At 70.4% G+C, this 112,682-nt stretch carries 110 protein-coding genes and 1 tRNA gene (2 of these 111 running past the window's edge); 40 read left to right on the top strand and 71 right to left on the bottom strand.

Features of this window, described 5'->3' with window-relative positions:
* Positions 1–121, top strand: the end of a protein-coding gene (locus ABD987_RS15525) for a hypothetical protein (RefSeq protein WP_345392764.1). 314 nt of this gene lie to the left of the window's left edge; 121 of the gene's 435 nt are visible here — the last part of the coding sequence; its start codon lies off the left edge, out of view; its stop codon occupies positions 119–121.
* A 53-nt stretch (positions 122–174) separates the two neighbouring features.
* Here ABD987_RS15525 and ABD987_RS15530 read toward each other — a convergent pair whose 3' ends face one another.
* Genes ABD987_RS15530 through ABD987_RS15545 form a run of 4 tightly spaced genes read right to left on the bottom strand, consistent with a single transcriptional unit; the run spans position 175 to position 1,994 of the window.
* Positions 175–609, bottom strand: coding sequence for a YybH family protein (locus ABD987_RS15530; RefSeq protein ID WP_345392767.1), 435 nt, complete (start codon positions 607–609; stop codon positions 175–177).
* A gap of 14 nt (positions 610–623) precedes the next feature.
* Positions 624–1,064, bottom strand: a complete 441-nt coding sequence (locus tag ABD987_RS15535) for an SRPBCC family protein (RefSeq protein ID WP_345392770.1) — start codon at positions 1,062–1,064, stop codon at positions 624–626.
* 9 nt (positions 1,065–1,073) lie between these two features.
* On the bottom strand, positions 1,074–1,406 hold the full coding sequence (locus tag ABD987_RS15540; RefSeq protein WP_345392773.1) for an ArsR/SmtB family transcription factor: 333 nt from the start codon (positions 1,404–1,406) through the stop codon (positions 1,074–1,076).
* Between the two features lie 54 nt (positions 1,407–1,460).
* A complete protein-coding gene (locus ABD987_RS15545) occupies positions 1,461–1,994 on the bottom strand; it encodes an arsinothricin resistance N-acetyltransferase ArsN1 family B (RefSeq protein ID WP_345392776.1) in 534 nt (177 codons plus the stop codon).
* Between the two features lie 40 nt (positions 1,995–2,034).
* Between ABD987_RS15545 and ABD987_RS15550 the strand changes: the two genes are divergently transcribed.
* Entirely contained in the window at positions 2,035–2,598 is a 564-nt protein-coding gene (locus tag ABD987_RS15550) for a helix-turn-helix domain-containing protein (RefSeq protein ID WP_345392779.1), read from the top strand.
* A 21-nt stretch (positions 2,599–2,619) separates the two neighbouring features.
* Here ABD987_RS15550 and map read toward each other — a convergent pair whose 3' ends face one another.
* On the bottom strand, positions 2,620–3,438 hold the full coding sequence (gene map / locus ABD987_RS15555) for a type I methionyl aminopeptidase (RefSeq protein ID WP_345392782.1): 819 nt from the start codon (positions 3,436–3,438) through the stop codon (positions 2,620–2,622).
* 46 nt (positions 3,439–3,484) lie between these two features.
* On the bottom strand, positions 3,485–4,237 hold the full coding sequence (gene wzt / locus ABD987_RS15560) for a galactan export ABC transporter ATP-binding subunit Wzt/RfbE (RefSeq protein WP_345392785.1): 753 nt from the start codon (positions 4,235–4,237) through the stop codon (positions 3,485–3,487).
* 104 nt (positions 4,238–4,341) lie between these two features.
* Between wzt and ABD987_RS15565 the strand changes: the two genes are divergently transcribed.
* The 3 genes from ABD987_RS15565 to ABD987_RS15575 all read left to right on the top strand — a co-directional run bounded on the left by ABD987_RS15565 (position 4,342) and on the right by ABD987_RS15575 (position 7,304).
* Positions 4,342–5,031: a TetR/AcrR family transcriptional regulator gene (locus ABD987_RS15565; RefSeq protein ID WP_345392787.1), complete on the top strand. Its 690-nt coding sequence runs from the start codon at positions 4,342–4,344 to the stop codon at positions 5,029–5,031.
* Positions 5,012–5,944: an SAM-dependent methyltransferase gene (locus ABD987_RS15570; RefSeq protein WP_345392789.1), complete on the top strand. Its 933-nt coding sequence runs from the start codon at positions 5,012–5,014 to the stop codon at positions 5,942–5,944. The genes ABD987_RS15565 and ABD987_RS15570 overlap by 20 nt, the downstream gene beginning before the upstream one ends.
* Positions 5,945–6,182: 238 nt before the next feature.
* On the top strand, positions 6,183–7,304 hold the full coding sequence (locus ABD987_RS15575; RefSeq protein ID WP_345392792.1) for an FAD-dependent oxidoreductase: 1,122 nt from the start codon (positions 6,183–6,185) through the stop codon (positions 7,302–7,304).
* 42 nt (positions 7,305–7,346) lie between these two features.
* Here ABD987_RS15575 and ABD987_RS15580 read toward each other — a convergent pair whose 3' ends face one another.
* The 7 genes from ABD987_RS15580 to ABD987_RS15610 form a co-directional block, all read right to left on the bottom strand.
* Positions 7,347–8,237, bottom strand: a complete 891-nt coding sequence (locus tag ABD987_RS15580; RefSeq protein WP_345392795.1) for a helix-turn-helix transcriptional regulator — start codon at positions 8,235–8,237, stop codon at positions 7,347–7,349.
* Positions 8,238–8,296: 59 nt separating this feature from the next.
* The gene (locus ABD987_RS15585; protein WP_345392798.1) at positions 8,297–9,481 is read right to left on the bottom strand and encodes a coiled-coil domain-containing protein; all 1,185 of its coding nucleotides are present in this window, start codon (positions 9,479–9,481) and stop codon (positions 8,297–8,299) included.
* Positions 9,482–9,663: 182 nt separating this feature from the next.
* A complete protein-coding gene (locus ABD987_RS15590; protein WP_345392801.1) occupies positions 9,664–10,218 on the bottom strand; it encodes a hypothetical protein in 555 nt (184 codons plus the stop codon).
* A 155-nt stretch (positions 10,219–10,373) separates the two neighbouring features.
* The gene (locus ABD987_RS15595) at positions 10,374–11,576 is read right to left on the bottom strand and encodes a DUF418 domain-containing protein (protein ID WP_345392804.1); all 1,203 of its coding nucleotides are present in this window, start codon (positions 11,574–11,576) and stop codon (positions 10,374–10,376) included.
* A gap of 68 nt (positions 11,577–11,644) precedes the next feature.
* Positions 11,645–12,142, bottom strand: coding sequence for a hypothetical protein (locus tag ABD987_RS15600; RefSeq protein WP_345392807.1), 498 nt, complete (start codon positions 12,140–12,142; stop codon positions 11,645–11,647).
* Positions 12,139–13,569, bottom strand: coding sequence for an ATP-binding protein (locus ABD987_RS15605; RefSeq protein WP_345392810.1), 1,431 nt, complete (start codon positions 13,567–13,569; stop codon positions 12,139–12,141). The genes ABD987_RS15600 and ABD987_RS15605 overlap by 4 nt, the downstream gene beginning before the upstream one ends.
* Complete coding sequence (locus ABD987_RS15610) at positions 13,566–14,240, bottom strand: response regulator (protein WP_345392813.1); 675 nt, start codon at positions 14,238–14,240, stop codon at positions 13,566–13,568. Before ABD987_RS15610 ends, ABD987_RS15605 begins: the two co-directional genes overlap by 4 nt.
* 145 nt (positions 14,241–14,385) lie before the next feature.
* On the opposite strand from ABD987_RS15610, the gene ABD987_RS15615 reads away from it, so the two are divergent.
* Positions 14,386–15,561: a tyrosine-type recombinase/integrase gene (locus tag ABD987_RS15615; protein ID WP_345392816.1), complete on the top strand. Its 1,176-nt coding sequence runs from the start codon at positions 14,386–14,388 to the stop codon at positions 15,559–15,561.
* 55 nt (positions 15,562–15,616) lie between these two features.
* Entirely contained in the window at positions 15,617–16,030 is a 414-nt protein-coding gene (locus ABD987_RS15620) for a hypothetical protein (protein WP_345392819.1), read from the top strand.
* Here the strand turns inward: ABD987_RS15620 and ABD987_RS15625 are convergent.
* Positions 16,020–17,561, bottom strand: coding sequence for an MFS transporter (locus tag ABD987_RS15625; RefSeq protein WP_345392822.1), 1,542 nt, complete (start codon positions 17,559–17,561; stop codon positions 16,020–16,022). The two genes, ABD987_RS15620 and ABD987_RS15625, sit on opposite strands and share 11 nt — an antisense overlap.
* A 181-nt stretch (positions 17,562–17,742) precedes the next feature.
* Between ABD987_RS15625 and ABD987_RS15630 the strand changes: the two genes are divergently transcribed.
* Both ABD987_RS15630 and ABD987_RS15635 read left to right on the top strand, forming a co-directional pair.
* Complete coding sequence (locus ABD987_RS15630) at positions 17,743–18,114, top strand: YciI family protein (protein WP_345392825.1); 372 nt, start codon at positions 17,743–17,745, stop codon at positions 18,112–18,114.
* Positions 18,115–18,231: 117 nt separating this feature from the next.
* Complete coding sequence (locus tag ABD987_RS15635; RefSeq protein ID WP_345392828.1) at positions 18,232–19,443, top strand: MFS transporter; 1,212 nt, start codon at positions 18,232–18,234, stop codon at positions 19,441–19,443.
* A gap of 10 nt (positions 19,444–19,453) precedes the next feature.
* Here ABD987_RS15635 and ABD987_RS15640 read toward each other — a convergent pair whose 3' ends face one another.
* The 6 genes from ABD987_RS15640 to ABD987_RS15665 form a co-directional block, all read right to left on the bottom strand.
* Positions 19,454–19,834 (bottom strand): VOC family protein, encoded by a 381-nt coding sequence (locus ABD987_RS15640; protein WP_345392831.1) that lies wholly within the window; start codon positions 19,832–19,834, stop codon positions 19,454–19,456.
* A gap of 40 nt (positions 19,835–19,874) precedes the next feature.
* The gene (locus ABD987_RS15645; RefSeq protein ID WP_345392834.1) at positions 19,875–20,573 is read right to left on the bottom strand and encodes an antibiotic biosynthesis monooxygenase; all 699 of its coding nucleotides are present in this window, start codon (positions 20,571–20,573) and stop codon (positions 19,875–19,877) included.
* Between the two features lie 230 nt (positions 20,574–20,803).
* Positions 20,804–22,222, bottom strand: coding sequence for a S53 family peptidase (locus ABD987_RS15650; RefSeq protein WP_345392837.1), 1,419 nt, complete (start codon positions 22,220–22,222; stop codon positions 20,804–20,806).
* Positions 22,223–22,345: 123 nt separating this feature from the next.
* Positions 22,346–22,942 carry a hypothetical protein gene (locus tag ABD987_RS15655; protein ID WP_345392839.1) on the bottom strand — a complete coding sequence of 199 codons (597 nt, stop codon included), beginning with the start codon at positions 22,940–22,942 and terminating at the stop codon, positions 22,346–22,348.
* A complete protein-coding gene (locus ABD987_RS15660) occupies positions 22,939–24,285 on the bottom strand; it encodes a hypothetical protein (protein ID WP_345392841.1) in 1,347 nt (448 codons plus the stop codon). The genes ABD987_RS15655 and ABD987_RS15660 overlap by 4 nt, the downstream gene beginning before the upstream one ends.
* A complete protein-coding gene (locus tag ABD987_RS15665) occupies positions 24,282–25,082 on the bottom strand; it encodes an ABC transporter ATP-binding protein (RefSeq protein WP_345392844.1) in 801 nt (266 codons plus the stop codon). Before ABD987_RS15665 ends, ABD987_RS15660 begins: the two co-directional genes overlap by 4 nt.
* Before the next feature lie 369 nt (positions 25,083–25,451).
* Between ABD987_RS15665 and ABD987_RS15670 the strand changes: the two genes are divergently transcribed.
* Positions 25,452–25,523: transfer RNA gene (locus tag ABD987_RS15670), tRNA-Arg, on the top strand.
* A 122-nt stretch (positions 25,524–25,645) separates the two neighbouring features.
* Here the strand turns inward: ABD987_RS15670 and ABD987_RS15675 are convergent.
* The 5 genes from ABD987_RS15675 to ABD987_RS15695 all read right to left on the bottom strand — a co-directional run bounded on the left by ABD987_RS15675 (position 25,646) and on the right by ABD987_RS15695 (position 29,565).
* Positions 25,646–26,320 carry an enoyl-CoA hydratase-related protein gene (locus tag ABD987_RS15675; RefSeq protein WP_345392847.1) on the bottom strand — a complete coding sequence of 225 codons (675 nt, stop codon included), beginning with the start codon at positions 26,318–26,320 and terminating at the stop codon, positions 25,646–25,648.
* 3 nt (positions 26,321–26,323) lie between these two features.
* Positions 26,324–26,980 carry a TetR/AcrR family transcriptional regulator gene (locus ABD987_RS15680; RefSeq protein WP_345392850.1) on the bottom strand — a complete coding sequence of 219 codons (657 nt, stop codon included), beginning with the start codon at positions 26,978–26,980 and terminating at the stop codon, positions 26,324–26,326.
* Between the two features lie 500 nt (positions 26,981–27,480).
* Positions 27,481–28,236, bottom strand: coding sequence for an alpha/beta fold hydrolase (locus ABD987_RS15685; RefSeq protein ID WP_345392853.1), 756 nt, complete (start codon positions 28,234–28,236; stop codon positions 27,481–27,483).
* A gap of 485 nt (positions 28,237–28,721) precedes the next feature.
* Positions 28,722–29,228 (bottom strand): SRPBCC family protein, encoded by a 507-nt coding sequence (locus ABD987_RS15690; RefSeq protein WP_345392856.1) that lies wholly within the window; start codon positions 29,226–29,228, stop codon positions 28,722–28,724.
* Position 29,229: 1 nt separating this feature from the next.
* A complete protein-coding gene (locus tag ABD987_RS15695; RefSeq protein ID WP_345392859.1) occupies positions 29,230–29,565 on the bottom strand; it encodes an ArsR/SmtB family transcription factor in 336 nt (111 codons plus the stop codon).
* Positions 29,566–29,765: 200 nt separating this feature from the next.
* Between ABD987_RS15695 and ABD987_RS15700 the strand changes: the two genes are divergently transcribed.
* The 4 genes from ABD987_RS15700 (at position 29,766) to ABD987_RS15715 (ending at position 32,823) form a co-directional block, all read left to right on the top strand.
* Positions 29,766–30,587, top strand: coding sequence for an AraC family transcriptional regulator (locus ABD987_RS15700; RefSeq protein ID WP_345393400.1), 822 nt, complete (start codon positions 29,766–29,768; stop codon positions 30,585–30,587).
* Between the two features lie 65 nt (positions 30,588–30,652).
* On the top strand, positions 30,653–31,234 hold the full coding sequence (locus ABD987_RS15705) for a dihydrofolate reductase family protein (protein WP_345392862.1): 582 nt from the start codon (positions 30,653–30,655) through the stop codon (positions 31,232–31,234).
* A gap of 241 nt (positions 31,235–31,475) precedes the next feature.
* A complete protein-coding gene (locus tag ABD987_RS15710; protein ID WP_345392865.1) occupies positions 31,476–31,994 on the top strand; it encodes a CGNR zinc finger domain-containing protein in 519 nt (172 codons plus the stop codon).
* 46 nt (positions 31,995–32,040) lie between these two features.
* Complete coding sequence (locus tag ABD987_RS15715; RefSeq protein WP_345392868.1) at positions 32,041–32,823, top strand: SGNH/GDSL hydrolase family protein; 783 nt, start codon at positions 32,041–32,043, stop codon at positions 32,821–32,823.
* Here ABD987_RS15715 and ABD987_RS15720 read toward each other — a convergent pair.
* The 5 genes from ABD987_RS15720 to ABD987_RS15740 are packed head-to-tail and all read right to left on the bottom strand — an operon-like array spanning position 32,817 to position 37,030.
* Entirely contained in the window at positions 32,817–33,395 is a 579-nt protein-coding gene (locus tag ABD987_RS15720; protein ID WP_345392871.1) for a TetR/AcrR family transcriptional regulator, read from the bottom strand. The genes ABD987_RS15715 and ABD987_RS15720 overlap by 7 nt on opposite strands.
* 21 nt (positions 33,396–33,416) lie before the next feature.
* Complete coding sequence (locus tag ABD987_RS15725; protein WP_345392874.1) at positions 33,417–33,869, bottom strand: SRPBCC family protein; 453 nt, start codon at positions 33,867–33,869, stop codon at positions 33,417–33,419.
* Entirely contained in the window at positions 33,866–34,183 is a 318-nt protein-coding gene (locus ABD987_RS15730; protein ID WP_345392877.1) for a metalloregulator ArsR/SmtB family transcription factor, read from the bottom strand. Before ABD987_RS15730 ends, ABD987_RS15725 begins: the two co-directional genes overlap by 4 nt.
* The gene (locus ABD987_RS15735; protein WP_345392880.1) at positions 34,183–34,569 is read right to left on the bottom strand and encodes a VOC family protein; all 387 of its coding nucleotides are present in this window, start codon (positions 34,567–34,569) and stop codon (positions 34,183–34,185) included. The genes ABD987_RS15730 and ABD987_RS15735 overlap by 1 nt, the downstream gene beginning before the upstream one ends.
* A gap of 46 nt (positions 34,570–34,615) precedes the next feature.
* Positions 34,616–37,030 carry a hypothetical protein gene (locus tag ABD987_RS15740; RefSeq protein WP_345392883.1) on the bottom strand — a complete coding sequence of 805 codons (2,415 nt, stop codon included), beginning with the start codon at positions 37,028–37,030 and terminating at the stop codon, positions 34,616–34,618.
* Positions 37,031–37,134: 104 nt separating this feature from the next.
* Between ABD987_RS15740 and ABD987_RS15745 the strand changes: the two genes are divergently transcribed.
* From ABD987_RS15745 to ABD987_RS15760, 4 genes are all read left to right on the top strand, one after another.
* On the top strand, positions 37,135–38,025 hold the full coding sequence (locus ABD987_RS15745; RefSeq protein WP_345392886.1) for an AraC family transcriptional regulator: 891 nt from the start codon (positions 37,135–37,137) through the stop codon (positions 38,023–38,025).
* A 60-nt stretch (positions 38,026–38,085) separates the two neighbouring features.
* A complete protein-coding gene (locus ABD987_RS15750; RefSeq protein WP_345392889.1) occupies positions 38,086–39,276 on the top strand; it encodes an epoxide hydrolase family protein in 1,191 nt (396 codons plus the stop codon).
* Positions 39,277–39,287: 11 nt separating this feature from the next.
* On the top strand, positions 39,288–39,740 hold the full coding sequence (locus ABD987_RS15755) for an SRPBCC family protein (RefSeq protein WP_345392892.1): 453 nt from the start codon (positions 39,288–39,290) through the stop codon (positions 39,738–39,740).
* A gap of 133 nt (positions 39,741–39,873) precedes the next feature.
* The gene (locus ABD987_RS15760) at positions 39,874–41,226 is read left to right on the top strand and encodes an MFS transporter (protein ID WP_345392895.1); all 1,353 of its coding nucleotides are present in this window, start codon (positions 39,874–39,876) and stop codon (positions 41,224–41,226) included.
* Between the two features lie 90 nt (positions 41,227–41,316).
* On the opposite strand, the gene ABD987_RS15765 is transcribed toward ABD987_RS15760, so the two are convergent.
* The 10 genes from ABD987_RS15765 to ABD987_RS15810 all read right to left on the bottom strand — a co-directional run bounded on the left by ABD987_RS15765 (position 41,317) and on the right by ABD987_RS15810 (position 49,041).
* Entirely contained in the window at positions 41,317–42,645 is a 1,329-nt protein-coding gene (locus ABD987_RS15765) for an SPFH domain-containing protein (RefSeq protein ID WP_378214036.1), read from the bottom strand.
* A gap of 136 nt (positions 42,646–42,781) precedes the next feature.
* On the bottom strand, positions 42,782–43,216 hold the full coding sequence (locus ABD987_RS15770; protein ID WP_345392898.1) for an NfeD family protein: 435 nt from the start codon (positions 43,214–43,216) through the stop codon (positions 42,782–42,784).
* A 93-nt stretch (positions 43,217–43,309) separates the two neighbouring features.
* Positions 43,310–44,113 carry a DUF3097 domain-containing protein gene (locus ABD987_RS15775; RefSeq protein ID WP_345392901.1) on the bottom strand — a complete coding sequence of 268 codons (804 nt, stop codon included), beginning with the start codon at positions 44,111–44,113 and terminating at the stop codon, positions 43,310–43,312.
* A gap of 126 nt (positions 44,114–44,239) precedes the next feature.
* A complete protein-coding gene (locus tag ABD987_RS15780) occupies positions 44,240–44,914 on the bottom strand; it encodes a GAF domain-containing protein (RefSeq protein ID WP_345392904.1) in 675 nt (224 codons plus the stop codon).
* A gap of 126 nt (positions 44,915–45,040) precedes the next feature.
* Complete coding sequence (locus ABD987_RS15785) at positions 45,041–45,898, bottom strand: helix-turn-helix domain-containing protein (protein WP_345392907.1); 858 nt, start codon at positions 45,896–45,898, stop codon at positions 45,041–45,043.
* The gene (locus ABD987_RS15790; protein WP_345392910.1) at positions 45,898–46,461 is read right to left on the bottom strand and encodes a DUF6879 family protein; all 564 of its coding nucleotides are present in this window, start codon (positions 46,459–46,461) and stop codon (positions 45,898–45,900) included. Before ABD987_RS15790 ends, ABD987_RS15785 begins: the two co-directional genes overlap by 1 nt.
* Positions 46,442–46,624: a hypothetical protein gene (locus ABD987_RS15795; RefSeq protein ID WP_345392913.1), complete on the bottom strand. Its 183-nt coding sequence runs from the start codon at positions 46,622–46,624 to the stop codon at positions 46,442–46,444. Before ABD987_RS15795 ends, ABD987_RS15790 begins: the two co-directional genes overlap by 20 nt.
* A gap of 120 nt (positions 46,625–46,744) precedes the next feature.
* Entirely contained in the window at positions 46,745–47,629 is an 885-nt protein-coding gene (locus ABD987_RS15800) for an aminoglycoside phosphotransferase family protein (protein ID WP_345392916.1), read from the bottom strand.
* Positions 47,630–47,642: 13 nt separating this feature from the next.
* Complete coding sequence (locus ABD987_RS15805; protein ID WP_425551082.1) at positions 47,643–48,458, bottom strand: SCO1664 family protein; 816 nt, start codon at positions 48,456–48,458, stop codon at positions 47,643–47,645.
* Between the two features lie 7 nt (positions 48,459–48,465).
* On the bottom strand, positions 48,466–49,041 hold the full coding sequence (locus ABD987_RS15810) for a DUF3090 domain-containing protein (protein ID WP_345392919.1): 576 nt from the start codon (positions 49,039–49,041) through the stop codon (positions 48,466–48,468).
* 172 nt (positions 49,042–49,213) lie between these two features.
* On the opposite strand from ABD987_RS15810, the gene ABD987_RS15815 reads away from it, so the two are divergent.
* A complete protein-coding gene (locus ABD987_RS15815) occupies positions 49,214–51,166 on the top strand; it encodes a prolyl oligopeptidase family serine peptidase (RefSeq protein WP_345392922.1) in 1,953 nt (650 codons plus the stop codon).
* The gene (locus ABD987_RS15820; protein WP_345392925.1) at positions 51,163–52,065 is read left to right on the top strand and encodes a S66 peptidase family protein; all 903 of its coding nucleotides are present in this window, start codon (positions 51,163–51,165) and stop codon (positions 52,063–52,065) included. The genes ABD987_RS15815 and ABD987_RS15820 overlap by 4 nt, the downstream gene beginning before the upstream one ends.
* A gap of 10 nt (positions 52,066–52,075) precedes the next feature.
* Here the strand turns inward: ABD987_RS15820 and ABD987_RS15825 are convergent, their stop codons facing one another.
* The gene (locus tag ABD987_RS15825) at positions 52,076–52,240 is read right to left on the bottom strand and encodes a hypothetical protein (protein ID WP_345392928.1); all 165 of its coding nucleotides are present in this window, start codon (positions 52,238–52,240) and stop codon (positions 52,076–52,078) included.
* 214 nt (positions 52,241–52,454) lie between these two features.
* Here ABD987_RS15825 and ABD987_RS15830 point away from each other — a divergent pair, with 214 nt between their 5' ends.
* The gene (locus tag ABD987_RS15830; protein WP_345392930.1) at positions 52,455–52,880 is read left to right on the top strand and encodes a TIGR03668 family PPOX class F420-dependent oxidoreductase; all 426 of its coding nucleotides are present in this window, start codon (positions 52,455–52,457) and stop codon (positions 52,878–52,880) included.
* 57 nt (positions 52,881–52,937) lie between these two features.
* Here the strand turns inward: ABD987_RS15830 and mptB are convergent, their stop codons facing one another.
* The 5 genes from mptB to ABD987_RS15855 all read right to left on the bottom strand — a co-directional run bounded on the left by mptB (position 52,938) and on the right by ABD987_RS15855 (position 60,031).
* A complete protein-coding gene (mptB, locus tag ABD987_RS15835) occupies positions 52,938–54,527 on the bottom strand; it encodes a polyprenol phosphomannose-dependent alpha 1,6 mannosyltransferase MptB (protein ID WP_345392933.1) in 1,590 nt (529 codons plus the stop codon).
* 82 nt (positions 54,528–54,609) lie between these two features.
* Positions 54,610–56,265 (bottom strand): nickel ABC transporter ATP-binding protein NikE, encoded by a 1,656-nt coding sequence (gene nikE, locus ABD987_RS15840; RefSeq protein ID WP_345392936.1) that lies wholly within the window; start codon positions 56,263–56,265, stop codon positions 54,610–54,612.
* A complete protein-coding gene (locus tag ABD987_RS15845; protein WP_345392939.1) occupies positions 56,262–57,179 on the bottom strand; it encodes an ABC transporter permease in 918 nt (305 codons plus the stop codon). Before ABD987_RS15845 ends, nikE begins: the two co-directional genes overlap by 4 nt.
* Entirely contained in the window at positions 57,176–58,207 is a 1,032-nt protein-coding gene (locus ABD987_RS15850) for an ABC transporter permease (RefSeq protein WP_345392942.1), read from the bottom strand. Before ABD987_RS15850 ends, ABD987_RS15845 begins: the two co-directional genes overlap by 4 nt.
* A 15-nt stretch (positions 58,208–58,222) precedes the next feature.
* Positions 58,223–60,031: an ABC transporter substrate-binding protein gene (locus tag ABD987_RS15855; protein ID WP_345392945.1), complete on the bottom strand. Its 1,809-nt coding sequence runs from the start codon at positions 60,029–60,031 to the stop codon at positions 58,223–58,225.
* A gap of 135 nt (positions 60,032–60,166) precedes the next feature.
* Here ABD987_RS15855 and ABD987_RS15860 point away from each other — a divergent pair, with 135 nt between their 5' ends.
* Complete coding sequence (locus ABD987_RS15860) at positions 60,167–60,994, top strand: M55 family metallopeptidase (protein WP_345392948.1); 828 nt, start codon at positions 60,167–60,169, stop codon at positions 60,992–60,994.
* A complete protein-coding gene (locus ABD987_RS15865) occupies positions 60,987–62,276 on the top strand; it encodes a M20/M25/M40 family metallo-hydrolase (RefSeq protein WP_345392951.1) in 1,290 nt (429 codons plus the stop codon). The genes ABD987_RS15860 and ABD987_RS15865 overlap by 8 nt, the downstream gene beginning before the upstream one ends.
* 143 nt (positions 62,277–62,419) lie before the next feature.
* On the opposite strand, the gene ABD987_RS15870 is transcribed toward ABD987_RS15865, so the two are convergent.
* Positions 62,420–63,097, bottom strand: a complete 678-nt coding sequence (locus ABD987_RS15870) for a class I SAM-dependent methyltransferase (RefSeq protein ID WP_345392954.1) — start codon at positions 63,095–63,097, stop codon at positions 62,420–62,422.
* A 181-nt stretch (positions 63,098–63,278) separates the two neighbouring features.
* On the bottom strand, positions 63,279–64,895 hold the full coding sequence (locus ABD987_RS15875; RefSeq protein WP_345392957.1) for a tannase/feruloyl esterase family alpha/beta hydrolase: 1,617 nt from the start codon (positions 64,893–64,895) through the stop codon (positions 63,279–63,281).
* Positions 64,896–65,185: 290 nt separating this feature from the next.
* On the opposite strand from ABD987_RS15875, the gene ABD987_RS15880 reads away from it, so the two are divergent.
* Entirely contained in the window at positions 65,186–69,505 is a 4,320-nt protein-coding gene (locus tag ABD987_RS15880) for a GH92 family glycosyl hydrolase (protein ID WP_345392960.1), read from the top strand.
* 78 nt (positions 69,506–69,583) lie between these two features.
* On the opposite strand, the gene ABD987_RS15885 is transcribed toward ABD987_RS15880, so the two are convergent.
* Positions 69,584–70,348, bottom strand: a complete 765-nt coding sequence (locus ABD987_RS15885; RefSeq protein ID WP_345392963.1) for a TetR/AcrR family transcriptional regulator — start codon at positions 70,346–70,348, stop codon at positions 69,584–69,586.
* A 119-nt stretch (positions 70,349–70,467) separates the two neighbouring features.
* Between ABD987_RS15885 and ABD987_RS15890 the strand changes: the two genes are divergently transcribed.
* Entirely contained in the window at positions 70,468–71,190 is a 723-nt protein-coding gene (locus tag ABD987_RS15890; RefSeq protein ID WP_345392966.1) for a VOC family protein, read from the top strand.
* Positions 71,191–71,199: 9 nt separating this feature from the next.
* Here the strand turns inward: ABD987_RS15890 and ABD987_RS15895 are convergent, their stop codons facing one another.
* Positions 71,200–72,315: an FAD-dependent oxidoreductase gene (locus ABD987_RS15895; protein WP_345392969.1), complete on the bottom strand. Its 1,116-nt coding sequence runs from the start codon at positions 72,313–72,315 to the stop codon at positions 71,200–71,202.
* 140 nt (positions 72,316–72,455) lie between these two features.
* Here ABD987_RS15895 and ABD987_RS15900 point away from each other — a divergent pair, with 140 nt between their 5' ends.
* Positions 72,456–75,590: a GH92 family glycosyl hydrolase gene (locus tag ABD987_RS15900; RefSeq protein ID WP_345392972.1), complete on the top strand. Its 3,135-nt coding sequence runs from the start codon at positions 72,456–72,458 to the stop codon at positions 75,588–75,590.
* Positions 75,587–77,659: an FUSC family protein gene (locus ABD987_RS15905; protein ID WP_345392975.1), complete on the top strand. Its 2,073-nt coding sequence runs from the start codon at positions 75,587–75,589 to the stop codon at positions 77,657–77,659. The genes ABD987_RS15900 and ABD987_RS15905 overlap by 4 nt, the downstream gene beginning before the upstream one ends.
* A gap of 3 nt (positions 77,660–77,662) precedes the next feature.
* Here ABD987_RS15905 and ABD987_RS15910 read toward each other — a convergent pair whose 3' ends face one another.
* The 3 genes from ABD987_RS15910 to ABD987_RS15920 all read right to left on the bottom strand — a co-directional run bounded on the left by ABD987_RS15910 (position 77,663) and on the right by ABD987_RS15920 (position 80,129).
* The gene (locus ABD987_RS15910; RefSeq protein ID WP_345392978.1) at positions 77,663–78,217 is read right to left on the bottom strand and encodes a hypothetical protein; all 555 of its coding nucleotides are present in this window, start codon (positions 78,215–78,217) and stop codon (positions 77,663–77,665) included.
* Between the two features lie 243 nt (positions 78,218–78,460).
* Positions 78,461–79,090 carry a DUF4360 domain-containing protein gene (locus tag ABD987_RS15915; RefSeq protein WP_345392981.1) on the bottom strand — a complete coding sequence of 210 codons (630 nt, stop codon included), beginning with the start codon at positions 79,088–79,090 and terminating at the stop codon, positions 78,461–78,463.
* A gap of 400 nt (positions 79,091–79,490) precedes the next feature.
* Positions 79,491–80,129, bottom strand: coding sequence for a DUF4360 domain-containing protein (locus ABD987_RS15920; protein ID WP_345392984.1), 639 nt, complete (start codon positions 80,127–80,129; stop codon positions 79,491–79,493).
* Positions 80,130–80,535: 406 nt separating this feature from the next.
* Here ABD987_RS15920 and ABD987_RS15925 point away from each other — a divergent pair, with 406 nt between their 5' ends.
* Positions 80,536–81,525 carry a malate dehydrogenase gene (locus tag ABD987_RS15925; protein WP_345392987.1) on the top strand — a complete coding sequence of 330 codons (990 nt, stop codon included), beginning with the start codon at positions 80,536–80,538 and terminating at the stop codon, positions 81,523–81,525.
* 198 nt (positions 81,526–81,723) lie between these two features.
* On the opposite strand, the gene ABD987_RS15930 is transcribed toward ABD987_RS15925, so the two are convergent.
* Positions 81,724–82,419, bottom strand: a complete 696-nt coding sequence (locus ABD987_RS15930) for a TetR/AcrR family transcriptional regulator (RefSeq protein ID WP_345392990.1) — start codon at positions 82,417–82,419, stop codon at positions 81,724–81,726.
* Between the two features lie 90 nt (positions 82,420–82,509).
* Here ABD987_RS15930 and ABD987_RS15935 point away from each other — a divergent pair, with 90 nt between their 5' ends.
* Positions 82,510–83,028, top strand: a complete 519-nt coding sequence (locus ABD987_RS15935; RefSeq protein ID WP_345392992.1) for a cupin domain-containing protein — start codon at positions 82,510–82,512, stop codon at positions 83,026–83,028.
* A gap of 321 nt (positions 83,029–83,349) precedes the next feature.
* Here the strand turns inward: ABD987_RS15935 and ABD987_RS15940 are convergent, their stop codons facing one another.
* Positions 83,350–84,549 (bottom strand): CaiB/BaiF CoA transferase family protein, encoded by a 1,200-nt coding sequence (locus ABD987_RS15940; RefSeq protein ID WP_345392994.1) that lies wholly within the window; start codon positions 84,547–84,549, stop codon positions 83,350–83,352.
* Positions 84,549–85,715 (bottom strand): acyl-CoA dehydrogenase family protein, encoded by a 1,167-nt coding sequence (locus ABD987_RS15945; RefSeq protein WP_345392997.1) that lies wholly within the window; start codon positions 85,713–85,715, stop codon positions 84,549–84,551. The genes ABD987_RS15940 and ABD987_RS15945 overlap by 1 nt, the downstream gene beginning before the upstream one ends.
* A 143-nt stretch (positions 85,716–85,858) precedes the next feature.
* On the opposite strand from ABD987_RS15945, the gene ABD987_RS15950 reads away from it, so the two are divergent.
* Positions 85,859–86,620: an IclR family transcriptional regulator gene (locus tag ABD987_RS15950; RefSeq protein WP_345393000.1), complete on the top strand. Its 762-nt coding sequence runs from the start codon at positions 85,859–85,861 to the stop codon at positions 86,618–86,620.
* Here ABD987_RS15950 and ABD987_RS15955 read toward each other — a convergent pair.
* The gene (locus ABD987_RS15955) at positions 86,604–87,020 is read right to left on the bottom strand and encodes a hypothetical protein (protein WP_345393003.1); all 417 of its coding nucleotides are present in this window, start codon (positions 87,018–87,020) and stop codon (positions 86,604–86,606) included. The two genes, ABD987_RS15950 and ABD987_RS15955, sit on opposite strands and share 17 nt — an antisense overlap.
* Positions 87,021–87,164: 144 nt before the next feature.
* Positions 87,165–87,605, bottom strand: a complete 441-nt coding sequence (locus tag ABD987_RS15960) for a YybH family protein (protein ID WP_345393006.1) — start codon at positions 87,603–87,605, stop codon at positions 87,165–87,167.
* Between the two features lie 187 nt (positions 87,606–87,792).
* On the opposite strand from ABD987_RS15960, the gene ABD987_RS15965 reads away from it, so the two are divergent.
* Positions 87,793–89,802, top strand: a complete 2,010-nt coding sequence (locus tag ABD987_RS15965; RefSeq protein WP_345393009.1) for a S9 family peptidase — start codon at positions 87,793–87,795, stop codon at positions 89,800–89,802.
* Between the two features lie 23 nt (positions 89,803–89,825).
* Here ABD987_RS15965 and ABD987_RS15970 read toward each other — a convergent pair whose 3' ends face one another.
* From ABD987_RS15970 to ABD987_RS15985, 4 genes are all read right to left on the bottom strand, one after another.
* The gene (locus tag ABD987_RS15970; protein WP_345393012.1) at positions 89,826–90,452 is read right to left on the bottom strand and encodes an ATP-binding protein; all 627 of its coding nucleotides are present in this window, start codon (positions 90,450–90,452) and stop codon (positions 89,826–89,828) included.
* Between the two features lie 203 nt (positions 90,453–90,655).
* A complete protein-coding gene (locus ABD987_RS15975) occupies positions 90,656–92,707 on the bottom strand; it encodes a M3 family metallopeptidase (RefSeq protein WP_345393015.1) in 2,052 nt (683 codons plus the stop codon).
* A 96-nt stretch (positions 92,708–92,803) separates the two neighbouring features.
* Positions 92,804–93,517, bottom strand: a complete 714-nt coding sequence (locus tag ABD987_RS15980) for a histidine phosphatase family protein (RefSeq protein ID WP_345393018.1) — start codon at positions 93,515–93,517, stop codon at positions 92,804–92,806.
* Positions 93,518–93,642: 125 nt separating this feature from the next.
* The gene (locus tag ABD987_RS15985) at positions 93,643–94,485 is read right to left on the bottom strand and encodes an undecaprenyl-diphosphate phosphatase (protein ID WP_345393022.1); all 843 of its coding nucleotides are present in this window, start codon (positions 94,483–94,485) and stop codon (positions 93,643–93,645) included.
* 149 nt (positions 94,486–94,634) lie between these two features.
* Between ABD987_RS15985 and ABD987_RS15990 the strand changes: the two genes are divergently transcribed.
* The 3 genes from ABD987_RS15990 (at position 94,635) to ABD987_RS16000 (ending at position 96,962) form a co-directional block, all read left to right on the top strand.
* The gene (locus ABD987_RS15990; protein ID WP_345393025.1) at positions 94,635–95,603 is read left to right on the top strand and encodes an aldo/keto reductase; all 969 of its coding nucleotides are present in this window, start codon (positions 94,635–94,637) and stop codon (positions 95,601–95,603) included.
* Positions 95,604–95,724: 121 nt separating this feature from the next.
* The gene (locus tag ABD987_RS15995) at positions 95,725–96,738 is read left to right on the top strand and encodes a YncE family protein (protein ID WP_345393028.1); all 1,014 of its coding nucleotides are present in this window, start codon (positions 95,725–95,727) and stop codon (positions 96,736–96,738) included.
* Positions 96,735–96,962 carry a DUF5703 family protein gene (locus ABD987_RS16000; RefSeq protein ID WP_345393031.1) on the top strand — a complete coding sequence of 76 codons (228 nt, stop codon included), beginning with the start codon at positions 96,735–96,737 and terminating at the stop codon, positions 96,960–96,962. Before ABD987_RS15995 ends, ABD987_RS16000 begins: the two co-directional genes overlap by 4 nt.
* Here the strand turns inward: ABD987_RS16000 and ABD987_RS16005 are convergent, their stop codons facing one another.
* Genes ABD987_RS16005 through ABD987_RS16020 form a run of 4 tightly spaced genes read right to left on the bottom strand, consistent with a single transcriptional unit; the run spans position 96,963 to position 100,586 of the window.
* Entirely contained in the window at positions 96,963–97,706 is a 744-nt protein-coding gene (locus tag ABD987_RS16005) for an SRPBCC family protein (RefSeq protein WP_345393034.1), read from the bottom strand.
* Positions 97,706–98,317 carry a winged helix-turn-helix domain-containing protein gene (locus ABD987_RS16010; protein ID WP_345393037.1) on the bottom strand — a complete coding sequence of 204 codons (612 nt, stop codon included), beginning with the start codon at positions 98,315–98,317 and terminating at the stop codon, positions 97,706–97,708. The genes ABD987_RS16005 and ABD987_RS16010 overlap by 1 nt, the downstream gene beginning before the upstream one ends.
* A gap of 40 nt (positions 98,318–98,357) precedes the next feature.
* Positions 98,358–99,242, bottom strand: a complete 885-nt coding sequence (locus ABD987_RS16015; RefSeq protein WP_345393040.1) for an alpha/beta fold hydrolase — start codon at positions 99,240–99,242, stop codon at positions 98,358–98,360.
* 21 nt (positions 99,243–99,263) lie between these two features.
* Positions 99,264–100,586 (bottom strand): M20/M25/M40 family metallo-hydrolase, encoded by a 1,323-nt coding sequence (locus ABD987_RS16020; RefSeq protein ID WP_345393043.1) that lies wholly within the window; start codon positions 100,584–100,586, stop codon positions 99,264–99,266.
* Positions 100,587–100,726: 140 nt separating this feature from the next.
* Here ABD987_RS16020 and ABD987_RS16025 point away from each other — a divergent pair, with 140 nt between their 5' ends.
* Both ABD987_RS16025 and ABD987_RS16030 read left to right on the top strand, forming a co-directional pair.
* Positions 100,727–101,482, top strand: a complete 756-nt coding sequence (locus ABD987_RS16025) for a cyclase family protein (RefSeq protein ID WP_345393046.1) — start codon at positions 100,727–100,729, stop codon at positions 101,480–101,482.
* An 8-nt stretch (positions 101,483–101,490) separates the two neighbouring features.
* The gene (locus tag ABD987_RS16030) at positions 101,491–102,186 is read left to right on the top strand and encodes a methyltransferase (protein WP_345393049.1); all 696 of its coding nucleotides are present in this window, start codon (positions 101,491–101,493) and stop codon (positions 102,184–102,186) included.
* 25 nt (positions 102,187–102,211) lie between these two features.
* Here ABD987_RS16030 and ABD987_RS16035 read toward each other — a convergent pair whose 3' ends face one another.
* Genes ABD987_RS16035 through ABD987_RS16045 form a run of 3 tightly spaced genes read right to left on the bottom strand, consistent with a single transcriptional unit; the run spans position 102,212 to position 103,586 of the window.
* Positions 102,212–102,658, bottom strand: a complete 447-nt coding sequence (locus ABD987_RS16035) for a GNAT family N-acetyltransferase (protein ID WP_345393052.1) — start codon at positions 102,656–102,658, stop codon at positions 102,212–102,214.
* Positions 102,655–103,209, bottom strand: coding sequence for an AAA family ATPase (locus ABD987_RS16040; protein WP_345393055.1), 555 nt, complete (start codon positions 103,207–103,209; stop codon positions 102,655–102,657). Before ABD987_RS16040 ends, ABD987_RS16035 begins: the two co-directional genes overlap by 4 nt.
* A 29-nt stretch (positions 103,210–103,238) precedes the next feature.
* Positions 103,239–103,586, bottom strand: coding sequence for an ArsR/SmtB family transcription factor (locus ABD987_RS16045; RefSeq protein WP_345393058.1), 348 nt, complete (start codon positions 103,584–103,586; stop codon positions 103,239–103,241).
* Between the two features lie 312 nt (positions 103,587–103,898).
* Here ABD987_RS16045 and mgtA point away from each other — a divergent pair, with 312 nt between their 5' ends.
* The 3 genes from mgtA to ABD987_RS16060 all read left to right on the top strand — a co-directional run bounded on the left by mgtA (position 103,899) and on the right by ABD987_RS16060 (position 109,784).
* Positions 103,899–106,559 (top strand): magnesium-translocating P-type ATPase, encoded by a 2,661-nt coding sequence (gene mgtA / locus ABD987_RS16050; RefSeq protein WP_345393061.1) that lies wholly within the window; start codon positions 103,899–103,901, stop codon positions 106,557–106,559.
* Between the two features lie 119 nt (positions 106,560–106,678).
* Positions 106,679–108,418 carry an ABC transporter permease gene (locus tag ABD987_RS16055; RefSeq protein WP_345393064.1) on the top strand — a complete coding sequence of 580 codons (1,740 nt, stop codon included), beginning with the start codon at positions 106,679–106,681 and terminating at the stop codon, positions 108,416–108,418.
* Positions 108,419–108,443: 25 nt separating this feature from the next.
* On the top strand, positions 108,444–109,784 hold the full coding sequence (locus ABD987_RS16060) for an ABC transporter ATP-binding protein (protein WP_345393067.1): 1,341 nt from the start codon (positions 108,444–108,446) through the stop codon (positions 109,782–109,784).
* 100 nt (positions 109,785–109,884) lie between these two features.
* On the opposite strand, the gene ABD987_RS16065 is transcribed toward ABD987_RS16060, so the two are convergent.
* Complete coding sequence (locus tag ABD987_RS16065; RefSeq protein ID WP_345393070.1) at positions 109,885–111,453, bottom strand: Na+/H+ antiporter; 1,569 nt, start codon at positions 111,451–111,453, stop codon at positions 109,885–109,887.
* 229 nt (positions 111,454–111,682) lie between these two features.
* Here ABD987_RS16065 and ABD987_RS16070 point away from each other — a divergent pair, with 229 nt between their 5' ends.
* Complete coding sequence (locus ABD987_RS16070; RefSeq protein ID WP_345393073.1) at positions 111,683–112,507, top strand: SAM-dependent methyltransferase; 825 nt, start codon at positions 111,683–111,685, stop codon at positions 112,505–112,507.
* Between the two features lie 52 nt (positions 112,508–112,559).
* Here the strand turns inward: ABD987_RS16070 and ABD987_RS16075 are convergent, their stop codons facing one another.
* Positions 112,560–112,682, bottom strand: partial view of a winged helix-turn-helix transcriptional regulator gene (locus tag ABD987_RS16075; protein ID WP_345393076.1) — the final stretch only. Its footprint extends 312 nt past the window's final position; the window shows 123 of its 435 coding nt (coding positions 313–435); the start codon falls outside the window, past its right edge; the stop codon is at positions 112,560–112,562.

A 112,682-nucleotide genomic window follows, 5' to 3' on the forward strand; every position in this document is an offset into this window, starting at 1 on the left:
GCCGTGGCCCGGGACGACCAGCGCGAAGATCAGGGTCTACGGCACGAGGCCGATGAACGGTAGCTGGTATTACTGCGACCTGGGAAACGGGAGCGCGTGGAACGGGTGGCATTCCTGCTAGCCGGCACCTTCGCGCAAATGAGACACGACCCGTTTGAATGATCGAAGGCCGCACTACGGCGCGAGCGCGACCAGCGCCTCGCCCGTGGCGGCGTCGAACGGCACCGAACTGTGCTCGTGGACGATCCGCCAGACGCCGGCTGTCGCGCGGAAACCGACCGTGGACCGCACCCACATCGACACCGCGGTGCCGTCGGTCATGGTGCCGCGCACCTGGAAGACATAGTGCGCGAACGCGATCCCGTCCGACGCCGCGACCTCGATGTGCCGGATCGTCAGGGTGATCGGCCCGTCATAGGCCGCGAACCACGCGACCAGGCGGGCCCGTTCGGCCGCCACCCCGCGCTCGCGCAGTTCCCCGACCGCGTCGAACAGCACGACGTTCTCGTCGTACCGGCCGAGCAACGCGGCCACATCCTTGGCGCGCACCGCCTCCGCCCGCGCCCGCACCAGGTCGGTGATCTCCGCGACGACGTCCTTGCCGGTCATGTTCCCGTCCCCCTTCACGCCTCAAGTTCGGCGCCGAGCTTGTCGAGCCAGTCGCCGGTGCCCTGCTCGCGCCAGGCCGGTTCCTCCGCGCCGTCGAGGAACGTCCCCTGCTCGGTCAGTACCAGCCGGGTCCCCTCGCCGTCCGGGGCGAACTCGACGGTGGTGAGCGACATCGTGACGATGGTGTCGTCGGCGCTCATCGTTCCGGAGTAGGCGATCCGCTCGTCGGCGACGATGTCGTGAAAGGTCGCGTCGAACGTCAGCAGCGGACCGCCCTCGGCGTTCCTGCCGCGGTTGACTTCGCGCCCGCCGACGCGGAAATCCAGCTCGTGGTGCTCGGCGCCGAACCAGCGGGCCTTGGCCGCGACATCCGACCACGCGGCGAACACCCGGGCGGGTGGGGCCGGGTACCGGCGTTCGAGGCTGAACGTGGCGTGCTTGACCGAACGAGTCATGACGAACTCCTACTCCTGCGGTGGTTCCGGCTCGGCGAGGACCTCGCCGAGCCGGTCGAGCCGGTTTTCCCATGGCGTGCGCTGCCCGCCGAGCCAGTCTTCGGCGACCCGCAGCGCGGCCGGTTCGACCCGGCAGGTACGTACCCGGCCGGCCTTTTCCGACCGGACGACACCCGCCGACTCCAGAACTTGCAGATGCTGCACGACCGCCGCGAGCGACATGGTCAGCGGCGCGGCCAGCTCACTCACCGACGCCGGTCCGCGAACCAGGCGCTCCACCAGTGCTCGCCGCGTCGGATCCGCCAGCGCCTTGAACACCTGGTCGAGGTCATACTTAAGCATGTACTTAAGTTATTGCCACCATGGACAGAAAGTCAAGGAGTTGCTTAAGTTTTGTCAGCGCGGCTCGGCGGGCGGGTCCTCGTCGATCAGGAGCGTGCGCTGCGCCCAGGCCACGTCGCGCCACGCGCCGTGCTTCCAGCCGATGCGCCGATAGGTCCCCACCGGCTCGAAGCCCATCGCCCGGTGCAGGCCCACGCTCGCGTCGTTGGGCAGCGTCATGCCCGCGACAGCGGTACGGAAGCCGCGCTCGGCAAGGCGGTCGAACAGCGCCGTGTACAGCGCGCGGCCGCCGCCGGTACGCCGCCGTCCGCGTTCGAGGTAGACGCTGACCTCGCAGGACCAGCGATACGCGGCGCGGTCCTTGAACGGCCCGCCATAGGCGTAGCCGGCTACCTGGCCGTCGTCTTCGAGGACGAGCCAGGCGTGTTTCTCGTTCGCTGCCGCGATGCGCCGGGCCATCTCCGACGCCGTCGGCGGCTCGGTCTCGAACGTGATCGTGGTGTCGATGACATATGGGGCGTAGATCGCGGCGCACGCCTCGGCGTCCGACGTGGTGGCGTCACGGATTTTCAGGTTCGCGGCAGGCATGGCTACTATAGTAGCCACGGTTGGCCCTATAGTGGCAACCATGTCGGACCCGCTCTCCGCGTCGCTCGCCGCGACCCTGCACGCCGCCCGTGTCGAACGCGATCTCTCCGTCACCGTGCTCGCCGAACGCTCCGGCGTGTCCCGGGCCATGATCGGCAAGATCGAACGCGGCGAGGCGCAGCCGACCGCGGTGCTGCTCGGACGGCTGTCGGGCGCGCTGGGCATGACCCTGTCCGAGCTCGTGGCCCGCGCCGAGGGCGGCGACCGGCGGCTGGTCCGCGCGGCCGATCAGCCGCGGTGGACCGACCCCGCCAGTGGTTACCGTCGCCGCGCGATCTCGCCGACCATCGGCGGGCCGCTCGAACTGGTCGAGGTCGAACTGCCGCCGGGCGCCGAAATCCCCTTCCCCGCCGAGACCTACACCTTCCGCCATCAGCAGATCTGGGTACTGGAGGGACATCTGCGGTTCCGTGAAGGCGAGGTCGAACACGAACTCGACGCGGGCGACTGCCTCCAGCTCGGCCCGCCCGCGCCCTGCGCGTTCGTCAACCCCACCGGCGAGACCTGTCGCTATCTGGTCGCGCACACCCGGCGGCACGCCTGACGGAATTCCCCCGCCGCGGCCTCAGTGACCGGCGGCGGAACTCCCCTGCTCGGACTCCCGCCCGGCCGCCTTCGGCTTGCGGCGGGTGAGCACCAGCGGCCCGTCCTCCGTGATGGCGACCGTGTGCTCCGAGTGCGCCGTACGCGAACCGTCGGCGGATCGCAGCGTCCAGCCGTCGGGGTCGTAGGTGATCTTGTCCGTGGTGCGCGCGAGCCAGGGCTCGATGGCGATGGTCAGTCCCGGGCGCAGCTTGAGACCCCGGCCGCGGCGGCCGTCGTTGGACACGTGCGGCTCCCCGTGCATGGTCCGCCCGATGCCGTGCCCGCCGAACTCGAGATTGACCGGATAACCGAACTCCCTCGCCACGTCACCGATGCTCGCCGAGATGTCGCCGAGCCGGTTGCCCGGCCGGGCCGCTTCGATCGCGGCTTCGAGCGCCACCTCGGTGGCACGGATGAGCCGGAGATCCTCTTCGGCGGGCGTACCCACGATGAAGGAGTACGCGGAGTCGGCGACCCACCCGTCGATGCCCACGGCCATGTCGGCGGTGACCAGGTCGCCGTCGCGCAGCACGTAGTCGTGCGGCAGCCCGTGCAGGACGGCGTCGTTCACCGACAGGCACACGACGTTGCGGAACGGCCCCCGCCCGAACGACGGGGCGTAGTCCCAGTAGCAGGATTCGGCGCCGCGGTCCTTGATCATTTCCCGGGCCCGGTGCTCCAGGTCGAGAAGGTTGACGCCGACGTCGGCGAGCTCGGCCAGTTCCGAAAGCACGCTCGCGACGAACTCGCCGGCGATGTGCATCTTCGCGATCTCCGCGGGAGATTTGAGCTCGATCACGACAGCCTCTCTGTAACTCGGACGTATGCGGTATAGAAATACCGTATCACGGGTTGTTCGGGGCTTGGCCCTTGTAGGCGGCGAGCACCTCGCGCAGCGAGCCGTGCGCACGTATCCGGCCCTCGTCCAGCCAAAGAGCGGTCGTGCACAGCTCCATCAGCAGCTCGTCGGCGTGCGAGGCGAACACCAGCACCCCGGAGCGGCGCGCGAGGTCCACCAGGCGCTCCCGGGCCTTGGCGAGGAATCCCGCGTCGATGGCGCCGAGCCCCTCGTCGAGGATGAGGATCTCGGGGTCGATGGTGGTCACCACGCCGAGTGCGAGCCGCACCCGCATGCCCGCGGAGTAGGTACGCAGGGGCAGGTGCAGGTAGTCGCCGAGTTCGGTGAACTCCGCGATGTCGTCGACCCGCTTCTCCATCTGCCTGCGCGTCATACCGAGGAACAGGCCCCGGATCAGAATGTTCTCGTGGCCCGAAACCTCGGGATCCAAGCCCACGCCGAGGTCGAACACCGGCGCGATCCGCCCGACGACGCGCGCGCTCCCCCGCGTCGGCTCGTAGATGCCGGACAGCAGTCGCAGCAGGGTGGACTTGCCGGCGCCGTTGTGCCCGACCAGACCGACCCGGTCGCCGTCCCGCAGGGACAGCGTGATGTCCCGGAGCGCCTCGATGACCGGGACCTTCGCATCGGTCCCGATCTCGCCGCCGACCTTGCCGAGCACCTGCTTCTTGAGCGACCGGGTCTTCGCGTCGAAGACCGGGAAGTCCACGTGGGCGCCGCGTACCTCGATGCTCACCATGCCGCCACCTCTCACCCCGTTCGGTCCGCCAAATGCGAACGGAAGTTATCATTCGCATCTGCCCGGCCCACAACCCCGTACCGGAAGGCGGTAACGTGCGGCCGGTGAGTCAGCAGTTCACCGAGCAGGGTTTCCGTCCACCGCAACAAGAGCGCAGCCGGGCGTCCCTGCGGAAGGTGCTTGCCTCCGCCGAACACGTACTGGCCGACCGGGGGCTCGAGGAGTTCACCATCGCGGCGGTCGCCGAACAGGCGGGCATGTCGGTGGGCACGATCTATCGCCGGTTCGCGGGCAAGGACCAGCTGCTGTACGCCGTCAAGGACCAGCTGCTCGGACAGCTGGAGGCCGACGTCGGTGCGGCACTCCGCTGTTCGCCACCCGGGTTGCGCGAGATCTTCGGCGCGTTCACCCAGGCACTGGCACGCACCTTCGCCCAGCACGACCGGATCTTCCCCGAACTGCTCGACGCCCAGCGCTCCGACGGGCGCGATCGCGGCCTGGAAGCGCTGTCCGCGATCCAACAGGCCCTGGTCGAAGCCGCCGCTTCCGGCATCGAGGAGATCCACCGGCCGGACCCCGTACCGGCCGTGCGGATGGCCGCGCGGACCATCATCGGCTCGTGCGTCCACCGCGCCGCCACCTGCCGGTTCTGGTCCGACGACCTGTCCTGGACCACCTGGGCGACCGAAACGGCCGAAATGGCGCTCGCCTACCTGACCTCGCCGGGAAGTCCCGGGGAGCCACCGCGAAAGACACCGAAGGGCAGGGCAGAACATGACGTCCACCAGGCGTGACGGCGACACCTGGGACCTGGCCTCCAGCGTCGGCGCGACCGCCACCCTGGCCGCGATGGTCCGGGCGATAGCGACCCGCGCGGACCGTTCGCTCATCGACGACCCGTTCGCCGAACCGCTCGTCCGGGCGGTCGGCGTGGACCTCCTCACGCGGCTGGCGTCCGGCGAAACGCCTCCCGGCGATCTGGTCGGACAGCTGTCCATCGACGTGGCCAAGGTGCGGACCAGGTTCTACGACGAGTTCTTCCTCGACGCGGTGAACGCGGGCGTCACGCAGGCCGTGATCCTGGCTTCGGGGCTGGATTCCCGCGCGTACCGACTGGCCTGGCCCGCCGGAACCGTGGTGTACGAGGTCGACCAGCCGCAGGTCGTCGACTTCAAGACCCGCACGCTGGCCGAGCTGGGCGCCGCGCCCACCGCGGACCGGAGAGTGGCCGCGGTGGATCTCCGCGACGACTGGCCCACCGCGCTGCGTGCCGCCGGATTCGACCCGGCCCTGCCGACCGCGTGGAGCGCCGAAGGCCTCCTGGGCTATCTGCCGCCCGAGGCACAGGACCGCCTGCTGGACACCATCACCGAGCTCAGCGCGCCGGGGAGCCGGGTGGCCACCGAGAGCAGGCCCAGCCCGCGACCGGGCGAGGAGGACAGGACGAAGGAAGGTCTTCGCCGCATCTCCGAACGCTGGCGTGCGCACGGTTTCGACACCGACATGGTGAGGCTGCGTTATTTCGGCGAGCGCAACGAAGCGGCTCCCTACCTGACCGACCGCGGCTGGACGCTGAGCGGCGACAGCACCCGGGACCTGTTCTCCGCCAACGGTCTTTCCCCGCTGAGCGAAGACGACCTGCGCATGGGCGACCTGCGTTACGTCAGCGGCACCCTCGCCGAGGCTGTCGCTCCACGAGAGTCCTGAGAGCGAGCGAGTTTTCGGCCGTTCACCGGTGACCCGGCGTCGCCGTAGTACCCAGGATTTGCTCCGAATCCGAAGCCAGGTAAGGTTCATGGTGTCGCGAAAAACGATGTCCCGCGGCGTTGTTCGCCGGACATCGCGCACACATCGATGCAGGACGGTTCCCGATCGGTGAGCGTCTCCGTGCCGAGATCGGGCGTCCCGCCCGCTCCCGGTATCGACCGCAACCGAGGAGCGCACCATGCAGAAGATCGTCACCATCGTCGGAGCGGGACTGGGCGGGCTGACGCTCGCGCGGGTGCTCCAAGCCCACGGCGTCGCCGCCACGATCTACGAAGGTGAAGCGTCGGCGACGGCGCGCGCCCAGGGCGGCCTGCTCGACATCCACGAAGAAACCGGGCAGGTCGCGCTCCGCGCGGCGGGCTTGTACGACGAGTTCCGCGCCCTGGTCCGGCCGGGCGAGGACGCCAAGCGCGTCGTCGACCGCCACGGCACGATCCTGCTCGACCGGCCCGCAGACCCCCGTTCGGCCCGCCCCGAGGTGGATCGCGGCGAACTCCGGCGCCTGCTCATCGACTCGCTCGCCCCCGGGACCATCCGGTGGGGCCACAAGCTCACCGCGCTCCGGCACCACCCGGCGGGCGGCTTCGACCTCACCTTCACGGCGGGTTCCCCCGTCCACGCCGACGTCGTCGTCGGCGCGGACGGCGCCTGGTCGAAGGTCCGGCCGCTGCTCACCGAGGCCGAGCCGCGCTACAGCGGCACCTGCTTCGTCGAAATCGCCCTCTCCCCGGGCGGCCGGGACCACCAGGCCAGCGTGGCCGCGATCGGCAGCGGCACACTGATGGCGGTCGAACCGGGCCAGGGCATCATCGCCCACCGCGACGCGGACGGCGGTGTGCGCGGTTACGTAGCGCTGAACAAGCCCGAGGAGTGGATGCGGTCGATCGACTTCGGTGACCCGACCGCCGGGCTCCGCCGCCTCGCCCGCGAGTTCGACGGCTGGTCGCCGCTGCTCACCGCGTTCGTGACAGGCAGCGACGCGGAGCCGTGGCTCCGGCCGATCCACGCGCTCCCCGTCGGGCTCAGCTGGGACCGGGTGCCGGGCGTGACGCTCGTCGGCGACGCCGCGCACCTGATGTCGCCCTTCGCAGGCGAAGGCGCCAACCTCGCCATGTACGACGGCGCCGACCTGGCGCGCGAACTGGCCGGGCACCCCGACGTCGAGACCGCGCTCGCCGCCTACGAGAAGCGGCTTTTCCCCCGCAGCAACGAGATCGCCGCCCACTCGGCGCACAACCTCGAGACCTTCTTCGGCCAGGAGGCACCGAACAGCGTGGCCAGGCTGTTCGGACGCTCGTGAGCGCGGATCCGGGACGCACGCTCACGAGCAGGGCTTGGAATATCAGCCGAGTGCTTGAATCTCGGTCGCCGGCCTCCCCTGGCTGGCCGCCCACGACGCCAACAGGGCCAGACCGTCCGCGGTCGCCGTACCGGCGGGCGCGGTGTAGACGATCAGGAGCAGGCCGGGGTCGGCGGGCAAATCCATCGACTCGACGTCCAGGTCGAGCCGGCCCACTACCGGATGGTGTACCCGTTTGCGTCCGGACCGGTGGAGCCGAACGTCCTGGGATGCCCACCGCTGCCGAAAGAGTTCACTGCGTGTTGACAATTCACCGACCAGGGCGATCAGCTCCTCGTCGTGCGGATTGCGGCCGGCTTCCATGCGCAGCTTCGCGGCCACATCGCCGACGATTCGGTCATAGTCGACGAAGAACGCTTCTGCCGCTTCGGGATCCAGATACACGAACCGCGCGGTGTTCGCCGGCCGTCGCGTGTCGGCCAGCATCGGTGAATACAGCGCGCGGGCAAGGTGATTCATGGCCAGCACGTCATAACGGCCGTTGCAGATCCAAGCCGGCGCATCGGTGATGGCGTCGAGCACCTGCCGAAGCGCCGGACGCACTGTCGCCGCGGGTCGCCGGCGGCGTGGTCCGCCGGGTGCCCTTGACTGCCGCGCGAGGTGGAACAGGTGATCGCGCTCGGCCTCGTCGAGTTGCAAGGCGGAGACCAACGCGTCGAGCACCCCGTCGGAGGCTCCGGCGAGGCTGCCGCGCTCCATACGCACGTAGTAGTCGACCGACACCCCTGCCAGGAGAGCTACCTCTTCGCGACGCAGACCTTTGACCCGGCGGTTGCCGCCGTAGGCGGGCAGCCCGGCCCGCTCGGGCGTGATCCGCGCGCGCCGCGAACTCAGGAACTCCTTGATCTCGGTGCGCAGATCGATCGTGGCCACCCCGTCACCATAGGCGCTGCCCGCAGGCGAAGGGAGGCTCTGCTGGTACCCCCGACGGCTCATGGGGTCGGCGCGCCGTTCTCCTTCCCCTCCGGTGCCGGTCCGAGTTCGGCGGCGAGCCGGTGGCGGAGGTCTTCGTCGCCGGGGTCCCGGAGCAGCTGACGCGCGGCCATGAGGAGGGCGTCGTGGCGGCGGCCGAGTTCGGCCAGCGCGGTGGACCGGTCGGCGAGCTGGGCCTGGAGCCCGGCGAGCTGTTCGTGCAGGGGGCCGAGGGCATCGGCGTAGCGCTGGGTGGCCTCGGCCAGTCGGCCGGTCAGCTCGGTGATGCGCTGATCGGCACCGGTCTGCGCGGCACGGAGCTGGGCGTCGAACTCGCCGGTCCGCGCCCGAAGGCGCTGTTCGTAGTCGACGGCCAGCTCGTCGCGAAGCTTCCGGCGTTCCTGATCGGCCTCCTGTCGCAGCCGATCGAGCTGTTCCACCGCTCCGGCGCGCTCGCCGGCGAGGACGGTTTGCAGCTCGGTGACCCGATCCTGCGCGGCGGTCACCTGCTCCAACGCTCGCTGCCGGTCCGTCTCGGCGGCCACCCTGGCCCGCTGGGCGGTGTGCCGGTCGGCGACCGCGGCGTCCCGTTCCTTCCCGGCGGCGCTCGCGTTTTCTTGTGCGGCAAGTAGGTCGGCGCGGTCCTGCGCGGCCTGCCGCTGGGCTGCCTCGGCCTCGGCGAGCGCCCGGTCCCGCTCGGCGGAGGCGTGGTCGGCCTGCTGCCGGGCGGCGTCACAAGCGGCGTCCGCCGCGTTCCTGGCGGCGAGTGCGGCCGTGGTCTCGTCGGCGATCCGTGTCCGCAGCGCGGTGAGCTCCTCGTGTACCGGTTCCAGCGCCGCCAGCAGCGTCGCGGCACGGTCGTCGACCACCTGGACGTCGACGTGCGTCATCGACTGGTCCGGCCCGTACACCTGGACCCAGATCTCGCGGTTCTCGTCCAGCATCGCGCAGCTGATGACCTTCGCACCCCAGCGGCCGTACCGGTCGGGGTCGGCCGGGCAGTACGGCGTGGGCCGCCCGCCCCTCGGCAGCAGCGGCGGCAACCGCCGCCCGCAGTAGGCGCAGTGCCCCACCCCGTCGGCGGCGATCGCTCGCAACGTCGCCTCCCGCCGTTCGTCCCGGCTCCCCCGGCGCGCGGGGATCTCGGGACGTTCGGCGGCGTCTTCAACACGGTTTTCGCTGCTCTGAGCGGTCTGGTCCAGCACAAACACACCCTATCATGTTTCAGTTTCGATACTGAAACTGGCGATTTTGGTATCGATAGTCAAACAGGTCATCTCGTTCGGACGGTCCTTTTTATATGGATAAGAGGGATTATCCATATAAAACCTCAGCAGGCCGGGATGATCGCTCAGCCGGGCGCTTCCGGGTGCCTGTTCGGCACCGATCAGGTGCCGAACAGGCACTCCCCGACGCGATCGCCGAGGGTCTCCCACGGTCGGCTGAGCAGCCAAGGCTGTCCGTAACGCTCGGCTTCGGCCCGTAACCACTGCCCGTACCGCTGGTTCATCCGGACCACGCCACGGCGCTCGGCCGGGGCCAGCGCGAGGAAGCGCCGGGCACCGGGCCGGGTCGAGAGGGTCGCCCACAGCACGTCTTCGTCGGGTTCGATGACGTAGACCACGCGAGTGTCCCGGCCGGTGTACCGGTGCATCAGTCCCGGCTGGACGCCCTCCCCCTCGATGATCGCCGAGCCGTTCACCGCGCCGAGCCGGTCGAGTTCGGCGGTCAGCACCGGCCCGAGTCGCGCCGTCGACGCCAGCAGGACGTCCAGCAGTTCGTCCGCGGGGCGCAGCCAGCTGTGCCCTTGACGTTCCGTGAGGCTGTGCTCGCGCAGGTCATCGACGTGGATCACCTCGCCGAAGCCGCGGCGCGCCGCGAGGCTCGCCGCGGCGGTCGTCTTCCCGACACTGGAGCCGCCGCCGATCGCGTAGACGGTCACCGGCCGAGGTCCCGCAGGGACAGTTCACCCACCAGCTCGCTGCCGCTCACCGGTCCAGTTTCGCAGCCGGTTCGTCATGGGCCAGGGGGTCGGTCACCGCCGTCACCAAGCTCACCGAGTTCTTCGGCAGGTACCTGGCCGGCTGAACGCCGGGGTCAGGGTCGCTTCGGCGCGGGCACGACGGTGGTGATCACCTTGTGCACCAGCCATTCCAGCGGTCCCCGCCGGATCCAGCGCCGCCAGAGCACCGACGCGACCAGTGTCACCGCGACCACGGCGCAGAAGTACACGAACGAGTAGGCCTTCGGCTGGCCGAGCGCGGACTGGTAGATCAAATGCCCCGCGTACCAGGTCATCGTCATGCCACCGGCGGCCGCGAGCGGCCACAGCAGCCGTCGCCAGCGCGGCCGGTCCACGAGCATCAGGAAGCCGCCGAGCAACGCCAGCGCCACCCCGATCATGAAGACGATCCCGACGACACTGGTGGCGTACAGCGAACGTTCGCCCGGCATCGCGAGTACCTGCTGCCAGGCCTGATCAGCCGGTGACAGGCGTTCAAGCAGATCTTCGACACCGAACAGCTTCAACGCCGCGAAGGAGACGACGACCGCGCCGAGCGCGACACACAGGCCGGTGACCAGCATGCGGATCCGCACTACCCGGCTGTGCAGGTCGAGCCTGCCGATGGCCAGCCCGGCCAGCACGAGCGGAATCCCGTAGACGACCTGGAAACCACCGCCGACGGACACGAGCGAAAAGAAATACTGACCCCAGCTGCCCGGATGTGTCAGCACCGCGAGGCCCTCCGGAGTGTCGGAACGCATCCAGTCCATATGCGACGAGAGCACCCACATCGCGTACGCGGTGACCAGCGGCACGGAAATCCCGGAGAGGACGAACAGCGTCCGCGGCCGCAGCCACGTGAACGGCAACAGGAACACCAGCAGCACGGCGTAGAAGCCGATGACCGACGGGGCGAACTGATCGATGCACAGGCTGATCAGCCACAGGGTCACCGCCCGGACGAGCACCCGCAGCACCGCTGTGCGCATCCGTTTCCCCGCATACGGCCGGGAACCGCCGGTCATCAGTGCCACCGAAACCCCGGCGAGCAGGACGAACAGGCTCATCGCACGCGATGAGGTCTCGGTGTCCACCCAGTGCAGGAGGGCTGGGCCGGGGTCCCGGACCGGGCCCGCGGTGAACCAGCCGTTCATGTGGAAGTGCTCGACGAAGACGCCGATGATCGCGAGTGCGCGTACGACGTCGATACCGAGCAGGCGGGCCTTCGGCACCCGGTGTCCGCGGGCGGTCGTGTCTACTGTGGATAGTGGAGTCACGGGATCGGTAGTGCTCATGGTCCTCAGGCTGCCGAGCGGATGTCCGGCGGCAGTGGCAACCATGTCCCGGTTCTGTCGCAGCAGGTTCAGCGCAGCACGGGGCAGGTCCGGGGGCCGAGGCGCTCGCCGGTGGTGAGCGTGACGACGACCTTGGCGTCGGCCGGGCGCCCGGCCTGCCGGTGCACGCCCAGCGCGGTGCAGACGAACTGGTCGACACCGAGCGAGCCGATCTCGTACGAGGCCAGTGGCAGGACGACGGTGATCAGCTCGTCGGATTCGGTCACCTGTGGGGAGTGGCCGTCGGCGCTGCGGGTGTTGAACGCCGAATGGAGGCCTCTCTCGGTGTTCTGGCTGCTGCGCATCAACAAGGCGAGCGCGTCGGTGACGGTGCCGAGCCGTTCGGTCCGGCGTACGTCCGGTACCAGGTTGCCCTGGTCGCCCAGGTAGTAGAGCGTCGTGGTCGGTGAGACACCGGTCGGTGCCTCACCGCCGTGGAGCACGCCGCTGGGTTCGACCCCGCACGCGGTCAGCGTCGCCATGAGCAGCCCGAACGTCCCGAGCAGCACGGCCGACCGCCGGATCATGTGCCCGTCACCTCCTCGGCATACCGGGGCAGCCGCAGCACGAACCGGGCGCCCGCGCCCGGCAAGTTCCCCGCGGCGATGTCACCACCGTGCAGTCGCGCGTTTTCGGCCGCGATCGCCAGTCCCAGTCCGCTGCCCTCGGAGCGTGTTCTGGCCGCGTCGGCCTTGTAGAACCGTTCGAACACCCGCGTGGCCAGATCCCCCGGCAGGCCAGGGCCGTGGTCGGTGACCTCCACTTCGACCTCCCGCTCGTCGGCGCGGAGCCGTAGCCGCACCGGGGGCTCCCCGTGGCGCAGGGCGTTCCCCACCAGATTCGCCACCACGACGTCGAAGCGTCGCCGGTCGAGGACGGCGTCGATCGGTTCGGGCGCGTCCAGCTCCACCGCGTCGAGCCAGCCGCGCGAGCGCAGACAGTCCGTGACGGCCTGGCGAAGTTCGACCTCCTCCGGTCGTGTCCTGGCCGCTCCGGCGTCGAACCGGGACACCTCGATCAAATCCTCGACCAGGCGGGTGAGCTTGCGAGTCTCCTGAACGGCGAGCAGCGCCGAAGCACGCGCGTTCGGGGACATCGCCTCGGTCTCGTCCTCCAGCACCTCGACCACCGCGGTCAGCGTCGTCAGCGGGGTGCGCAGCTCGTGGGACACGTCGGCGACGAACCGGCGCGCGTCGGACTCCATCCGGCGAAGCTCGGCCACCGAGCCCTGGAGTTCGGCGGCCATGTGGTTGAACGTGCCGGCGAGGTCCGCGAGCTCGTCGACACCGCGCACCCGCAGCCGGGTGGACAGGTCGTGGACGGCCAGGCGCCGCGCGGCCGTGCGCATTTCCCGCACCGGCCGCAGGACGCCGCGCGCGGCCAGCAGCGCGAGCAGGATCGCCAGCGGCAGGGCGAGCGCGCTGGTCAGCGCCGCTGATCGGGCGGAGGCGTCCATCTGCTGCTGGACCGGGGCGAGGTCGCGCAGCACGTAGACCTCGATCCCCGACGGCGAGCGGGTTCCGTCGAGCGCCGTGGTCAGTACCGGCGTCCCGATGATCAGCTTCGGCCCGGCCACTCGTTGCATGACGAGCTCGCGGCGGTCGCGGACGGCTCCGCGCAGCTCGGCGGTGACCAGGCCCGGTTCCATACCGTCCGAAGAGGACAGTTGCCGGTAGGTGGCCATGGCAGGCGCGCCGACCGCGGTGCGCAGCCGGTCCAGTGTCGCCTGGTCGGGAGGCATGGTGAGGTCGGCGGTGATCGCGCCGACCCGGTGCCGGACGTCGGTGACGGCCCGCTGCTGTGCCTCGTCGACGAGCGACGTGCTGGTGGAGGCGTAGCTCGCCCACGCGGCCACCGCCGCGCCGAGGACGGTGACCAGCACGAACGCCAGTATCAGCCGGACCCGCAGGCCGCGTAGCCACCGCGGCACGACGGCCCGGCGTCCAGGGCTCATACCGGGCCGAACCGGTAGCCGAAGCCCCGCACGGTCTGCACGAACACCGGCGCCGCGGGATCGGCCTCGATCTTCGCGCGCAGCCGCTGCACGCAGTTGTCCACGAGTCGTGAATCGCCGAGATAGTCGTGTTCCCACACCGATTCCAGCAGCTGCTGGCGGCTGAGCACGCGGCCGGGAGTACGGGAGAGTTCCAGCAGCACACGGAGTTCCGTCGGGGTCAGCGCGATGGCGGCGCCGTCCTTGGTCACCGTCATCGCGGCCCGGTCGAGCGTCAGCCCGGCGTGGGTTTCGATGCCGGCCGGCTCGGTGCCGCCACGACGCAGGACGGCGCGGATACGCGCGTCGAGGACCCTGGGCCGCACGGGTTTGACCACGTAGTCGTCGGCACCGGCTTCGAGGCCGCCGACGACGTCGAAATCGTCGTTACGGGCGGTCAGGATGATGATCGGCACCGGCCCGTCGGCGCGGATCCGGCGGCAGACCTCGAATCCGTCGATGCCGGGCAGCATCAGGTCGAGCACCACGATGTCCGGCCTGCCGGCCCGATAGCGGTTTACGCCCTCCTCACCGGTCTCCGCCGCCTCGATGTCATGGCCGTGTTTACCCAGCGCCATGCCGAGGGCATGGCGGATGGACGGATCGTCCTCGATCAGCAGAACCTGTGCCACACGCCGATTATCACCGCAGGTCAGTGCCACCGCCGGGGGACGGGTGAAGTTGCGACAGAACCAGGACATCGCACCCCGGCCGGCCCGCTCTAGGCTGTCGCCGGGTCTCGTGAGGCGGAGGTGATCGGTTCTGACCACGTCGCTGGTGGTACCGGACAGCGAGCCGGGCAAGAGCGGGCGCGAACGGTTCGCCGAGTTCCTGCGCATCTACGCCTCGGTCAACACCCGGGTCGCCTACGCCACCGACCTCGGGATCCCGCTGGACTGGGTACCCGGCTACGTCCCGCCGGACCCCGGCCGCCGTCGTGGCCGGCAGCGACGAGCGGGATCCAGTGGCCTGGAGTGGCTGGTCTGGTGCGTCCGCAACGGGTTCGGCTCGTTCTCCGAGGTCAGGGTCGAGCACGTGGAGCGCTGGCTCGCCGAGCTCGCCGAGGCCGGATACAGCGACGCGACGCGGGGCCGGATGCTGTCCGCGGTGTCGGCGTTCTACCAGAAGTACCTGCTGCGCGAGGGGCTCGCCGAGCACAACCCGGTCGCACTGGTGGACCGCCGCGCCCAGCACCTCAACCGGGCGACGGGAACGCCGTCGAAGACGGCGCGCTGGTCGTTCGAGGCCTGCCGGGCGCTGTTGCTGGCGGCGTATCTGCTGGCGGAACGCCGACGCGACGGACGGCGTGACCGCGCCATGGTCGAGATCCTCGTCGGCACTGGCGTGCGCGCGGAGGAACTGGTGGGGATCAACATGGACGACTACCGGCGCCAGACACCCGGCGGGTTCGGCGTGCTGCGCGTGCACGGCAAGGGCGCCAAGGACCGCTCGGTCGCGCTGACCGTGCCGGTGGCCGACGCGCTCGACGAGTACCTGGCCCACCGCCGCTCCCCCGCGGTGCCCGCGAAGCGGGGCCAGATCGCCGCGACGGCGCGGGAACCGGTGTTCGTCACGAGCACCGGCCGGCGCGTGCACGTGTCGCATGTGGACGCGGTGCTGCGCAGGCTGTGCGCGACGTTCGTACCCGCGCCGGACGACGCGCCACGGGCGCGGTGGCTCGAAGAGCTGCTGACGACTCCGCAGGCGCGGTTCGTCGCCACCCACCTGGCGCCGCTGCGGGACACCATCCGGCCCCACTCCGCCCGGCACTCCTACGCCACGAACGCGACCGAGCGCGGGGTGGACGTCCGTCAGGTGCAGAAGGACCTCGGACACGTGGCGCTGTCCACCACCGAGGGCTACCTGCACGACGAGGACAACATCCGCAACTCGGCCGCGCACGAGCTGTCCCCCGGCCTGCACCGCGGCTGGCTCACGACGAACGCCTCGTGAACGACCGGGTCTTCGCCGGGACCGCTCCCGGCGAAGACCCGGTCTACTGTCGGGCGTGATCCGACCAGTCGCCGCCGCCGTGCTGTTCGCGTTCCTGTGCACCGCGTGCGGAACACCGTCACCACCGGCCGCCACCCCGCCGCCGGTAACCGCCTCGACGACGTCCACGAGCGCCGAGCCGCGTGAGCACGTCCTGGAGCTGGAGGCGACCGGCACCGCCACGCCCGTCTTCACGCTCACCGTCGACGGGAAGGTCACCGAGGAAAAGCCGGCGGCACTTCCCTGGCACAAGACCATCTCGGTCCCCTACGGCGCCGGGCGGCACAACTGGGAACTGTCCATTCGCTACACCGGCGGGTCGGTGGCCGCGCGGGCGATGGTGGACGGGAAGCTGGCGACGCAGACGGCGGGCAGCGGCTCGCCCGGCTCCGTCCAGAACGGACATCTCAGCGGCGGCTTCAGCGACTGACCGCGGGCTGGGGCTCGGCCTTCGGCGCCGTGGATTCCGTTGCCGAGCGGGATTTCGCGACGAGGACGACCAGCGTGGCGAAAAGCACCGCCGCCACGACTCCGGTGACGTTCACCCCACTGGTGAAGGCGTCCTTGGCGGTGTGGACGAGCTGGGCGGCCTCCGCGGGCGGGAGCTGCCGGGCGGCGGCGGTGGCCCCGGCGAGGGTCTCCCCCGCGGACGCCGGGGCACCGGCCGCCACCGCGCCCGCCATCCGGCTCCCGTAGACACCGGCGCCCAGCGCGCCGAGCAGGGCCAGACCGAGCGAGCCGCCGAAGTAGTTTCCCGTCTCGGACATGGAGGCCGCCGAGCCCGCTCGCTCGACCGGCACCGATCCCACGACCAGTCCGGTGCCGAGGGCGAACAGCGGACCGGTGCCCAGCGCGAGGACGACGACGCCGGTCAGCACCAGCGGCAGCCCGTCCTCGCTGTCGACCAGGATCAGCGCGACGGAGCCCAGCACGGACACCGCAAGGCCGCCGGCGATCGCGGTCACCGGCTTCAGCCACCCCGTCAGCATCGGCGCGGCCATCGTGCCCGCGGCGACGGCCACGCCCATCGGGGCGAACAGCACAGCCGAAGCGAGCGCCGAGTAGCCCAGCACGCTCTGCAGGTACTGGGTGACCAGGAGACCGGTGCCCGCCATCGCGACGCCCGCGAACACCAGCGCGACCAGGACGGCGGTGAAGGGCCGGTTGCGGAACAGCCGCAGGTCCAGCAGCGGGGTCTCGAGCTTGAGCTGACGCCGGACGAACACGACGCCGAACACCACACCGGCCAGGATCGCCCCGACCGGCACGAGCAGACTGCCCGTCCCCTCCACGGTCAGCTGCTTGAGGCCGTAGACGATCGGCAGCACCGCCGCCAGCGACAACCCGACACTGGGCAGGTCCAGCCGCCCTGGCGCCGGATTGCGGTACTCGGGCAGCACCATCGGGCCGACCACGAGCAGCAGCGTCATCACCGGGACCGCGATCAGGAACACCGATCCCCACGAAAAGTACTGCAGCAGGAACCCGGCGAGGACCGGACCGAGCGCGCCGCCCGCGAACTGGCTGGTCGCCCAGATCGCGATCGCCCTGCCCCGCTGCCGTTCGTCGCGGAACATGCTGGTGATCAGGGCGAGCGTCGAGGGGGTCAGCGTGGCGCCCGCGACCCCGAGCAGGGCCCTGGCGATGATCAGTGTCTCCGGATTCGGCGACCACGCGGCCAGCACGGACACCACCGCGAACGCGGCCGCGCCGATGAGCAGGAGGCGACGGCGGCCGATCCGGTCGCCGAGCGTCCCCATCGTGATCACGAGGCCGGCGACCAGGAAGCCGTAGCTGTCGGAGATCCACAGCTGCTGGGTGCTGCTCGCGCCGAGGCCGGCGCTGAGCCGAGGGAGCGCGAGGAACAGCCCGGTCAGGTCCATCGCCACCACCAGCGTCGGCAGGACCAGTACCAGCAGCCCCAGCCACGCGCGGCGGCCTGGCGGTTCGGTGTTTCGCATGTCGGCTCCTCGGCCTGTCGGGTACGTTCACCGCCTGGTCGTGGCCGCCGCCGCGTTCTTGACATCCGGACGCGGAAAAGTCTTGCCGAGTTTTTTCCCGCGCGATGTCAAGGCGGGGCCGACGGCTCCGACCACCGGGCGAAGGGCCCACGAGGGCATCGAGGACTACGAGGGAGCAACGATGAAGTTCCTGCTGATCATGCACATGAACCCCGCCGTGTGGAACGCGCTGACCGAGGAGGAGCGCACCGAGGTCATGGAGGGGCACGGCGCGTTCATCGACACGATCAAGAACTCCGGGGAGATGATCATGACCCAGGCGCTGGCCGACCCGTCGCAGAGCGCGGTCGTGCGTGTCCGCGGCGGGCAGCCGGTGGTCACCGACGGCCCCTACCTGGAGGCCAAGGAGTACCTCGGCGGGTTCTACCTGATCGAGGTCGCGAACAAGGAGCGCGCCCAGGAGCTCGCGGCGATGATCCCGGACGCGAAGGTCGACGGCCTCGGCATCGAGGTCCGCGAGGTCGTCTACTCCGACGGCGAGCCGACGAGCTGAAACCGGCGCCGGGGCCCGTCGCGTCCGGCGTGGCGGGCCCCGAAACCCTTTTCCGACAGAGGAAGTGACCGGCTACGGTGAGGTCGGCCGGACTGGTGGGCGGGAACGGGAGGGGCCGTGCGGGCGCAGGCGACCGACGGTCCGCTGCTCCGGAACACGGCCTTCCGGTGGTTCTTCACCGGCCGGCTCGTCTCGCTGCTGGGCAGTGCGATGGCGCCGGTGGCGTTGTCCTTCGCGGTACTGGAGGCCTCGAACAGTGCGGGGGCGATGGGCGCGGTGCTCGCGGCCAACACCCTGCCGCTCATCGTGTTCACCCTCGCGGGCGGGGTGGTCGGCGACCGCTTCCCCCGACGGCTCGTGCTGCTGATCTCCCACCTCGGTGCCGGGATTTCCCAGGCCGTGGTGGCGTTCCTGCTCGTGTCGGGCCACTACCACCTGTGGTCGCTGCTCCTGCTGGAAGCGGTCAACGGGACGCTCACCGCGTTCACCACCCCGGCGCTGCGCGGGATCGTGCCCGACCTGGTCGGCCGGGAACGGCTCCGGCAGGCCAATTCCCTGCTGGGGTCGGTGCGCAACGCGACCAAGATCCTCGGACCGGCCGCCGCCGGGGTGCTGGTCGCCACCGCGGGCGGCGGCTGGGCGATCGCGATCGACGCGGTGACCTACCTCCTCGCGGCGGGATGCCTCGCCCGGCTCCGGCCGAGCACCGCGCCACCGTCCACGAAGGACAGTCCACTCGCGGATCTCCGCGCGGGCTGGACCGAGTTCCGGTCCCGCACCTGGGTCTGGCTGATCGTCGCGTGTTTCGGTGTGGTGAACTTCCTCCAGGTGGGGATCTGGCGGGTGCTCGGGCCGCTGATCGCCAGGGACACCGTCGGCGAGACGGCGTGGGGCGTGGTGCTGGGCGTTTCGGCGACGGGTGTGCTCGTCGCCTCGGCGACGATGTACCGGATCGTGCCGCGGCGGCTGCTGGCGGTGGGTCAGCTGTGTGCCGTGGCGCTGGCGTTCCCGTTGCTCGCGCTCGGCCTGCACGCGGACTTCCTCTGGCTGGCGGCGGCCGCGCTGGTGTCGGGGCTGGGCACCGGGGTGTACGGCATCGCGTGGGAAACCTCGCTCCAGGAACACCTTCCCCACGAGATGCTGTCGCGGATCTCCTCCTACGACAACCTCGGTTCTTTCGTGGCGATCCCGGCCGGTCAGCTCGCCGTCGCACCGCTCGCCGCGAGCTTCGGCGCCGCGCACGTGGCGCTGACCGGCGGCGTCCTGTGCGCGGTGCTGATCCTCGTCCCGCTGGCCTCGGCCTCGGTGCGCGGCCTGCGGCACGGGTGAGCGGTGGGGCTCACCGGTAGTTGCTGATCTCGATGAGGTTGTCGTCGGGATCGCGGACGTACACGCTGAGGATCGGGCCGGTCGCGCCGGTGCGTTCGACCGGGCCCTCCTCGATCGCGATCCCGTGCCGCGCGAACGTGGCGACGACCTCGTCGAGCGGGTCGGCGGAGATCAGGCACAGGTCGGCACTGCCCGGTGTGGGCCGCAGCGCCTTCGGCTCGAATTCGTGGCCCGCCTCATGGAGGTTGATCTTGCTGGTGCCGAACGTCAGTGCCTTGCGTCCGCCGCGGAAGGTGACGACCTCCATGCCGAGCACCTGGGTGTAGAAGTCGATCGTGGCTGGGAGATCCGCCACCGTGAGAACCAGGTGATCGAGCCGGTCGATACGCATGCCTTGAGGCTACTCGGGCGGTTCTGCCGGTGGGCCGAGGTCACGCCGTGTCCCGGCTCACGAAGGTGAGCGCGGGCCGGAAGTACTGGACCGTGGTGCTCGTCAGACCCGGCCAGGAGTGCGCTTTCCGCCATTCCGCGTTGTCGTCGATCTCCTGTGGACGGTCCGCGACCGCGGCACGGTGGGCGTTCTCCGATGTCCATTCCGCGTAGTTGAGGACGCGGGAACCATCGGTGCTGACATGGAAATGCGCGGAGAGGAGTCCCGGGGTCGGGGTGTGCGCCGGGACCGAGAACAGGGTGTCGATCAGCTGCCGTGCCCGGTCGGGGTCCGGCTTGTCGAATCGGCGCAGAACGATCACGACGCAGCCGGCCGTCGTGGCGGGGTCGTCGACCCGGCTGCGGTGGAGCCGGTAGGAGGTCGATCCGAGACGTTCGATCCCCGGTACCGCGGCGAACACCTCCTCGTTTCGAGGGTCGCGCCCGGTTCGGGTGAAGACCCGGTGGGCATCTTCGTCGGCCCATTGCGAGTAGTGCAGTAACGTCGTACCGTCGCTGCCCGCGAACACGCTGTAGGTACGGAGAGCGGAGGCCGGCCACGGCCTGGCTTCCCACGCGTCGGCCAGCGCTTCGATCGCGGCGTGCTGGCGTTCGCGGGTGCCGACGCGCCAGAAACCGAACGTCGGCGCGTCGACGTCGGCACGTGCTGGGTTGGTGAGGGACTTCGTACGGAATGTCAACGACAGGCTCCTTCCGTTGGCTGCCGGACCCATGGTGAGAGCTCAGGTGCGGTGGAGGTCAAGAGCGCGCGACGCCCACGACCACGCCACCGCACACAGACCCGCTGTCCGCCCCTTGACCATCACCGCGATCTGGCTGATCGCCGCCGGGGCCGTCCTGATGAGCGCGGGAGTTTTCCCTTACGCCCACGGAACGCAGGCGGTGGCTCCAGCAGTGCTTTTGCGTTCCGTCAGAAAGCGCCGAGACCGTTCGGGACGCCCAGACCGGTAGGGCCGTCCCAGCCGGGACCGCCCACACACAGTTCCTTCGCGGACGCGCATCCGGCGGCCCCGTCCGCGGCGTTGCTGCCACCGGTGACGTCCTGGATCGCTCCGGCGGGAGCCCGGTAGAGCGTGTTGGGTCCGTCGACAGCGGCGAGGTGACCACCGCGCGCGTACAGCCCGGCAAGGTAGGGCGCCGCCGCGCTCGTGCCGCCCGCGGTGAGCCAACCGCCGCCGGTACCGGAATGCGGGGTGTAGGAGGCGTAGACCGCGACACCGGTCAGCGGGTCGGCGTCGGCCGAGATGTCGGTGACGGCGCGGTGCCCGCCACAGTGGCCTGACACCGGGGCGGGCTGTCCGGACGCGGGCGGGAGCCCGGGCGCGCAGCCGCTCCCGGCGCCGACCCATCGCGGTTCCTTGGCACCTTTGGGCACGAACTTCCCGCCCCACGCGGACATCGTGGCGGAGCCGTGCTCCCCCGTCTTCAGGCTGACGCCGCCCGCGGCCGTGACCCACGGAAGCTGCGCGGGCCACAACTGCTTGTCCCCGTTGTATCCCTTGTCCCCCGAGGAAGCGACGACGGCCATGCCGGGGTGGTGCAGTGCCCGCGCCGGGGCACCGGAGCCGAGGTACCCGGCCTGGAACCCGGTCGGGATCCCGTAGCTCATGCTCACCGCGCCGGCGCCGAGCTTCGCCGCGTGGGTCACGGCGGTGCCGAAGTCGTCGGCCAGCGCGCCGGGCAGGCCGAGCGCCGCCGCGCCCAGCAGGTGCCCGAGATCCAGCGGGATCTGGATCATCACCAGCTTGCAGGTCGGGCACGCGGCGCTCGCCATGTCGAGGTCCAGCGCGGTCTCCGCGGCGTAGCTCTCCTCGATCTGCGCGTAGGCCGGTGTCGGCCGCAGCGGCTCGCCGCCCTTGAAGTCGGTGACCGTGAGACAGCCGTTCGCCGTGTCGCACCGGGGAAGTCCGTACTGCGCGCGGTACCTCCCGAGGTCGGCCTCCAGCGCCGGATACGCCCCGACCCCGACGATCGCCACCGTCGTGCCGGGCCCGTTGGTCAGCGGCGGCAGGTGGTAGGCGGCGTTCAGCTCGGCGGGCCCGTATCCCGCGGGCGCCGCGGTGGTCAGCGGCGCCGTCTCCGACCGAAGCGAGCCGACCAGCTGGGCCTGGCAGCCGAGGTCGATCGGCCGACCGTCCACTTCGGCCTGACAGACCTCGTGGACGCCGTGCGCGGATCCCAGTGTCCCCGCGCGCAGTGCGGCGGCGATCGCGGCGGTGTCCTGGCTGTCCGGCACCGCGGCGGACGCCGGTTCGGCCGGGAGCATCCCGGCCGAACCGAACACCACCGTGGCAGCGAGTGCGATGTTCCGGCGCGTTGTCCTCTTCATGTACTCCCCAGCGTTTCCGCGGTTCGTCCTCACTCGGTCAAGTGCGCGCGGTTCTGCTGGGAACGTCCATTTCCGGAGCGTATAAGGACTTTCGCCGGACGGCAAAAGCAACGGCGGACCGTCCTACTGACGGGTGCGTACCCTCTTGCTGCCGTACACCGCGTGGACGAGCAGGCCGGCGAGCGCGAGCACGACGGCGGTGACCGTGGCCGCGGTGGTGCCGTCCGGCTGGAACGGCCAGGCGAGCACGTGGGTCAGCGTGCTCTCCTTCGCCCCGCCGATCTGCGCGCCGAGCGCGACGACCGCCTGCGCGGTGGGCAGCAGCCAGCCCAGCTGCGCGCCGAAGAACGTCGCGCCGAGCGCCGCCAGCCCGGTCATCCCGGCCACCCCGCGGATCGCCGACTCCACCGTGCCGAGTGGATGGTCACTGATCTGGGTGAGCAACAACAGCAGCCCGGAGGCGACACCGACCGCGAGGACATGTGCCGCGCGTCGGGACAGCCAGGCGATTGCGGCCGTCCGGTCCAGGTCGGGGTCATCGCTCCCGAGGCTCACCGCGGCGGCCGAAGCCGAGAGCACCGCGGCGAACGCGCCGAACATGATCCGCTGCGAGGGGTCCGCCAGCACGTTGATCACCCAGAAGGCCAGTGTCGCCGCCAGAAGCACGGCACCGGCGGTGGGGACGCGGCGGGAACGGACATACAGGGTCAGCCATCTCATCGGGCACCGCTTCCGGTCAGGATCTCCATCAGGTCACCCGAGCAGGACAGGCCCGCGGTGCGCAGCGCGCCGAGACGCCGGTGCTTCTCCTCCGGCGACAGGGCCTGCAGGGCCGGCCACATCGCCTTGTCCTCGGAACCGAACGTCCGCAACGGTTTTCCGAGCAGCAGCCCGGCAGCGAGGTGCCGAGCGTCGAGCTCTCGCCGGTACTGCTCCAGCTCGGCCGGGTTCGGATCCTCGTGGTAGCGGACGCACGGCGTCGTCCCGGCCCCCAGCAGCAGTTCGGACAGGGCTTCCTCCTCGGTCATGGACAGCCGCGATCGGTTGTCCAGCCAGTAGGTCGGCAGGCTGACGAGGAGCACATCGGACGGCTGGGGTTTCACCTGCGAGGTCATGTACGTGTCCCGCGTGTTCTCCGCGACCGAGGTCGGCGCTCCCGGCAGCGGTGCCAGCAGCCGCAGTGCCTCCCGGGCGGGACCGACGAGGGGCTGGAGCGCGTTGGCGTGTGCCTTCCCGACGCACACCCGCGGGAGATCCGCGGTGCAGACCGGTTCCGCGGCGCCGGGGTCGGCGACATACGTGGCTTCCCTGGTCGCGGGGAGCAGCGGCAGCGCGACCGCGAGACCGAGTGCCACGGGCAGCAGGGCGAACAGCCGCCGGCGCCCTATGCCCGTGGCCAGCACGATGCCGGTCACGGCCAGCGCGGCGAACCAGATCACCTGTGCGATGGTCACCCGCGGCGCCGGGGCGACGAAGTGATCGGAGAGGACCCCGCCCAGCTCGGGACTCAGCAGGGCTGCCTTCCCGCCGACCAGCACGCGCAGCGCGATCAAACCCATGAGGCTGCCGGCCACGAGCACCGGCGCGGTGATCGCCGAGGGCAGCAGTGTGCCGATGCCAAGGCCGAGCCAGCCCGACGCGATCAGCGCGAGCGCGCCCACCAGCGGGATCGGCAGCCAGCCGAGGTGCTGATAGGTCGTGTTTCCCGCCACCTGCACCACGCCGGCGACGAACACCACCGCATACCCGACGACAACCGTGATCGCCATCGCGCCGGAGACGGGCAGCACCCGTTGCCAGGCGGGGCGCGACACGGTCGCGGTCAGCTCCGTCATCCCGGAGCGTCGTTCCCGGCGCCCCTGCCAGGCACCGGCGCCGATCGCCAGCGGGCAGAGGATCTCGAGGAGGTAGCGCATCAGGCCGGCGTAGGCCGTCCACTGGCCCAGCGAGGTGTCCTTCTGGAACATCATGAACGCCACGGCGAGACCGGCGGCCACGATCACCGCGCCCGCCAGCAGCGCCACCGACCGGCGTAGCTCGATGCCGAGCACCCGCGCGCTCACCAGTCCGCTCCCCGCCGGTCGGTGTGGGCGGCCAGCAGCGCCGAGTAACCCCGCTCGGTCGGGCTGTCCCCGACGTCGTCGGCCCCGCCCGCGGCGGCCAGCGCCGCGGGCGTGCCCTGCCACACCAGCCGTCCGGACGCGATGAGCACGACGTCGGTGCACGCGGCGGCGACGTCCTCGACCAGGTGTGTCGAAACCACCACGCAGCTGTGCTCGCCCAGTTCCCGGAGCAGCCCGCGGAACTCGACGCGCTGCGCCGGGTCGAGGCCGACCGTGGGCTCGTCGAGCAGCACCAGTTCCGGGCTGTTGACGATGGCCTGTGCGATCCCCGCGCGCCGCAGCATGCCGCCCGACAGTGTCTTCATCCGGTCGTCGGCGCGATCGGCGAGCCCCACCTTCTCGATCGCCCGCTGCACTGCGGCCGGAATGTCCACCTTGGACATCTCCTTCAGCCAGGCCAGATACGTCACGAACTCGCGCACGGTGAACCGGGGGTAGAAACCGAAGTCCTGCGGGAGGTATCCGAGCTTCCGGCGCACCTCGCGCGGATTCCCGGTGGCCGGCAGGCCCAGCAGGTCCAGGCTCCCCTCGGCCGGGCGCAGCACGGTCGCGAGTGCCCTGATCAGCGTCGTCTTGCCGGCGCCGTTGGGCCCCAGCAGGCCGTGTACCCCGGTCCCCAGCGCGAGGTCGAGGCCGTCGACCGCCATCCGGCGGCCCGCCCGCACCTTCAGCCCGGTGGCGGTGACCGCCTCGGCATATCCTGTCGGCGCCGTCTCCGCCGCATTGACCACACGCATCGGTCGCTCCTCAAGTGTTCGCCCGCCGGATCCCCTCCGGCATCGAGCAAGACGCGCGCGATGGCCGCCCCGGTTCTCCGGTCGTAGTGGCCTGCGTCACTCTTGAGCATGCGCGTCCCGGCCGGGAGCCCTTTTCCGGGGTGTTCACCCGACCCGGCGAACGATAATGCTGTTGACCGGTATCCCGGCCCGTGCCGAAAATGACGTCATGACGCACGACGGGCACCACACGGCGTGGCACGGCTTCCCGTGCCGCCGTGCTCAGCGCGCGTTCTCGCGGGTATGTCGGCCGGGTCTCCCGATGAGCTGAATTCCTCAGCAATCTCAGGGAGCCGCCCACGGAAATCCGTCCGGGCGGCTTTTCTTCGCACCCTCGTAGCTCGACGGTAAGAGCACGGCACTACGCGTGCCGGGGTCCAGGTTCGATTCCTGGTGGGGGTACCGCTGGAACCGGCGATTGATCCGGTGGGCCGGTGTGGCAGGCACTGCTGCGCCGGTCACCGTGCCGGTCTCCAGGCCAACCACTGTCCGGGTGGGACGCTCCGGCGTCCCACCCGGACAGTTCACGCGGCGCGTTTCGCCGCGGTGGCACGAAGTTCGGCCAGCGCGGTGGCGAACATCGTGGACTTGATCGCGGCGAGCGTTCCCCGGTCCTTGCCCACCAGCCCGCGGACACGCTCGGCGGCGTGCTCGACCACGGCGGCCGCCTCGGCGGTGGCGTCGACCAGCCCGAGTTCCACGGCCTCGGACCCGCCGAAGCGGCGCCCGGTGGTCATCGAGGCGATCGCGGCGGCCGGGGTGAGCTTGCTCTGGATGAGCGCCGACATCGCCGGGGTGAAGGGAATGCTGATGTCGACCTCGGGGAAGCAGAAGTAGCCCCGGTCTGCGCGCATCACGCGGAAGTCGTGCGCCGTCGCGAGCATCGCCCCCGCGGCGAAGGCGTGGCCGTTGATGGCGGCCACCGTCGGGACGCCGAGGGTGAGCACGCGCGCGAACAGCTCGTTGACCTCGGCGAGATAGGTTTCCGCCTGCTCGCCGTGCGCCATCAGCCATTCCAGGTCGAGCCCGTTGGAGTAGAACCGGCCGCCGCCGGTGGTGACCAGCGCGGTGGGTTCGGCTCCCTGCTCGACGGTGTCGAGCAGGGAGTGGACGGCCTTGAGCCACTCCGGGGAGAACCGGTTCTCGTCCTCGCCGAGGTCGAGCACGGACACGGATCCCTGGGTGCGCAGTTCGGGCATTGGTCAGTCCTTTGTGGTCGGTGCGGGGCGGGTACGCGGCAGGGGCGGGATCGCCAGCACCGCGCGCACCGCGGCGGCGAGCCGATCCCGGGTGTCGGTGGTGATCGACGCCGCCTGCCCGGCCGGAGGGCCGGTCAGTGCCCGCCGGAACAAGGCGGTGGGCAGGTCGACCACACAGGTGGTGAGCACCTCGACCGCGGCGGCGTCGCGGCGGCCCCACTGCCGGTCCGCGAGCCGGATGAGCAGCGCCACCAGTCGTTTGTCCAGCGTCAGCAGGGCATCCGCGATCTCGGCGGGCAGTTGCGGTCCGAGCAGCTGATCCTTCTTGACGGTGAGCAGCATCCGGGCCGCGGCCGGGCGGCGGAGCGCGAACACGGCCGGGGCGTCCGCGGCCGCGACCACCGCGCCCTCGGCTCCCGAGTCGTCGAGGGCGGCCTCGGCCAGCTCCGTCTGCAGCTCGAGGAAATCGGTCGCGGCCCGCAGCCAGACCCGGCCCAGCAGGGCGGTGATCGAGCCGAACGCGTGGTAGATCGTGCCGTTGGGCACGCCGGCGGCGGTGGCCAGTGCCCGCACGGTGACCTTCCCCGCGCCGACCTCGGCGACCAGCCGCTCGGCGGTGTCGAGCAGTTCGGGCAGTTCGTGCAGACGAGGACGGGCCACGGCGTCACGATAACAGAGCACGCGCTCCAAAACTAGCCGATCGAAACGCGGAAGTGATTCCCCTTGAGGGGGTCTCGACGCACGATCGTGCAGTCACTGGCAACGAAGGCTCGGAGCTGGCTCTGTCGGACTGCCCTCTCCCCATTCCGTCTCGCCCGCATTGGGCGAGGCAGCCCCAATGAGGTTTTCTCACTAGGAGTGGTGAGTTCCGGCGCCCGGGATGTGCTGAAGGACGCCTTCGGTGCGCTCAGTGCACTGAAGGCGTCCTTCAGCACCCCGCCCCGGCCGGGACCCGGGCTTCGGCTCAGACGATGTCGCGAATGCGACATTCGCGACGCTGAACCTCGGCAATGCGACATTCGCGACACCAGCACACCCCCAACCGCTACTGAGAAAACCTCGATGGCTCGCGGAAACGAGCGTTTCCGAGAATCGGCACGGGGTGGTTCGTCGCGGGAGGGCTGGGCTCTTGTCCCTTCTCACGGAAGATTGCCGGTTTCTCAACCAAGTTTGTTGCTGTCATTGCCGTTGAAGAAGCGGGTGATGACGGGGACGACAGCCTCCGGGTCGGCAACGTGTCCCTGGTTCGGAATGATCACCCGCTCGGCCCCCGGGATGGCGGCCGTGACCGCGGCCGCGGCCGTGTCGAAGAATCCGTTGCTCAGCCCGGCCATCGTGTCGTCGGTGGTGCCGCCGGTGGCCATCAGCACCGGCTGCGTGATGGTGGCCAGCCGCTCGGTCGGCGGGGTGCCGTCGCCGAGACATACCGCGTCGTAGGCCAGGGTGTGCGCGAGGGCGATCGAACCGGCCCACATCGGCGAGTTGTGCGCCTGCGCGATGGCCTCCTCGGGAGCACCGGCCAACCGCATGAACAACCGCATGGCGTCGTCCCGGCGGTCGTCGGCCAGCAGCGACCGCACCTTCTCGGTGTACTCGAGGTGCCGCTGTTTGGCGCCCTCGGACACGTCGTAGGGCACCTCGTAGGCGGCGACCTTGGCGATCGGCAGGCCCGCGGCGGCGGCCTCCAGGGCCAGCGCCGCGCCGGAGGACACGCCGTAGAGGTACGCCGTGCCGCCGGCTTCGTCGATCAAGGCCGCGATATCCTCGAACTCGCGTTGCAGGGCGTAGGGCGTGGTGTCTGCGCTGTCGCCGCGGCCCCGACGGTCGTAGTTGTACACGGTGAAATGCTTGGCCAGCACCGGAACCAGTGGGGCGTTCTCCGACCGGTCGACGATGCCGCCGCCCACCAGGATCACCGCCGGACCTTCCCCTGACCGGTCATACGCGATCGACGTGCCGTCTTTCGACGTTACCCGATGCATCCCAGCCTCCTCAATTGTATGGCGGACCCGTAACGGGCCTGTTCGCCCTGGTTCAGAACCGCCGGCGCATGGCGCTGTACGATTCCTTGACACCCAGACCGAAAACGGTTTGGACGGTCATCCGATACAGGTTCCACGGCTGCGGCCCGGCGCTCGGCGCGCTGAACGGTGCGTAGAACCGGCCGTCCTGCACGCGCGCCGGAGTTGAAATAGAAGGTGCCGTCGAACCAGATGGCGCTCAGCGGCATGGTGTGGGGTGTGCCGTCCGGGCACGTGGTGGACAGCCAGGCGCGGCACACCCTGCCGTCGTCGGTGTCCAGGCAGGACCACCCCGACGACCAGTCTCCCCGGGTCCGCTGCCAGGTCGACGCGATGGAAACCGGGAGACCCCACCTCCCGGGCGCGCCGCGGTGTCTGGTTCAGCTCATCAGGGAGATGGCGAGTTCCTCGAGCAGGTTCATCTGCTCTTGCATGCCGATCTCCATACCGGACTGGATGATCGTGTCGCGCAGTTCCTTGGTGCCGCACCGCATCAGCAGGGTGAGCGTGGTGCGCCCGTCGCGTTCGGTGAATGTGGTGGTGGTGACCGGCGCGCCGGCGTCGGACACGGGGGCGTCCGGCGTTTCGAACACTTCGGTGTTGACGATCCGTTCGTTGGGCACGATCTCCAGGAACTCGCCGTGGAAGGCGATCTCGCCGTGGCCGGTGGTCATGACATACCGCCACCTGCCGCCGACCCGCAGGTCGATCTCGACACTGCGCATGGTGCCGCGCTGACCGCTCCAGAACTGTGTGACCAGCTCCGGCGTGGTCCACGCCCGGTACACCAGATGCTTGGGCGCGTTGAACTCCCGGGTGATCAGGATCTGATCGTCCGCAGGCAGGCTGACTACCGCGGTCCCCTTACCGCTTGTGGTGCTGGCCATCTCACATCTCCTCGTCTTTGAGTTCTTCCAACACGGCGTCCAACCGGTCGAACCGCTCCGACCAGGTGCGTTCGTACCGCGTGACCCAGTCATGGATCGGTTTCAGCGCATGCCCGTTGAGCCGGTACAGCCGCTGCCGCCCGTCATCGCGCACCTCCACCACCCCCACCTCGCGCAGAACCCGCAAATGCTTGGACACCTGCGGCTGGGCCAACCCCAGTACACGCACCAAGTCGTTGACCGGCCGTTCCCCGTCGATGAGCGCATCGAGGATCTGCCGACGCCTCGGTTCGGCCACCGCGTTGAACGCGTCCGTTGTCGTTGCCGCTCGTGCCACACCGCAATTATATACCCATATGGGCATGTGCCAAGACCGGCCGAACTCGTGACCGGTGGCCGACCCCGCACACGCATGGCCTCCACCGCATGCCCATCCGCCACGGGAAGCTGAAAGGCAAGCAGCCCAAGCTTCCCGAGTCCGGCGTGTGATACCGGCGGGACGTCGGCGATGCTGTGCGCGTGGAATACGTGTCGAGAGTGCCGCGACCGCCGCTGGACGGCCTGATCGACGACCTTTACTACCTGGAGGGCGCGCCGCCCTACGCCCGGCTGATGCTGCCGCCGATGCCGTCGGCGTTGCTCATCGTCAACCTCGGCGCGCCGTTCCGCATCCGCGGCGGCACCGACATCAAGACGGCCGAGTACACCGACGGCTGCGTGATCTCCATGCCCACCCGCGCGTTGGAGTTCGGCTATCCACTCCGGACCCGGTCCGTCGGCGTGCACTTCAAGCCGTGGGGGCTGGCGCCGTTCCTGCCGATGCCCGCGGCCGAGCTGTGTGACCGGCCGGTGACGGTGGAGCAGGTTTGGGGCCGGCCCGCCATCGCCGAGCTGCGAGACCGGCTGGCCACGGCGAGCGGGCCGCACGAGATGCTGACGCTGCTCGAGGAGGAGCTGACGCGACGGCTGCACGACACCGCCGGCCTGGGGCTGGTCCGCCAGATGAGCGGCGTCATCGCGGCGACCGGCGGGGCGGTGGCGATCGGCGACCTGAGCGCGACAGCCGGTGTCAGCAGCACTCATCTGGCGAAGCGGTTCAAGGAGCTTGTCGGCGTCACGCCGAAGCGACTGGCCCGCACCCACCGCTTCACCGCCACCGTGTTCGCGATCGACCCCGCGGGGCCGATCGACTGGGGCGAACTCGCCGCCGGCGCGGGCTACTTCGACCAGGCCCACTTCGGCCACGAATTCCGGGCGTTCACCGGGCTCACCCCGACCCGGTACGTCGAAGTCCGGCGGCGGTTCCTGCGCGAACATCCCGGCCACGTGCTGGACAGCTGGCCGCTGCCCGCCGATTGATTTCTTACAAGAGCGGCAGCTCACGACACGCTAATTTGGGGCACCCCAACGCAGAGGAGAGCCCCGTGGGCAAGGTGGTCATGTACAGCTCGGTGTCGGTGGACGGCTTCGTCGCGGACGAGAACGATCAGCCAGGACCGTTGTTCGACTGGTTGGCCAGCGGTGACGTCCCGCTGGACGAGAGCGGCGAGCTGAAGGTGTCGCGGACGTCCTACGACTACACCCGGGCGTACTGGGACCAGATCGGCGTGACCGTCGCCGGTCGCCATGTCTTCGACCTGACCGGCGGCTGGGACGGGAAGCCGCCAGGTGGAATCGACCACGTGGTCGTCGTGACGCACCGGCCGCCGCCGGAGGGCTGGGATCCCGAGGCGCCGTTTCACTTCGTCGAGGGCGTCGAGGCGGCCATGGCCAAGGCGCAGGAGCTCGCGGGTGACCGCGTGGTCGAGGTCGCCGCCGGCGACGTCGGCGGCCAGGTGCTCGCCGCGGGTCTGGTCGACGAGGTGCGCATGGACGTCGTACCCGTGGTTTTCGGGTCCGGCAAGCGCTACTTCGGGTCGGTCGGCGCGCAGCACCTGTTGGAGGATCCCGACGTGACGCTTCAGGGCGACCGGGTGCTTCACCTGCGCTACCGGGTGCGCCGCTGAGTGTCCACAGTGGAGCGGTCGGAAATGTGCTCCTTCTCCCTACCAGCGCGGGCCGCCGCTGTCCGGCCGCGTCGCACCGACCACCCGTCCGCCGACCCGGACCAGCCAACTGCCGCAGACGCAGCGGGTGTAGCCGGTGTCTCCGTGGGAAACCGACTGGGGTGCCGGGAGTTCCGCGAGTGGCCAACCGCACCGCGGGCACCTGTTCTCATCCATACCCCGATCGTGATGTAATGACTTTGTGCATTTCAACCCTTACGGTGGTCCCGCTGCGCACCTGGCCGCCGACCTGGCGAACCATGCCGCGCGGGACGCGGTCGACGAGACGCGCGCGCTCGTGCTCGACCGCGGGATGACACCGGCGCCGCCCACCACCGAGGAGCTCGCGCGGCTTCTCGACTGGGGCCGGCGGCTGCTCCCGGTGTTCGCCGCGTCACCCGAAGAGCGCGTCGATCTGGTGAACGAACTGCTGGCGGCCGCGGCCTGCCGTCCGTACATCTCCCGCCACGACGGCAAACCCGCGCACCTGCACTACGCCAGCGAGCACGCGGACGGCGTCAGCCGCGTCCGCGCCTTCACCGCGGGCGGCCTGGCGCATCTGGTCTGCGAGGACCCCGAGCGGCTCGGCGTCTGCGCGCGCGAAGGCTGCGGAACGGCCTATGTGGACGTGTCCCGTAACGGCCGTCGCAGGTACTGCACGGCGCGGTGCGCGACCAGGGTGCACGTCGCCGAGCACCGGGCCCGGCAGCACAGCGCCTGAGCACCTCCCCCACCGTGGACGCCCGGCCGACGCCTAGAATGATCGAGTGACCAACCGCTTAGTCTGCTTGGGTGACTCCTTCACCGAGGGCGTCGGCGACGACGATCCCACGGCACCGAACGGCGTCCGCGGCTGGGCCGACCGGGTGGCCGAGCAGCTGGCCGCCCGCCGTCCCGGCTTCCGGTACGCCAATCTCGCGATCCGCGGCAAGCTCCTGCGCCAGGTGCTCGCCGAACAGCTCCGGCCCGGGCTCGACCTCGAACCCGACCTGGTGACGCTCTACGCGGGCGGGAACGACCTGATGCGGCCCAAGGTGGACATCGACGCGCTGGCCGATTCCTACGACGAGGCCGTCGGGCGGTTGCGCGCGAGCGGCGCGCGGGTCGTGCTGTTCACCGGCGTGGACGGCGTCGAGGACGCGTTGTTCCGCAAGATCCGTGGCCGAGTGGCGATCTACAACGAGTTCGTGCGCGGGATCGCCGCGCGGCACGACGCGCTGCTGGTGGACATGTGGGCGATGCGGCAGCTGCGCGACCGCCGGCTGTGGGCGCCCGACCGGCTGCACCTCAACGCGTTGGGGCACACCGAGATCGCCATCGCGGTCCTCGACGCCCTCGGCGAGCCGCACGCGCTCGCGCCCGCGGCGCTCGGCCCTCGTGCCCGGCTCAGTCCGGGAGAACGACGGAGCCAGAACCTCCGCTGGAGCCGGGAGCACGCGGTTCCGTGGCTGCGGCGCAGGCTGCGCGGCGAGTCGTCGGGCGACACGCTCAGCCCGAAACGGCCGCGCCTGGAACCCTACGGCGCGGCCGAGGTTCCCGGACGTCAGTGACGCACCGCGCGGAGGCCGTCGAACATGATCTTCACGGTACGGCACCGCAGTTCGCGGTCCGCGCCGACGTGTTCGGCGGCCTTCGCGGTGCCGATGATCACCGGGATCAACGTGTCGGTGCGGAGGTCGGCCCGTACCGCGCCCGCGTCCTGCGCGCGGCGCAGGATGACCCCCAGCGCTTCCACGAGCCGGGTGCCGACGACCGAGCCGGTGGTCGGCACGGTGACCCCGGCCGCGGTGAGCGCTTCGAAGTAGGCGTTCTTCGCGCTCGCCATTTCGATCCAGCTGGTAAGGAAATCGAAAAAGGCACCGCCTGGATCCGCTGAATCCGCCGCCACCACCGCCTCGGCCTCGTCCACGAACCGGTGCAGCCGCGCGAAGAGCACGGCCTCCAGCAACGCTTCCTTGGTCGGGAAGTGCCGGAACACGGTGCCGACGCCGACCCCGGCCGCGCGGGCGACCTCTTCGGTCGGGGCACCGGTTCCCTTGGCGGCGAACACGCTCTCCGCGGCTTCGAGTACCCGGGCCCGGTTACGCCTGGCGTCGGCACGCAGCGGTTTCGCATCCGTCACGAGCGTCGATGGTAGACCTGCTCAGTCCGACAGCGCGTCCAGCAGCCGGGCGAGCGCCTTCGGGACGTGCGAACGCCAGCCGCCGCCCATGATCCGCCGGGAAATCCGCTGGAACTCGTCGTCCGGGTCGAAGCCCTCGTGCGACAGCAGCAACCGCGTCCCGCGTCCCTCCGGCACCAGCCGCCACGTCACGGTCCACTGTGGACCCCAACGGATGCTGAGCACGCGTTCCGGCTCGACCGCCAGCACCTCGCAGGCCACCGGGCCGCCCGCGAAACCGGCGGCGGGGACCGGCTGGGCGATCAACTCGAAGCGGTGTCCCACAACGGGTTTGATGTCGTTGGGCATGTTCAGCCAGCGTTCCAGCAGCGCGGGTTCGGTGAGTGCCCGCCACACCTTGCGCGCGGGATGCGGCAGGAACTGGTCGACGTGGATCGCGGTCGGGTCCTCCTCCCCCGCTGCCGATGCGGTCACAGCTCCTCCTCGTCCAGCAGGTCACGCAGGTTGGCCAGTTTGGCACGCCAGAAGCGCTCGTACGGGGTGAGCCAGGCCGACACCTCGGCCAGCGGCCCGGCGTCGAGCGAGTACACCCGGTTACGGCCCTGGCGTTGTTCGGCCACCAGCCCGGCCTCCCGCAGGACACGGAGATGCTCGGACAGGCTGGGGCGGCGCATGTCGAACCGCTCGGCCAGTTGCCCGGCCGGCATCGGGCCCTCGATCAGCAGCCGCAGCACCTCGCGCCGGACGGGGCTCGCGAGCGCGGCGAAGACGTCGTCGTTGACCGGCACTAGCGCGGCCGGTTCCCGAACTCGGACGGCTCCAGCAGGCCGATCGTGTTGCCGTCGAGGTCCTTGAGCGAACTCGCCCTGCCCCACGGCATCTTCCGCGGCTCGGCGACGTCGACACCGGCCGCCCGCAGTTCGGCGACGTCGGCGTCGACGTCGCCGGTGTGCAGCTGGAAGTGCAGCGGGCCGCCCTGCTCGAGACCGGCGACCGGGTAGTCGACCAGGACGAGGCCGGTCCGCGCACCCCGGGGGCCGACCATGACGAACTGTCCGTGCGGGCCGCGGTGGTCCAGAAGCAGTTCGAAACCGAGGGTGCCGACGTAGAAGTCGCGTGCCTTGGCCTGATCGGCGACGGGCACGGTGAGGAACTGGACATGGCTGATGTTCATGCCCCGAGAATAGGTAGGAGATTTCCTACACGTCAAGTCCGGTCGGTCACCGGGCCCGCCGGCGGAGCCCGCGGAGGTCGATGTCGATCGAGGCCCTCCGGCAGTAGTCCCGCCAGCGATCGTGGACCACCTCCGGGGACAACCGTCCGCCCGCCTCGTCTCGGAACAGCGGTCCCGACCGGTAGCCGTTCCGGTCGAGGTAGCGCTTCAGCAGGATGAGGTACCGGGGATCGTCGAGCCGCACCAGACCGGCGGAGCCGACGCGGGCGTGTTCGTCCTCCGGGCGCAGGTCGAGATTTTCCACGTCCATCCCGCACACGTCCGGCACCCGCGCACGCGTGACCTGGATGGTCTCGAACACCAGCCGGTCGCGGAGCAGCTCGACGGGCACGTTCCGGTGTGGGCGACCGGCACAGACCGTCGCGAGAACCCGGCGGATGTCGCGCGCGGAAGCCGGCGGTGTGGTGGTGGCGATCCAGTCCCGGAACGTCGCGTGCGGGAACTCGTAGTAGGGCCCCGCCATGCGGAGCAGGAGGTTCCGCCTCGCGTCTTCGAGCAGGGCGATCAACCGCGGCGGAGTGCCGTGGCGGACGGCCAGGTACGCCTGGGCGATGGTGGTGTTCCACACGCTGGAGTGCATCAGCCCGGCACCAAGGCCGAGCGGCAGCCCCAGCACCGGGCCGACGACGAGCCAGGTGGGGACCGCCGACCGGAACACGACCATCGCCGCGCCGACGACGGCTCCCACCACCACACCGAAGACGAGACCGCTGCCGATCGCCGACCGGAGGTCCAGGTGCCAGGCGGCGCCGGGACTCTTCGCGGAGGTGTTGGTGCGGTGTGCCGCGAGCCCGGACAGGACCGCGACAAGCGCGGCCACGGTGAGTCCACCGGCGAGTCCGATGTCACCGCCGCGGACGAGCACCGCCGCGGCGCCCGCCACCACCGCGGCGGCGACCCTGAGCACGGGCAGGTCCGGGGACAGGAGCTTGCGCCATCGCGAGCCCGAGGACCTGGGTGGTCTGCCGGGCCTGCTGAGCTCGATCAGGAACGCGCCCGCCGCGCCGAACGAAAGGCCGTACCCGATTCCGTCGGGCAGCACCGTCACCAGGCCGATGGACTCGCCGTACAGGACGTCGTAGGCAAGCCAGTACAGCACCGCCCACCCGATTCCGAGCAGCGCGCCCACGACCGATCCGGTGAGGACGCTGAGCACGGCACGCACGAGGCGCGAGCGAACACCGAGGGCGGGGAGATCCCACCAGGCGAACTCGGTGGTGCGCGGTCCCAGCTCGCGCGCGATCAGGGCGAGGGTCCGGTGGACGACGTCGTGGGAATGTCTCCCATCGGACCGGCAGCGGACCCGGACCAGGTCGGCGTAGAGGTACCGTACGAGTGTCTCCTGATCCGGGAAGCTCCCCCGCAACACCCCTTCGATCACGTCCTCGTCGACGCTGACCGCGGCCAGGAGGCCGGCCGAGAGCGGGGTGGTGATCACGTCGGCCAGCGCGCCGTCCGGCCGCTCGATCCGGGCGAGCAGCTCATGCCAGCCGTCGTTCCGGGTCGCCGGCTCGAACTGCTTGAGATACGAGGTGACCTCGTCCCGCTCCAGTGGCCGGGGTGTGAGCGTCAGCGCGCAGAGCAGCGCGCCTCCGGAAACCGCGGCGGTGTAGTTTTCCGGCCGGGACAACAACACCCAGCGGAATCCGGCGTGCCTGGTCAGTTTCTCGACGGCGGCGGACCGTGCGGTGGCCTTCAGCTCGTCGAGACCGTCCAAGAATACCGCTATCCGGTTTTCGCGGAGCAAAGCCGTCGCTTGACGGCGTCGACGTCTCCGGAATCGCGAAGTGCCGAGCCTGTCGGCGATCCTGGTGGCCAGCCAGGTCTCGACGTTCACTTCGTCCGGGTCCCAGTCGTGCATGGACAGGATCACCGGGACCGGGACCTCCCGGCGCCGATCGGCGGGCAGTCCCCGGCGGTGGTCCAGGATTTCGATCAGCAGCAGGATCGCCGCGGAACTCTTGCCGCATCCCGGACCGCCGACAAGAATCAACCTTCCGGACGGGAGCCTTCCGTACACCGAGAACAGTCCTTCGGCGCAGGCTTCGCCGAGTTCTTCCGCGTTTTCGATGGGCGATCCACCCGGGACAGGCCGGAACGCCCCGGCCTCGACCGCGGCGGAAATCCGTGCTTCGGTGGCGTCCGGGGCGGGCGTCCACCGGATCGGAATGGCCTTCGCGCTGAGGAGATCGCGGTTCCCGGCCGTCTTGGTCCATTCGTCGAGCAGGGATTCCGCCAGTAGGTCGGCGATTTCGCCGGTGTCCGGTTTCCGGCCGTGTCCCGGGCCGGCGTGGAAATGGGCGTCGCCGTGGAGGTGGCCGATTTGGACCACGTTTCCGAACAACAATCCGAACGCCGAATTGCCTGTCCGGCGCCGCGGGCGCCGGGCCTCCTTGCTCATGGGCCGATTATCGCCACCCCGTCCGGAGCGGTCCGCGAAACCCGCGGCGGTCACCCGAACGGTGGGCGAGGGCACTCACGGCCGAGGTCGGTAGCCTCGAAGACATGGTGTTCGACTCCGCACGTTTCGACCTCCAGCCGTATGTCGGTTTCGACATGGCCCGGTACGTCCGGCGGACCTACTGCAGCTGGGAGGACGCCGGGTGGCAGTCGCTGCTCGTGCAGCGGTTCGACCACGTCCCCGTCGCCGAGGAAATGAGCCTGCCCGCGGCCAGGGACCTGCATCTGGTGCTGCCGGTCTCGGGCCGGGCGGTGCTGGAGACGCGCGACGGCGGGCGGCCCGCGCGGCGGGCATGGGCGCCGGGACGGCTCGAGCTCAGGCTCCCGGATCAGGCCGTGCTCCGCGGCTATCGGGGTGACGGGGCGATGCGGAGCGTGCAGGTCCACCTGCCGCGCGGCACCGTCGACGCGGCCGCGGAACAGCTGGGCGCGCCCGTCGTGGACTTCGAGGCCATGTCCGCGTCGCTGGCCGCGGGTGACCCGCTGCTCGAAGAAGCCGTCCGGGCGCTCGGCTTCGCCGGTGAGGCCGACGACGTCTACGCCGAGTCCGCGGCGGCCTTCCTGAGCGTGCACCTGCTCACCCGGCACGCCCGCTCCCCGGCGCCTCCGGCCTCGACACGGGAGGACACCCGCGTTCGCGCGGCGGTGGCACTGATGCGCGAGCGGCTCGCGGATCCGATCACCCTGGCCGAAATCGCCGGCGAGGTCCACCTCAGCGTCTTCCACCTCGTGCGGGTCTTCAAGGACACCACCGGGGTGACGCCCTACCGGTTCCTCACGCGACTGCGGATCGAGGAGGCGAAAAGACTGCTGCGTGAAACCGAGCTGCCGGTCGCCCAGATCGCGCTCCGCTGCGGTTTCGCCAGTCCCGGGGCGCTGTCGACGGCGTTCCTGCGACACATCGGGGCCCGCCCCTCGGTCTATCGCAATTCCTGACCGCGGCACCGCAATTCCGCGCATGGGCACGGCGCCGAGCCGTGCCTAGGGTCGATGACCATGATCGAGCGCGACCCACCCGAGATCGAACCCTTCCCCATCCACATCGCCGAGCGCGACCTGGCCGATCTCCGGGCACGCCTGGAGCGGACGCGGCTGCCCGAGCCCGAGACGGTGTCCGACGCATCGCAGGGAATCGACCTGCGACGGCTGACGACCTTGCTTGACGCGTGGCGCGAGCACGACTGGCGCGCGACGGAAGCCAGGTGGAACGCGATCCCGCACTACCGGGTACGCCTCGACGGTCTCGGGATCGCCTTCTGGCACGTCCGCTCCCCGGAGCCGACCGCGCTGCCCCTGCTGCTGACGCACGGCTGGCCCGGCTCGGTGCTCGAATTCGAAGACGTGCTCGGCCCGCTCAGCGATCCGGTCGCACACGGCGGATCCGCCCGCGACGCCTTCCACCTCGTGGTCCCGGCGCTGCCCGGCTTCGGGTTCAGCGACCGTCCCCGCGAGCGGGGCTGGCACCCTGGCCGGACCGCGCGGGCGTGGGCCGAGCTGATGACCGTGCTCGGCTACCCGCGTTTCGCGGCGCACGGCGGGGACTGGGGTGCACAGGTGAGCACCGAGCTGGCGCGGCTGGCTCCCGAGCGGGTCGCGGGCCTGCACCTGACGATGCCGCTGGCGTCTCCCCTGCCGACGGACCGGATCGCGCCAGACCCGGCGGAGCAGCGCGTCCTGGATCGGCGTGACCTGCATCTGACCGACGGCTACGGCTTCGGGATGCTGATGGGCACGCGTCCGCAGACACTCGGCTACGCCCTGCTCGACTCCCCGGCCGGGCTCGCCGCGTGGCTCGGGGAGAAGTTCGACGCCTACGCCGACTCACGACCCGAAGCCGGTGGCGGAGTGAGCGTGGCACAGCAGCTCGACACCATCGCGCTGTACTGGCTGACCGCCACCGGCGCCTCCTCGGCCCGGTGGTACTGGGAGGCGATGCGGTGGGTACCACGCAGCGCGGAGGAGGAGAACGCGCAACCCGTGACCACCCCCATCGCCTGTTCCCAGTTCCCGGCCGACCCGTGGCCCACCGCGCGTCGCTGGGCGGAGCGCCGCTACCGCGATCTCCGGTCCTGGCACGAACTCGACCGCGGCGGGCACTTCCCCGGACTGGAGCAGCCGGACCTTCTGGTGGCCGAAATCAGGAACGCCTTCCGCGAGCTGCGTTCGCGACCCGCCCGGACAGTATGAGGAGCCCTGAAATGCAGTCCTACGACGTCATCGCCGAATCCTCCGCGCCGCCGTCCGTGGTGTGGGCCCTGCTGCTCGACGCGCGGAGCTGGCCACGGTGGTCCCGTGTGGACGCGCTGGAACCCGCCCGGTCGCATGGTCTGTCCCCCGACGGCAGGGACGGGGTCGGGGCGACTCGCGCCTTCCGGACCGGGAAGGTCGTCACGCGGGAACGGATCACCGCACTCGACCCCGGACGCCGATTCGCCTACGAGGGCGTCGAAAACCCCCAGATGACCGACTACCGCGCCGCCGTGGAGCTGTGCGAAACACCCGGCGGCGGCACCCGGATCCGGTGGCACGGCACGTATCTGGCCCCGCGCGGGATGCGCTGGTTCTTCCAGTGGTACCTACGCCGCTTCATGCAGGCCATGGCGAGCGGGCTCGCGGACCACGCCGCCCGGTCACCGGCCGGCCAAGGTTGATGCGGCCGCCTTCCACGCGGATCCGTGATCGACGCGGCCGAGAACAACGGACGGGAAAACTTCTCGGTGGGCCATCGTCAAACCGGAGACCAACCCGCACTATCGGGTGACATCGGTCACGGGAGGTGTGGACATGGTCCTGGGAGACAACGACGTCACCCATACGGCAGCTACCGCGGAGTCCTCGGCAGGCCGTCGCGTCCAGGTGCGGCGGGCGGCGCTGGCCAGCGCGATCGGCACCACCATCGAGTGGTACGACTTCTTCCTCTACAACACCGCGGCGGCGCTGGTTTTCCCGCATCTGTTCTTCCCCGCGTCGAGTAGCTACGCGGGGGCGATGCAGTCGTTCGCGACCTACGCCGTCGGGTTCGCCGCGCGCCCGATCGGCGCGGCGATCTTCGGGCACTGGGGCGACCGGATCGGCCGGAAGGCCACCCTGATCGTCACCTTGCTGCTGATGGGGATCTCGTCCGGGGTGGTCGGGCTGCTGCCGGGCACGGCCACGCTCGGGTTCGCCGCGCCGCTGATCCTGGTGCTGCTGCGGTTGGTCCAGGGCATCGCGATCGGCGGCGAGTGGAGCGGATCGGTGCTGCTCGCGATGGAGTGGGGCGATCAGCGCAAACGTGGCCTGCTCGCCAGCTTCGCCCAGGTCGGTGTCCCGGTCGGGCTCGTGCTCGGTACGGGCGGGATGACGCTGCTGTCCGCGACGCTCTCCCCCGCCGCGTTCGACAGCTGGGGCTGGCGGCTGCCGTTCCTGGCGAGCCTGGTGCTCGTCGGCGTCGGCCTGGTGATCAGGTTGAAGATCCTGGAGACGCCGATGTTCACCGCGGCCGTCTCGGCCAAGCGCACTTCGCGGACCCCGGTGCTCGACGCGGTGCGGCACCACTGGCGGGAGATCCTGCTGTCGGCCGGCCTGCGGTTCAGCGAGCAGATGCCGTTCTACCTGTTCACCAGCTACGTGCTGATCTACGTCGTCGAGCGGGACGAGTTCGGCAAGACGTTCGTGCTCAACGCCGTGCTCGTCGGGGCCGCGCTCGAACTGGCCATGATCCCGTGGTTTTCCCAGCTGTCGGACCGGTTCGGCCGGAAACGGGTGTACCTGACGGGCGCGGTGCTGACCGGGCTTCTCGCCTTCCCCTACTTCGCGGTACTGACCAACGGTGGTCACGTCGCGGTCTTCGTGGTGGCGGTGCTGGCGTTCGTTCCCCACGCGTTGCAGTACGGGCCGCAGGCCGCGCTGATCGGGGAAAGTTTCCCGACCCACCTGCGCTACGGCGGAGCCGGTCTCGGCTACCAGCTGGCGTCGGTGTTCGCGGGCGGGCCGGCGCCGCTGATCGCGACCTGGCTGCTGCACGAGACCGGGACGCCGTACTCGATCTCGGTGTACATCGTGCTCGCGGCGGTGATCACCGTGTTGTGCGTCCTCGGCCTGCCGGACCGGTCGCGGGCGGACATCGATGACGCTTCGGTGTACCGGCGGCCCTGACCGGACCTCGCGCCCGGCCGTGCCCTGGTCCGTGAATGCCACATTGAGGGACTCTGAGTCCCTCAATGTGGCATTCACGGACCGCTTGGTTCAGTGCCGGGGCGGCCCACCGAAGGGACCCTGCTGCGGGAACGGCCCGCTGTTGGGGTCCTGTCCGCCGAACTGGCCCGGCGGCGGGGTCTGCGGTGGCCCCTGCTGCGGCGGCGGCCCCTGGTAGGGCCCGCCCGGCGGCGGCTGCTGGGGCTGCGGCAGTGACTGCGGGGGTGCCTGCGGCGCGGGCGGTGCCTGCGGCGGAGCGGGCGGCGGGGTCGGCTCGGCCTCGGACTCCGGCAGCTCCTTGATCGGCCGGGGCGGGGTCTGCACGGACGGACGCGAAGAGGGGGTACCGAGCGCCGGAACTTCCTTGCGTGCCACGGCTTCCGCGGCCGCGACGGCCTCGGCGACCTTCGGGTCGCTCGACGTGTCGAACCAGCCTGCGACCTCGTCGTCCTCGAGTTCCGGCTTGTCCGGGACGTCCTCCTTCGGCGGCTCGTAACGGAACACGCCGTCGTCGCCCGGAGCGCCGAGCGCGCGGGCGAAGCCTTCGAGGGCCTTGCCGTAGTCGCTGGGGATCATCCAGACCTTGTTCGCGTCGCCCTGCGCCATCTGCGGGAGCGTCTGCAGGTACTGGTAGGCCAGCACCTCCGGCGTCGGGCGGCCGGCCTTGATCGCGGCGAACACCTTCTCGATCGCCTTCGCCTGGCCCTGCGCCTGCAGGTAGCGGGCGGCACGTTCACCCTGCGCACGCAGGATGCGGGACTGCCGTTCGGCTTCGGCGGCGAGGATCGCGGCCTGCTTGGAACCCTCCGCGGCGAGGATCTGGCTCTGCTTCTGCCCTTCCGCGGTCTTGATCGCGGACTCCCGCTGCCCTTCCGCGGTGAGGATCATGGCGCGCTTCTCCCGGTCGGCGCGCATCTGCTTCTCCATCGAGTCCTGAATGGACGGTGGAGGATCGATCGCCTTCAGCTCGACGCGGGCGACGCGGATGCCCCACCGGCCGGTGGCCTCGTCCAGTACGCCGCGCAGCTGGCTGTTGATGGAGTCACGGGAGGTCAGGGTCTGTTCGAGGCTCATGCCGCCGACGACGTTGCGCAGGGTCGTGGTGGTCAGCTGTTCGACACCGACGATGTAGTTCGAGATCTCGTAGACCGCGGCGCGTGAGTCGGTGACCTGGAAGTACACGACGGTGTCGATCGACACGGTCAGGTTGTCCTCGGTGATCACCGGCTGCGGTGGGAAGGAGACCACCTGCTCGCGCAGGTCGATGCGGGCACGCACCTTGTCCAGGAACGGCACCAGGAAGGTCAGGCCCGGTGAGGCGACCGTCCGGAACCGGCCCAGCCGTTCGATGACGGCGGACTGCGCCTGTGGCACGACCATGATCGCCTTGGCGATGGTGATGATCACGAACAGGGCGAGCAGCGCGACCACTACGATCGCTATTGTCGTCAAGAGACTTTCCCCTTACCTCGTACCGTTTTCTTGGGCTGTGCCGGGAATACCGCCGAGGGGTTCCTCATGGTGCCTCCGCGACGATGGCGGTCGCCCCGGAGATCTCGACCACGGTCACCTTCGTGCCGGGCACGATCGGCGGGTGCTCCTCGGACATGCACCGGGCCGACCAGACGTCGCCGCCGATCTTGACCTGCCCGGCGTCGGAATCCACAGTGGACAGGACGACCGCGCGGGCACCCACCAGCGCGTCGGCGTTCGTCCGCACTTCCGGACCCGCGAGGAAGCGGCGCTTGAGCGTGGGCCGCACGAGCACGAGCATCCCGACCGAGGCGATCGCGAAGACCGCGACGTCGATGAAGACGTTCCCGGTCAGCGCCGCCGATCCCGCCCCGAACAGTGCGCCCAGCCCGATCATGATCAGCACGAAGTCCCCGGAAAGTACCTCGGCGATCATCAGGACGATGCCGAGGATCAGGAAGACGAGGGCCGCTGTCATGACCACATGCTCTCAGATAGCGTCGGCACGCACCGGTCAAGTGACACGCCGTGACCGACGCGTGACCTTGGACGAATCGGACATAACCCCGCCTTACGTCGGTTCGGTGACGAAGTCGATGAGCCGCTCCACCGCGCCGATCAACGGAGTTTCGAGATCGCGGTAGCTGCGTACGCCGGCGAGGACCCGTTGCCAGCCCTCATACGGTTCGCCCCAGCCGAGTTCGGCGCAGATGCCCGCCTTCCACTCGGTCCCGCGCGGCACCCGGGGCCACGCGCGGATACCGACGGCGGCCGGCTTCACCGCTTCCCAGACGTCGATGTAGGGGTGTCCGGTGACCAGCACGTTCTCGTCGCGGATCCGCTCGACCAGCCGGGACTCCTTGCTGCCGGTGACCAGGTGGTCCACCAGCACGCCGAGCCTGCGGCCGGGTCCGGTGCCGAATTCGGTGATCCGGTCGCCGAGGACGTCGACGCCGTCCAGCGGCTCGACCACCACGCCCTCCACTCGGAGGTCATGGCCCCACACGCGTTCCACGAGTTCGGCGTCGTGCTTGCCCTCGACCCAGATGCGCGAGTCGCGCGCGACCCGGGCCTGGAGCCCCTGCACCCGCACCGACCCGGACGCCGAGACCTGTCTCACCGGCGCGCGGGTGGTCTTGACCGGGACCAGCGTGACCGGCTTGCCCTCCAGCAGGAACGCGGCCGGGGCGAGCGGGAAGACCCGGTGACGGCCTTTGGCGTCTTCCAGCACGACATTGCCGTACTCGATCTTCACGACCGCGCCGCAGTACCCGCTGGCCGGGTCCTCGACCACCAGGCCGGGTTCCGCGGGCACCTCGGGGATCTTGCGCTTGCGGGGTCCGCTCAGCACGTCGTCATACGAATGGGCACGCACGGCCGACCACGCTAGCGGCCGGGCCCGTCCGCGTCCCCGCGCCACGCCGGACACCGGGGACGCGCTCCACGACACCCGACGTCGGCGACAGGGCACCCGGGCGTGCCGCCGCGGCCGGCGACCTGGTCACCCGCCGCGGAACCCGTTCCCGGTCAAGGTGTTCCAGCGCAGTGCGCGGCCGGTGGCGCGGGCCAGTACCGCCAGCATCCTCGCGTCGACGGCCGCGAGCCCGTCCTTCCGGTGGTGGTGGACCGACAGCACGCCGAGCACCGCGCCGGTCGTGGGGTCGGGCAACGGGATCGACCGGACGGCGCGCACGTGGGCGTCGCGGAGCACTTCCCGGGTCCGGTCGTCGAAGAGCACGCTTCGCGTGACGTCGGGGATGTTGACGGGCCGGGCGTTGGTGAGCGCGGAGGCGCAGGCCGAGCCGGTGTCGCCGACGACGGCGAAGAACTCGAGAAACGGCGAGGCGAAGCCGTGCTGGGTGAAGATCCGGAGTCCGTCCGGGCCGGCCAGTTGCACGTTGCCCGCTTCGGCGTCGGTGTACCGCAGCGCCGTGGCGAGCAGGGCCGTCAGCAGGCGCGGCCTTCCGGTGGTGGCCAGGAAGTAGGGGTCGAGGAACTCCAGCCGGGGATACCGTTGCTGGTCGTGCGCCGCGATCAGCGGGGTGATGCGCCGTTCGGTGGCGGCCAGTTCGGCGGTGATCTGGTACTGCTGCCATCGCCGCACGGCCTCGCGGGCCGTCGCGGCGCGATCCGACAACCGGGCGAACGCCCGGTCGAGTTCGTCGGGTTCGGGCATCTTCGCGTTGTACCGCACGCGAGCACCGGCCACCACCCCCGTGGGAAGGTCTGCGTCACGATCGTGCTGCTCCGGCGGCTGCCGGTCAGGGCGCCATCCGCAGCAACGCGTCGGGTTCAGCGCACCTCACCCGCCGCACTCCGCGTCGAATCCGGCCGCGATGCCGAGCAAGAGCGCACGACAGTCCTCGCCGTGGAACGCGCTGGCGCTGAACTGCGTGAACAACTCAAGGTGGTGCTGGATATCGCGTGGATCGCGAAGGACGATCAGCCCCGCGTCCGTCTCGATCGTGACCAGCTTGTCGTCGTAGATCACAAACACGTTCAACGGCAGCCAGCGCACCCTTCGGCGCAGCGGGATCACCTGGATCGACACGGTGGCCATCTCGTCCAGCTCGGCAAGATGCCGGGCCTGCCCGGCCAGCTCCCGATCATCGAGCAGGCGGTGCCGGACCGCGGCCTCGGTGAGGACGAACGTGAAGTGCTTGTCCGGGTCGTCGAGGGTTTGCTGCCGGGCCAGCCGATTCGCGGTTCGCGCCGCTCGTTCCTCCGGGGGCACCGAGCCGGTCGGTCCGCCGCCTGTGTGGTCGAGGTAGGCCGGAGTCTGGAGCAGGCCGGTCGGGATGACCGGCAACACGTGCCGGATCTCGCGCGCCCGCTGTTCGAGGTCGGCCAGTTCACGCTGTCGGTTCCGGATGCCCCATTGCCGGGTGCGGCGTTTGGTCCGGAATTCGGTGGTGGCCGTCCTCGCCAGCGCGGTGATCTCGTTCGCCGTGTCAGGGGACACACGCAACGCCCAGATCAGCCGCTCGACATCGATCGTGGTGGGGAGGAGCTTCCCGGTTTCGATGCGAGAGATCTTGCTCTGGCTCATGTTCGCCCGTTTGGCCAGCCGCTCACCGCTGAGACCGGCCTGCCGCCGGAGCCGTCGTAACGCACCGGCCAGCTGGGTCCGGTCCCGGGCGTTCTCTTCGGGAAAGAACATCAGCCGATACCGGACTCCTCGTACTCGAGGAACGGCATCGAGTAAGCGCCGGCCAGTTCCTTGTAGCGTCGAAACTCGGCGAGGTCCGCTTCGGGAAGCAGTTCTCTACCGAGGTACCGCCCATCGGGTTCGTAGTGGAGCTTGAGGACGGTCTCGTCGTCGAGCAGGATGAAGTCGAAACCGGGCAGTCCCGGATCCGGGGTACGAGCGAGGTCGATGATCCGCAGGTCTTCTCCTGCCTCGGCGAAGGCGTGGTACGCGACGAACACGTATCGCTGGTAGTCGGTCAGTGGCGGACGGATCGCGTAGACCCGCCGCCCGATCCTGCCGGTGCGGCGGCGGTCCTCGATCTTGGCGAACATCGGATCACCTGGATCGACTGTGCGCTCGCCGGTCTCCAGGAATCGCCGGAAGTCCTCCTGCTCCCAGGGAACGCCATACACCGGCTGCACCTGGAGGCGGAAGAACGAGGTCCGGTAGCCGTTGGTCAGCTGGTAGTAGGCGTCGCCGGTCAGCCAGTTCCCGCCGGATCGCAGGCCGTCCTCACCGGGTTTGAGCGGCATTGGCGGCCTCCAGCAAGAGCGCGAGCGGAATCTCCACCACGGCCTCGCCGTGCCGGGCACGCAGGTCCAGAAGATTTCCCTGCACCGCGATGGTTCCTTGGGCGGTCAGCGACACCATGGGGCAGTCGTCATCACTGTTGCAGGTTCCGGCCAGCCGTTTCATCGCACCCCTCCTGGTGGTCACGGTACGCATCACCGTAGCGGCGGGGTGTGACAGAAGCGAGGGCGAGCCGACACTATGCACGTTCTGGACTGGGGGCAGCCCGATCAGTGCCGCTGCAGGTCAGGGCGCCATCCGCAGCAACGCGTCGGTGTACGCGCCGGGTTCGTCGCGCCGGAGCGCGGGAAGGGCGGCCAGCGGTGCCAGTGCGGCACACCAGTGCCGGACCCGCGCGAAATCGGCGTCGAGGTGAGGCCGGAGTGCCTCGATCCCGTCCTCCAGATCGCCGCCCTCGGCGAGCGGGAGCAGCACCCAGTCGACGACGTCTACGGCCGGGTCGCCGAGGCTCGGTCTCGGGTCGATCGCGACGCTGCCCCGGCCGGGCCCGGCGTCGAGGACGTTGGCGGGATGCAGGTCGCCGTGCAGCATCGTGACCGGGCCGCTCGCGGCCAGTTCGGCGACGCGGGCGCGGGCCCGGCGCAGGACGTCGAGGGGCAGGTGACGTTCGGCGGCGGAGCCCCGCCACCGGCGTTCGGCGAGGGCGAAGAGCAGCTCGCAGCGTTCGGCCAGGGTGGGGAATCGCGTACGCGGCCGGACCGCGTGCACCTGGCCGATGAGTTCGCCGATCTCGGCCCAGGGCACCGCCGCGCCGCGTTCGCTGAGCGGGGTGCCGGGTTCGAGACCTTCGAGCAGCAGCGCGCCGACCGCCAGGTCGGTGTCGAGCACCCGCACGACCCGCGAACAGTCCGACCAGGCCAGCAGCGCCGTCACCTCGGCCGCGGCGATTTCCCGGTCCGGGGTCAGCTTCAGCACCATCGGGCGGCCGTCGCCGTCCGTGCCGAGCAGGGTGCGTCCGGTGTTGCCCGGCTTCGCGTCGCGGACCCGGAAATCCCATCGTGTGCTCAGGCGGGTGACCAGGTCGGGCAGCGCGTCGCACCAGGGGCCGACCTCCGGGCCGAACCGATCGACCAGCCGCGCGCGGGCGGCGTCGTCCATGATGGCGGTCATCGGGGAACCGGCGTCAGAACAGCGGCCAGGGAATGGCCCGCCAGTCGTCGCCGGGCTCCGGGAAGACACCGGCGGTCAGCAGCGCGTCGGCGCGGTCGCCCAGCGCCTCGATCTCGGCGCGGGTCAGGTGCTCGGCCAGTTCGGTGCCGAGCTGGCCGTCGAGCTGTACCCGCAGTTTGCGCAGCTTCTCGACGATGTCGCCGGGCAGCTCCTCGCCGATCCAGCCCCACAGCACGGTCCGCAGTTTCGGGTCGGTGTGCAGGCAGATGCCGTGGTCCACCCCGTAGACGCGGCCGTCGTGCCCGGCGAGCAGGTGCCCGCCCTTGCGGTCGGTGTTGTTGACGACGACGTCGAGCGCGGCCAGTTCCCGCATCCCCGGGTGGTCGGCGTGGGCGAGCACGGCGGGATCGCCGAACCGGTCGTGCGCGTGCAGCACGACGCGCCAGCTCTCGGGCACCGCCTCGGGGGCTCGGACGTCGACGAGGTCGTCCTCGGTGGTTTCGACCCACAGCTGCACCATGCCGACGCCGAAGGGGCCGTCGCGCAGCACGGTCGGCGGGATCGCGCCCAGTCCGCTCGCTTCGGCGACCATGGCGGTGGCGACCTCGCGGCCGGCGAGGGTGCCGTCGGGGAAGTCCCACAGCGGCCGCTCCCCCGAGATCGGCTTGTACACGGCGTTCCCGGTGACGCCGTCGAGTTCGATCACGCAGAACAGGGTGGTGTTGGAGGCGTCGACGAGCCTGCCTTCGACACTGATCCGGCCGTGCGTGACGAGTGCGGTGGCCGCGGGATCGGCGGGTTCGGGGTGCCCCGCCCGGATGGGTGCCACGAGTGGTTCAGTCCTCGATGACGTCGACGTCGCGGCGGTACCCGTTCTGGCGTGGGCAGATGTGGCCGGCGGGGTCGAGTGGCTCACCGCACAGCGGGCACGGTTTGCGCCCGGCGTTGACGACCCGGTCGGCGCGCTCGGCGAAGGCACGGGCGGCGACCGGGCTGAGGAACACGCGCACCGCGTCCGGGCCCTCTTCGGTGTCGTCCAGCACGACCGTCTCGTCGATCTCGCCCTCGGTGATCGCGAGCAGTTCGATCACCACCGCGCTGCTTTCGGCGTCCCAGCCGATGCCCATGGTGCCGACGCGGAACTCCTCCTCGACCGGGACGACCAGCGGGTCGACGTCGACGAGGTCCTCGGGCACCTCGTCGGGCACCTCCGCGCCGAAGCGGTTGGCGACCTCTTCCAGCAGCGAACCCAGTCGCTCGGCGAGAACCACCACCTGCTGTTTTTCGATGGTCACACTGATCGTGCGCACGTCCTCCGAGGCCTGGAGGTAGAACGTGCGGTCGCCAGGCTCGCCGACGGTCCCTGCGACGAACCGGTCGGGCTGGCGGAAGACGTGGATTACGCGCGACATAACACCTCCGACCCTAGGCCACCGGAGGGTGATCGGCATCCGCCGCCCCTCCTTACCAAGGAGACCGGAAGTAAGCCGACCTAGCCAGCCAACGGACCTGCACAAACCGCTTACTTCCGGTCGGATCGGCATCTACCGGCGCTGTGGGCGCGGCGGCGGCTAACCTCGGGGCGTGTCACGGATCTCCCCATACGGAACATGGGCCTCACCCATCACCGCCGCGTCGGCCGCCGCGGCCGGTGGCGGGCCGCAGTGGCTCGACGCGGTCGGCGACGAGCTGTGGTGGGCCGAGGCGCGGCCCGGCGAGGCCGGCCGGGTCGCGCTCGTGCGGGCGCTGCCCGGCGGTGGCACCGAGGACGTCCTGCCCGCGCCGTGGAACGCGCGCAACCGGCTCCACGAGTACGGCGGCCGCCCGTGGACGGTGGTCGAGGGCGGCGACGGCCGGGTCGTGGTGTTCACGCATTGGGCCGATCAGCGGGTTTACGCGCGGCGTTCGTCCGGCGACACGGTCGCGCTGACCCCGGAACCGGTGGTGCCGCAAGGTGTCCGCTACGGCGACCTCCGGCCGGGGCGGCCCGGCGAGGTGTGGGCGGTGCGGGAGCGCGGTGTCGGCCCGAAGCGCTCCGACGTCGCCAGGGAGCTGGTCGCGATCCCGGTCGGTGGCGGCGAGGAGCGGGTGCTCACGGCGAGCCACCACTTCCTGACCGGGCCCCAGCTGTCCCCGGACGGGGCGCACGCGGCGTGGCTGGGCTGGGAGCATCCGGCGATGCCGTGGGACGGCACGGAGCTGTGTGTCGCCGAGGTCATGCCGGACGGGACGTTCGGGCCGCACCGTGTGCTGGCCGGCGGCACGGACGTCGCGGTGTGCCAGCTCGAGTGGGAGGGCCCGGACCGGCTGCTCGCGCTGCTCGACCCGGACGGCTGGTGGAACCTGCACCGGATCGGGCTCGACGGCGCGGTGCGGAACCTGGCGCCTGTGCCGCGCGAACTCGGCGGGCCGCTGTGGAAGCTCGGGATGCGCTGGTTCACGCCGCTGGGCGGCGGGCGGTACGCGGTGCTGGACGCCGGCACCCTCGCGGTGCTGGACGAGAGCACCGGTGACGTAGCGCCGGTGCCCGCGGTGGCGGAGCTGACGGAATGGTCCTCGACGTGCCTGGCCGCCCACGCCGGCGGCGTCGCCGGGGTCGCGGCAGGCGCGGTACGGGAGGCCGCCGTGGTGCACGTGGACCCGGCCGCGGACGGCTACCGCGCGCTGACACCACAGTCCGCGGAACTACCACCGGCGGCATACCTGCCGGTGCCCGAGGAACGGGTGGTCACCACCGCCGACGGCGCGTCCGTCCCGGCGTACGTCTTCCCGCCGACCAACCCGGATTTCGACGCGCCCGAAGGCGAACTCCCGCCGTTCCTGGTGCTCGCGCACGGCGGGCCGACGGGGCAGTACCATCCCGCCCTCGAACTGGACGTCGCGTACTTCACCAGCCGCGGGATCGGGATCGCCGCGGTGAACTACGGCGGTTCCACCGGGTATGGCAGGGCCTTCCGTGAGCGGCTGCGGGGCCAGTGGGGTGTGGTGGACGTCGCCGACTGTGTCGCGGTGGCCGAGGCGCTGGTCGCCGACGGTGTGGCCGACGGGCGGCGGCTGGGGATCCGGGGCGGCAGCGCGGGCGGGTTCACCGCGGCGGCGTCGCTGACGATGACGAAGACCTACCGCGCGGGCACGGTGATGTATCCGATCCTGGACCTGTCCGGCTGGACGGGCGAAGGCGGCGAGACCCACGACTTCGAGTCGCGTTACCTGGACGGTCTGGTCGGGCCGCTGCCGGAAACGGCGCGGCGGTACCGGGATCGTTCGCCGCTCCACCACGCGGAAGCGCTCGCCGGCCCGGTCCTCTTCCTGCAGGGCCTGGAGGACGAGATCTGCCCGCCGGAGCAGGCGGACCGGTTCGTCGCGGCGCTCGCCGGGCGCGGGATCGAGCACGCGTACCTGACTTTTCCCGGTGAACAGCACGGATTCCGCCGCGCAGAGACGATCATCACGGCGCTGGAGGCGGAATTGTCCTTCTACGGACAGGTTTTCGGGTTCGAGCCGGTGGACGTGCCGCGGCTGGGCCTGTCCCGGTGAGGCCACCTCGGCTGCGCGAGGGCGACACGATCGCGCTCGTCGCCCCGGCGGGGCCGGTACCTCCTGACCTGCTCGACGCCGCGCTCCCGGTGTTGCGTGGCTGGGGTGTGCGGGTCGAGGTCGGCGCGTGCGTGCGCGCCGCGCCGGGGACACCGTACTATCTGTCCGATTCGGACAGTGCGAGGGCGGCGGAGTTCACCGAGGCCTGGCTGGACCCGTCTGTCCACTGTGTCCTGGCCGCGCGCGGCGGGTACGGCACCCAGCGGATGCTGGATCTGGTGGACTGGCCCGCGTTGCGGGCGGCGGGGCCGAAGATCTTCGCCGGGTCGAGCGATGTCACGGCGCTGCACCGCGCCGTCGACGTCCACTTGGGACTGGACAGCCTGTTCTCGCCGATGCCGGCGACCACGCTGTTCGACGAGGTGGCGGCCGAGCAGCTGCGCCGCACCCTGTTCGAGCCGGAGAAGACCCGGATCCTGCGTTCGACCGGCTTCGAGACACTGGTGCCAGGGCAGGCGACCGGTCGGCTGTGTGGCGGGAACCTCGCGGTGCTGGCCGCCGGGATCGGCACTCCCGAACACCGGCCCGCCGACGGTATCGCGGTGCTGGAGGACGTCACGGAGAACGTGTACCGGCTGGATCGGCTGTTCACGCAGTTGCTGCGCTCGGGCTGGTTCGACGGTGTTTCCGGCGTGGTGCTGGGTTCGTGGGACGACTGCGGCGATCCGGCGAAGATCCGGGCGATGCTCGTGGATCGGCTGGGTCCGCTCGGGGTGCCGGTGGTGGGCGAGTTCGGGTTCGGTCACGTACCGGGATCGCCGACCTTACCGCTGGGTGCCGAAGCCGAACTCGACGCCGGCCTCGGCACCCTGACGTTGCTCTCCCCCGCGCTCTCCTGAACGCGCCGGCCTACTTCCCCTTGTTCTCGGCGCGGTGTTTCCCGCCACCGCCCGAGTTGTTGATCTCCTGTGTCCGATCCGGATTGCCGCCCGATCCCGTGGTCTCGCTCTTGTTCTCGTGCTTGCCCATCATCGGCCCCCGTCCGTGTTCGTAGTGCTCACTCGCAGTGTTCACCGTGGCCAGCGCGTGCGGTGAGCACAAGGTCTGACGCGGTCCCTCCACCTGGTGGGTGACGTCGCTTCCACCCCAACGGCCCAACAGGAGCCGTCAGATGGCGGCGGCTGTTCACCACAAAACGGTCACTGTGAGTGACTTTCGTGCGCCTTGGTCATCGACTCAGGGGATCGCCATCCCCGGCGAAGATTTTTCCGGCGGTAGTGTCGGCGGTATGCGGATGTCGTCCGGCCAGGCGAGGGAACGGTTCGCCGCGGCGCGGGTGGCGAGGTTCGCGACGGTGTCGGAGGCGGGGGCGCCGCATCTGGTGCCGGTGACCTTCGCGGTGTCGGGCGAGGTCGTGGTGTTCGCGGTGGATCACAAGCCGAAGAGCACGACGGCGCTGCGTCGCCTGCGGAACATCGAGGCGAACCCCGCGGTGTGTTTTCTCGCCGACGGCTATGACGAGGACTGGTCGCGGCTGTGGTGGGCGCGGGCCGACGGTGTCGCGCGGGTGCTCACCGATCCCGGGGAGCGGACGGAGCCGGTGCGGTGGCTGCGCGCGAAGTATCCACAGTACGCCGCGCGCCCGCCCGAGCACGCGGTGGTCAGCGTCCTGGTCCACACGTGGCGTGGTTGGCAGGCGGCCGAAACGCCGTGAAGGCCTCCTTCACAGTGTTGAGCGCTGTGAAGGAGGCCTTCACGGAACGACGGGGAGCTAGTGGCTGCCGGTGGTGGCGGGCTCGGCGGGTTTGCCGCCGGTCGGCTCGGTGGGCAGGAACTTGTCGGCGGGGTCGCGGCGCCACGCGGCGGCGAGGCCGAGCGGGTCGGGGCGCAGCAGGGACGCGGCGGCGTAGAGGCTCGCCGCGATGACGAGGGCGATGTACCACCAGTCGTAGAGCGCCTGTTCCCCGGTCGGGTAATAGACCAGGGTGACGAACACCGACACCGCGACCACGGCCGAGAGGTTGCGCCGCTGCCACCTGTACGTGGACAGCAACACGAAACCCCAGGTCAGATACCACGGCAGGGTCGGGGGGAAGAGGATCGCGACGGCGAGCAGGACGACCGCGGAGCGGAAGATGGCGTTCTTGCCGCCGTCACGGGCGAGCCACCACTGCCAGACCCCGAACACGGCGAGGCCGATCATCGCGATGGCGCGGGCGACGGTGACGAACGGGGACGGCTGGACGTCGACGACCAGGTGCACCAGCGAGTAGAACACCTCGCCGATGCCGGTCGGGAAGTTCAGCCAGTTCGCGATGAGCTGGGGTGCCTTGAGCCCGGCGAACCAGCCGAGGTTCAGCGAGCCCAGCGAGACCCAGGTGCCGAGTACGAACACCGGGAGGAACAGGGCGACCGACGCGACGCCGGCGCGGAGGAAGTTGCGGACCTTCGACTCGCCGGGCAGGTGGTTGGCCCAGACCCAGACCAGGAACGGCAGGGCGATCGCGGCGGTCGGCTTGATCAGCATGCCGAGGGTGACCAGCACGATCGCGACGACGTGCTTGCGTTCCAGCGCGGCGAGCACGCCGATGGTGAGAAACGCCAGCATCATCAGGTCGTTGTGCGGGCCGCCGAAGAGGTGGATGACCATCATCGGGCTGGCCACGGCGAGCCACAGCGTCACGGGCAGCTTGCCGCCGAGGTGGCGGACCAGCCGGGGCAGGGCCCACAGCGTCCCGGCGAGCCCGGCGAGCAGCACGAGGCGGGTGAGGATGACGCCGGGGATCATGTTGTCGCCGGTGAGCGCGACGATGCCCTTGGACAGCAGCAGGAACAGCGGCCCGTACGGCGCGGGGGTGGTCTGCCACAGCGGGTGCACGTTCTGCACGACGTTGGGCAGCACGTCGAGCTCGGCGGGCCCGTTGGCGTACGGGTCGAGGCCGTGCAGCAGCTGGGCGCCCTGGCCGAGGTAGGAGAAGACGTCGCGGGTGAACAGCGGCGGCGAGATCAGCAGCGGCGCCATCCAGCAGAAGGCGGCGATCAGCACGGGTCTGCTACCGACGCGACCGGCCAGTACGTACCGGCCGAGCCGGACCCAGGCCCAGATGACGAGCGCGAAGCCGACGTACAGCACGGCGTTGGCGAGCATCCGGCCGTGGCCGTAGCGGATCCACGACAGCGGGCCCTGGCCGAGCACCGGGTCGTGGATCAGGATGCCGCCGGCGCCGAACGCCCCGAGCATGAGCAACGTGCTGCCCACGGTGCCCATGGCGATGGTCCGATAGGGAAACCGCGAGGGCACCAGAAGATCACCCACGGGGCTTGCCGGGGACAGCGGTGCCGGATCTGTAGTAGTCGCCATTTCGTTGCAGAAGACTACACACCGCACTGGTGTGACTGTGCGGCAGCAGCGAATTTCGGCGGGCGAGAGCCAGATCGCGTGATCATTTACCGGCCGCCGTGCGCGGTGCGGTGCCGCCGGGCAGCGCGGCGAGCAGGGACTTGGTGTAGTCGTGGTGCGGGTCCAGCAGCACCTGCTCGACAGTGCCGGTCTCGACCAGCTCGCCCCGGTACATCACCGCGACCCGGTCGGCGATGTTCCAGGCCAGCCCGAGGTCGTGGGTGATCACGAGCGCGGCGAGGCCCAGCCGGCGCCGCAGGCGCAGCAGCAACGCGAGGACTTCGCCGCGTACGGACGCGTCGAGCGAGGCCACCGGCTCGTCGGCGACGAGCACCGACGGTGCCAGCGCCAGCGCTCCCGCGATCACCACGCGCTGGCGTTGCCCGCCGGACAGCTCGTGCGGGAGCCTGCCGAGGAACTTCTCCGGCGGACGTAGTTCCGCGGCCTCCAGCGCCTTGAGGACGGTCGCGCGTTCGTCGGCGAGGCCGTGGATGCGGGGGCCTTCGGCGACGGCTTCGTAGACGGTGTGCGCGGGGTTGAGCGCGCTCGCCGGGTCCTGCAGGACCAGCTGGACCTGCCGCCGGTAGGCACGCAGGCCCTGACCGCCGGAGGGGACGGGGTCGCCGTCGTAGCTGACCTGCCCGGAGTCGGGTCTCTGCAGGCCGAGCAGGGTGCGGGCGAGGGTGGTCTTGCCGGAGCCGGACTGGCCGACCAGCGCGACGATCTCGTCCCGGTGCACCGCGAGGTCGACGCCGGCGACGGCGTGGATGCGTTTCCCGGTCCGGTCGCGGAAGCTGACCCGTAGGTCCTTGGCGGCCAGGAGCGGGGTTCCGCCGGGGGTTTCGCGGTTTTCCGGTTCGGGTGGCAGCGGGGTGCTGGTGGCCGGTGCGAAGCGCGAGGCGGGGTCGCCGACGGTCGGGAACGCGGCGGCCAGTGCGCGGCTGTGCTCGTGCCGGGGCGCGCTCATCAGCTCGGCGCCGGGGCGTTCTTCGACGATCTCGCCATCGTACATGACCGCGATGCGCTCGCAGGTGGCGGCGAGCACGGACAGGTCGTGACTGATCATGATCAGCCCGATGTCCTGTTCGGCGACGAGCCTGCTGAGCAGGGCGAGGACCTGGGCCTGGACGATGACGTCGAGGGCGGTGGTCGGCTCGTCGGCGATGATCAGCCGGGGCGAGCAGGCCAGCGCCATGGCGATCATGACGCGTTGTTTCTGGCCGCCGGACAGCTCGTGCGGGTAGGCGCCGGCCCGGCTCGGGGGCAGGTCGACCTGGGCGAGCAGCTCGGCGACCTTCGCGTCGACCTCGGCGTCGGTCGGGGCCTTGCCCTTCTCGGGCGGGTGCAGGCGGAGAGGTTCGGCGATCTGCTCGCCGACGCGGCGGACCGGGTTGAGCGCGTGCATGGCGCCCTGGAACACGACCGACGCCTCGGCCCAGCGGACCGCGCGCAGCCGTCCCCAGCGCATCGTGGTGACGTCCTCGCCGTCGAGGAGGATCTCGCCGGTGACCCGCGCGCTGCGCGGTAACAGCCGCAGCACGCTCATCGCCATGGTCGACTTCCCCGACCCCGACTCCCCCGCGACGCCGAGCGTGCCGCCCGGGTCCAGCCGCAGGTCCACGCCGCGCACGGCGGTGACCTCTCCCCCGCCGGTGCGGTAGCTGACGCCGAGGTTCTTCAGTTCCAGCAACGGATTCACGATCGTTGTCCCTTGAGCCGCGGGTTCAGCACCGTCTCCAGGCCACGCCCGACGAGGGTGAAGAACAGGACGACCAGAACGATGGCGATACCCGGTGGAAGCAGGTTCCACCAGGCGCCCTTGCTGACGGCGCCGTTGTTGAGCGCGGTTTCGAGCATGGCTCCCCAGGAGACGGCGTTCGGGTCCCCGACGCCGAGGAAGGACAGGGTCGCGTCGGCGATGATCGAGTTGCCGACGACCAGGGTGGTGTTGGCCAGCACCAGCGGCATCACGCCGGGCAGGACGTGTTTGCCGACGATGTGCAGGTGACCGCCGCCGAGTGCCTTGGCGCGCTCGATGTAGGGCCTGCTCTCGATGGTCAGCGTCTGCGCGCGGACGAGCCGGGCGGTGCTGGGCCACGCGGTGACGCCGATGGCGACGATGATGGTGCCGATCCCCTGCCGCATCACCGCGGACAGCGCGATGGCGAGCACCAGCGAGGGCAGCACCAGGAAGAAGTCGGTGAACCGCAGCAGGATCGCCGACACCCAGCCGCCGAAGTGCGCGGCGGTGATGCCGATGAGGGTGCCGATCAGCACCGACAGCAGCGTCGCGGAGAACCCGACGAGCAGCGAGACCCTGGTGCCCCACAACGTCATCAGCAGCACGGAGCGGCCGTCGATGTCGGTGCCGAGCCAGTACTGCGCGCTGGGCGGGTTGAGCGGCCCGCCGGTCGCCTTCGTGACGTCCAGGCCGGACTCGTCGGACAGGACCGGCATCAGCAGGGCGGCCAGCACGGTGACCCCGAGGCAGATCAGCCCGATCAGGCCGGGTTTCTGGCTCGCGAACTCGTGCCAGGTCTTCGCGATCGAGGCGCGGCGCCGCCGCCAGGCGATCGCGCGCGGACTCTCCGCGGCGTTTTCCGTGGTGGTCATGTCGTCCGCACCCTCGGGTCGAGCACGCGGTAGAGCAGTTCCGCGAGCAGGTTCATCAGCACCACCGAACCGGCGAGCACCACGAAGACGCCCTGCAGTACCGGCAGGTCGGGGCCGTGCAGGGAGGTGTAGACCAGCTGGCCGAGGCCGGGCCAGCTGAACACCGCCTCGACGGTGACCGCGCCGGAGACGACCATGCCGAACTGCATGAACACCAGCGTCACGGTAGGCAGGAGCGCGTTGGGCACGGCGTGGCGGCGCCGGACGAGGTCGTCGCGCAGGCCCTTGGCGCGGGCGGTGGTGAGGTAGTCGGCGTTCATCTCGCCCAGCAGCGACGATCGCATGATGAGCATGTACTGGGCGTAGAACACCGCCAGCAGGGTCAGGCACGGCAGGATCAGGTGGTGCAGGACGTCGAGGGTCTGCGGCAGGAACCCGGGCGCGGCGTCGGGTGAGTGCATGCCGCGGCTGGGGAACACGCCGTTGGTGACGACCAGCAGGATCAGCCCGAGCCAGAACTGCGGGACCGACCAGAGGGTCAGCGCGATCCCGGTCTGGGCGCGGTCGAAGAAGCTGTCGTGTTTCCACGCGGCCCGGATGCCGAGCCACAGCCCGATCGCGACGGCGAGCACGGTGGCGCTGCCGACGAGCAGCACCGTGGGCCAGAGCCGTTCGCCGATCATGTCGAGGACCGGGCGCCGCTCCAGGTAGGAGGTGCCGAAGTCGCCGTGCAGCAGTCCGCCGAGGTAGTTGAAGAACTGGCTCAGCATGGGCTTGTCGACGCCGAGCTGTTCGCGCAGCTCGGCCAGCTGCTGGGGGCTGGTCGGCCGGTCGCGGATCATGAACGAGACCGGGTCGCCGGGCAGCATGCGGAACAGGAAGAACCCGAGCACGATCACCAGCACGACGCTGGCGAGCGCGCCGCCGATCCTGGTCAGGACGAACCGGAGGGTTCCGGTCCCGCCTCGCCGTTCGTCGGGGTCGACGAGCGAGGAGGCGTGGTCGGGGGAACTGAGTGTCTGCGTCAAAGCCGTATAACCCCGTTACTCCCGGTCGTCCGCGTTGCGGCCGCGGCGGCCGATCAGCACGCCACCACCGACGAGCACCACGACCACCACGGCGCCGAGGACGATCCACAGCCCGGTGTTGCCGCCGCCCTCGCTCGACGCCGCCTGCTGCCCGGCCGGGGTGGCGCCGTAGAGGCCCCAGTACCCACTCTGTTCGAGGATCTGACCCTCGGGCTGCGGCTGCCTGGTGAACGACGCGAAGGTGTCCGAGCGGTAGGCCTCCAGCACGTTCTGGTAGTCGAGCACGACGTTCGCGTACTGACCGGCCAGCCGGGCCTGCGCCTGCTTGGCGTACTCGGCGCGCTTGCCGAGGTCGGTCTCGGCGAGCTGCTTGGCGTAGAGGTCATCGTACTGGGGGTCGCAGAAGAACGTGTCGGTGTTGGCGCCCTTGCCCTGCGCGTTCGGCCGCGCCGAGCAGGTGTGCAGCGACAGCACCGAGTCCGGGTCGGGGTTGGCGGAGTAGCCGCCGATGTAGAGGTCGTAGTTGCCCGCGTTGCTGCGGTCGTTGAGTTCCTCGTCGGAGACCAGTTCCGAGCGCACGGAGATGCCGATGTCCTTGAGCCAGCCGCCGATGTACTGGGCGGCGCGCTGGTCGTAGGGGCGGCTGGCGTGGCCGGACAGGCGCAGTTCGAGCCGTCCGGCGCCGGGCACGGTGCGGACGCCGTCGCCGCCCTTGACGTATCCGGCCGCGTCGAGCGTCGCGTTCGCCGCGGCGAGGTCGAACTTCGTCCGCTCGGCGTCGGCCGGGTCCCAGTGGTAGGCGGAGTAGACCGACGGGATGATCCCGCCGGGCAGCTGGGCGTAGCCGCCCATCACCCTGTCCACAATGGTCTTCGGGTCGATGGCCTGCGCGATGGCCTTGCGCAGGCGGATGTCCTTGAGCGCGGGGTTGCCGTTGCCGATCGGCTGGTTGTCCGCGTTCTGGACGCCGAAGTTGATGTTCAGCGCGTCGTAGCGGCGCCCCGGTGCCTTGTTGGTGGCGATGTTCGGCTGGCCCTTGAGCGCGTCGAACTGGGTCGGGGTCAGCCGGTTGATGACGTCGACCTCGTTCTGCTTCAGCGCGTTCACCGCGGCTTCGGCGTCCTTGAACACCAGCAGTTGCAGTTCGTCGACCTTGGGCGCGCCGCGCCAGTAGTCCTTGTTGGCCTTGAACTTGACGTACTCGTTCTGCTTGTACTCCGAGAGCAGGTACGGGCCGTTGCCGACCCCGACGACCGCGGCGGTGTCGGTCTTCGGGTCGGTCAGGTCCTTGATCGGCGCCCACACGTGTTCCGGCACGATCGGGACGTCCAGCAGTGACACCGTCGACTGCGGGGTCTTGGTCTTGATGACCAGTGTGGCGTCGTCCGGCGCCGAAACCGACTCGAAGCTGGAGACGTAGCTGCCGTTGGCGGTGCGCGCGGTCTCGTCGGTCAGCATCCGGTTGAACGTGAACGCCGGGTCCTTGGCGGTCACCGGCTTGCCGTCGGACCATTTGGTGCCCTGGCGGATCTTGAACGTCCAGGTCAGCTTGTCCGGTGAGGTCGTCCACGACTCGGCGAGCGCGGGCGCGGGCTCCGCCTTCTCGGCCGACGGGATGGTCAGGAACTCGTAGTTGAGCCTGCCCACCTGGGTGGCCGCGAGCAGGGTCGCGGTGAACGGGTTGAGGTGGTCGATCCCGGTGATCAGCGCCACCCGCAGCGTCTTGCCCTGCTGGGCATGGGCGGGCACGGCGAGCGGCATCGCCGCCAGGATCCCCGCGGCGAGCACCACGCCCGCCCGGCTGACGCGCCGTCTACCCGTCATATGGCGAGAGAGCACCGATGACCACCCCATTTGTTCTAGGACATTCGACCCCGAGGCGCAAAAGTAACCACTCACGCGCGTCCGGTGTCAACGATCGCCACCCGTCAATGCCAAGCCGTGACTAAAGTGCGTCGCATGCGGATCATGATCTCGGCGGACATGGAGGGCGCGACCGGGGTGACGTGGACCGACGACGTCATCCCCGGCTCGCCGCAGTGGCAGCGGTTCCGGAAACTGTTCACCGGGGACGTCAACGCCACGCTGGCCGGAGTGTTCGACGCGGGCGCCACGGACGTGCTGGTCAACGAGGCACATTCCTCGCAGCGCAACCTGCTGCTGGAGGACCTCGACGAGCGGGCGCGGATGCTGACCGGGCGGCACAAGCCGCTGTCGATGATGCAGGGCGTCGACTCGGGTGTGGACGGGGTCGTCTTCCTCGGTTACCACGCCGGGGCGGGGTTCGACGGCGTGCTGTCGCATACCTACCTGGAGAACCAGATAACCGGGGTGTGGCTGGACGACGTCCCGGCGAGCGAGGGCAGGCTGAACGCGGCGATGGCCGCGGAGTACGGCGTCCCGGTCCTGCTCGTCTCCGGCGACGACAAGACCTGTGAGGACGCCCGCGACTACGCGCCGGACGCCGAGCTGGTGCCGGTGAAGGAGTGTGTCAGCCGGTACGCGGCGATCTGCCTGCCGCCCGCGCGCACGGCCGCGTTGCTGGCGGAGGCGGCGGCGGAGTCGATGAAGCGGGCGGGAAGGTCCACGCCCGACCCTGGCCCGCACCGGATCGAGGTCGAGTTCGACGCGAGCCACCTCGCGCAGGCGGCCGCGGTGATCCCGACCGTGGAGCAGATCGGGGTGCGCCGGGTCGGATTCGACGCGCCGAGCATGACCGAGGCGATGAAGGCGTTCAAGGTGGTCACCGCGATCGCGGCAGGCGCGGTGCAGGGCATTTATGGCTGACGTCGTCGAAGTGTGCGCGGACCTGATCCGGTTCGACACGACCAACCGCGGTGACGGCGACTCCGAGGGCGAGCGGGAGGCGGCCGAGTACGTCGCCGGGCTGCTCGACGCGTCCGGGGTGCCGCCGAAGATCCTGGAGCGCGCGCCACGACGGTCCAATGTGGTCGCCCGGATCCCCGGCACCGATCCGTCGCTGCCCGCGCTGCTGGTGCAGGGGCATCTGGACGTGGTGCCCGCGGACGCGGCGGACTGGTCGGTGCCGCCGTTCTCCGGTGAGGTGCGCGACGGGTTCCTCTGGGGCCGGGGCGCGGTGGACATGAAGGACTTCTGCGCGATGACGCTCGCCGCCGTCTCCTCGGGGCTGCGGCCTCGCCGGGACGTCGTGCTCGCGTTCGTCGCCGACGAGGAGGATCGCGGCGAGTACGGCGCGCACTGGCTGGTCGAGGAGCACCCCGAGCTGTTCGAGGGCTGCGCCGCGGCGATCAGCGAGTCCGGCGGCTACACCTATCCGGTACCGGCGGCCGACGGGCGGACCGTGCGGTTGTACCCGGTGGCCACGGCGGAGCGCGGGACCGCGCACCTGCGGCTGACCGCGCGTGGCCGGGCGGGGCACGGTTCCCGGCCCAACGACGAGAACGCGGTGATCCGCCTGGTCGGCGCGTTGCAGCGGATCGCGGCGCACCGCTGGCCGGTGCGGTTGACCCCGACGGTGCGGGCCTTCCTCGAACGGACCGGGGAGGCTCTCGGCGTCCCGGTCGATTTGTCCGATGTGGACGGTACGATCGCGCGGCTCGGCCCGGCGGGCGCGCTGGTGGTGCCGACGGTGCGGGTGAGCACCACCCCGACGATGCTGTCCGCGGGGTACAAGGTGAACGTCATCCCGAGCACGGCGACCGCGCAGGTCGACGTCCGGGTGCTGCCGGGCACCGAGGAGGAGGCCCTCGCCGAGCTGGACGGGCTGCTCGGCGAGGGCGTCGAGCGGGAGTTCGTCGCGCACCAGGGCCCGGTGCAGGCACCGGTCGATTCGCCGTGGTTCGACGCGATGGCCGGTGCGCTGCGCGCCGAGGACCCGGACGCGGTGGTGGTGCCCTACTGCATGGGTGGCGGGACGGACGCGAAGGCGTTCAGTCAGCTGGGTATCGACTGCTACGGCTTCGCGCCGCTGTCCCTGCCCGAGGGTTTCCCGTACCGCGCGATGGCGCACGGTGTCGACGAACGGGTGCCGGTCGAGGGTCTGCGTTTCGGCGAGCGGGTGCTGACTCGCTTCCTGACCGAGGCCTGACCTGCCCGATCACCCGAGATCTCCGTCTGATCACGCGAAACCTCCTTCCGATCACGTGAAGTCGCCTGACCTGCTCCGGCGAACTCATGTGCGTGGACGGAGTGCTCGTGTGATTGAACGGAGATCTCGCGTGTTTCGGGGTTTCAGCGGGTGAATTCGGCCCACCATCGGGTGTTTTCGCGGATGGGTTCGATGCCGACCAGGCGGACGCCGTCCTGGGCGAACGATTCGACCTCGGCGCGGCTGAGCGGCCATGGCGGGCCGCTCCAGGTGGCGGTGTCGATGCTCTCCTCGGCGACGGCGCTGACCAGTGCGGTGCCGCCGGGCGCGAGGAATCCGGCGACGGACGCGACGGCCTTCGGGCGGACGTCGCGGGGCATCGCCTGGACGTTGATGATCTCGACGACGAGGTCGAAGGCGTGGTGCCATTCGGGTGGCGGTGCGAGCAGGTCGGCGACCTGGTAGTCCACTGTGGACTCCGGGAACCGGCGGCGGGCGGCCGCGACGGCGGTGGCGGCGACGTCGAATCCGGTGGTGACGTAGCCGGCGGCCGCGAGGAGCTCGGGGTCGTCGCCGAGGGCGCTGCCGACGACCAGTGCGCGGCGGCCGTCGCCGGGATGTGCCGCGGCCCAGGCGGCGAGTTCGCGGTTCGGTTCGCCCCGTGCCCATGGGACGACCGCGTCGCCGGACTCGGCGGCGACGTACAGCGGTTCGAACCAGCCGGTCGGGTCACCGGCGGCGAGGGCGGCCTTGGCGAGGGTGGCGTCGTCGGTGGTCTGGGTCTGTTCGGACGAGTCGGTGGTTTCAGGCTGCGTGCTCACCGGATCGTTTATACCCCGGGACCCCTCCCCCAGCCGCACGCTTTAATGCAAGATGAGCGACCGCCCGAACTCCGGTCGTCGCGACGTGGGCCCGGGGTGGGTGGCCGCACGCGGCGGCGTTGGGGGTCGTGGTGGGCGTGGTGGCCGCCTCCGCCACGCCCACCACGGGAGGTCTTCCGGCTCAGCGCGCGACCGGGCCGGGTATGGCGTAGAGGCCGTTACCCGCCCAGTCCACGACGTCGTGCGGCGGTGTGACGGGCGGGACCGGGCGGAAGTTGGCCGCGTCGTCACTGCTGCCGGTGCCGGTGTACTTCGCCCGCAGCGGGTACGGGTACACCGGGCGCGTCCGGAGCACGGTCCCGCCCTGGTCCTTCCCGGTCGCCACGACGCTCGACGGTGCCGTGCCGTGTTCCACCCAGCCGGTCAGCGCGCGCAGCGGGTCGAACTCGGTGAGCCCGGACCCGCCCGCGCAGTGATACAGCGACGGGACCATGAACAGCCGTGCCCACTCCTGGGTCCGGCCCGGTCCGCCGGAACGTTCCCAGAGCCGCTGGTAGTAGTCGAGGGTCCCGGTCGGCGGGATCGCCTGGTCGGCCCAGCCGTGCCAGAGGATCAGCTTCCCGCCCGCCCGGTGGAACGCGCGCAGGTCGAGGTTCATCGCGTTGGCGCGCAGGCCTTCGGCGGTGAGCCGGTCGAACTCCTCGGTGGTGAAGGCGAACCGGTCGACCGAGGAGGTGGGCTCGCCGATCGGGTAGGCCAGGTACTTCAGGTAGTTGTCCGCGAACGCCGTCGCGGCCGAGGGACCGCCGGGCACCGAAGGGGTGATCCAGTTCGCCCAGGCGAGTTCGGAGCCGACCGGTTCGCCGCCGGGGTAGAGCAGCCTGCCGTGGGAGTCGGACGGCGCGGCGTAGATCTTCTTGACGGCCTCGACCTGTGCGGGGGTGAGGCAGTCCGGCCGATCGGCGCCCGGGCAGCGCAGGACCGCCGGATCGAACCGGCATTCCCGCGGTTCGTCGATCTGGCCGTCGGCGAGTCCGTCGGCGCGGTCGCAGCCGGCCAGTGCGGCGGCGTGCAGCGGGGGCAGTTTGGCGGTGGTGAGGATCGGCTTGCCGTCGGCGCCGGTGTTGGCTCGTGCCAGCCAGGTCTGGAAGACGCCGATCAACGGGTCCCAGTCGGCGGCGGGGGCGCCGGCGACGATGCCGTCGAAGTCGGTCGGGTAGCGCTGCGCGAGCAGCAGTGCCTCGCGGCCGCCGTCGGAGCAGCCGGTGAAGTAGGACCGGTGTGGTGGCGCGCCGTAGAAGAGGCCGATCAGGTGTTTCGCCGCGCGGGACACCACATGTGGCGCGCGGAAGGCGAAGTCGTCGCGGGCGGCCTGGTCGTGCGCGCCCCAGGTGCCGTCGGTGACCGCCTCGGGGCCTTCGCCCTTGCCGACGTGCCCGTCGTCGGTGGCCGCGACCGCCATGTCCCCGCCGTGCGGCGGGCCGCAGCCGACGACCGGCGGGTCGGCGAGGACGCCGCAGAAGCCACCGCAGCCGTACTGCAGGTACCGGCCCGCGTAGGTCTTGGTGGGCAGTTTCAGCACGAACCGGACGGCGGGCTCGATGTATCCGCGGACGTCGCAGTGTTCGGGCTGGTTCTTCGTCGCGGCCACGACGGTGGCCTGGGTGACGTGGGTGGCCGCGCCCGGGAGGGCGTGGTCGCCGGGCAGTTGGGCGCAGGATCGCACCGGGTGGCGGACCGCGTCGTCGGCGGCCAAGGCCGGGGTGGCGGCGACCAGGCCGGTCACCGCGAGTGTCATGGTCGTGAGTACGGGAAGGAATCGGAACCGCATCGCTGACCCCCTGGTCCGTCGTTCGACGGTCTCCCACTCACCTTGGCCACCGGGCCCGGGGCCTGTCCAGTCGTTTCGGCGGCCAGCGGAAGGACGAGCGCGCGCGTCCCCGCCTGTCCGTTTTCGGCCAGGTTTCCGCCGGAAGTCTTGACATCGATGTCAGGGCGAGTTTCCCTTCGTTCGCGCCGACGGTCCCCCGCCCGGCCGGCGCGTCACGGAGGCCTTGCCGAATGTTTCGAAGAAAGCTTGGTGCAACGATGCCCCGAAGCCGCAGATCCGTCCACGCGACCCTGGTCGCGGTGGTCGCCGCCGCCGGGCTGGCCGCGCTACCGGCGACCGGCGCCGCGGCGGCGGACTCCCCGCCGCCCGATTTCACCTCCTCGTTCGAGCCGTCGGATCCGCAGCCGACGTGGACCGACACCGTTGACACCGACGCGGCCGGAAAGCCGCGGTCCTCGGGCGTCAACGGTGCGAACGGGGCCACCATCCCCGGTGACATCCGGGGCAGGGTGACCGGCACGAGCGCGAGTGACGAGAACACCGGCGGCGGTGAGGTCGTCGCGAACCTGGTCGACGGCTCCCCGGACACGAAGTGGCTGTCCTGGAAGCCGACCGGGTGGGCGCGGGTCGCGCTCTCGGCGCCGACCGCGATCACGCACTACGCGCTGACCTCGGCCAACGATGCGGCGGAACGCGACCCGAAGGACTGGACGCTGCAGGGCAGCATCGACGGCCTGACCTGGTCCGATGTGGACAAGCAGGCCGGGCAGAAGTTCAGCGCGAGGCTCCAGGAAAAGAGCTACAAGCTCGCCGCGCCGAGCGCGGCGTTCAAGTTCTACCGGCTGACCGTCACCGCGAACAACGGCGGGCCGATCCTGCAGCTCGCCGAGTTGCTGCTGGCCAACGACGATCCGGCGCCGCCGCCGTTGCCGAACATGCGCAGTTTCGCCGACAACGGCCCGACCAGCGGGTACACCAACAAGAACCGCGTCGGGTTCACCGGGGCCAACGCGTTCCGTTACTCGGGCACGCAGACCGCGGCCGGGCATGGCTGGTCCTACAACAGGATCTACGCGGTGGACATCCCGGTGACCGGGTCGACGGAGCTGTCCTACAAGGTGCAGCCGCAGTTCATGACCGGGGACCTCAGGTACCCGAGCACGAACGTCGCGATCGATCTGGCCTTCACCGACGGCACCTACCTGCGTGACCTCGGCGCGACCGACCAGTACGGGTTCCCGCTGACGCCGGAGGGGCAGGGCGCGAGCAAGGTCCTCTACGCCAACCAGTGGAACCTGGTGCGGTCGCTGATCGGCACGGTGGCCAAGGGCAAGACGATCTCGCGGATCCTGGTCGGCTACGACAACCCGAACGGTCCCGGTTCGTTCCAGGGCTGGCTCGACGACGTCAAGATCTCCGCGACGCCGACACCCCCGGCGAGCAAGCGGCCCAGCGACAACGTGATCACCACCCGCGGCACGCTGGCGAACGGGACGTTCTCCCGGGGCAACAACTTCCCGGCGACGGCGGTGCCGCACGGGTTCAACTTCTGGACCCCGGTCACCGACGCGGGCGCCGACCGGGGTGGCTCGCCCCGGTGGCTGTACAACTACCACTCGCAGAACGACGACCGGAACCTTCCGCAGCTGCAGGCGTTCAGCGTCAGTCACGAGCCGAGCCCGTGGATGGGCGACCGGCAGGTCTTCCAGGTGATGCCGTCCGCGGCCGCCGGGGTGCCCGACGCCAACCGTGACGCGCGGGCGCTGGCGTTCAAGCACGACGACGAGACCGCGCGGGCGCACTACTACGGGGTGCGGTTCCAGAACGGGATCAGCACCGAGATCGCCCCGACCGACCACGCGGCGATGTTCCGGTTCTCCTTCCCCGGCACCGATTCCAGCCTGATCTTCGACAACGCCACCAACGCGGGCGGGCTGACGCTCGACGCCGCGACCGGCACGCTGTCCGGTTACACCGAGACCGGTGTGTACGCGGGCGCGGGCCGGATGTTCGTCTACGCGACCTTCGACCGGCCGGTGACCGCGAGTGGCAAGCTCACCGGGCAGGGCCGCGACAACGTCACCGGCTACCTGCGCTTCGACGCGGGCGCCGGCAAGACGGTGAACATGCGGATCGCGACGTCGCTGATCAGCGTGGAGCAGGCGAAGAAGAACCTGGCACAGGAGATCGCCCCGGCCGCGACCTTCGACTCGGTGCGTGACGCCGCGCAGCGGGCGTGGGACGAGCAGCTGAAGGTGATCGAGGTCGAGGGCGCGTCGAAGGACCAGCTCACGACGCTCTACTCGAATCTGTACCGGCTTTTCCTCTACCCGAACTCCGCGTTCGAGAACACCGGCACGGCCGAGAAGCCCGCCTACAAGTACGCGAGCCCGGTGTCGCCGAAGGCGGGCCAGGACACCGCGACCCAGACCGGGGCGAAGGTGGTCGACGGGCAGATGTATGTCAACAACGGGTTCTGGGACACCTACCGCACCACGTGGCCCGCGTATTCGCTGCTGAGCCCGGACATGGCGGGCAAGATGGTCGACGGGTTCGTGCAGCAGTACCGCGACGGCGGCTGGATCGCGCGCTGGTCCTCTCCCGGTTACGCGGACCTGATGACCGGGACCAGCTCGGACGTCGCGTTCGCCGACGCGTATCTCAAGGGTGTCAAGAACTTCGACGTCAAGTCGGCCTACGACGCGGCGTTGAAGAACGCGACGGTGACGCCGCCGAACTCCGCGGTCGGCCGGAAGGGGCTGGACCAGTCGATCTTCCTCGGGTACACGCCCAACACCACCGGTGAGGGCTTCTCGTGGGCGATGGAGGGCTACGTCAACGACTTCGGCATCGCGAACCTCTCGAAGAAGCTTTACGACGAGGCCGCGGCGAACGACCCACGCAAGGCGGAGTACCTGGAGAACTACGAGTACTTCACCAGCCGTGCGCAGCAGTACGTGAACCTGTTCGACTCCGGTGTCGGGTTCTTCCAGGGCAAGGACGCCGGCGGTAAGCCCACCCGGTCGAAGGCCGAGTACGACCCGCGCGTCTGGGGCGGGGACTACACCGAGACCGACGGCTGGAACATGGCCTTCACCGCGCCGCAGGACGGGCAGGGCCTGGCGAACCTCTACGGCGGCAAGGACAAGCTGGCGGGCAAGCTGGACGCGTTCTTCGCCGACCAGGAGACCGCGGAGTTCCCGGGCTCCTACGGCGGGACGATCCACGAGATGCGGGAGGCGCGGGACGTGCGGATGGGCCAGTACGGCCACTCCAACCAGCCCTCGCACCACATCCTCTACATGTACGACTACGCGGGCCAGCCGGCGAAGACCCAGGCGAAGGTGCGCGAAGCGCTCTCGCGGCTCTATACCGGCAGTGAGCTCGGGCAGGGTTACGCGGGCGACGAGGACAACGGCGAGATGTCGGCGTGGTACGTCTTCAGCGCGCTGGGTTTCTATCCGCTGCAGATGGGCAGCCCGGACTACGCGATCGGTTCGCCGCTGTTCACCAAGGCGACCATCCACCTCGCCGGGGGCAGGGATCTGGTGATCAACGCGCCGAAGAACAGCGCGAAGAACGTCTACGTCCAGTCCCTGAAGGTGAACGGGCAGCCCCACACCTCGACGTCGCTGTCGCAGGACCTGCTGGCTCGCGGGGGCACGCTCGACTTCGAGATGGGCCCGAACCCGTCGAAGTGGGGCACCGGCGCCAACGACGCGCCGAAGTCGATCACCACCGGTGACGCGGTGCCGACGCCGCTGCACGACGAGACCGCTCCCGGCAGGGGCACGGTGTCCTCTTCGGACGGTTCGGACGTGTCCGCGCTGTTCGACAACACGTCGCGGACCGAGGCCCGCGTCACGGGCGCGGTGCAGTACCGGCTCGAGTCGTCGAAGGAGGCGGTCACGCACTACACGCTGACCTCGCCGAAGGGCGCCGGGGACGTGAAGAGCTGGGTGCTGAAGGGCTCCTACGACGGCAAGACCTGGGCGGTCGCCGACGAGCAGACGAACCAGTCGTTCGCCTGGCGGCAGCAGACACGGTCGTTCAAGGTCGCCAAGCCCGCGCACTACACCCACTACCGGCTGGAGGTCACCGCGACCACCGGCGGGACGGCGTCGCTGGCCGAGGTCGAGCTGCTCGGCAGGCCGGACGCGGCGTGCACGCGGACGGTGACCGGGACCCACCAGGGCCCGCTGGCGGTGTCGACCGGTACGACGTGTCTGGAGGACGCGACCGTGACCGGGCCGGTGACGGTCGCGCCGGGCGCGAGCCTGGTGGCACACGGCGGGACGGTCTCGGGTCCGCTGTCGGCCTCGGGTGCCGGTCAGGTCGTGCTGGTCGGGACGAAGGTGGGCGGTCCGGTGTCGGTCAGCGGGACCACCGGCGCGGTGTCGATCGAGCGGGCCGAGATCGGCGGGCCGCTCGCGCTGACCGGCAACCGGGGCCCGGTGGTGGCGTCGAGCTCGGTCGGCGGGCCGCTGGCCTGCACGGGCAACACGCCCGCGCCGACCGACCACGCGCTGGGCAACACCGTCCGCGGTCCCGCCGCGGGCCAGTGCTCGGCGTTCTAGGCCGCTGTTGACGGTCCGTGGGGGCCTCCTTGAGGGACTCTGGGTCCCTCGAGGAGGCCCCCACGGCTTTTCGGGGACTCAGCCGCGGCGGGCGGCGATACGGGCCTCGATGCCGTCGAGGATGGTGTCCAGACCGAAGGCGAGCGCGTGTTCGGAGTCCTGCGCCGCGTCGAACCGCGCGCCGACCGCTCCGCCGACGCGGGCGGAAAGGGGAAGGTTCTCGTCGGTCATGACCTGTTCGAGGACCGGGGCGACGACACTCCACCATTCGGCGTCGGACATCCCGGAGTCGGCCTGGGCTCGGGACATGCTCCGGTGCGCGCGGGCGACTCCGCTGACGTGGCCGAGCACCAGGGTCAGCGCGGCGTCCATCTCGACGTCGGACAGGCCGATGCCTTCGAGTGGCCGCAGCTCGGTTTCGTACTTCCGGCTGATGTTCGGCCCGAGGTTCGGGCGGGACGCGCGAATGTCGAGCAGCCACGGATGCCGCCGGTGCAGGGCCCAGTTCCGCTCGGCGACGAACTTCATCGCCGAGCGCCAGTCACCGACCCGCACGGCGGTTTCGACGCCGTCCTCGTAGAGCTCGCCGAGGACCGAATCGACCATGAGCGCGGTGAGCTCGTCCTTGCCGGGAACGTGCCCGTAGAGCGACATCGCGCCGACATCCAGGCGGTCGGCGACCTTGCGCATCGAGACGGCGTCGAGTCCGTCTGCGTCGGCGATTTCGATACCGGCGGCCACGATCGCGGGCACGGTGAGGCCGGAGCGGCCGGGGCCGGGATGGTGCCCCCACAGCAGGTAGATGCCGCGTGTCAGATCCGACACCGAGGAACGTCGGGGCACCCGCGATCTCCTTCCCGACCCGGCGGAGCATCGCCTTGTCACTGCCGTACACCGTACCGTACAGTCGAGCGGTACGCCGTACGGTACGGCGTACCGCAATGTCCGCCGAGGGGAATCGAATGGCCAACGAGATGACCGTGCCGCTGCTGCCCTGCCGATCCATCGACGAGATCGCCGAGTTCTACGAGATGCTCGGTTTCACCCGGACCTACTACCAGGCCCGCCCCTACTCGTGCGTGTCGTTGAAGCGCGAGGACCTTCAGCTGCAGTTCTTCGGCATGCCCGAGTTCAACCCCGAAGACTCCTACGGAAGCTGCCTGGTGATCGTGCCCGACACCGGCGAGCTGTTCCGCGCCTTCGCCGACGGGATGCGTGCCGTGCACGGCAAGGTGCTCGTCTCCGGGATCCCGCGGATGACCAGGCCACGCAAGCGGAAGAACGCCGGGAACGTGTCCGGGTTCGCCGTCGTCGACCCCGGCGGGAACTGGATCAGGATCTTCGCCGCCAAGGCCGATCCCGCCGACGAGGCACCGGCCGGGAACAAGCTCGCCGAGGCCGTCCGGAACGCCGTGGTCATGGGAGATTCCCGAGGCCACGAGGCGCAGGCCACGCGAATCCTGGACAACGCGCTACGCCGCGCCGGGGAGGAGACGGCCCCGCCGGGCGACCTGCTGGAAGCGCTGGCCTACCGCGCCGAACTCGCCCTGCGGACCGGCGACCCGGCCGCCGCCCGCGCGTTCCTCGACCAGGCGAGCGGGATACCGCTCCCCGAGGCCGAGCGGACCGCCCGCGCCACCACACTCGCGAGCCTTGACGACCTCGCGGCCACCCTCCAGCGGTAACACACCAGGTCAGGCCGGTCCGGCGATGGCGGGGAGCGCGTCAAGGCTGTGGCGCACGGCCTCGGCACCGTAGGTGAACATCTGCCGTTCGTAGTCGCCGACGGCGTCGAGCAGGTTCCGACGGCCCTCGGCGGCCTCGATCAGGCAGCGGCGCAGCAGGTCGGCATCGCGCAGCGCGGTGTTGGCGCCGTTGCCGCCGGTCGGCGAGGTGGCGTGGATGGCGTCGCCGAGCAACGTGACCGGACCGGGGGCCCAGCGCTCGCCGGGCTGGACCACCCGGATGGAGAGCAGGGTGCTGTTGTCCGGGTCGGCCTGCTCGACGAGGGCCCGCACGTCCGGATGCCAGCCCGGCATCCTGGCCAGCGCGGCCTCCTGCGGGGTCAGGTCGCCGAGCGAGCCGTCCGGCGGCAGGATCATGGCCCAGCGCACGTAGTCGCGGATGTCGGGAAGAGTCACCTCGGGAGCCAGTTTCTCGGCCGCCTCTTTCGGCGGAGTACGGAAACGCGTCGCCCCGAGCAGCAGGCTCACCCCGTTTCCGGCGATCTTCCCGCCGTAGGCGCGAGACAGCCCGGCGAACTCCTCGGTCAGCGGCGTGCGGCCGATGACGAACCGGACGCCGGTGTCGGTCGGGGTGGTCCGCGGCGACAGCGCCGAGCGGACCGCGGAGCCGACCCCGTCCGCCCCGACGAGCAGGTCGGCGGTGGCCGGGTCGCGGTGCGCGAACCGGGCTTCGACCCTGCCGTCGCCCAGGACGTCGTAGCCGGTCAGCGCGGCCCCGGTGTGCACGGTCAGCCCGGTCAGCAACAGGTGCCGGAGCACGTGCCGATCGACCACGGTCCCGTGCCGGGCGGGGCCGAGCTCGCCGATCTTGTTCAGCTGCGAGTCCAGCACCAGCCGCTCGACGTAGGCGTCACTGACCACCTCGTCCAGCAGCGCGTGCCAGCGGTCGGGCAGGCAGTCGCGCAGCGCGGCCAGCCCGACCGGGTTCAGCACGAGCCGGTAGCCCTGGAACCGGGCGGTGATCGCCGGGTCGCGCTCGTACACGTCGACCTCGACCCCGGCACCGCGCAGGCCCTGCGCCAGGCACAGGCCGCCCAGACCGGCTCCGGCAACGGCGACTCGCATCACTGACCCCCAAAACGAACTAAGTTCTTCATCACGAACTAAGTTCTACTCGGCGAACTTAGTTCGTGTCAACCCGGAGTGATCGGCCCGCCGCCCGCCTTGGCATGCCGACTCGACCGAACGGCGGATACGGTGAGCGGGTGACGGGCACCGGGTTCTTCTCCTCCTTCGAGACGGGTGATCCGCAACCGGTGGACCCGGCGCTGCGTGTCGGCACCGGCCCGGACCACTCCCCGACCGCGAAGACCGGCGTCGGCTACACCGGCCTGCGCGCGCTCCGGTACACCGGCACGCTCTGGGCCACCCTGTTCGAGCTCGACGTCGCACTCACCGAGCACAGTGAACTGTCCTATGTGGTCTTCCCGGAACCGGACGCCGGACCGAGTTACCGCAGCACCTACGTCGCCCTCGACCTCGAATTCGACGACGGCTCCACGACAGGCTTCTCGGCGGCGGAACAGGGCGACGGGAAAACGCTCTACGTCGGCCAGTGGAACCTCGTCCGCCACCACCTCGGCGCCTTCGCCGGACGGCACGCCCGCCGCGTAACCCTGGTCACCGCGCCACCCCCGGGGGACGGCGAACCGGGCGGCTGGCTCGACGACGTCCGCCTCGCCGAACGCGCGCCCGGACCACGCGAGCAGGTCGACCACGTCCGCACCACCCGCGGCACCCACTCCAGCGCGGAGTTCTCCCGCGGCAACACCTTCCCGGCGACGGCGGTACCGCACGGGTTCAACTTCTGGACCCCGGTCACCGACGCGGGCGCCCTCGACTGGATCTACTCCTACCACCGCCACAACACGGCGGAAAACCGCCCGGCGCTACAGGCGTTCGCACTCAGCCACCAGCCGAGCCCATGGATGGGCGACCGGCACACCTTCCAGGTCATGCCCGGCATCGGCCCGGTCGAACACCGCCGCCGACAGCGGGCACTCACCTTCACCCACGACGAGGAGACCGACCGGCCCCACCACTACGGGGTCCGGTTCGACAACGGCGTCACCGCCGATCTCGCCCCCACCGAACACGCCGCGATCCTCCGCGTCACCTTCCCCGGCGAGGGCGGCTGGCTGCTGTTCGACAACGCCCGCAACCGCGGCGGCCTCCGCCTGCACCCGGCCACCGGCGTCGTCACCGGCCACACCTGGGTCCGCAGCAGGCTCTCGACCGGCGCGCGCCGCATGTTCGTCCACGCCGAAACCGACCTCCCCGCCCGCCAGGGCGGCCGGATCCGCCGCCCGCCCTGGCGCACCGTCACCGGCTACCTGGAGTTCGACGCGCCCGCGGTGACCCTCCGGATCGCGACCTCACTGATCAGCCTCAACCAGGCAAAACGCAACCTCGACCGGGAAATCCCCGCCGGCACGACCTTCGAACAGGTCCGGGACCACACCAGGGCACAGTGGCAGGAACTGCTCGGCCGCGTCGAGATCGAGGGCGCCACCGAGGACCAGCTCACCACGTTCTACTCGAACCTCTACCGCCTGTTCCTCTACCCGAACATCGCCCACGAGAACACCCCCGACGGCATCCGCCACGCCAGCCCGGTCCTTCGCCGCCCGCTGCCCAGCACCCGGACCCGCACCGGCGCGAAAGTCGTCGACGGCGAAATGTATGTCAACAACGGGTTCTGGGACACCTATCGCACCACCTGGCCCGCCTACGCCCTGCTCACCCCCGGCCGCTGCGCCCGGATGATCGACGGATTCCTCCAGCAGTACCGCGAAGGCGGCTGGATCTCCCGCTGGTCCTCCCCCGGCTACGCCAACCTCATGACCGGCACCAGCTCCGACGTCGCCTTCGCCGACGCCTACCTCAAAGGCGTCCGCGACTTCGACGTCGAAACCGCCTACGACGCCGCCCTCAAGAACGCCACCGTCACCCCGCCCAGCCGCTCCGTCGGCCGGCAGGGACTCGACCGCTCCCTCTTCCTCGGCTACACCCCCACGACCGTCCACGAAGGACTGTCATGGGCACTCGAAGGCTGCCTCAACGACTTCGGCCTCGCCAACCTCTCCGACGCACTCGCCCGCGAAAGCGAAGGCCGCCGAGCTCGCGCCTACGCCGAGTACGCGGCCTACTTCCGCCAACGCTCCCAGCAGTACCGCAACCACTTCGACCCCGAGATCGGCTTCTTCCAGGGCCGCAACCCCGACGGCAGCCGCCACTTCCCCGCCCACGGCTACGACCCCGAGGCGTGGGGCGGCGACTTCACCGAAACCAACTCCTGGAACACCGCCTTCTCCGTCCCCCACGACGGCCCCGGCCTCGTCGCGCTCCACGGCGGCCACGCCGCACTCGAAGCCAAGCTCGACACCTTCTTCACCACCCCCGAAACCGGCCGCAAACCCGGCTCCTACGGCGGAATCATCCACGAGATGACCGAGGCCCGCGACGTCCGCATGGGCCAGTACGGCCACTCCAACCAGCCCTCCCACCACATCCCCTACACCTACAACCACGCCGGCGCCCCCGCCAAAACCCAGCGCGTCGTCCGCGAAATCCTCCGCCGCCTCTACCTCGGCAGCGACCTTGGCCAGGGCTACTGCGGCGACGAGGACAACGGCGAGATGTCCGCCTGGTACGTCTTCAGCGCACTCGGCTTCTACCCACTGGCGGTCGGCAGCCCCCGCTACGCACTCGGCGCCCCCCTGTTCCCCAGCACCACCATCCACCTCGAAAACGGAAGGGACCTCGTCATCCGCGCCCCCGGCAACACCGCGGACACCTGCTACGTCAGCGGCCTCACCCTCGACGGCGAACCCCACGACACCACCACCGTCACCCACGCCGCGCTCACCCGCGGCGGAATCCTCGAATTCGCCCTCACCACCACCCCCACCGGCTGGGGACGCCCACCGGAACCACCGGCCACCCCCGCCCCGCTGACCGACCTCACCGGCACCGCCCACTGCGCCCACGGCGACACCGCACCCCTGTTCGACGACACCACCCGCACCGAAACGACCTTCCGCACCACCACCCCGGCGATCACCTTCACCCCGGACGACCCCGCCCACGAACTCGTCATGTACACCCTCACCTCCGCCGCCCGGCGCGGCGACCCCCGCGCCTGGGTCCTCGAGGGCTCACCCGACGGCCACCACTGGACCACCCTCGACGAACGCCACGACGAACGGTTCCGCTGGCGCCGCCAGACCCGCCCGTTCCTCCTCGACACCCCCGCCACACACCCGCACTACCGGCTGCGCGTCACCGCCGCGACCCGGCGCCACCCCAGCCTCGCCCAGTGGGAGCTCCTCGCCCGATGATCACGAAGTTCCGCGACGCCACCCTCGACCGCGTCACCGCGTCCGACCCCGGCCTGGTCCGCCTCCGCGTCGGCCTCTCCGCCGTGCTCGGCATCGTCGTCGCCGTCCTCGCCCTGCTCCCCTTCCACCTGCCGCTGACGATCATCCTCGTCGGCGCCATCTCCGCGATGACGACCGCCTTCACCGTCAACGACGCCACCCCCGGCGCACAGGCCGTCACCCTCGTCCTGTCCTGGCTCGCCGGCGCCACCACCGTCACCATCGCCAGCCTCGGCGCGACCGTCCCCCCGCTCAACAGCGTCCTCATCGTCGTGCTGATCTTCTTCGCCGTCTACGCCCAGCGCTTCGGGCCCCGCGGCGTCGCACTCGGCTCGGTCGGCTTCTTCCTCTTCTTCTTCGCGATGTTCCTCCAAACCCACATCAAGCAGGTCCCCGAAATCCTGCTCGCACTCACCGTGGGCATCGCCGCCAACGCACTCGTCCGGTTCGTCCTGCTCCGCCGCAACGCCGACGCCGAACTCCTCCGCGTCCGCCGCGCCTTCCGCACCCGGCTCGCCACCGTCATCCGCGGCTGCGAGGCCTACCTCGCCGTCAACGGCAGCGACCGCACCAGGAAACAACTACGCACCGCCTACAACCGCCTGCACGAATGCGTCCTGCTCATCGAGGACTCCGCACCCGACGTCGTCGGCGAGGACGTCGCCGGACGCCTGCGCCGCCGCGCCATCGAAGTCGAACTCGCCGTCCAATGGCTCGTCATCACCGTCCAGCGCACCTGCACCAAGGACCTCACCGACGAAACCCGCGCCGACCTCATCGCCCGCCTCGCCCGGTTCCGCGCACTCATGGAACGCGACCCCCGCGAACTCCCGCTGATCAGCCAGACCGGCGAATACAGCCGCATGCTCGTCGAAGGCAGCCGCATCGACGAACGCGCCAAACCCGGCGACGGCGTCCGCCGCGCCATCGCCGAACTCGCCCTCGCCGACGACCGCGCCCAGCGCGCCGCCGCCCGAGAAGCCACATTGGACAGCCCATACGACCCCGAAGAAACCGAAGAACCCACCCCAGCCTTCGCCTACGACAACCGCACCCGCAGCGCCATCCAGGCCGTCATCGGCGGCGGGCTCGCCGTGCTCGGCGGCGAACTCGTCTCCCACCAGCGCTGGTACTGGGCCGTGCTCACCGTCTTCGTCGTGTTCATCGGCACCTCGTCCTCCGGCGCCACCTTCGTCAAAGGCGCCCGCCGCGTCGGCGGCACCCTCATCGGCATCTTCGGCGGCATGCTGCTCGCCCTGCTCGTCGGCGGCAACCTCCCCGCCACCCTCGCGCTGATCCTGGTGTGCGTGTTCGGCATGGTCTACATGTCCCGCGTGTCCCAGGTGGTGATGTCGTTCTTCATCACCTGCATGCTCGGCCTGCTCTACAGCATGCTCGGCACCTTCAGCCTCGAAGTACTGTGGATCCGCGTCGCCGAAACCGCCGTCGGCGCCACCGCCGGCATCCTCGCCGCACTCGTCATCGTCCCGGTCCGCACCCGCTCGGTCATGCTCGACGACATCGGCACCGTCCTCGACGACCTGCGCGAATTCCTCGAAAAAACCGAAAAACTGCTCTCCGGCGAGGAAAACGTCAACATCGTCGAACTGTCCCGCGACATCGACCGCGACGTCGACACCCTCCGCACCACCGTCGAACCGCTCACCCACCCGGTCAACCTCAGCACCGCCCGCCGCGACTACGGCTGGCACGTCCTGACCACCGTCGAAACCATCGCCTTCCGCGCCCGACACGTCGCGGCCCGCGCCGAACCCGGCCAGCTCACCGGCCCCGTCGCCGACCGCCTCAAACTGTTCACTGGACGCCTGCTCGCCAACATCGACAAGATCCACGACGCCGTCGGCGAGCCCGGCAAGACCGTCGACCCCCTCGTCCGCGACGACGGCACCCCGGTCGCCGACCGCATCGACCACGCCGAAACCCGCGCCGTGCTCTCCAGCCTCAGCCACCTCGACGAAGGCCTCATCGCCCTCGGCCGCACCTTCGGCGTCGGCACCAGGGACCGGTGAACCTCACACCTTCGACCGCGCCCGGCGCCGGGCCACCACCGCAACGAGCACCGCCTCCGTCACCGTCACCACCAGCCCGATGACCAGCGCCGTCGGATTCCCGAACAAGCTCGTGACCAGCAAAAACGGCCCCAGAAACACCGCCAGCCCGAACACCACCACCGCACCCACGACCACCAGCGCGTTGTCCCGGATCCGCCTGGCCAGACCAGGCGAAACCTCCGCCGGTCCCAGCTCGCGCAGCAACGCCTCCCGGTTCCGCTCGACATACGCCGCCGCTTCACCGTCGACCGTCGCACCGGGCGGCACCTCGAACACGATCCACATGTCAGGCGGGCACCGCACCACCACCGGGTCCTCGGGCGCCACCCGCAACATCGGCGCGGCCTTCGCGGCGGGCGCGTCCGGCAACGCGTCGTCCAGATGCCGCTGGAGATGCGCCCGCGCCCGCTCCCGCGTGGGGAACGCCTCGAAGTACGGGATCACCTCCAGCTCGTCCCCGCGACGGCCGCCGGTGTAGACCCACATCCAGCCCCACACCGTCTCCTGCCCCGCCATCCGCGCCCCGATTCAGTTGTGGACACCCTGTTCACGGCGAGACGCTAGAGACGACCGATGAAATCGCGATGAAACGACCTATCCCAGCGATGGCCGACCATCAGCCCGCCCGGCCCCTCGGAGTCCCGGACCGCGGCGGCCTCCGTCGCCGGAGAGGAAGACCGGTGTCCCCAGACCCGGACACACGGACGGACCCGTGAGCGCCAGAGGGGTGGAGCGCTCACGGGTCCGGGTCACGCAGCGTTACGGGCAGGTCTTCCAGGCGAAGTGGTAGATCGTCTTGATACTGCCGTCCGTCGAGTCCATCGTCACGAAGCTCGTCGTCTTCTTCGGATCGGAAGTGCCGGCATAGGCCCGCAATTCCGTGTTGACGTTGAGGTTTCGTTCCTCACCACACGGCTTGTAGACGATCGCGCCGACATCCGTCGAGTCCGAGAACTGCCAGTCGTCCTCGAAGAAGCCTCGAATCGGATGACTCACGTACGCGGTCGGGGAATTACCCTGGAAATAGTAGTTCGCCCGTTCCAGACCACTGGCGCCGGCTTCGAGATGTGCGAATCCTCGATAGTCTGCTCCGGCGATTCCGTAGGTGAATCCCTGCGGCACGTGGACGCGCAGGTTGATCTGACAGTTCTTCCGGAAGTCCGTCGGTCCCGCACCGACACCGACCTGCGCGGTGTATTGGCTGTAGGTGACGGTGAAAGCGGTATTATCGGACGATACCGAAACCGCGGCCGAGTTCGGCGGACAGCCGGTCCCGTTCACTGTCGCGACATCGATGATAATCCTGTCCGGCGGGGGGTTCGTCGGCCACGAATGCGGCGCGGCCACCGATGAAAGCGCTAATAGTGCTGCGGCCATCGTAGTAAGCATGGGGTTCCTTCCCCTTACTTCCGATGTGGGTGGGGGTGTCGACAGAGTAGCGCAAGCGCTACCCGTCCAGACCCACTAAATGGAGCAACGTCATTACTTAGCTTCCCGCAACAACGGTTTACCAAATCCTTAACAAGGCCACTGTGGACAATTGACCGCTCAACAAAAATGATACAGAAAATCCACTGTGACGAACCAATCCACCAGACTGGTCCGGTCCGGCAGACGGGAATAACACCGGCAATCAGGGCAATCAGGGCAGCCCGGTGCGCCACCACGGCCAGCGGACAGGACCGGACGGCGCAAGCCGGCACCCGACCCGCGGCGACCTGGGCCCATGAAACGATCCGAGGGGTGTGTGACCACCGGGGGAGCCGGTGGTCACACACCCCGGAGTGGACTACTTCGTCGCAGGACAGGTCTTCCAGGCGAAGTGGTAGAGCGTCTTGATGCTGCCGTCGGCCGAGTCCATCGTCAGGAAGCTCGTCGTCTTCTTCGGATCCGACGTACCGGCGTTCACCCGCAGTTCCGTGTTGATGTTGAGGTTACGCTGCTCCCCACACGGCTTGTAGACGACCGCATCGATCGGCACCTCGTCCGTGAATTGCCAGTTGTCTTCAAGGAAACCCTTCAGCGGATGCTCGATAAATGCAGTCGGCGAATTTCCCTGGAAGTAGTAACTCGCTCTTTCCAGCCCGGTCGCACCCTTCTCCAGGTGCGCGAAACCACGGTAGTCCGCTCCGGCGATTCCGTAAGTGAATCCCTGCGGAACATGGACCTTGAGGCCGATCTGACAGTTCTTACGGAAGTCCGTCGGCGTTGCCCCCACGCCGACCTGGGCCGTGTATTTGCTGTAGGTCACGGTGAACGCTAGATTATCCGGCGAAACCGAAACCGCAGCCGACTCCGGCGGACAACCGGTACCGTTCACCGTGGCGACATCGATGATAATCTTGTCCGGCGGCGGATTCTCCGGCCAGGTATTCGGAGCGGACACCGAAGAAATAGCCAAAAGAGCAGCAGCCATCGCAGTAAGCATGGGGTTCCTTCCCCTTACTTCCGTGTGGGCGTGAGTCTCGCCAGAGTAGCGCAAGCGCTACCAGTCGAGGCCCGCTGTATGGAGTAAAGTCATTCGCTTAGAGCCACGCAGCGTGAAATGCGCAAGAATTGACAGAAAATCCGCCGATCCGGACCGGCCCGTCACATATTCCGAGACTAAATCGTTGCAGTCGGGCACCACCACACACCCCATAAGGTTCCACCGGCCAACCCGCCTTCACCGGCACCGGCGACACCCGGCGCGTCCGGCACGCTCCCCGTGGCGGCCGACCACGATCCCCGCCGACGTGATCCTGGCTACCGTGACTGGACGCACCCGGACGACGACCGCGCGGGGTACTAGCATCGCGGTACTAGCCAAAGTCGTCTCAAGCTGGAGAAGCGCAATGACCCAAGCCCCCGTCAACGTCACCGTCACCGGTGCGGCCGGCCAGATCGGCTACGCGCTGCTGTTCCGCATCGCGTCCGGTCAACTGCTCGGCACCGACACCCCGGTGAAGCTGCGGCTCCTGGAGATCCCGCAGGCGGTCAAGGCGGCCGAGGGTACCGCGATGGAGCTCGAGGACGGCGCGTTCCCGCTGCTCGCGGGCATCGACATCTTCGACGACCCGAAGCAGGCGTTCGAGGGCACCAACGTCGCGCTGCTCGTGGGCGCCCGCCCGCGCTCCAAGGGCATGGAGCGCGGTGACCTGCTCGAGGCGAACGGCGGCATCTTCAAACCGCAGGGCGAGGCCATCAACGCCGGTGCCGCCGAGGACATCCGCGTCCTGGTCGTCGGCAACCCGGCCAACACCAACGCACTGATCGCCCAGCAGCACGCCCCCGACGTCCCGGCGGAGCGCTTCACCGCCATGACCCGCCTCGACCACAACCGCGCGCTGGCGCAGCTGTCGAAGCGGCTCAACGTGCCCGTGACCGACCTCAAGAAGGTCGCGATCTGGGGCAACCACTCCGCCACCCAGTACCCGTCCATCGCGCACGCCGAGGTCGCGGGCAAGAGCGCGGTCGAGGCCGTCAACGACCAGGCCTGGCTCGCCGACACCTTCATCCCGACCGTCGCCAAGCGCGGCGCGGCGATCATCGAGGCCCGCGGCCTGTCCTCGGCGGCCTCCGCCGCGTCCGCCGCGATCGACCACGTGTACACCTGGGTCAACGGCACCCCCGACGGTGACTGGACCTCGGCCGGCGTCGTCTCGGACGGCTCCTACGGTGTGCCCGAGGGCCTGATCTCGTCCTTCCCGGTCACCGCGAAGAACGGCCGGTACGAGATCGTCCAGGGCCTGGAGATCGACGAGTTTTCCCGCCCCCGGATCGACGCCTCCGTCAACGAGCTGGCCGAAGAGCGCGACGCGGTCAAGAAGCTCGGCCTGATCTGAGGCTGACCACTCAAGACAAGGGAGGCCCTTTCACCCACGAGCAGGTGAAAGGGCCTCCCTTGTCTTTGCTGCTTTTGAAGTTAGGCGGCTAGTTGGACAGTGTTTTTAGATATCGCCCAAGCGTATAGGTCGTTATACTGTCGATTGCGGCATGAGCGTGGTAACGCCTGAGCACCGTGTTCGAGGCACGGGCGGGAGTCAGCGCCCCCGACCTCGCCGTTCCGGCTCCGATCCAGCTCCATCCCGGCCCGTTGCGCCGGACCTGGTTGGTGGCCTGAGGTCGTCTAGGCCGACCGCGATCGCTGTGGGAAGCGCATTTGTATCGATGCCGGCTTCGAAGGCCCGCAGGAGGTAGGCGGTAAGCCGCTCGCAGGCCGCACGGGGATCCGGGACTGCCGCAGCCACACCGTCGTTGGCGAGAATGGTGAGCACGATGTCACCGGGCTCGAAATCCGCGCGCAGTCGTCCGGCCACCTGGGTTCGCCGGACGAGTTCCCCTAGAAGCGTCTCGACCGCCCTCCGCCCGGAGCGGACCGACGACTCGTCGGTGACCCGGGTAGTCAGGACCACGGCGAACGAGCGGTCCGAGGAAAGGGCCATCGCCATCTTCCGTATGACCGTGCAGAACCCACGCCATGGATCGGGATCCCTGAGGCCGGCGGAGACCATGTTCACGCAGTTCTCCACGTGATCGGCGAAGACCTCGTCGATCAGCGCCTCCTTGGTCGGAAACCGCCGGTACAGGGTTCCCTGGCCGACCCCGGCCCGCCTGGCGATCTCGTTCATCGGTACGTCCAGCCCGTCGGAGGCAAAGGCCGCCCGTGCCGCGGCGACGATGCGCACGCGGTTCTGGATCGCGTCCGCTCGCAGGCGTGGTCCCCCGTCTGTGTTCATGTGGAGGAGCGTAGCGGAAGTGGACAGCCATGTCCGGTTCTAATAGTCTTCGTAAGTGGACAGTGAAGTCCGCTTACGAAAGGGGCCGCAATGACGCACGCACACGACACCGTCGACCACCCGCTGCCAGAGCGCGCCGAGGGCCAGATCCTCGCGAATGAACACTTCGTCGACCGGCTCAGCGAGGGCAGTTACCAGGCCGTCCCGGGTTTCGACGGCCTGGAACAGCGCACGTTCGGCATCTGGAAGGGCACCGAGGGCCGGTACGGGATGTACAGCATGCGTGTGGTCGAGGGATTCACCGGCACTGGTGAAGTGCCCTGGCATACGCACTCGTCAGACCAGATGGAGTACATCGTCGAGGGGTGGATCGTGGCCGAGTACGAGGGCATCGGCACGGTCCGCCTGGAGAAGGGCGACGCGATCTTCGAGCACTCCGGCAACCGCCATCGTCAGCTCGAGGTGTCGCGGGACTTCGTCAGCCTTCAGGTGCTCATCCCGGCCGAGATGTCGACCACGTTTTACCGGTGGGATCAGGCCGGGGGATGCTTCCTGCACGCGACTGTGCCGCACCCTGAGCTCACACCAGGTAAGGACACTGCGGAATGAGCTCAGCCAGTCCGCAGCTCGGCTGCGTGCGCTACCGGGTCGCCGGGCCCGACGGGGACATCCCCACCGGACCCGGCTCCGGTGTCACAATCGACGCGACCGACTCCCGCCTGACGACGACGATGGGCGGGCTCGACGCGCTGAGCTGCGATGAAGAGCTCACTCCGCAGGCGGCGGCCCTGCTCAGTATGTCCAGCGTCGCAACCGCGGCCGCGTTCTCCCTACTGCGGTCCGCGCATCCCGAGAGTCTGCGGTCCTCTGCACTCGGGGGCAAAAGCCCAGCTCGTCCGTGCACACGAGTTCGGACATTGACATATGCATTTAACTGGTAGGACTCCCGGAAGCGCGCACCGTGCCCGCCCGGAGAGCGTCGTCGATCTCGGTCTCGCGGTACCCGGCCGAGGTCAGCACCTCCCGGGTGTCCTCTCCCGCCGCGTGGGGCGGGCTGGTGGCCCGCCCCGGGGTGCGCCCGAGCTTGACCGGGATGCCCACTCCCCGATAGCCGTCGAGCTCGACGATCATTTCGCGGTGGCGGGCCTGGGGGCTGTCCATCGCCTCGGCGACGGTGTGCACGGGTGCGGCGGGGACGCCCCGGGCGAGCAGGCGGGTGCCCAGCTCCTCCCCCGCCCAACAGGCGATGCGGGCGCCGAGGACGCCGCGGAGTTCGTCGGCGTGGTGGACCCGGTCGGTGTTGGTAACGAAGCGGGGGTCTTCGGCGAGTTCGGGGGCGCCGAGGACGTCGACGAGAGCGGCGAACTGGCGGTCGTTCCCGGCACCGATGAACAGCGGGCCGTCCCGGGTTTCGAAGTTCTGGTAGGGCGCGATGGACGGGTGCGCGGAACCGGCGCGTGGCGGTACGACACCGGTGGCGAGCCAGCTCGCGGAATGCGGGTGGAGCAGGCTGATCGCGGTGTCGAGCAGCGCGCAGTCCACGAGCTGGCCGAGTCCGGAGGTCTCGCGTTCGCGCAGGGCGAGGAGGATCCCGGAGAACGCGAACAGGCCGGTGACGCTGTCGACGAGCGGGACGCCGACGCGGACGGGTGGCCCCTCGGCCTCGCCGCTGACGTACATCAGGCCGCCGTACGCCTGGAGCACTGCGTCGTAGCCGGGCAGGCCGCCGAGTGGGCCCTCGGTGCCGAATCCGGTGATACGGCAGTGGATCAGGCGAGGCCAGCGCGCACGGACGACCTCGTCGGGGAAACCCCATTTCGCCAGCGTTCCCGCCTTGAAGTTCTCGACGAGGACGTCGGCGTCGCCGAGCAGGCGGGCGAGGATGTCGCGGCCGGCGTCGGCGGCCAGGTCGAGCACGATGTTCTTCTTGTTGCGGTTCAGGTTCGTGAAGTACGCGCTGGTGCCGTCGACGGCGAAGGGCGGGCCCCAGCCGCGGGTCTCGTCGCCGCCCGGGGGCTCGACCTTGATCACCTCGGCGCCGTGGTCGGACAGCATCTGGGTGCAGTACGGGCCGGCGAGGACCCGGGAGAGATCGAGCACCCTGAGCCCGTCGAGCGCGCGGGCCGTCATCAGTAGGACCTCGGCAGCCCGAGGACGTGCTGCGCGACGTAGTTCATGATCATCTCCTGACTGATCGGCGCCAGCCGCAGCAGGCGGGCCTCCCGGAAGTACCGCTCCACGTGGTATTCCCGCGCGTAGCCCATGCCGCCGTGGGTCTGCACCGCGGCGTCGGCGGCCTGGAAGCCCGCGTCGGCGCACAGCCATTTCGCCATGTTCGCCTCCTTGCCGCAGGACAGGCCCCGGTCGTAACGCCAGGCGGCGTTGCGGGCCATGAGTTCGGCGGCGTCGAGCCGGGTCGCCGCCTCGGCGAGCGGGAACGCGATGCCCTGGTTGCGGCCGATCGGGCGGTCGAACACGACGCGCTCGTTGGCGTACCGGACGGCGCGGCGCAGTGCCGCGCGGCCGATGCCGAGTGCTTCGTGGGCGAGCAGGATCCGTTCGGGGTTGAGGCCGTCGAGCAGGTAGCGGAAACCCTGTCCCTCCTCCCCCACCCGCGCCGATTCCGGGACGCGGAGACCGTCGATGAACACCTCGTAGCAGTGCACGGCGTTGCGGCCCATCTTCGGGATCGCGCGGAGCTGGACGGCGTCCGAGTCGATGTCGACGAGGAACAGTGACATGCCGTCCGTGGGCTTCTCGACCTCCTCACGCCGGGTGGTCCTGGCGATGAGGACCATCTTCTGCGACTGGCCCGCCTTGGTGATGAACACCTTGCGGCCGTTGATGACGTACGAGTCGCCGTCGCGGCGGGCGAAGGTGGTGATCCGGGTGGTGTCGGTCCCGGCGTCGGGTTCGGTGACGCCGAAGCACACGTGCAGAGAGCCGTCCACGGCCCGGGGCAGGACTTCGCGCCGCAGCTGCTCGCTGCCGTGCTTGACGATCGTGTTGAGGCCGAAGATCGTCAGGTGCATCGTGCTGCAGCCGTTCATCGCCGCGCCCGAGGCGGCCACCTCTTCCAGCAGCAGGGCGGCCTCCATGACGCCGAGCCCGCCCCCGCCGTACTCCTCGGGGATCGCCATGCCGAGCCAGCCCGCGCCGGCGAAGGCGTCGTAGAACTCGCGCGGGAACGTGCCCCGCTCGTCCTTGTCCGCCCAGTAGTCGTCGGGGAACTTCGCCGCGAGCTCGCGGACCGCGCTGCGGATGAGCTCCTGATCGTCGGTCAGCTGGAAATCCACGAACTCGCCTTCCGATCGTCCGTATTTACGAACCCGAATCCGGATTTACGGCCAACGTAAGCCGAGTATTCGCTGGGGTCAAGGGATCATGGCCGAGCATCACGTACGCTATGGTTCGTATATACGAACGCACGGGAGTGCCGATGAACGAGTCCGCCGCCAGGGAGCACCGCACGGTGAGCCGTGTGACCGGCATCCTGGAAAGCGTCGCCCGCGAGGGCGGGGCCCGGATGCACGAGCTGGCCACCACCCTCGACGCGCCGAAGTCCTCGGTGTTCGGCCTGGTGAAGGGCCTGGTGTCCACCGGCTACCTGGTGGAGGACAACGGGACCTATCGGCTCGGCCCGGCACTCGGGAACCTCATCCCGGCCGGCGGGCCGGACGTCGTCGCGGCCGCCCGGCCCAGCCTGACGGATCTCCGCGCGCGATTCGACGAGACGGCCACCCTCAGCACCGGCGCGGGCGACGCGCTGATCTACGTCGACACCGTCGAATCCGGGCAGCTCATCCGCTACTCCCCGCCCCTGCGGGTCCGGCGCCCGCTCTATCCGCCGAGTGCGGGCAAGGTGTTCCTGGCCTACCTGCCCGAGCGGCGGCGCGAGGCGTACCTCGCCGACGTGCTGCCCGCGGACCGGATCCCGGCGGCCCGCGCGGAACTCGACCTCGTCCGCGCCGAGGGTGTCGCCTTCAACCGCGGCGAAACCCTGCCCGACGTCAGCGCGGCGGCCCGGCCGGTCCTGGTGGACGGCCTGCCCGCCGCCGTCATCGCGGTCGCCGGGCCGACCTCCCGCATCCTGGACCGGTTGCCCGCGATCGCCGAGGCGCTGGTCGACGCGACCGCCGCGGCCGCGAGCCTGCTGGCCGGTCGATCCACGCGCCCCTTCGAAATCACGCCTTCTGCTTGACCGGGCAATATCCGGTTTCTTCGCCGATGGAATTGATTTCCGCGTTCGCACGCAGATCTCCCGCGTAGTCGATCTGATTGGTGCACCGGACGCCCGGCGCTTTCTTGACCGGTGGGCAGTGACCGGTTTCTTCGCCGATCGAGTTGATTTCCGCGTTCGCACGCGGATCACCCGCGTAGTCGATCTGGTTCGTGCAGCTGACACCCGGCACTCCCGCCTCGTCCCTGCCGTTCGACGGCGCCGGTTTCGGCGTCGTGGCGGCGGTGCTCCTGCCAGGCGGCGGCGCCGAGGTGGGCGTCGTCGGCGCGGCACCCGTCGCCGGTGTGCTGGCCGCGGCGACCGGCGCCTGGCTGGTCGTCCCGGTCGCCGCCGTGTTCGTGTTCCCCGTGCAGCCGACCATCAAGAATGCGATCGCGCCGATTCCGACGGCACCGGCAACGCGACTGATTCCCACTGTTTTCTCCCCCTGTGATTCGCCGATTCCCGGCTTCTACCAAGGAAGACGTACCAGGCGCGCGGTGGTTGCCCCCGGTCTCGCGGATTGTCAGGGTTCGAGATCGGTCACTCCCCTGCCGGTCGTGATGTCGAACGGCACGGAAACCTGGTCGTGGGCGATCAGCCAGCCGTCACCGGTTTTCCGGAAACCGAAGGTGCCCCGAACCCACATGCCGCGTGTCGTCGTCCCGTTCCGCAGCGTGCCGCTGAGCCGCCCGAAGCAGTGCCCGAACGCCACTTCGTCCCCCACCGTGAGATGGAGATCGCGGACCTCGTAGGCGACCTCCTCGAAGAGCCTGAACGCGTTCACCCAGTTCTCCAACTTCGCCGCGATCCCGACGTGCTGGAGCGGCGGCTCGACGTCGAAGGACACGACGTCCGCGGTGTAGAGCCGCTTCAACCCCTCCAGATCCTTCGCCCGGATCCCTTCGACGATCCTGCCGACGTGCTGCCTGAGCTCGGCCTCGTCGATCTCGCGTTGCACGGACATCGTTCCCCTGCCCTTCCTTCGGTACGGCCCCGTGCGATACGACGACACAGCCCGCCGGATTGTCAGGCGGCGGGTGATTGTCCGAGGACGCGTCGTTCGTCTCGGGGCCGCCCTTCGACTGATCCTGAAGCAGACGAACTCAGCGGTAACTGCGCGGAGCAGCTACTTCAGCGCTAGAATCGAACATATGTTCGCCAGCGAGGATCCCGCGACCACGTTCACCGACCTCGACTCCTACCTGGACATTCCACGGGCCGCCGGGCTCTGGCTCTCGCCGGACGGCCGGCGGCTGGTGATCGGCGCCGCGACCCCCGATCACACCCGCGACCGCTTCGTCACGGCGTTGTGGGAGATCTCCCCGGACGGGACCCGCCCGGCGCGGCGCCTGACCAGGAGCGCCGAGGGCGAGTCCGGCGCGGCGTTCACCCCCACCGGCGACCTGGTGTTCGTCTCGGCACGCCCGCATCCCGTCACCGGGGCGACCACCGCCTCACCGTGGCTGCTGCCCGCGCACGGCGGAGAAGCCCGGCCGCTCGCCACCCCGCCCGGAGACGCCCGTGGCGTGGTCATCAGCGAAACCGGCACCGTCGTGTTCGGCTCGCCGGCACCCTCCTCGCCCGAGGCCGGGGAGGCACGCGCCGCCGCGCGGGTGTCGGCGATCCTGCACGAGCGGTTCCCGATCGGCTTCTGGGACCACGACCTCGGCCCGGAACGGACCCGGCTGTTCGCGGCCGGGCTCACCGGCGCCGAACAGCCGCTCCCGCTCACCGACCTCACCGGTCACGTCGGCCGGGCACTCGACGACGAGACCGCCTGGGACCTCAGCCCCGACGGCCGCACCGTGGTCACCAGCTGGGCGGCGGGCGAGCCCGGCGGCGCCCAGCGGCACACCCTCGTCGCGATCGACGTCGCGACCGGGGAGCACCGGGTCCTGCTGGACGATCCCGCGTACGCCTACGACCTTCCCCGTGTTTCACCGGACGGGACGCGGGTCGCGGTCGAGGTCCTGGCGCGGGCCACCCCCGGCGAACCAGAGGACCGTTTCCTGGGCGTCGTGCCGCTCACCGGCGGTGCCCTGCGGCCGCTCGCCAGGGACTGGGACCGCTGGCCCCGCTCCCCGCACTGGACTCCGGACGGCGCGACGCTCCTCGTCACCGCCGACGACCACGGCCGCGCGCCGCTGTGGCGCGTCGACGTCGGCACCGGGGCGATCGACCGGCTCACCGGCGACCACGGCACGTACACCGACTTCCGGGTTTCCCCGGACGGGCACTGGGTCTACGCCCTGCGCGCGGCCATCGACAGCCCGCCCTCCCCCGTCCGGATCGCGCTCGACGACGGCTCGATCGACCCGCTGCCGAGCCCGGCCGAAACCCTCAACGTCGACCTCCGCCTGCCCGGACGGCTGGAGGAGGTCACCACGACCGCCGACGACGGCACCCCGCTGCGCGCCTGGATCTCCGTGCCCCACCAGGCTTCCGCCGACGCCCCCGCACCCCTGGTGCTCTCGATCCACGGCGGCCCGCACCTGTCGGCCAAGACGTGGAGCTGGCGCTGGAACCCGTGGCCCGCCGTCGCCCGCGGATACGCCGTGCTCCAGCCCGACTACGCGCTCTCCACCGGATACGGCGCCGAATTCGTCCGCCGCGGCTGGGACCGGCGCGCCGAAACGCCCTACCGCGACCTGATGACCGTCACCGACGCGGCGCAGCGGCGCCCCGACATCGACCGCGATCGCGCCGCCGTGACGGGCGCGTCCTACGGCGGTTACCTCGCCAACTGGATCGCCGGGCACACCGACCGCTTCGCCGCGATCGTCAGCCACGCGTCCATCTGGGACTTCGACCGGTCGGCAGCCACCGCCGACCTCGCCTACCTCAAGCACGGGCAATGGGCCGGCGAACCACCGAAGGACTCGCCGCACCGATTCGCCGGCGCCATCACCACCCCCATGCTCGTCGTCCACGGTGACCGCGACCGCCGTGTCCCGATCGGCAACGCGCTGCACCTGTGGTGGGACCTGTGCGCACGGGCGACCGGCGACGGCTCCGGGCCGCATCGCTTCCTCCGTTTTCCCGACGAAGGCCACTTCATCGAGAAACCGAACAACGCCAAGGTCTTCTACGAGACGCTGTTCGCCTTCCTCGGTCACCACGTGCACGGTCTCCCGTGGGAGCCACCCGCATCGCTCGGCTGACTCGGCTCGGCGACGAGCCCCGGTCAGCCGGCTCGCCGATCGATCGTCTCGATGGACAGCCACGGCCACGACCCGGTCCATCGCTTCAGCGTGCTCGCCGACGGTCTCGCCGTCGTGCGCAGGTTCGCTTGCGGGCGGAAGTGGACGGTTGTCCCGGTCGTACCGTCATCGGCGACCAGGATCAGCTCGGTAACCGGGACGCCGTGTTCGTAACGCTGGATCCACGAGCCGTCGTGGCGCCGGTTGGTGTGCACGAGCCACTCGCTCAGCGCCGCGACGACGGACATCCCCCGGCGCGGGTGGCCATCGGGAAGCAGCTGAGCGCCGGGAAAGTCGAAGAACCGCACGTCCCTCGTCGCCATGACCGGCTTCTTTACGGTCCGTCCGTGGTCATCGACACGAATGGCGGTGCCCCGTCCGTTGTCCGCCACGCACACCGAGCCGTCGGGGTACAGCGTGAGGGTGGCTCGTCCGCCCGCGTTGCTCTCGGCTTCCTCGGCCGCGTAGGCGAGAACCTCGAGGATCAGATGTCCGAGACCGCCAGGCGCGCATTCCGCCGGGTTCCGGCGAATGCCCGCCAGGTGATCGGCGTCCACGGTGGCCGCCCAGTCGTGCGTCGCGTTCCGCCCCGGAACCGCTGATTCGCTCATCCTTGAGTCGTTTCAGTCGGCCGGAGGGACGAATCGTCGTGCGCTCAACCGATCCAGAATGCCAAAACCGGAGCCGTATATACCGTTATACACTCTATGGTGCCAACCGCCCGGGAATCCACTGTGGACATCTTCGCCACCGCGGGGGCGGCGCCGGTCGTGCTGCTCGTCCGACCGGGAACGGGCAGCACGACCGGCCGAGGTCAGGCCCCGGTCAGGCCGCGGCGCTTCAGCAGCGGCTCGATCTCCGGGTCACGGCCGCGGAACGCGCGGAACGCCGCCATCGGGTCGACGCTGCCGCCCCGGCCCAGCAGCTCACGCCGGAAATGGTCGCCGTTCTCCCGGCTCAGGCCACCGTTCTCGGTGAACCACTGCACGGTGTCGGCGTCCAGGACCTCGCTCCAGATGTAGGAGTAGTAGCCTGCGCTGTAGCCGCCGCCGAAGACGTGGTTGAAGTACGTCGTGCGATAGCGCGGCAGGACACTCTCCAGCGCGACGCCCGCCTTCACGAGCGCGTCGGCCTCGAATCCCTGGACGTCCTCCACCCGGTCGTCCACCCCGAGCCCGTGCCAGGCCTGATCGAGCAGCGACGCCGCGAGGTACTCGGTGGTCGCGAAGCCCTCGCCGTACTGCTGCGAGGCCAGCAGCTTCTCCACCTGCTCGGCGGGCAGCGGTTCACCGGTCACGTGGTGCTTGGCGTAGTTCGCCAGCACCTCGGGCCAGAGCATCCACATCTCGTTGACCTGCGAGGGGTACTCGACGAAGTCCCTCGGCACGTTCGTGCCGGAGAACGTCGGGTAGGTCACCGAGGACAGCAGCGAGTGCAGCGCGTGACCGAACTCGTGGAACGCGGTCACGACCTCGTCGAAGGTGAGCAGCGTCGGCTCCCCCGCCGGCGGCTTGCCGACGTTGAGCACGTTCACCACGACCGTGCGGCGGTCCAGCAGCCGCGACTGGTCGACGAAGTTGTTCATCCACGCGCCGCCGCGCTTCGAATCGCGGGTGTAGTAGTCCATCAGGAACAGGCCGAGCGCGCTGCCGTCGGCGTCGAAGACCTCGAAGATCCGGACCTCCGGGTGGTACTTCGGCAGGTCGTCCCGCTCGGTGAAGCTCAGCCCGTACAGCTTGCCCGCGGCGTGGAAGACGCCGTCGACCAGCACCCGGTTCAGCTCGAAGTACGGGCGCAGCGCCTCGGTGTCGACCTCGAACCGGCTGCGCCGCACCTTCGCCGCGTAGAACGCCCAGTCCCACGGCCGCAGCGTCGCGCCCGGCTCGTCGGCCTCCAGCAGCTCCTGCAGCTCGGCGGCCTCGGCACGGGCGTTGGCCACCGCGACCGGGGCCAGCCGGTCGAGCAGGCCCACCGCGGCCTCGGCGGTTTTGGCGGTCTCGTCCGCGATGATGTACGCCGCGTGGTTCGGGTATCCGAGCAGCGCGGCCTTCTCCGCGCGCAGCCGCACCAGTTCCGCGACGACCGCGTTGGTGTCGAACTCGTTGCCGCGGTTGCCCCGGGACACCGACGCGGTGAAGATCCGCTCGCGCACCGCCCGGTTCTCCAGCGACTCCAGCGCGGCCTGGGCCGTCGGCAGTGTCAGGTTGAGGACGTACCTGCCGTCCTCGCCCCGCGCCACCGCGGCCTCGGCCGCCGTCGCGATCGCGCCCTCACCGAGCCCGGCCAGCTCCGCGACGTCCTCGATGACGACCGCGAGTTCGTTGGTGTCCTTGAGCAGATGCTGCTGGAACCGCGTCTGCAACGTCGACAGCTGTTCGTTCAGCTCGCGCAGCCGGGCCTGCTCCGCCTCCGGCAGCCCGGCGCCCGCGCGCGTGAAATCGGTGTGCCGTCGTTCGAGCAGCCGGAGCGACTCCGTGTCCAGGCCCAGCTCCTCGCGGCGCTCGTACAGCGCGCTGATCCGCGCGAACAGGCGCGGTTCGAGATGGATCGCGTCGGCGTGCGCGGCCAGCTTCGGCGCCATCTCGGCCTGGATCGCCTGGATCTCGTCGGTGGCGTTGGACCCGGCGAGGTTGTAGAACACGCTGGAGACGCGGTCGAGCAGCTCCCCGGCGCGTTCGAGGGCGACGATCGTGTTCTCGAAGGTCGGTTCGTCCGGGTTACCCGCGATCGCGTCGATCTCCGCGGTGTGCTCGGCCAGTCCCGCGTCGAATGCGGGGCGGTAGTGCTCGTCCGCGACGCGGTCGAACGGCGGCAGGGCGTAGGGCAGCTCGCTCGCGGTGGCGAACGGATTGTCCGGCGAAATCATCGGCGCAGGCTCCTGGTCGGTGTCGGTGTTGCCGCCACCCTACGGGCATCCGGGCGGGACCCGGCACGGCTTTCCGTAGGGGATCGCGGCGGCGGTTCACCGTCCGGTGGAGCCCCCGACGACGGCGTCGCTGGCGCCGGACGCCTTTTTCGCCTTGCCCTTCTTAGCCTTCGGCGCGGGCGGCACGAGGCCCGCGAGGTCCCCGCCGTGCTCGTTGACGCGGAGCACGAACGGGCGCGTCTCGGTGTAGCTGATCGCCGAAACGGACGCCGGGTCCACGACGATCCGCTGGAACGCGTCGAGGTGCTGGCCGAGCGCGTCGGCGAGGATCGCCTTGATCACGTCCGCGTGACTGCACAGCAGCCACACCGCGTGCGCACCGTGCGCGGCGGTGATCCGCGCGTCGTGCGCGCGGACCGCGGCGACCGCGCGGGCCTGCATCGCGGCGAGCCCCTCACCGCCGGGGAACACCGCCGCCGAGGCGTGCGCCTGCACGACCCGCCACAGCGGCTCCTTGACCAGTGTCTTCAGCTCACGGCCGGTCCACTCGCCATAGTCCACTTCGGACAATCCGGGCTCGACGGTCCGGTCCAGTTCCCTGGCCGAGGCCAGCGGTGCCAGCGTCTGCTTGCAGCGCAGCATCGGCGAGGTCACCAGGCCCGCCAACGGAACGCCGTCGAGCCGTTCGACCAGTTGGTCCGCCTGCGACCGTCCGGTCTCGTCGAGCCCGACCTTCGGCGTCCGCCCGGCCAGGATGCCCGAGCCGTTCGCCGTCGACCGGCCGTGCCGCACCAAAATCACCGTACCCACGAGCCCCACCCTACGTGCCGATCACCGGTACCGGACCCCGCAGGCTCAAACGCCCCAATGTGGCATTGGGTGCGTCCAGCGCACCGAACGCCACATTGGGGCGCATGTCCGCGGGGGAATTCCGGTCAGGTGTGGGCGGGACCGGCGTTCGGGTCCAGGACGCCGCTGAAGATCAGCAGGAACAGGATGAGGCCGAGCGCGACCCGGTACACCACGAACGGCACGAAGCTGCGCTTCTTGATGTAGGACATCAGCCAGGCGATCACCAGGTAGCCGACGCCGAACGCGACCAGCGTCGCGAGGATCGTCGGCCCCCACTGCGCCGCCTCGCCGTTCTTGCCGATGTCGGTCAGCTTGTACAGGCCGGAGCCGAACACCGCGGGCACCGCCAGCAGGAACGAGTACTCCGCCGCGTCCGCGCGGGTGTAGCCCATCAGCAGCCCGGCGCTGGTCGTGCCGCCCGACCGCGACACGCCGGGGATCAGCGCCAGCGCCTGCGCGAAGCCGAACCCGAGGCCGTGCGGGACGGTGAGGTGGTCGAGGTTCCGCCGCTGTTTCGCCACCCGGTCGGCGACCAGCAGGATGAGGCCGAACACGATCAGGGTCGTCGCGGTGATGCGCAGGTCGCGGAAGGAGCGGTCGATGGCGTCCTGCAGCAACAGGCCGAGCACCACGATCGGCAGGGAGCCGACGATGATCAGCCAGCCCAGCCGCGCGTCCGGATCGTGCCGCCACTCCTTCTTGTAGATCGAGAAGAACCAGGCCATCAGGATCCGGCCGATCTTCTTGCCGAAGTACAGGATGACCGCGAGCTCCGTGCCGATCTGGGTGACCGCGGTGAACGCCGCGCCCGGATCGTCCCAGCCCGCGAGCGCCGCGGTGATGCGCAGGTGCGCGCTGGAGGAGATCGGCAGGAACTCGGTCAGGCCCTGGACGAGGCCGAGTACCAATGCCTCAAACCACCCCATCAGGCCACCCCCGCCAGTTTGATCACCGGTTCCGCCGGTGCCGGGTTTCGTCCGATTCGCACGGAGGCAGACCCTAACGGGCCCTCCCACCGCGACACGTGCTCACCTTGGTCAAGAAGCGGGAGGTGCTGCGGCTAGGCTCGCGGGTCGTGGAAAAGCGACAGCTCGGCCGGTCGGGACTGCGTGTCTCGCGGATGGCCCTCGGCACGATGACCTGGGGCGGTGACACCGACGCCGAGGAGGCGGCCAGCCAGCTGGTCGCGTTCGTCGACGCCGGTGGGACGCTGGTGGACACCGCGGACATCTACAGCGAGGGCGAAGGCGAGCGGATACTCGGGTCGCTGCTGGGCGATCTCGTCCCGCGCGAGGACGTCGTCGTGGCCACGAAGGCGGTGGCCCGGCGCACCGACGGCCCGTTCGGCGGCGGCGCGTCCCGCGGCGCGCTGCTGACCGCGCTCGACGGTTCGCTGCGCCGCCTCGGCACCGACCACGTCGACCTGTGGCAGCTGCACGCCTGGGACGCCACGGTCCCGATCGAGGAGACCCTCGCCGCCCTCGGCCACGCCGTCACCAGCGGCAAGGCCCGCTACGTCGGGGTCTCGAACTACGCGGGCTGGCAGCTGGCCACCGCCGGGGCGCTGGCCGGCGCCGACGCGCCGATCGTGTCGACCCAGGTCGAGTACTCGCTGCTGGAACGCGGCGTCGAACGCGAGGTCGTGCCCGCCGCCGAGCACCACGGCATCGGCCTGCTGGCCTGGGCGCCGCTCGGCCGCGGGGTACTGACCGGCAAGTACCGCACCGGCACGCCCGCCGATTCCCGCGGCGCGTCGAGCGTCTACGCCGGCTACGTCGAGCATCACCGGACCGAGCGCGCGGCGCGGATCGTGCAGGCGGTCGCCACCGCGGCGGACGGCCTCGGCACCTCGCCGCTGGCCGTCGCGCTGGCCTGGGTCCGTGACCGGCCGGGCATGGTCGCGCCGGTGGTCGGCGCCCGCGACACCGGGCAGCTCACCGGATCGCTCGCCGCCGAGGACATCACCCTCCCACCCGCGATCCGGTCGGCGCTGGACGACGTCAGCACCCTCGAATTCGGCTACCCGGAGCGCTGGCCGCGGTGAGACGGGAGTACCGGTACCGGTGTGGCTTGGATGACCGTTGGGTGACGCGCACGTGACGCACAGGGCAAGGTGGAGGATGCTGGACGGGACCACGCACCGAGGAACACCAGGAGGCACCAACGTGAGTCGGCGCGCCGCCGTGTCACGGATCGCGATCCCGCTCGCCGGTGTCCTCGTGCTGACCGCGTGTTCCTCGGGCAAGCAGCAGTCCGACAGCCTCCAGGTGGTGGCGAACCCGGTGGCCGCGACGGCGGCGGTGTCCCCCGCCGCGACGGCGAAGCCCGCCGGCCAGGTCCTGACGGCGCCCTCGGTGGTGTCCACGGCCGTCGACGCCACCAGCCACAGCCTGGTCGTCGCCGTCACGGAGCCACCCTCGCTGCGGATCTACGACGTCACGGCGGCACCGGTCGAAAGGGCCACGATCCCGCTGCCCGCCCCCGCCGAGCGGCTCACCGCCTCGCCGGGGCAGGTCCTCGCGAGCATCCCGGGCAAGGGCCTGCTCGCCAGGGTCGCGCTGCCGGGCGGGCAGCTGACCACGACCCCGGTCGCCGGGCAGCCCGCCGCGGGGGTCGCCGACGGGCCGCGAACGCTCGTCGCGGTACGTGACCGGAAGGCGATCGAGGTCCTCTCCGACGGCAAGGTCACCAAGACGATCACCGGGGACCTCTACAGCGCCGACGACGTCGTGACCACGGGAACCGGCGTGGTGGTGCTGGACCGCCTGCGGACCGCGCTGCTGTCGGTGGACGTCGGCACGGGCAAGCTCGGCGCGGGCCTGCGGGCCGGTGAGGGGGCCGCCAACGCCGTCGCCGACGACTACGGCCGGGTCCTGGTCACCGACGCCCGTGCCGGCGCGCTGCTCGCGTTCTCGGCCGACCCGCTCCTGCTGCGTCAGCGTTATCCGGTGCCCGGCGGGATCTACGGCATCGCCTACGACGCCAAGCGTCACCTCGCGTGGGTCACGCTCACCGGCCGCAACGAGGTGGTCGGGTTCGACGTCCGCGGCGGCGAACCGGTCGAGAAGTTCCGGTTCCCCACCGTGCGTCAGCCCGACTCGGTCGGTGTCGACGACCAGGACGGCCGCGTGTTCGTCGGTTCGGCCGCCGGAGAAGGGATACAGGTGATCCAGCCATGACGACGGTCGACGAGGCGGTGGTCGAAGGGGACTGGGAATACCGCCGCCTGCGCCTGCCCCCAGGGGTTTCGCGGCGCGCGGCGGCGACCCAGCTCTCGATCCACGCGGAGTTCGCCGGCTGGGAACTGTCCAACGTCCGGCTCTACGCCGACGGTTCCCGCCGCATCTGGCTTCGGCGCAAACGCCAGCCCGCACTGGCCGGGCTCCCCGGCCTGATCACGTAGTCAGCCGAAACACGCGGCCAGCCACTCCTGCCAGCGCTTCTCCTCGGCCGTCGCGTCCGCACCGGGGGCGAACACGTGGTGCGAGGCCACCATCGGGCCGTGAAAGCCTTCCAGGAAGCGGTAAAGCGCGTCCGCGGTCCGGACTCCGACGTTGTGCGCGTTCACCGCGTACACCACGCCTTCGACCGGCCGCCCGCCGAGGTCGAGCCGCACCGCGTCCCCCTCCGACGGCCGCGCGCCCAGTCCCAGCGCGGCACCCAGCGTCGTCCACGCGCGGTCCCAGTCCGGCACCGGCGGCCCGAACGCGGTGACCGGCACCGCGTGCCGTCCCGCGAAGTACGTGAGGTACTCCACCAGCGTGCGGAAGAAGAACGCGCCGCCGGACGACATCGCCTCGAACTCGTCCTCCCAGTCGTCACCGGGCAGGAACCCGCTCGTGACGCAACGGACGACCGAACTGCCACCCGCCCTGCCCTCGATCAGGAACTCGTACGCGACGAAACGGCCGTCCGGCGCGGGTTCCCCGCCGTAGGCCAGCCGCTTCGACGGCTCCCATCCGGTGATGCCGAACTCCGGCCGGTAGGCCGCGAACGCCGTCGAGACGGTGCCGCCCTCCCCCGCTTCGACCTCGTTGCGGCCCATGAACCACGAGTCGATCCCCGGTCCGGTCGCGATCGCGTCCCACACCTGCTCCGGGGTCGCCTCGATTTCGGCACGGTCGGTCAGCTCGAATTCGTGGCCCATCAGGATTCCTCGCCGGTGGAGGTCTCCGGAGCGTCGGGGACGCTGGGGTGCACCGCGACCACCACGCGGTGCTTCCGGCCCTTTTCCGCGTTTTCGTCGTGGTATTTGCTCACGAGCGCGGTGACCGCGCTGGTGAGCTCCTCGGCGAACGCCGCGCGGTCGGCCGCCGAGGCGAACCGGATCTCGCCGTCCAGCGCGAACGTCGCGACACGCTTACGCGCCTTCGCCGCGCCGGTGAGCAGGATTCCGACGTCACGCACCAGCCGCCCCGCCACGGCCAGCAGCCAGCGCGCGGACAGCCGGTCCGGGGACTGCGCGGGGTCGGGCTGCACGGCGGCCAGCGCGGACGGCGAGATCACGTACGACGAGGCCGTCGCGCGCATCATCCGCTCGGTGACGTTGCCTTTGCGCCGCTCCTCCACCAGCTCGACGAGCCCGTGCTTTTCCAGCGCGCGCAGGTGGTAGTTGACCTTCTGGCGCGGCAGGTCGACCCGCGCCGCCAGCATCGTCGCCGACGCGGGCTCGGCCAGTTCGGCCAGCAGCCGCGCGCGGACCGGGTCCAGCGACACCTCGGCCGCCGCCGCGTCCTCGATCACCGCCACGGGAAACATGGCGCCATCGTGCCGCCGAAAACAGAAGTTGTCAAGAATTCTAGAACTGTCGGTAGGTCGTGTGCACCAGCGCGACAAGCCGCGGCAGCACCTGGGCCGCCGCCTCCAGCGGGAGCACGTGCCCCGCGCCGGGAAGGACCACCGAGGTGCCGTTTTCCAAGCCCCGCACCAGATCCTCGACGCCGGAAGCGGGCACGATCCGGTCCCGCTCCCCCACCATCGCGATCACCGGGAGATCCCCGACGAGCGCGAGCGCCGCGTCGCGCGCGTAGGCGTCGAGTGCCGGCCGGAACAGCGAAACGGTGTGCGGCCAGTTGCCGCGGATCATCTTCACGGTCAGCTCGACCTGTTCCGGGTCGGGATCGTCGCCGAACAGCCACCAGCGCAGCCCGGCGCTCACCGCGCGGCTGGTGTGCTCCCGGACCAGCCCGAACAGCTTCGAGCCCAGCACCATCTCCAGATCGCGCGCGAGCCTGCCCAGTGCGTTCGGCCACGCGGCGGAGGCCTCCGTCGCGAGCCCGCCCGACGAGGTGCCCAGCAGCACCAGCCCCGCCACCCGCTCGGCGAACAGGGCGTGGTGCCGCTGGGTGAGCGACATGATCGCCAGCCCGCCCATGTCGTGCCCGGCCAGGATCACCCTGCCCTCGGGCACCGCCCGGTCGACGATCTCCGCCAGATCGTCGCCGAGCTGCGCCATGGTGGCCGTCGCGCGCGACGCGCGGCCCGAACCGCCGTGCCCGCGATGGTCGTAGGTGAGCACCGCGACCGGCCGTTCGGTGGCCTCCGGGAGCACCGGGGCCAGCCGGCCCCAGCACCGCTGGTCCAGTGCGTACCCGTGCGCCAGCACGACCGTGACCGGCGCGCCGGGATCGCCCCTGCGCAGCAGGCTCAGCGGCGTCCCGTCGGCCAGCACGAAATCGGCCATCGCAGTGTGCTTCCGCCTCGCTCAGGACGCGCGGAGGAAGCGGTCGAGCACGCGGGTGCCGAACTTCAGCGCGTCCACCGGGACCCGCTCGTCGACGCCGTGGAACAACGCCGAGAAGTCCAGGTCGGCGGGCAGTTGCAGCGGTGCGAACCCGAAGTTGCGGATCCCCAGCTTCTGGAACGACTTCGCGTCCGTGCCACCGGAAAGCATGTACGGCAGGGTGCGCGCGCCGGGGTCCTCGGCCAGCACCGCGGCGGTCATCGCGTCGACCAGCGCGCCGTCGAAGGTCGTCTCGACCGGCGGCAACTCCAGCCACTCCTTCTCGATGTCCGGGCCGAGGATCTCGTCGAGCTCGCGGTTGAACGCCTCCAGCCTGCCGGGCAGGATCCGGCAGTCCACCGCCGCCTCCGCCACCGACGGGATGACGTTGGACTTGTACCCCGCGGTGAGCATGGTCGGGTTCGCCGTGTCGCGCAGCGTCGCGCCGATCATGCGGGAGATGTTGCCCAGCTTCGCGACCGCCCCTTCGAGGTCGTCCTCGGGGAAGTCCCAGCCGGTGATCTCGGTGACGCCGGCGAGGAACTCCTTCACCGAATCGGTGAGCACCAACGGGAACCGGTGGTTGCCCAGCCGCGCGACCGCCTCCGAAAGCTTCGTGACGGCGTTGTCGCGGTGGATCATCGAGCCGTGGCCCGCCGTCCCGCGCACCCGCAGCTTCATCCAGCGGATGCCCTTTTCCGCGGTCTCGATCAGGTAGGCGCGGACGTTGTCCTTCAGCGTGATCGAGAACCCGCCGACCTCGCTGATCGCCTCCGTGACGCCCTCGAACAGCTCCGGCCGGTTGTCCACCAGCCACTGCGCGCCGTAGGTGCCGCCCGCCTCCTCGTCGGCGAGGAACGCGAACACCAGGTCGCGCGGCGGCACGATGTTGTTCATCTTGTAGTGCCGGGCGAGCGCGAGGGACATGCCGACCATGTCCTTCATGTCGACCGCGCCGCGGCCCCAGACGTAGTCGTCCTGCACCGCGCCGGAGAACGGGTGGACCGACCATTCCGACGGATCGGCGGGCACCACGTCGAGGTGCCCGTGGATCAGCAGCGCCCCCCGGCCCGGGTCCGCGCCCGGCAGCCGCACGATGACGTTGTGCCGGTTCTTGCCGCCGGACTCGACGTAGGTGATCTCGTAGCCGGCGTCGGTGAGTTTCTCCGCGACGTACTCGGCGGCGGCCCGCTCACCGACCAGGGTGTCGGGGTCGCCGGTGTTGGTGGTGTCGATGCGGAGGAGCTCGCTGGTCAGCGTGACGGCCTCGTCCGCGGCGGCTTCGATCAGGTTCGGTTCACTCACCTGGCATTCCTATCATTCCCACCGCGGCCCGGCGCGGCGGTCGCACCGGGCGGGACGCCGCCCCGAACACTGCCTCCGGGGCCCTGGACTCGGCAGTCCCTTCCCGACATGCTCGGTGCGGGCGAACGAAGGGGCGGCGGATGGCGATACTCGGCGAACTCGTGGCGGGCCTGGCGAGCGGGAGCGTCGAGGTGGTCGATCTCACCACCCCGCTCTCGGAGCGGACCCCGGTCATCCGCCTGCCCGCCGAATGGGGCCAGCCCTGGCCGTTCAGCCGCGAGGTCATCAGCCGCTACGACGAGGCGGGCCCCGCGTTCTACTGGAACAACCTCCGGCTCTCCGAGCACACCGGCACGCATTTCGACGCGCCGGCGCACTGGCTGTCCGGCAGGGATCTCGACGACGTCGCCACCGTCCCTCCCGGACGGCTGGCCGGTCCCGCCGCGGTACTCGACCGCACCGAGCGGGTGGCGGCCGATCCCGGCTTCCTGCTCCGCCGTGAGGATGTCGAGGCCTGGATGGACGAACACGGGCCGCTGCCGGAGGACGGGTGGCTGCTCTACCGGACGGGCTGGGCCGGGCGCGCGCCCGAGGAGTTCCACAACGACGGCCGGTCCCCCGGTGTCGACGTCGACTGCGCGAAGTGGCTCGCCGAGGAGACGCCGGTGCTCGGCATCGGCGTCGAGACCATCGGCACCGACGCGGGCGCGGCCGCGATGTTCGAGCCGCCGTTCCCGTGCCACTGGTACTTCCACGGCGCCGGGAAGTACGGCCTGACCCAGCTGCGCAACCTCGACCGGCTGCCCGCGACGGGCGCGGTCGTCGTGGCCGCGCCGCTGCCGATCGTGGGCGGCTCGGGCAGCCCGGCCAGAGTACTGGCCTTCGTCGAACGCTAATGTGCACTGTGGACGATTTCGACCAGCGGCGCGCGCATCGGCGCAGCGAGGAACTCTTCCGGTACCACACCGAGGACCTCGACCGGCCGGATTCCTTCGTCCTGTTCGACAAGGAATGGGTGCTGCTGGACGGGGTGTTCTCCCCCGCCGTCACTCCGGCCACCCGGCTGTTCACCTCGTGGCTTCCCTATCCCGCCGGTGGCCGGTTCCTGGAAATCGGGCCCGGCGCCGGAGTCACCGCCGTCACCGCGGCGGTCTCGGGATGCGCGTCGGTGACCGCGGTCGACATCTCCCGCGCGGCCGTGGAAAACACCCGCCGCAACGCCGAACTCCACGGTGTCGCCGGGATCGTCCGTGCCCGGCACGGCGACCTGTTCGAGCCGTTGGAGGAGTCCGAGCGGTTCGACCTGATCTTCTGGAACTCCAATTTCGTGGAGACCGCGCCCGACGCGGTGAACGAGACCGAACTGCACCACGCGTTCTACGATCCGGGTTTCCTGGCGCACCGGCGTTTCCTGGCCGAAGCGCCCGGCAGGCTCGCCGAAGGCGGACGGCTCCTGCTCGGTTTCAGCGACATCGGCAGCTGGAAGTCCTTGCGGCGCCTGTGTTCGGAACTCGGCCTCGTCATCGACGTCCTGCGCACCGAACGCCTGGACCTCGACGACCCGGTCGAACTCCAACTCCTGGAACTGCGGCCCCGCTGACCGACCGGCACACCGCCGCTGAGGGTCAGCCGTGGCGCAGGCGGAGTTTGTGCTCGGCCGGCCGTCCGATCTCGACGAACCCGAGACGCTCGTAGAACGCCCGCGCCCGGACGTTGACCGTCAGCACGTCGAGGACGACCGGCAGGCCGTGCCCGGCCGCCTCCGCCAGCAGGGTCCGGACGACGTGCCCGCCGATCCCGCGCGACTGGTAGGCCGGGTGGACCTCGATCCGGCCGAGATAGACCGCCTCCGGCCAGGTTTCGACGATGAGCGAACCGGCGTCGACGCCGTCCGCGGTGATGATCTGGGTCCGCCCGGGCTCGAACCCGAACCGCGCCCGCTGCTCGGCCTCGTCCCAGCCCCAGATCTCCTCGACGTACGGGCCGAGGGTGCCCTCGTGCAGGCGGAAGCAGTACTCGGCGTCGGCGGAGGTGGTCTGGCGCAACGCGACCCGCAGTCCCGTACCACTCACGAAACCCTCGCTTCGGTCCACGCACGGGCGAGGATCTCGTCCACGGTCTCCTCCGGGGTCTGGTCCGAGGTGTCCAGCCAGAGCCCGAGCCGCGGCGTCTCCTCGCGCAGCACCTTGTCCAGCGCCACCACCGACCACGCGTCGTAGGCGTCCTTCGACCGCGCCCGCTCCCGCGCGACGACCGCCTCCGCGCTCGGGGCGAGCACCACGACCAGCAGGGGCCTCGCCGTGATCAGCGCCGCGGTCTCCGCGAGGTGCTCGCCGAGCACGACGTCCTGTGCCACGACGGTGAACCCGTCGCGGAAGTACTCGTCGCAGGTCATCGCCGTCAGCCGATACCGCGTCCGCAGCTGCCGCACCGCCTCGGCGGAGGGCTCCGGCGTCATCTCCGCCGCGCCGCCGACCACCATGCGGCGGAACAGATCGCCCCGGACGTGCGCGGACCGGGGCAGCCGTTCGGCCAGCCGCTGCGCGACCGTTGACTTTCCCGACGCCTGGATCCCGGTCACCAGCACGACGGCTTGTTCGTGGGGAGAACGCGAAGGATGCACGCGTCAGCAGTACCACATCCGCGCCGCGCTCAGCCCAGCGCGCGCCGCCCGCCACCCGCCGCCGCGTCGTGGTGGGCCACGGCCAGCCGCACCAGCTCCACCACGCGGGGATCCTCGACGAGGTAGACCTGCCGTTTGCCCTCCCGCCGCGACCGCACGAGACCGGCGAGCTTGAGCTTCGCGAGGTGGTGGCTGACCGTCGGCACGCTCTGCCCGACCTCGCCCGCGAGCGTCCCGACATCGCGTTCGCCGTCCGCCAGCAGCCACACCAGCTGGAGCCGTACGGTGGCCGAGAGCAGGCCGAACGTGGCCGCGGCGTCCTGGAGTACTCCCGGCGGCAGGGCACCCGGCGGGTCGGGCATGGATCGGAGAGGCAACGGACATCCTTTCGAGTGACTCTCCCAGGGTGACCTAGCACCCAACACTTGCGCAAGTGTTTGACTGAGAGGTCGTGGTCCGGTCTACTGTTACCGGTCGCGCCCGGCGGGGCGGCGATCGGGTCGCGCCGCGGGGCCGGCCCGAACCAGCGCGTACGGAAGGAGGTGAGCCGGGTGACCGGCGAAGGAAGTAGTCCCAGCGGCCACGCGGAACACCGGCCGGGGCCGGGAGGCACCCGGTAGCCATCTCCGGTCCGCGTGGACGACAACGTTGTCAGTACGGCAGCCATCTCCACCGACAGGACCGTTCTCATGGTGCGTACCTCCGAGCAGCACGCGGGCACCCCGGCCCCGGCGTCCCGCCCTCACGACGGGGACGCGCGGCTGGCCGACCTCGCCGACGCGCCGGTGCTGACCGTCTTCCAGAGTCTCGCCAGTTCCCCGAAGGGACTCACCGAGGCCGAAGCCGAGTCGAGGCTGGGCGAGCACGGCGACAACACCGAACCGGTGGCCACCGGGCACGGCCTCCTCGCGCACGCCCTCGACGCCGTCCGCAGCCCCTTCGTCGCGCTGCTGGCCGGGCTGGGCGTCGTGTTCGTGGTGCTCGGCGACCTGCGCGGCACCATCACCGTCGCGGTCATGGTGACGCTCAGCGTGGTGCTCCGGTTCTGGCAGCACAGCCGCTCCGACCGCGCCGTCCGCGCACTGCTCGGCCAGGTCGGGACCACGGTCACCGTCCGCAGGCGGGGCGACGCGTCCTTCCCGCCGCTCGACCGCGAAGTCCCCACCGCCGACCTGGTGCCCGGCGACGTCGTCCGGCTCGGGCCCGGCGACATGGTGCCCGCGGACCTGCGGGTCGTGGCCGCTTCCGATCTCGTGGTGGACCAGTCCGCGCTCTCCGGCGAGGGCCTGCCGGTCACCAAGCGCGTCCCCTCACCGCGCCCACGCCGCCTCCGCGCACCGGACCGCCCCGGACTCGTCGACGCTCCTTCGCTGTGCTTCGCCGGGACGTCGGTGGTGTCCGGCAGCGCCACCGCGGTCGTCCTCGCCACCGGCGCGCGGACCCACTCCGGGTCGCTCGCCCGCGCGACGGCGGCCCCGCGCGCGGTGTCGAGCTTCGACCTCGGCGTCCGCGCGGTCGGCTGGACCCTGATCCGCTTCATGCTCGTGATGGTCCCGATCGTGCTGGTGATCAGCGGGACGGTCACCGGCGACTGGCCGCAGGCGGTGATGTTCGCGGCCGCGGTCGCGGTCGGTCTCACCCCGGAGATGCTGCCGGTCATCGTCACGACGAACCTCGCGCGCGGCGCGTCCCGGCTGTCCCGGCGCAAGGTCATCGTCAAGCGGCTCAACGCCATTCAGGACCTCGGCGCGATGGACGTGCTGTGCGTCGACAAGACCGGGACCCTCACCGAGGACCGCGTCGCCTACGCCCACAGCGTCGATCCCGCCGGGCGCCCGGACGGGGAAGCCGCCGAGTACGCCTGTCTCGCCGTGCGGTTCCAGGACTTCCCGCACAACCGCCTCGACGAGGCCATCCTGCGCCAGCTCGCCGACCCCGAGGACGCGCTGCTCGCCGACGCGATGTTCACCGCCGTCGACGAGATCGCCTTCGACCCCGCGCGGCGCCGCGCCACCGTGATCCTGCGCGGCCCGGAGGACGGGCACCTGCTGATCACCAAGGGCGATCCCGACGACATCCTGCCCCGGTGCACGCACGCGCGGTCCTCGGGCGCGGTCGTGGAGCTGGACCGGGCCGGGCGCGCGCAGGCGGCCGACGTCGTCCGCGGATACGCCCAGAACGGGATGCGGGTGCTGGCGGTCGCGGCGAAACAGGGTGAGGCGCGGTTCGCCCCGTACGACGAGGACGACGAACGCGGTCTCGTCCTCGTCGGGTTCGTCGGGTTCGTCGACCCGGTCCGCGACGACGCCGCCGACGCCGTCCGCTCGCTGGAACGGCACGGCGTCGCCCTCAAACTCCTCACCGGCGACAACCGGTACGTGGCCGCGCAGGTGGCGGCGCTGGCCGGGATCCCGGTCGGCGAAATCGTGCTGGGCACCGAGATCGACGAAACCCGCGACGGCGAGTTGCCCGAGCTCGTCGCGAAGACCACCGTGTTCGCCAAGCTCACCCCGGCGCACAAGGCCAGGATCGTGGCCACGCTCAAGGACGCCGGACACGCGGTCGGCTTCCTCGGCGACGGCGTGAACGACGGGCCCGCGCTGCGCACCGCCGACGTCGGGATCGCGCCCGACACGGCCACCGCGGTGGCCAAGGACGCCGCAGACCTGATCCTGCTCGACCGCGACCTCGGCGTGCTCGCGCGCGGCGTGGTCGAGGGCAGGCGGACGCTGGGCAACACGCTCAAGTACGTGCACATCACCGCCGGGCAGAACTTCGGCAACGTGCTGACCGTCGTGCTGGCCGCGCTGTTCCTGCCGTTCCTGCCCATCCTGCCGATCCAGCTCGTGGTGCAGAACCTGCTCTACGACGCGGCGCAGCTCGCGCTCCCCTGGGACCGCGTCGACCGCCGTTACCTCGCGAAGCCGCGCCGCTGGGACGCGGCGGGCATGGTCCGGTTCATGCTGGTCTTCGGCCCGCTCAGCTCGCTGTTCGACCTCACCACCTTCGCCGTGCTGTGGTGGGTGTTCGACGCCGGCGGGCAGCCCGCGGTGTTCCAGACCGGCTGGTTCGTGGAGGGTCTGCTCACCCAGCTGCTCGTGGTCCTGGTGCTGCGGACCGCCGCGCCGCTGCGCGGCACCCCGCCCGCCACCGTCGTGGTGTGGGCGACCGCGGCCGCCGCGCTGACCGGCCTCGCGCTCACCCTGCCCCCGATCGCCGGCGCGCTGCGGCTGACACCGCCGCCCGCCGGGTACCTGCTCTGGCTGTTCCCGCTCGTGGGCGGCTTCCTGCTCGCCGCGCACCTGGTCAAGCGGACCTGGCTGCGCCGCTCGTCGGGCACCTGGTGGTAACGCCACCCGCCTGATCACTCCGTCCATACCAAACAGTCCACAACGAACAGTCCACTCCGGACCGTTCGCGGCCGGATGCTGCCCTTTTCCGATCACTGAAGAGAAGAACGAGTTCTCCCATGTCCCTGCTCCGTACCTTTCCCAGCCGCGGCGTGCTGGACCGGCCACGCCGGCGCGTGGTGGCCGACGTCGTCGTGTTCCTCGGCGCGGCCGTCCTGCTCTGGGCGCTGGTCCGGCTCGCCCACGGCGCCACCGTGCCGTGGGACGAGGCGACCGCACCGTCCACTGTGTCCACCGATCCCGCGGAACTCCCCTACTACGCGGCACGTTCGCTGCTGCGGATGTTCCTCGCCCTGGCCGTCTCGACGGTGTTCACCTTCGTCTACGCCACCGCCGCGGCCCGTTCGCGGCGTGCGGCGAAGGTGCTGCTGCCGCTGCTCGACATCCTCCAGTCGGTACCGATCCTCGGCTTCCTGTCGGTGACGATCACCGGGTTCATCGCGCTGTTCCCCGGCTCCCAGCTGGGCCTGGAGTGCGCGTCGGTGTTCGCGATCTTCACCTCGCAGGCGTGGAACATGACGTTCTCCTTCTACCACTCGCTCGTCACCCAGCCACGCGAACTCGACGAGGCGGCCCGGCTGCTCCGGCTCTCGCGCTGGCAGCGGTTCTGGCGTCTCGACGCGCCGAGCGGGATGATCGGCCTGGTCTGGAACGGCATGATGAGCTTCGGCGGCGGCTGGTTCTTCCTGGTCGCGTCGGAGGCGCTCAGCGTCGACAACCACACCTACGCGCTGCCCGGGATCGGCTCCTACGTCAAAGCCGCGAGCGACGCCGGGGAGCTGAACCACGTGCTGCTCGCGATCGTCGCGATGATCGTCATGGTGATCGCCGTGAACGTGCTGTTCTGGCGGCCGCTCACCGCGTGGGCCGAGCGCTTCCGCAACGAGGAGGCCGAGGCCGCCGAAGCACCGCGCAGCCTGATGTTGACGCTGCTGCGCCGGTCCCGCGTCCCGGCGTTCCTCGCCCGGCACCTCGGCAGGCTCGTGTTCCCGCTCGATCGCGCCATGGCCGTGTTCGGGCTCGGCGACCGTCCACTGCGGACCTCGGTGACGCGGCGGCGGATCGGCGACGTCGTGTTCGCGGTGGCCGTCACCGCGGCCATCGCCTGCGGGCTGTACTTCATGCTCGGCTTCATCGAGCGCACCGCGGGCTTCGGGGAGGTCGGCCACGCGCTGCTGCTCGGCGTCGTGACCTTCGGCAGGGTCGTGCTGCTGGTCGTGGTGGCGACGCTGGTCTGGGTCCCGGTCGGGGTCTGGATCGGGATGAACCCGAAGGTGTCGCGGCTGGCACAGCCGGTGGTCCAGGTCCTCGCGAGCTTCCCGGCGAACTTCCTGTTCCCGCTCATCACCGCGGTGCTCGTGGCGACCGGGACCGGCCTGGACTGGGGCGGGATCCTGCTGATGGCGCTCGGCGCGCAGTGGTACATCCTGTTCAACGTCATCGCCGGGGCGTCGGCGATCCCGCACGACCTGCGCGAGGCCTCGGCCAACCTGCGGCTGCCGCGCAGGCTCTGGTGGCGGCGGCTCGTGCTGCCCGCGATCTTCCCGAGTTACGTCACCGGCGGGATCACCGCGGCGGGCGGGGCCTGGAACGCCTCCATCGTCTCCGAGATCGTCAGCTACAACGGCACCACCCTGCACGCCACCGGGCTCGGCGCGTACATCAAGGACGCCACCGACGCGGGCGACTTCGGCCGCCTGCTGATCGGGGTCGTCGTGATGAGCGTGTTCGTCGTCGGCCTCAACCGGCTTTTCTGGCGCCGCCTGTCCACCCTCGCCGAGCAGCGCTACTCCCTTTGACCATCCACTTCGGACGGAGTTTTCCATGACCACGACCACCACCCCGGCCATCCGCACCGGCGAAGTCCTGATCAGCGTCGACGCGGTGAGCAAGAGCTTCACCGGCGCGGCGGGCGACGAACTGCGGGTGCTGGAGGACATCCGGCTCGACCTGCGCGCGGGCGAGATCGTCGCGCTGCTGGGCCGTTCCGGTTCCGGCAAGTCGACGCTGCTGCGGACCATCGCCGGGCTCGTCGCCCCCACCCGCGGCGGCGTCCGGTACCGCGGCGAGGAGCTGCGCGGCGCGAACCCGGGCACCGCCATGGTGTTCCAGTCGTTCGCGCTCATGCCCTGGCTCACCGTGCAGGACAACGTCGAACTCGGCCTCGCGGCACAGGGCGTCCCGCCGAGGGAACGCCGTGAGCGCGCCCTGGCGGCGATCGACCTGATCGGCCTCGACGGTTTCCAGTCCGCCTACCCCAAGGAGCTGTCCGGCGGGATGCGCCAGCGGGTCGGGTTCGCGCGGGCCCTGGTGCTGGAACCGGACGTGCTGCTGATGGACGAGCCGTTCTCCGCGCTCGACGTGCTGACCGCGGAGAACCTGCGCGGCGAGCTGATGGACCTGTGGGAGACCACGAACTTCCCGACCAAGGCCATCTGCGTCGTCACGCACAACATCGAGGAGGCGGTGCAGCTCGCCGATCGCGTCATCGTGCTGGGCGCGAACCCCGGCCACATCCGCGCCGAGGTCGACATCACCCTGGCCCGGCCCCGCGACCGCCGCACCCCCAAGTTCGCCGCCGTCGTCGATCACCTCTACGGCCTGCTCACCGGAGCGGACCCGGACGACCTGGCGGCCGGGCCCGCCGAGGCGACGCCGATCTCGCGGCCGCTGCCCGCGGCCTCGGTCGGCGGGCTCGCCGGGCTGGTCGAGATCGTCCACGCGCGCGGCGGACGGGTCGACCTGCCCGACGTCGCGGCCGAGCTGACCTTCGAGATCGACGACCTGCTCCCCCTCGTCGACGCCGCCGCCATGCTCGACCTGCTGCTCGTGGTCGGGGCCGACCTGTGCTGCACGCCGGTCGGCGAGGCGTTCACGACCGCGGACATCCTGCGCAGCAAGGAGATCTTCGCCGATCAGGTACGCGGCCGGGCACCGCTGGTCCGCACGATCTCGACGGCGCTGGCGAACAGCCCGAACGGGAAGATGCGCGCGGACTTCTTCCTCGACCTGCTGCGGCGCGGTTTCTCCGCCGAGGACGCCGAACAACAGCTCGACACCGCCGTCGACTGGGGCCGCTACGCCGAGCTGTTCGACTACAACACCGACGACCGCCGGCTGGTCGCCATCCCCGCCGCCCCGATCGTCCACAGTGGATCCCGGTAACGGAGATCTCGCGTGATCAGACGGAGATCTCGCGTGTTTGGGCGAGATCTCCGTCTGATCACGCCGAATCGCCGCTCAAGCACGCGAAGTCGCCGCTGGATCACGTCGCCGGGTCGTCGCCGAGGCCCGCCGATTCGAGGTCCAGGAGGCGCTGGATCCGGCGGCGGGTGACGTCGGTGATCACGCCCTGCTCGAACAGGCGGGTCAGCTCGGCGCCCTCCACTTCGAGCACCTCGCGGCGCAGGACCCGGTAGGCCGCGAAGCGGGCCATCCCGTCCGGGTCCTCGCTGTCGTCGGTGCGGATGCGGTCGATGCGCGCCCGCCAGCTCTGCCGGAGCTGGTCGACCACGAACTCCGGCGCCGACTCGGTCTCGGCGAGGTGCTCCAGGTGCGAAAGCCCGGCCTCGGCGATCCGCAGGCGGGCGTCGAAGTGCTCGTGGCGGATGTCGGCCGGATCGAGCGCGATCCCGGTACGCCGGACCAGCGGGGCGAGCGTGAACCCCTGCACGACCAGCGTCACCACGATGACCGCGGTGGTCAGCAGCAGGATCAGGTCCCGCGCGGGCAGCGGTGTCCCGTCGAGCGCGGTGAGCGGCAGCGACAGCGCCGCGGCCAGCGGGACCACCCCGCGCGCGCCCGCCCACGAGATCACCGCCGGCGCCTGCCACGACACCCGTCCGCCGCCGCGGCGCTGCCGGACCGTACTGAGCACGAACACCAGCAGCAGCCGCGCCAGCACCAGTGTCACCGCGATCGCGAGGGCCTGCAGCGGCCACCAGGGGCCGGTCCCGGCCAGCCGTCGCACCAACGCCGGCAGCTGGAGCCCGATGAGGCCGAAGACCACGCTTTCCAGCAGGAACACCACAGTCTGATACACCGCGCCGACCTGCAACCGGATCCGCGCCGTGGTCAACCGCTCCGCCTGCGTCCCGAGGACGACGCTCGCCACCACCACCGCGGTCACCCCGGAGGCGCCGACCGACTCGGCCAGCACGTATCCGGCGTAGGGCGTCACGAGTGCCACGACGGTCTCCACCATCGGGTCCTCGGTGTGCCGCCGGATCACGAACGCGCCCGCCGCGATCAGCACGCCGACGAGCAGGCCGCCACCGGCGAGCACGGCGAACTCCGACAGCGTCCGGCCCCAGGACGCCGCGCCGCCCGCGATCGCGAGGAACAGCGCGACCCGGAACAACAGCAGGCTCGTCGCGTCGTTGAACAGGCTCTCGGCCTGGATCAGCGCCTGCACCCGGGGTGGCAGCGAGAGCCGCCGTGCCAGCGCGGTCACCGCGACCGGGTCGGTGCTGGCCAGCACGGCGCCGAGCACGAACGCCATCCCGACCGGCATCGGCGTCACCAGGACCGCCACCCCCACGACCGCCGCCGCGGACAGCAGCACCAGCCCGACCGACAGCGCCGCCACCGGCCGCGCGACCGCGCGCAGATCCCGCCACGGCAGTTCCTCGCCCGCCGCGAACAGCAGCGGAGGCAGCACGACCAGGCTGATGATCTCCGGGGTGATCCCGACCGCCGGCACCCCCGGCAGCAGCCCGACCAGCACGCCGGCGACGACGAGCAGCGACGGCGCCGGGACCCGCAGCCGGTTCGCGAAGGTGGTCACCACCGTCGCGATCACCACGAGGAACAGCACCGTCTCGACACCGCGCATGACCGGGTCCTTTCGTCGTCCAGTCCGGATGCCGACCAGACTTCCCGGCGCGCCGGGGATCACCCTACGTCGAGCGCGGGCCCCGGTCGGGCGCGGGCCGCACCGGCCATGTCAGCACGAAACCGCCCGGCGCACCCGTCGGCGGATCACCCGAACGGACCGCGCCCGCTGTCGTACCGTGGTGTCCGGGAGGTGAATCTTGACCACTTCACCGGACTCACTGCCCGCCGTGAGCAGGACCGCCCTCGGTGTGGCGGGGCTGCGCGCGCTGGAGAGCACCCGGCCGGACCGGCTGTTCGACGATCCCTACGCGCGGGCGTTCTTCGAGGCGGGCCGCGCCCTGTTCCCCGAGGCGCCCGGTCCCGGCCAGGAGCTTCGTCCGTCGACCCCGGCGAACCGGCTCGGCGCGTTGTTCTCGGCGCACGTGGTGGTCCGCACCCGGTTCTACGACGAGTACCTGCTCGCCGCCACCGCCGCGGGCTGCCGGCAGGTGGTCCTGCTCGCGGCCGGGCTCGACACCCGCGCGTTCCGGCTCGGCTGGCCCGCCGGGCTGCGGCTGTTCGAGCTGGACCTGCCCGAGGTCCTCGCGTTCAAGGACGAGGTGCTCACCCGGGAGTCCGCGACGCCGCGCTGCGCCAGGACGGTGGTCCCGGCGGACCTGCGCGAGGACTGGCCCGGCGCGCTCCTCGCCGCCGGTTTCGACCCGGCGGTCCCGACGGCGTGGCTCGCCGAGGGCCTGCTGGTCTACCTCTCCCACGCCGAGGCCGCCCGGATGCTCACCACCGCGGGCGCGATGTCGGTGGCGGGCAGCAGGCTGGCCTGCGAACACCGCCCCGACGGCGACGAGGACGGGCTCCTCGCCCAGGCCCGCGCGCTGCCGGGCGCGGAGAAGGTGACCGCGCTGTGGAAGGGCGGGCTCGGCGCGCACGCGACCGACTGGCTCACCGACCACGGCTGGCAGCCGCAGACCTACAGCCGCTCCTCGCTCGCCACCGCCTACGGCCGCGACGCCGACGGGCCCGAAGGCGGCTTCCTCATCGCCGTCAGGGACTGACCCTGTCCGTCCTTTGTGGACGGGAACCTCGCGCGACCCCCGCCGGTACCGGTCAGCGCACGGCGCCGATCCGCAGTGGTTTCGTTCCGGGCGCGCCGATCGGCTCGCCACAGGAGGCGCACACCGTCTCCGGCTTCAGCTCGGCGCCGCACGCGTGCTGCCACACCGTCGGCGG

The organism is Amycolatopsis samaneae (assembly GCF_039541975.1).
GTDB classification, from domain to species: domain Bacteria; phylum Actinomycetota; class Actinomycetes; order Mycobacteriales; family Pseudonocardiaceae; genus Amycolatopsis; species Amycolatopsis samaneae.

Excerpts from the sequence above, each read along its gene's own strand:
- ABD987_RS15530 (WP_345392767.1), bottom strand. The coding sequence starts at position 609 with ATGACCGGCAAGGACGTCGTCGCGGAGATCACCGACCTGGTGCGGGCG.
- ABD987_RS15570 (WP_345392789.1), top strand. The coding sequence starts at position 5,012 with ATGACGTCCACCAGGCGTGACGGCGACACCTGGGACCTGGCCTCCAGC.
- wzt (WP_345392785.1), bottom strand. The coding sequence starts at position 4,237 with ATGGTGAGCATCGAGGTACGCGGCGCCCACGTGGACTTCCCGGTCTTC.
- ABD987_RS15745 (WP_345392886.1), top strand. The coding sequence starts at position 37,135 with ATGGTGTTCGACTCCGCACGTTTCGACCTCCAGCCGTATGTCGGTTTC.
- ABD987_RS15760 (WP_345392895.1), top strand. The coding sequence starts at position 39,874 with ATGGTCCTGGGAGACAACGACGTCACCCATACGGCAGCTACCGCGGAG.
- ABD987_RS15940 (WP_345392994.1), bottom strand. The coding sequence starts at position 84,549 with ATGACGGCCCGCGCGCTCGACGGGCTCAGGGTGCTCGATCTCTCCCGG.
- mgtA (WP_345393061.1), top strand. The coding sequence starts at position 103,899 with ATGGTGCGTACCTCCGAGCAGCACGCGGGCACCCCGGCCCCGGCGTCC.
- ABD987_RS15935 (WP_345392992.1), top strand. The coding sequence starts at position 82,510 with ATGACGCACGCACACGACACCGTCGACCACCCGCTGCCAGAGCGCGCC.
- ABD987_RS15675 (WP_345392847.1), bottom strand. The coding sequence starts at position 26,320 with ATGCCCGAACTGCGCACCCAGGGATCCGTGTCCGTGCTCGACCTCGGC.
- ABD987_RS15785 (WP_345392907.1), bottom strand. The coding sequence starts at position 45,898 with ATGTTCTTTCCCGAAGAGAACGCCCGGGACCGGACCCAGCTGGCCGGT.
- ABD987_RS15545 (WP_345392776.1), bottom strand. The coding sequence starts at position 1,994 with ATGCCTGCCGCGAACCTGAAAATCCGTGACGCCACCACGTCGGACGCC.
- ABD987_RS15860 (WP_345392948.1), top strand. The coding sequence starts at position 60,167 with ATGCGGATCATGATCTCGGCGGACATGGAGGGCGCGACCGGGGTGACG.
- ABD987_RS16025 (WP_345393046.1), top strand. The coding sequence starts at position 100,727 with ATGGCGATACTCGGCGAACTCGTGGCGGGCCTGGCGAGCGGGAGCGTC.
- ABD987_RS15795 (WP_345392913.1), bottom strand. The coding sequence starts at position 46,624 with ATGAAACGGCTGGCCGGAACCTGCAACAGTGATGACGACTGCCCCATG.
- ABD987_RS15780 (WP_345392904.1), bottom strand. The coding sequence starts at position 44,914 with ATGCCCGAACCCGACGAACTCGACCGGGCGTTCGCCCGGTTGTCGGAT.
- ABD987_RS16005 (WP_345393034.1), bottom strand. The coding sequence starts at position 97,706 with ATGGGCCACGAATTCGAGCTGACCGACCGTGCCGAAATCGAGGCGACC.
- ABD987_RS15740 (WP_345392883.1), bottom strand. The coding sequence starts at position 37,030 with ATGAGCAAGGAGGCCCGGCGCCCGCGGCGCCGGACAGGCAATTCGGCG.
- ABD987_RS15915 (WP_345392981.1), bottom strand. The coding sequence starts at position 79,090 with ATGCTTACTACGATGGCCGCAGCACTATTAGCGCTTTCATCGGTGGCC.
- ABD987_RS15690 (WP_345392856.1), bottom strand. The coding sequence starts at position 29,228 with ATGGCCAGCACCACAAGCGGTAAGGGGACCGCGGTAGTCAGCCTGCCT.
- ABD987_RS15920 (WP_345392984.1), bottom strand. The coding sequence starts at position 80,129 with ATGCTTACTGCGATGGCTGCTGCTCTTTTGGCTATTTCTTCGGTGTCC.
- ABD987_RS15950 (WP_345393000.1), top strand. The coding sequence starts at position 85,859 with ATGAACGAGTCCGCCGCCAGGGAGCACCGCACGGTGAGCCGTGTGACC.
- ABD987_RS15985 (WP_345393022.1), bottom strand. The coding sequence starts at position 94,485 with ATGGGGTGGTTTGAGGCATTGGTACTCGGCCTCGTCCAGGGCCTGACC.
- ABD987_RS15640 (WP_345392831.1), bottom strand. The coding sequence starts at position 19,834 with ATGCGTATCGACCGGCTCGATCACCTGGTTCTCACGGTGGCGGATCTC.
- ABD987_RS15910 (WP_345392978.1), bottom strand. The coding sequence starts at position 78,217 with ATGGCGGGGCAGGAGACGGTGTGGGGCTGGATGTGGGTCTACACCGGC.
- ABD987_RS15630 (WP_345392825.1), top strand. The coding sequence starts at position 17,743 with ATGAAGTTCCTGCTGATCATGCACATGAACCCCGCCGTGTGGAACGCG.
- ABD987_RS16000 (WP_345393031.1), top strand. The coding sequence starts at position 96,735 with ATGACGACGGTCGACGAGGCGGTGGTCGAAGGGGACTGGGAATACCGC.
- ABD987_RS15875 (WP_345392957.1), bottom strand. The coding sequence starts at position 64,895 with ATGACACTCGCGGTGACCGGCCTGGTCGCCGCCACCCCGGCCTTGGCC.
- ABD987_RS15855 (WP_345392945.1), bottom strand. The coding sequence starts at position 60,031 with ATGACGGGTAGACGGCGCGTCAGCCGGGCGGGCGTGGTGCTCGCCGCG.
- ABD987_RS15865 (WP_345392951.1), top strand. The coding sequence starts at position 60,987 with ATGGCTGACGTCGTCGAAGTGTGCGCGGACCTGATCCGGTTCGACACG.
- ABD987_RS16010 (WP_345393037.1), bottom strand. The coding sequence starts at position 98,317 with ATGTTTCCCGTGGCGGTGATCGAGGACGCGGCGGCGGCCGAGGTGTCG.
- ABD987_RS15810 (WP_345392919.1), bottom strand. The coding sequence starts at position 49,041 with ATGTCGCGCGTAATCCACGTCTTCCGCCAGCCCGACCGGTTCGTCGCA.
- ABD987_RS16055 (WP_345393064.1), top strand. The coding sequence starts at position 106,679 with ATGTCCCTGCTCCGTACCTTTCCCAGCCGCGGCGTGCTGGACCGGCCA.
- ABD987_RS15925 (WP_345392987.1), top strand. The coding sequence starts at position 80,536 with ATGACCCAAGCCCCCGTCAACGTCACCGTCACCGGTGCGGCCGGCCAG.
- ABD987_RS16060 (WP_345393067.1), top strand. The coding sequence starts at position 108,444 with ATGACCACGACCACCACCCCGGCCATCCGCACCGGCGAAGTCCTGATC.
- ABD987_RS15965 (WP_345393009.1), top strand. The coding sequence starts at position 87,793 with ATGTTCGCCAGCGAGGATCCCGCGACCACGTTCACCGACCTCGACTCC.
- ABD987_RS15765 (WP_378214036.1), bottom strand. The coding sequence starts at position 42,645 with ATGGTCGTGCCACAGGCGCAGTCCGCCGTCATCGAACGGCTGGGCCGG.
- ABD987_RS15975 (WP_345393015.1), bottom strand. The coding sequence starts at position 92,707 with ATGATTTCGCCGGACAATCCGTTCGCCACCGCGAGCGAGCTGCCCTAC.
- ABD987_RS15770 (WP_345392898.1), bottom strand. The coding sequence starts at position 43,216 with ATGACAGCGGCCCTCGTCTTCCTGATCCTCGGCATCGTCCTGATGATC.
- ABD987_RS15595 (WP_345392804.1), bottom strand. The coding sequence starts at position 11,576 with ATGAGCACTACCGATCCCGTGACTCCACTATCCACAGTAGACACGACC.
- ABD987_RS15890 (WP_345392966.1), top strand. The coding sequence starts at position 70,468 with ATGGCCAACGAGATGACCGTGCCGCTGCTGCCCTGCCGATCCATCGAC.
- ABD987_RS16015 (WP_345393040.1), bottom strand. The coding sequence starts at position 99,242 with ATGGCCGATTTCGTGCTGGCCGACGGGACGCCGCTGAGCCTGCTGCGC.
- ABD987_RS15750 (WP_345392889.1), top strand. The coding sequence starts at position 38,086 with ATGATCGAGCGCGACCCACCCGAGATCGAACCCTTCCCCATCCACATC.
- ABD987_RS15790 (WP_345392910.1), bottom strand. The coding sequence starts at position 46,461 with ATGCCGCTCAAACCCGGTGAGGACGGCCTGCGATCCGGCGGGAACTGG.
- ABD987_RS15800 (WP_345392916.1), bottom strand. The coding sequence starts at position 47,629 with ATGACCGCCATCATGGACGACGCCGCCCGCGCGCGGCTGGTCGATCGG.
- ABD987_RS15540 (WP_345392773.1), bottom strand. The coding sequence starts at position 1,406 with ATGCTTAAGTATGACCTCGACCAGGTGTTCAAGGCGCTGGCGGATCCG.
- ABD987_RS15895 (WP_345392969.1), bottom strand. The coding sequence starts at position 72,315 with ATGCGAGTCGCCGTTGCCGGAGCCGGTCTGGGCGGCCTGTGCCTGGCG.
- ABD987_RS15970 (WP_345393012.1), bottom strand. The coding sequence starts at position 90,452 with ATGAGCGAATCAGCGGTTCCGGGGCGGAACGCGACGCACGACTGGGCG.
- ABD987_RS15665 (WP_345392844.1), bottom strand. The coding sequence starts at position 25,082 with ATGCGTGTGGTCAATGCGGCGGAGACGGCGCCGACAGGATATGCCGAG.
- ABD987_RS15575 (WP_345392792.1), top strand. The coding sequence starts at position 6,183 with ATGCAGAAGATCGTCACCATCGTCGGAGCGGGACTGGGCGGGCTGACG.
- ABD987_RS15905 (WP_345392975.1), top strand. The coding sequence starts at position 75,587 with ATGATCACGAAGTTCCGCGACGCCACCCTCGACCGCGTCACCGCGTCC.
- ABD987_RS15880 (WP_345392960.1), top strand. The coding sequence starts at position 65,186 with ATGCCCCGAAGCCGCAGATCCGTCCACGCGACCCTGGTCGCGGTGGTC.
- ABD987_RS15625 (WP_345392822.1), bottom strand. The coding sequence starts at position 17,561 with ATGCGAAACACCGAACCGCCAGGCCGCCGCGCGTGGCTGGGGCTGCTG.
- ABD987_RS15930 (WP_345392990.1), bottom strand. The coding sequence starts at position 82,419 with ATGAACACAGACGGGGGACCACGCCTGCGAGCGGACGCGATCCAGAAC.
- ABD987_RS15735 (WP_345392880.1), bottom strand. The coding sequence starts at position 34,569 with ATGAACATCAGCCATGTCCAGTTCCTCACCGTGCCCGTCGCCGATCAG.
- ABD987_RS15755 (WP_345392892.1), top strand. The coding sequence starts at position 39,288 with ATGCAGTCCTACGACGTCATCGCCGAATCCTCCGCGCCGCCGTCCGTG.
- ABD987_RS15605 (WP_345392810.1), bottom strand. The coding sequence starts at position 13,569 with ATGAGCCCTGGACGCCGGGCCGTCGTGCCGCGGTGGCTACGCGGCCTG.
- ABD987_RS15830 (WP_345392930.1), top strand. The coding sequence starts at position 52,455 with ATGCGGATGTCGTCCGGCCAGGCGAGGGAACGGTTCGCCGCGGCGCGG.
- ABD987_RS15960 (WP_345393006.1), bottom strand. The coding sequence starts at position 87,605 with ATGTCCGTGCAACGCGAGATCGACGAGGCCGAGCTCAGGCAGCACGTC.
- ABD987_RS15655 (WP_345392839.1), bottom strand. The coding sequence starts at position 22,942 with ATGAGATGGCTGACCCTGTATGTCCGTTCCCGCCGCGTCCCCACCGCC.
- ABD987_RS15845 (WP_345392939.1), bottom strand. The coding sequence starts at position 57,179 with ATGACCACCACGGAAAACGCCGCGGAGAGTCCGCGCGCGATCGCCTGG.
- ABD987_RS15600 (WP_345392807.1), bottom strand. The coding sequence starts at position 12,142 with ATGATCCGGCGGTCGGCCGTGCTGCTCGGGACGTTCGGGCTGCTCATG.
- mptB (WP_345392933.1), bottom strand. The coding sequence starts at position 54,527 with ATGGCGACTACTACAGATCCGGCACCGCTGTCCCCGGCAAGCCCCGTG.
- ABD987_RS15955 (WP_345393003.1), bottom strand. The coding sequence starts at position 87,020 with ATGGTCGGCTGCACGGGGAACACGAACACGGCGGCGACCGGGACGACC.
- ABD987_RS15550 (WP_345392779.1), top strand. The coding sequence starts at position 2,035 with ATGTCGGACCCGCTCTCCGCGTCGCTCGCCGCGACCCTGCACGCCGCC.
- ABD987_RS15650 (WP_345392837.1), bottom strand. The coding sequence starts at position 22,222 with ATGAAGAGGACAACGCGCCGGAACATCGCACTCGCTGCCACGGTGGTG.
- ABD987_RS15535 (WP_345392770.1), bottom strand. The coding sequence starts at position 1,064 with ATGACTCGTTCGGTCAAGCACGCCACGTTCAGCCTCGAACGCCGGTAC.
- ABD987_RS16065 (WP_345393070.1), bottom strand. The coding sequence starts at position 111,453 with ATGCGCGGTGTCGAGACGGTGCTGTTCCTCGTGGTGATCGCGACGGTG.